The organism is Azospirillum mesophilum (genome assembly GCF_053470405.2).
In genome coordinates, this window is the sequence record NZ_JBPXMQ020000022.1 from 1 (window position 1) to 105,252 (window position 105,252).

Consider the following 105,252-nt stretch of genomic DNA (forward strand, 5'->3'; position numbering starts at 1 on the left):
GAAGCTCACTTGACAGGGTCGCCTCAAGCGCCCTCACCCAAGCTTTCGAAACTGAAGTCTCTTACTGCTTGACCAGGATGCTCTACAGACGACCCGCGATGCCAATCCCCCTTCCGAAGAACCGGTCCGCGGCCAACGGCACAAAACACCGCCGCCTGCGCATCCCTTCTCACAACACGGTATCCACAATATCCAAGAACCCGCGGCGCCACCTGGGGAACCGCAAAACCCCGCGCTCAGTCCCGTATGAGGAGTGAGCCGCCAGGGCCAGATTGTCATCTGTTTTCCGGCCCGGCGGCGCTTCGTCAGCGGCCACCGCGTCGGGAGGCGCTTTATATGCCCCCTCCTCCGGATCGCGCAAGCGGTTTTTTCGACCCTCGGCGAATTTTCGCCGCAACCCACCCGGATGCCGCTGTCCCCTTTCGTAAGGCATAAGGTGCGACCTTCTCACCCCCTTCGGAAACACTGTGCAAATGACGCGGATTTAACTAGGTTTCGCCCCGTGCCGTTCCCATCTCTGCCGCGATCTTGGGGCGAGGTTTCGGCTGGGCTCGGCGCGGGGAAATACTTCGTTAACCAAGATCGATTAGACCATGCAGGTGGCAAGGTGCCGCCATCAGCCGAGCGCCGGGACCAGCCGATCAGGGTCCGAAAACCGCGGTCGCGCTGAACCATCTGACAAAGGCTGATACAGCGTGACACTTCTTAGCGCGCCGACCTCCGTCCAGGACCAGGATCCGGTTACCTGCACTTCCGAACCTTCGAACCGTCGGACGTCACCCGGCATCCTCCAAGGGGCCGTGATCCCGGGTCTGCTTCGGGACGAGCTGCTGCCGGAACTCTTCACGGCGACCGCGCTCCGCGCTCCGCAGCGCACGGCGATCATCTTCGACGGCCGCCGCGTCAGCTATGCCGAGCTGGAGGCGCGCAGCAACCGCGTTGCCAACGCCCTGCGCGCGCAGGGCTTCGGCCCCGGCACATTCGTCGGTCTCTGGATGACCCGGTCGCTCGACCTGCACATTGCGCTTCTGGGCATTCTGAAGGCGGGGGCGGCCTATCTTCCCTTCGACGCCGACGCGCCGGCTGACCGCGTGGCGATCAGCCTTGCCGATTGCGCGGCGCCCGCGATCATCGTCGATGCGGTGACCGGTTCGAAGGCGGGCGGGTTGACCGTTCCCGTGCTCCGGCTCGGCGATCTGGCGTCCGACGACGAGACCGCGCCGAACCTGCGCGACGACGGCGTGACGGCGGATGATCCGGCCTACGCCATCTACACCTCGGGCTCCACGGGGAAGCCCAAGGGCATCGTCATCACCCACCGCAACATCTGCCACTATCTGCGTGCGGCCAACACGATCTATGGGCTGACCGAAGAGGATGTGGCGTTCCAGGGCGCCTCGGTGGCGTTCGACCTGTCGCTGGAGGAAATCTTCGTCCCCTACCTCGTCGGCGCGACCTTGTGGGTCGCCAGCCGGCAGGTGCTGGACGAGGCGGACCGTCTGGCCGACGTTCTGAACGAGGCCGGCATCACCGTCCTGGACACGGTGCCGACGCTGCTCGCCATGCTGCCCAAGGACGTGCCGAGCCTGCGCGTCATCATCCTGGGCGGCGAGGCCTGCCCGCCGGCGGTGGCCGCGCGCTGGTGCCGGCCGGGCCGGACGATCTTCAACAGCTACGGCCCGACCGAGGCGACCGTCGTCGCCACCGTCGCCGAAGTGCGCCCGGACGAGCCCGTCACCATTGGCCGCCCCATCCCGAACTACACCGGCTATGTGGTGGACGAGAACCTGAAGCTCGTCGGCCCCGGTGTTCAAGGCGAACTGCTGATCGGCGGCCCCGGCGTCGCCAAGGGCTATCTCGGCCGGCCGGACCTGACCGAGCAGAAGTTCATCCGCAACCCCTTCTTCCTCGACGCGCCCGATCCGGTTCTCTACCGCTCCGGCGACGCGGTGAGCGTGGACGAGCGGGGCAACCTGCTGTTCCACGGCCGCATCGACGATCAGGTGAAGATCCGCGGCTTCCGCCTGGAACTCGGCGAGATCGAGGCGAAGCTGACCGACATTCCGGGCGTTGCCCAGGCCGCGGTTGTGTTGCGCAGCGACACGGGGATCGACCGGCTCGTCGCCTTCCTGGTGCCGCAGGCGGGCGCCACGCTCGACAAGACGGCGCTGCGCGACACGCTGCGCGCGCAGCTGCCCAGCTATATGGTTCCGTCGCATTTCGAGCTGACGGATAGCCTGCCCCGCCTGACCTCCGGGAAAGCGGACCGCAAGACCCTGCAGGCGGCCACCCTGACCGACGATGCCGGTGCCGGCCAACAGGACGAGCCGCAGTCGGCGACTGAGGCCGCTCTGCTGGACGCCGCCAAGCGCGTCTTCCCCGGTCAGGCCATTCCATTGGAAGCCGACTTCTTCATGGATCTCGGCGGGCACTCGCTGCTGGCTGCGCGGTTCGTGTCGGCGGTGCGCGAGACCGAGCATCTTGACGGGCTGACGCTTCAGGACGTCTACGGCGCGCGGACCCTGCGCGCCATGGCGGAGAAGCTGGACCTCCGAGTGCCACACGGCGCTTCGGGTGCCGCCGTCCGCAAGGATCTCTCCTTCAAGGCACCGCCGCTGCTGCGCCGGTTCCTGTGCGGGGCCGCGCAGGCCGCCGCCCTGCCCGTCATCCTGGCGCTGATGACCGCGCAGTGGCTGGGCGTCTTCGTCAGCTACATGCTGCTGTCGGGCGAGGACGCGAACTTCCTTCAGGAGATCGCGACGCTGCTGGGCGTCTACATGGTGATCAACGTCGCCACGGTGCTGATCGCGGTCGGCGCCAAGTGGCTGATCATCGGGCGGACGAAGCCCGGCCGCTACCCGCTGTGGGGCGCCTATTATTACCGCTGGTGGCTGGCGCAGCGCTTCATCAGCCTCGTGCACTTGAAGTGGTTCCAGGGCTCCCCCGTCATGCGGGTGCTGCTGCGGGCGCTGGGCGCCAAGGTCGGCGACGATGCGCTGATCGGGGAGTTCGAATCCGGGGCCGTGGACCTCGTCACCATCGGCCGGGGCGCGTCCATCGGCGGGAAGGTCAAGCTGGCCAACGCCGAGGTGATCGGCGACGAGCTGGTCATCGGAACGGTGGAGATCGGGGAGGACGCCTACATCGGCACCTCCTGCGTGATCGGACACGACGCGGTGGTCGGGGCCGGTACGGAACTGGCCGACCTGACCGCCCTGCCCGCCCACACCCGCACCGGGACCTATGAGAGCTGGGATGGTTCGCCCGCCCGCCGCATCGGCACGGTCGACCGGGAGTCCCTGCCCGCCCAGGCCGAGGCCGGCGCGTTGCGCAAGGGTGTGAACGCCCTTCTCTACACCGTGATGCTGCTGGCCCTGCCACCGATTTCGCTGATGCCGATCTTCCCGGCCTTCTACCTGTTCGACAAGCTGGACGGCGTGCTGGGTTCGACCTTCGGAGTCAGCTATCTCTATTATCTGCCGGTGATCGCATGGCCGACGGCGATGGCGCTGGTTGCCGTGACCGTTCTGATGATCGCCGCCGTGCGCTGGATCGTCCTGCCGCGCGTCGAGGCCGGCACCTACTCCGTCCACAGCGGCTTTTACCTGCGCAAGTGGCTGGTGGCCCTGTCGACCGAGGTCATGCTGGACACGCTCAGCTCCCTCTACGCCACCGTCTACATGCGGGCCTGGTACCGGCTGATGGGCGCCAAGATCGGCAAGGACGCGGAGATCTCGACGAACCTCGCCGGCCGCTACGATCTGGTGGAGATCGGGGAGAAGTGCTTCATCGCTGACGAGGTGGTTCTGGGCGACGAGGACATCCGGCGCGGCTGGATGGTGCTGAAGCCGGTGAAGACCGAAGGGCGCGTGTTCGTCGGCAACGACGCGGTCGTCCCGCCGGGCTCCTGCATCCCGACCGGCTCGCTGATCGGCATCAAGTCGAAGCCACCGGCCAACGAGGCGATGTCCGCCGGGGAGACCTGGTTCGGCAGCCCGCCGATCAAGCTGCCGGTTCGCCAGCGCTTCGACAGCGTGGGCTCCAACTGGACCTACGAGCCGTCCAAGGCCCGCCGCTTCGGCCGCGCCGTGTTCGAGGCCTTCAGCCTGTCCATGCCGACGATGCTGTTCATCACCTTCGGCACGCTGGCGGTGGAGCTGTTCGCCCCGGCGATCCTGGAGCAGCGCTACGGCGCCTTCCTGGCCCAGTTCCTGGGCGTCAGCGTCGCCATCCCCGCGGCCATGGTGGCCGTGGTCATCCTGGTGAAGTGGCTGCTGATGGGCCGCTACCAGCCGACCGTGAAGCCGATGTGGTCCTGGTGGGCCATGAAGACCGAGGCGGTCGCCGTGCTCTACTGGGGTCTGGCCGGCAAGGTCCTGCTGGACCACCTGCGCGGCACGCCGATGCTGCCCTGGGTGCTGCGCCTGTTCGGCACCAAGTTCGGCAAGGGAGTCTTCATGGACACCACCGACATCACGGAGTTCGACTGCGTGTCCGTTGGCGACTACACGGCCATCAACGCTCTGTCGGCCCTGCAGACGCACCTGTACGAGGACCGCGTGATGAAGGTCGGCCGCGTCGTGGTCGGTGACGGCGTGACGATCGGGGCCGGCGCCACGGTGCTGTACGACACGCATGTCGGCGACTACGCCCGCCTCGGCCCGCTGACGCTGGTGATGAAGGGCGAGGAGATCCCGGCCCACACGGAATGGGCCGGCGCCCCCGCCGAGCGGGTTGCCGAGACCCATGCGGAGTTGAGCGCGGACCTCAAGAACGCGGCGTAACACGCGGAAAAGAAACGCTTGTTTGTGGCCCGACATCGACCGGACATCGGGCGGTGCCGGGCCGTGGCGCGTTTGGGGTCCGGGGCAAAAGCTTCCCAATCGCCGCAGGGGGTTCCGTTCCCGTTGTGCGTGGACGATTGCGGTGTATAACGGTGCGCGAGCGTGGCCCTGGCCCTTTTGCGCGCTCCCGCGCGCCGCATCGGGGCCTGTGACCGAAAAGACTGTCCAGGAAGGAAGCCCCTCTGATGCCCACCCCGAAATCCGGCGATACCAGCCTTGCCCGTGGCGCCTCGACGCTGTTCCCGCTGGCGAAGGACGACACGACCTACCGCAAGCTGACCTCCGATTACGTCTCGGTCGTCGAGTTCGACGGCGAGCAGGTCCTGAAGGTGGAGCCGGAAGGCCTGCGCCTGCTGGCCGAGGAGGCCTTCAAGGACATCAACCACCTGCTGCGTCCGGGCCACCTGCGCCAAATCCGCGCGATCCTTGATGATCCGGAGGCCTCGCCGAACGACAAGTTCGTGGCGCTGGACCTGCTGAAGAACGCCAACATCGCCGCCGCCGGCACGCTGCCGATGTGCCAGGACACCGGCACCGCCATCATCATGGGCAAGAAGGGCCGCCGCGTCTTCACCAAGGGTGGCGACGAGGCCGCGCTGTCCGAAGGTGCCCGCGATGCCTACCTGAAGCGCAACCTGCGCTACAGCCAGCTCGCCCCGATCTCCATGTACGAGGAGAAGAACACCCGCAACAACCTCCCCGGCCAAGTGGAGATTTATGCGGAGGGCGAGGATGCCTACAAGTTCCTGTTCATGGCGAAGGGCGGCGGGTCGGCCAACAAGACCTTCCTGCACCAGGCGACCCCGTCGGTGCTGGCGCCGGACCGGCTGCTGAAGTTCCTTGAAGACAAGATCCGCTATCTCGGCACCTCGGCCTGCCCGCCGTACCACCTCGCCATCGTCATCGGCGGCCTGTCGGCGGAGCAGAACCTGAAGACGGTGAAGCTGGCGTCGGCCCGCTACCTCGACAACCTGCCGACCGAGGGCGGTGAGGACGCGCACGCGTTCCGCGATCTCGCCATGGAGGCCGAGGTCCACAAGCTGACCCAATCCATGGGCATCGGCGCGCAGTTCGGCGGCAAGTATTTCTGCCACGACGTCCGCGTCATCCGCCTGCCGCGCCATGGCGCCTCCATGCCGATCGGCATCGGCGTGTCCTGCTCGGCCGACCGTCAGGCGGTGGGCAAGATCACCAAGGACGGCATCTTCCTGGAGCAGCTGGAGACGGATCCGGCCAAGTACCTGCCGGAGATCACCGACGGCGATCTGGCCGGCGAAGTGGTGAAGATCGACCTGAACAAGCCGATGAGCGAGATCCTCGCCACGCTGAAGCAGTACCCGATCCGCACCCGCCTGTCGCTGACCGGCCCGCTGATCGTCGCCCGCGACCTTGCCCATTCCAAGCTGCGCGCCCGCCTGGACGCCGGCGAGGGCCTGCCCGACTATTTCAAGAACCACCCCATCTACTACGCCGGCCCGGCCAAGACTCCGGAAGGCTACGCCTCGGGCTCCTTCGGCCCGACCACGGCCGGCCGCATGGACAGCTTCGTCGACCAGTTCCAGGCGGCGGGCGGATCCATGGTCATGCTGGCCAAGGGCAACCGCAGCCCCGAGGTGACGGCGGCCTGCCAGAAGCACGGCGGCTTCTACCTGGGCTCCATCGGCGGTGCTGCGGCCCGTCTGGCGCAGGACTGCATCAAGAAGGTGGAGTGCATCGAGTATCCGGAACTCGGCATGGAAGCCATCTGGCGCATTGAGGTCGAGGACTTCCCGGCCTTCATCATCGTGGACGACAAGGGCAACGACTTCTTCAAGGAGTTGAAGCTCGCCTGATCCCAGCAATCCTTCCCTCTCCTGCGCAAGCGGGAGAGGGAGGGACCCATGCGAAGCATGGGAGGGTGAGGGCAAGGTTTCTCCAAGAATTGTAGGATCCCCGCGATGGCCGATGACCTGACCGCCAAAGTCGCCGACGCCCAGCGCCGCGCCCTGTTCGCCGCCGAGGTCATCGTGAACCGGCGCCTGCACGACTTCTCCATGCGTTACCAGACACACTACGCCAACGACGTGGCGGAGGAGCGCAAGGCCATCGAAAAGGAAATCCGCGCGATCCGCCGCCGCGTTCCGGCCGCGCCGGTCGTCACGGACGACTTGGTGGCGCTGGTGGCCGGCGACCGGCACGCGCCGGATTCGGTGCGCTCCATCCTCCTGGCGCTGGCGGCGGTGCGGCCCGACGTGCTGGCGGCCGAGGACGCGTCCATCGGGGATGAGGACGACGAGGAGGAGTGAGCCTCCTTGCCGCTCGACCAAGCGTGCGCATATCATGCGCATGAAGCGGTGATGCCGCCTGTGGAGTTGCCCGTGCCCCTCGCCTACGACGCCCAGGCCCCGAAGCGCCCGGTGAACCTCTCGCTGAACGAGGATCTCGTCCGGCGGGCGCGGGAGTACACGAGCAACCTGTCGGAGCAGGTCGAAAAGCTCCTGGCCGACTATGTCGCCGCCGAACAGCAACAGCGGGACGAGCGCGAACATCGACTGGATGACGCCATCGCGGCGCTCAACGAATTCGACGAAACGTACGGGTCTTTTGCCGACCAGTATCTTGATGACCTGTGATGGCGCAGTTCGACGTACATCGGAACCGGAGCGCCGCCAGAACCGGAATTCCCTATCTTCTGTTGATCCAATCCCGCCGGTTTGATGAATCCGGGCGCCGTGTGGTCGTTCCACTGCTCGACGCACGCTTGGTCCGAGTGGCGGAGCCGTCCTTTACCCCAACCTTGATCGTGGAAGACTGTAAGGTCGTGGTGCACCCCCTGCAAATCGTGTCGATCCCCGCCACATATCTCGGCGCATTTGTCGGATCGGTTGCGGACAAGGGTGACCGGATCATCGCGGCGCTCGACCTTCTCATCTCGCGCGCTTGGAACTGACATTTATGACTCCCGAACAAATCCAGGACCGCGTGCTGTACCGCGACGGGCTGATGCTGATCCTCGACAAGCCGGCCGGCGTGCCGGTGCATGCCGGTCCCGGCGGCGGCCCGAATCTGGAGCGGTATTTCGACGCCCTGCGCTTTGGCTTTCCGAAGCCTCCGGGGCTCGCGCACCGGCTGGACCGCGACACGTCGGGCTGCCTGATCCTGGGGCGGCACCCGAAGGCGCTGCGCAAGCTGGGCAAGCTGTTCCAGGACGGCAAGGTGGACAAGACCTACTGGGCCGTGGTCGCCGGGTCTCCGCCGGAGGAGCAGGGGCGCATCGAACTGCCGCTGAAGAAGGTGACCAACCGGACCGGCGGCTGGCGCATCGTCGTGGCCGATGACGGGCAGAGCGCCGTGACCGACTACAGGGTCATGGGGCGCGGCGACGGCCTGACGTGGCTGGAACTGAAGCCGCACACCGGCCGCACCCACCAGATCCGCGTCCATTGCGCGACGGCGCTCGGCTGCCCGCTGCTGGGCGACCCGCAATATGGCGGGCCGGGCGACCGGCCGCTGCATCTGCATTCCCGCGCGATCACCCTGCCCCTCTACCCGTCCCGCGAGCCGGTGGGGGCCGTCGCCCCCGTGCCGGCTCACATGCGGGCGGCGCTGGCGGCCTGCGGCTTCACCGAGTCCACCACACCGGTCTCCGCAGCCGGCTGAGCCTGCCGCATCCGTAGCAGGGTGCGCAGCAGGCGCCGCACGGCCCGACGAAAGTCGTTTTCCGTCCGCTCCCCGGCGGCCAGCACAAGTCGTCCGTCCGGGCGCAGCTTCAGGTCGTCGCGCCGTTCGACCAGACGGCTCAAGGCTGAGTCGTTCGGCCGGGTTTCGTCACCGAAGGCGAGCAGCGCGCCGTTCGGGCCGATGTCCAGCGACACCACGCCGGCCTCCCGACTCAGGCACTTCAGCGCGCCCAGGTCCATCAGCGTTTCCATCGCCTCCGGCAAAGGGCCGAAGCGGTCGGCGATCATGGCGGCGAAGGTTTCCCGCTCGTCCGGATCGTCGAGCGTGGCAAGGCGCCGGTAGACCGCGAGCCGAAGGCTGGCGTCGCGAATGAAATCCTCCGGGATCAGCACCGATTGGCCGAGCGTCACGCGCGGCGCGACCAGCGCCGGCAGCGGGTTGCCCGCTCGGGCGGCCTCCACCGCTTGGCGCAGCATCTCCTGGAACAGCTCGGCCCCCACGTCGCGGAGGTGGCCGGATTGCTCCTCCCCCAGCAGGTCGCCGGCGCCCCGCAGGCCGAGGTCGCGCGCGGCCAGCTCGAAGCCCGCGCCGGGGCGGTCGAGTCGGGTCAGCACGGTCAGGCGCTGCCGGGCGGCTTCGGACAGTTCCTTCTCCGGTTCCACGGTCAGCCAGCAGCGGCCCTGCACCGCCGCGCGCCCAACCCGACCGCGAAGCTGATGGAGCTGCGCCAGCCCGAAACGGTCGGCGCGGTGGACGATCAGTGTGTTGGCGTTGGGAATGTTCAGCCCGGTTTCGATGATGTTGGTCGCCAGCAACAGGTCGCCCGCGCCTTCCGCGAAGGCCGTCATGGCGTCGTCCAGCGCGTCCGGCTTCATCTTCCCGTGCGCCGCGATAACGCGGAACTCCGGAACCATGGCCTGAAGCCGGGCACGCACCTCCTCCAGATCCTCGATGCGGGGACAGACGTAGAAGCCCTGTCCGCCCCGCGCCCGCTCGGCGCGCAGGGCCTCGGCCACACGGTCCAGGTCGAAAGTCAGGAACTCGGTGCGCACCGGGCGGCGGCGCAGCGGCGGCGTGGCAATCACGGACAGATCGCGCAGCCCCGCCATGGCGAGTTGCAAGGTCCGGGGGATCGGCGTGGCGGTCAGGGTCAGCACATGGGTGCCGCTGGCCATCGCCTTCAGCCGCTCCTTCTGCCTCACGCCGAGCCGCTGTTCCTCGTCCACCACCAGAAGGCCGAGGTCGGCGAACTGGACGCCGGGGCTCAACAGCGCGTGGGTGCCGATGACGATGCGGATGGCGCCACTCTTCAGCCCCTCCTTCACCGCCCTGGTTTCGGAAGGCGAGACGTTGCGCGCCAGCTCAGCCACCGTGACGCCGAATCCGGCGAAGCGCTCCTGGAAATCCTCCAGATGCTGGTGGCTGAGCGGAGTCGTCGGGGCGACCACCGCCACTTGGCGGCCGGTCATGGCGACGGTGAAGGCAGCGCGCAGCGCGATTTCGGTCTTGCCGAACCCGACGTCAGCGCAGACCAGCCGGTCCATCAGCCGTCCGGATGCCAGATCGCCCAGAACCGCATCGATTGCTGCCTGCTGGTCCGGAGTCTCCTCGTGCGGGAAGCGGTCGGCGAATCGACGGTAGGCCCGGCGGTCCGGCCGGACCGGCTCGACCGTCGCAAGCGCGCGTTCCGCCTGGGTGCGGACCAGCGTCGCGGCGGCGATGCGCAGGGTCTCGGCCACCTTGTCGCGCCGCTGGGTCCAGACGGTACCGCCCAGCCGGTCGAGGGGCGCCGCACCATCGGACGCGCCGAAGGGCCAGATCTGATCCAGATTCTCCACCGGAACGTAGGTCTTCGCCTCGTCGCGGTAAAGGATTCGGAGGCAGTCGTGGGGAAGGCCCGTCGCCTCCACCGGCTCCAGCCCGTCGGACAGGCCGATCCCGTGGTCGAGATGGACCACGAGGTTACCCGGCCCCAGCTCCGCCGCCTCCGCCGTCAGATCGTCCACCAGACGGCGGGAGTGGCGGCGGCTCGGCCGCGCGACCGCTTCGCCCAACAGCTCCGCACCGGTAACGACGGCGAAGCCCGGCCCGAAAAAGCCCGCGTCGACATCGAGCGCGACCACAGCCACGGCTGCGTCGGCGGCGATGGAGTCGGCGGCGACCGCCTCCACGCCTTCCGCGCGAAGGCGGCGGGCGAGGCCCTTCCGGCGGGCCGGATCGTCCACGGCAACCAGAACCCGGCGGCCTTCCGCCCAGAGCGCCGTCACCCGCTCCTCTTCATCCTCGCCGGTCAAGGCCAGGGGACGACCGCCAGCGTCCGGGTCCCCGGATCCGGAGGCAAAGTCGATCACCGCGCGCCCAGCCAGAGCTTCGTTCCACGCCGATTCGTCGAGGAAGACCTCTTCCGGCGGCAGGGGGCGGTAAACAGGGAGGCCGGCCTTCTCCGACGCGGAGAGCTGCCGTCGGCGCGAGTCGTAGGCGTGCCGCGCCTGCTCCAGACGGGCATCGCGCAGGGCCTCCGCCCCCTCGTCCATGGTCACCAGGGCGTCGGGCATTCGGTCGAAAAGGCTGTCCGTGTCGTGGAAGAACAGCGGCAACCAGTGCTCCAGCCCGGCGTGGCGGCGCCCCGCCAGCACGGCCTGGTACAGCGCGTCGCCCTCGGCCTCGGCCCCAAAGGTGGCGAGATAGGACGCGGTGAAATGGGCGATGGCCGCGTCCGTCAGCGACACTTCCGACAGCGGCGGGAGTTCGGCGTCGGCTTGGCCGCCCGGCAGTTCGAACCGGATCGGATCGGACCGGCCGGGCGGCAGCACCAGGATCGCATCGTCGCCGAACAGAACGTCGCCGGGGTCGCTCAGTTCGGCCGCCGGGCTGTACCCGTTCCGGAACAGCCAGTTGCGCAGGGCTTCGGCATCCAGCGGTTCCTCCGCCGTCAGGCGCAGGCGGGCCTCCGCCAGGGCTTGGGCGGGCGGAAGCCGGCGGAGCAGCCCGCCGGCGCTGGTCACCACCACGCGCGGTCCCACCACGCGAGGACTCCGGGCCGGCTCGGCCAGCCGCGCCAGCGTCGCGATCCGTCGCCCGGCCACCCGCGCGGAGGGCGAGGCACGGTCGTAGGGCAGCGTGTCCCAGGCGGGGAAACTCAACACCTCCACATCGGGGGCCACGGCGCGGAGGTTGCGGCAGATCCGCTCCAGACGGCGGGCATCCTCGGCGATGTGCAGCACGCCTACCGCACCGGCGGCGCGGGCCAGGTCACCCAGAACCCACGCCTCATACCCATCCGGGACGCCGTGAAGCGTGCGGCGTCCCGGTTCGGCCAACTCCTCGGGAAGGGTCATCCGGCGTTACGCATGCCATTCCGCACGGGTGGCGTCGGCTTCCGGCTCATGCACCGCGTAGCCCACATAGCCCGCGACGATGGCGAGCAGCGCGTGCAGCCAGATGTCGTTGCCGTGCAGCGGCACCAGACCGAACAGCGTGTTCAGGCCGGGGATCAGACCCATGACGGTGAAGACGGCGTAGATCACCGCCACGCTCTTCAGGTAGGCGCGGGATGCCGGGCGGCCGGAGAAGTAGGCGAAGAAGGCCCACAGGCCGAACAGAAGATGGACGACGTTGTGCAGCAGGTTCACCGGGAACAGGCCGAGCAGCCGCCCATGGAACGATTCGACGGCCAGAGTCATGCCGTCGGCCGGCGGCGACAGGAACGTCGGGACGAAGCCGAGAATGCCGACCGCCGTGAACGCCACGGCATAGATCAGGGTTACGTTGCGCCACCACATCGGTTTTCTCCGTTGGCAAGACAGGGGTGCCCTACCAACAGGTTCCTCCGAAGGGCGTTCCGGCCCGTAATTTCCGGCTAAACAGAGGTGCCGTCGGGCGGCGCGACGGTCACCGCCTTCACCGGGCAGACGCCGACGCAGGCGCCGCAGCCGGTGCAGTCCACGGCTTCGATGTCCGGCAACCAGCGTCCGCGGCCGAGGGGGCGGAAGCGTATGGCGCGCTCGTCGCAATGATCGGCGCAAACGCGGCAGTCAGTGCCGTTGAACGACAGGCAGTCGGCGCCGATGCGCGCGGTGAGCGTCCAGGGCGCCACATCGGGGGCGCTTCGGGCCAGTGCGCCGGTCGGGCAAGCCTCCGCGCAGGCGCCGCAGAAGGTGCAGCCATTCTCGGAGAAATCCACCACCGGCCGGCCAATGCGGTCGATGGTGATGATCCGCTCCGGGCAGGCGGGACCGCAGCGCCCGCAGGCGTCGCAGGCCGCCGCAAAGCCGCGAGCATCCGGAATGGCCCAAGGGGGACGGATGGGTTCCGGACGGATCGGTTGCTTCCCCGTGTCCGCGCGGAACGCCCCTCTCAGCAGACTTGCGCGGCTGACCGCCATCTTTCGCGTATCCTTGATCGCCCCGACCCTGCCCCTTTTCCCATGCCGAGGACGGCAAAGCTTTGACCATGGTCAATGGCGACACGGAACCACATCGCCAAAGGCGATACGGAACCACATCGCCAAAGGCGATAAGGAACCATCGCCAAAGCGCGGCGGTCACGGCAGGATGAAGCGGTTGGAATGCGCAAGGACGGACGGCATGGTTCCCATCGGCAACACCACCGCGCGTTGGATGACGCTTCGGTACCGCCTCGCGCTGGGCGTGATCGCGTTGTGCACGGTGGTGGGCTTTCTGATGACGGAACGGGTCATCGACCAGCACGCCGACATGCTGGAGGTCGTCAACATCTCCGGACGGCAACGCATGCTGTCGCAACGCACCGCCCTGTTGGTCGAGGGGCTTCAACAGGCCCAATCGGACGCGGAGCGGCAGGACATCACCCGCCGGCTCGCCGAAGCGACGGAGATGTTCGAGAACGCGCACCGCCGGCTGACCGGTGCCGGCCCCGGCCCGGCGCTTGGCATCGCCGTGCGCGACCTCTATTTCGACGGGCCGGAGCCGCTGAACGACCTGGTGCTCCGCCACATCGCGGCGCTTCGCGCGGTGATCGCCGCCGGCCCGGCCGGCCTTCCGCCGAACATGCCGGAGGCGGAGACCATCACCCGCCAGGCGCTCGGCCCCCTGCTGACGCGGCTGGAGGACATGGTGGCCCGCTATCAGGAAACCGGCGAGCGCGGATTCGGGCTGCTGCACCGGCTGGGGCTGGCCGCGCTGCTGCTGACCCTGGCGACGCTGGCGGTGGAAGCGCGGGTGATCTTCCGCCCGATGGTCCGCCATGTTCAGCGCCAGTTCACCGACATCACCCGCATGACCGAGGAGCTTGCCGAGGCGAACGAGACGCTGGAGGCGCAGGTGCGCGCCCGCACGGCGGAACTGCACGCGGCCAAGGACGCGGCCGAACAGGCCCACCTCGCCAAGTCCCGATTCCTTGCCCACGCCGGCCACGACCTGAAACAGCCGCTCCAGGCCATCAACATGTTCACCGGCATGCTGGAGCGGCAGGTGAACACGCCACGCGGGACCGCGCTGGTGAGGGATCTGCGGCTGGCGCAACGGTCCATGAACGACCTGCTGAACGCCATCCTGGACATCTCCAAGCTGGAATCCGGCGTGGTCGAGCCGAAACCGGAGGCCGTGCCGCTGGCCAAACTGTTCGACCAGCTCGATTCGGAATTCGCCGGACTGGCCGCGGACAAGGACCTGTCCTTCCGCGTCGTCCCGACCCGCGTCATGGTGTGCAGCGACCCCTTCCTGCTGGAGCGCATCCTGCGCAACCTGCTGACCAACGCCGTGCGATACACCGACGAGGGAGGCGTGCTGCTGGGCTGCCGGCGGCGCGGCGACACCGTCTGGATCGAGGTCTACGACACCGGCCGGGGAATTGCGGAGGCCGACCGGCGGCGCATCTTCGAGGAATTCGTGCAGCTCGACCGGCCGGACCGCGACCGCAGCGAAGGGATCGGCCTGGGATTGGCCATCGTGGATCGGTTGGCGCGGCTGCTGGATCACCGGCTGGACGTGCGATCCAGCGAAGGGCGCGGATCGGTCTTCGCCGTGGGCGTGCCCCTGGCCGTCACGTCAAATGAGACGGTCCCGGCCTGATTCCTTCACCAGAAGCACCGCCTGCGTGCGGCTGCCGACGCCCAGCGCCTTCAGCACGCCGGTGACGTGCGTCTTCACCGTGGACAGGTTCAGGCCCAGCCGCTCCCCGATCTCCTGGTTCGACAGGCCTTGGGCCAGAAGGTCCAGAACCTCAAGCTGGCGGCGGGTCATGCCGTCGAAGACGCTGGGCTGATGCGGCTTGGCGGCCGGTTGCGCGGCGGCGCCCGGCATGCCCAGCACCGGCGGAACGTAGGACCCGCCCGCCAGCACGAGGCGCAGGATGTTCACCACCAGAACGTCGTCGGTGGATTTCGGGATGAAGGCGCGCACGCCGCGTGACAGCACCGCGCGCATTTCGTCCGGCGAGTCGATCATGGAGAAGACGACCACCGGCACCGGCGCCACGCGCTTGACCACCGCCTCGACATCGTCGAGCCCGCTGATGCCGGGCATGCGCAGATCCATGATGACGAGGTCGAACGCCCCGCCGCCGTCCAGCGTCTGGGTGAGTTGCCCGTAGCTGGTCGCGGCGACCACGCCCGCCTGCTCGTCCAGTTCGCCGACCAGATGCGTCAGGCCGCTGCGAACGATGGAATGATCGTCGGCAATCAAAACCTGCATGGCGAAACCTGCATCTCAAAAATCCGCGTGGCCAAACGACAAGTCGAAACCGGGGCCGGAGAGTCTCGGACCAAAGTGCGAATTCCGGCAAAACCGTCATACGCCGACCGAGCGTTTCGCGCCACAGTTGATGCACGCGGCCCTATGCTTTCGTGCCGTCTTCAGGGGGCTTTGGCGACAATACGCCGGTATGATTCGGCGTCATCCACATCCTCCAGCGTCGGGACGAGTCCCACCTTGGTACCATGCGGGAGGCTGGCGAGCGTGTCGGACAGGGCGTGCCCCGTGGACCAGCGCACACCCTGGAACAGGCCCGCCGGCAAGGACGCGGTGCGGCGAGCACCGACCAGCCAATATCCGCCGTCGCCCGCCGGGCCGAAGACGAGGTCGTGACGGCCCAGGCTCTGGAAAGCCTCCGCGATATGGTGCGGCCGGAGTCCGGGTATGTCGCTGCCGACCAGCACCGCCGGGCCGGGCGGCCGCTCGCGCAGCGCGCGTGCCATGCGCCGGCCGAGGTCGCCGCCGCCCTGCCCCACGCGCCGCACCCGTTGAGTCCGCACGGGCCAGCCGCGCTCCCCGACCGCCCTGTCCGGCGTTACCGCGAGCCAGAGCACCCAGCGCGGATCGTGGACAAGGCACCGGAGCACCGCCCCCAGCGTGGACCGATAGAAGCGCCATGCCGCGACCGGGCCGACCCCGGCGGCCAGCCGCCGTTTCCCGCGCCCGAGCCGGGGCGGCCTTGCGAAAACGATCAGGTGGTTGCGGCGCGTCATCCGTAGAGCTTCCCGATCAGCCTCGGCGGCACCCCCGCGAAATAGAGCGACAGGCAGGCCAGATTGCGCAGGGGACGCGCCCACCAGCCATCCCGCTCGTACCGGGCCGGAGACGTCACGGCATCCACCGGCAGTTTGCACAGACGATGCCGGCCGAGTCGGCGAACCAGATCGACGTCTTCCATCAAGGGCAAGGGGGCGAAACCGCCGACCGAGTCGTAAAGGGATCGCGCGATCAGCAGCCCTTGGTCGCCGTAGGGCAGCCCAAGCGCGCGCGCTCGCCAACGCGCCATCCGCTCCACCCGCCGCGCGGCAGGGTGTTCGCAGGCGAACCTTAAACGGAAATAGGCGGCGCGGCTGGCGTTTTCAGGATCCGCCATGAAGCGCTCGACCGCAGGACGCCACCCCGATTCCAACCGGGTGTCCGCGTGCAGGAAAAGGATCCAGGTTTCCGTCACGGCCACCGCACCGGTGGCGAGTTGAGGGCCCCGACCACGCGGCGCCCGGACGACGGTCGCCCCGGCGGCGCGCGCGAGACCACGCGTGTCGTCGGTGGAGCCGCCGTCGGCCACCACCAACGCCCCCTCCCACGAGAGCGCAGCCAAGGTGGCCGGCAGAGTCGCGGCGGCGTTCAGGGTGGGAATGACGATGGCGAGGGACATCGCGGGTTCCGGCAAGCCCCTTTACTGTACGGCCTGCCTCGCCCAAGGCAAACGAAAAGGGCGCCGCGGATGCGGCGCCCTCCCGTTCCGACGGTTGACGGCCACCCCTTTTGGGGAGCAGCCGTCGTCCGGATCACTTCACGCGGATGAGGATCTGCGCGCGACGGTTCGACGGCTCACGCACGTTCGCACCGGTCTGGACGAGGAGCTGGGTCTCGCCCTTGCCCTCGACGGTGATCTGGTTGGCCGGCACGCCCTTGGCGACCAGAGCGCTCTTGACCGCTTCGGCGCGGCGCAGCGAGAGCTTCTGGTTGTAGGCCGGCGAGCCCGAGGTGTCGGTGTGGCCGACGACGTGGATGCTCACAGCGCGCTGCTTGCCGGCGGCGGCAGCGGCGTCGCTGATGATCTTGTCGGAGACCGGGGTGATGTTGGCCTTGTCCCAGTCGAAGAACACTAGGTATTCGGACTGCGGCTGAGCCTGGACCGGAGCGGCCGGGGCGACCGGGGCCGGAGCCGGGGCAGCGGCCGGGGCGCCGAAGGTGTAGCGCAGGCCGGCGAGGATGGTGTGGTTGGCGTACTCACCCTTCACCGTGGTGCCGCCGAAGTCGTACTTCGGATCGAGCGTGGCGAAGTAGCGGTAGTCCAGCGTCAGGGCCAGATTGTCGGTGAAGTTGTAGGCGACACCGGCGATGCCCTGATAGGCGAACTGCCAATCCTTGTCGGAGAAGTTGCCCAGCTTCTGGTCGATCTGGGCGATACCGGCACCGGCGCCGATGTACGGCGTGAACGGGGTGCCGGTGTTGATGTCGTACAGCAGGTTGCCCATGAAGGCGATCGAGCTGGCCTTGCCGCCGGCGCCGTTCAGAGCGCGGCTGCTGCTCTCGGTGCTGTCGATGGCGTTGCGCCAGCGCCAGGCGAACTCGGCCTCGGCGCGCAGGCCGTAGGCGGTGGCGTAGCCGGCGGACAGGTCGCCGATGCCGCCGAGCTTGTAGTCGGACTTGGCGCCGATGCCGGTGTTCTCGAAGCGGAAGTCGGAGTCACGGGTCCAGTTCACGCCGGCGCCGGCGCCGACGTAGAAACCCTCGGTGGCAGCCATGGCGGCGGTCGGCAGCATCAGAGCGACGGCCGAGCCGAGCAGAATCCCACGCAGAGTCATTTTCTTCTTTCCCTTGTTGACGGCGTTGTCGGGCCGGTCGCTGAAAACCACTGACGAAAGGAACATGAACGACCATGCGCTTCGGGAGAGAACCCAACGCACCATCTTCACGCACCGCCGCCAAACTGGCCCGCCGCATTCCGTCGGCGGTTGAAACGTCCGAGATTCCAGATATCAGCAAGCCTTCTGTGTCACAAGGCCCCTGTGGTAAGAAGTCCAACCCTGTTGCATTTTTGCAGCCAAAAGCCTCCTTCAAGGATCCGCACGCATGACGCGTTCCCTCGAAGACGATCTCGTCTATCCGTTGACCGGGCAACTGGACGACGGAGCCGTCCTGGCGGTGGAACCCGGCCTGTTGTGGGTCCGCCTTCCTTTGCCCTACCGGCTCAACCACGTGAATGTCTGGGCCATCGAGGAGCCGGGCGGCTGGACGATCGTCGACACAGGGTTGGACGACGCGCGGACGCGGGCGATTTGGGAGGGGCTGCTGGCGGGACCGCTGGGCGGACGGCCGGTGGCGCGGGTCATCGCGACTCACTTCCACCCCGACCACATCGGACTGGCGGGCTGGCTGGTCGAGCACACCGGCGCCTCCTTCAGCGGAAGCCTGACCGACTGGCTGTACGCCCGCGCGCTCTGCGCCGGCACCTCACCCGCGCAGACTGCGGCAGTGGAAGCCTTCTACCGCCGGGCCGGAGTCGATGACGGCACCCTGAAGGCGATCCTGGGGCGGGGCGACTCGTATGCCCGGTCGGTGCACGCCCTGCCCCCGACCCTGGTGCGGTTGCGCCACGGCGACCGGCCCGTGATCGGCGGAAGCTCCTGGCGGGTGATCGTTGGCAGCGGGCACACGCCGGAACAGGTGTGCCTGTTCCGTCCGGACAAGCCGTTGCTGATCAGCGCGGATCAGGTGCTGCCGCGCATCAGCCCGAACGTCAGCGTCTGGCCGGCCGAGCCCGACGCCGACCCGTTGAGCGACTTCCTGGCATCCTTCGAGTCGCTGCTTGAGTTGCCGGAGGATGTGCTCGTGCTGCCGTCGCACGGAAAGCCGTTCCGCGGGCTGCACCGGCGGATCGCTTGGCTGCGCGCCCATCACGAGGAGCGCTTGCACGAGATTGAGGCTCTTTGCGAAACGCCGCGCACCGCAACGCAGGTGGCCGACGCGCTGTTCGGCAAGGGACTCGACACGCACCAGACGGTGTTCGCGGTCGGCGAGGCGGTGGCCCACCTCAACCACCTGATTCGCCGCGGCGCCCTGACGCGCCGCAGCAATCCACCCGGAGCCGATCTGTACGCCCGGACGGAAAACTAACGCTGCGGGTGCCCGCCCCTACCGCTGCTCCTCAACAACCAGCTCGAACTGGCTGGGATCGAGCAGCGCCGAAACCGCCAGGGTCTTCAGGGTCTTGGGGTCATCCGCACGCTGCATCTGGGCGTGCTGGGTGCCAAGCCCGTCCTTGCGGATGGCGATCACTTCCCAGATCCCGCCGCCGGGCCCCAACTTCCGATAAAACTGGCCTTCGACGACTTCGCGCTTCCTGCGCATATCCGCTCTCCAAAACCCGGGGTTCCGGAGCGCTCCTGTCATGGCCCCGGCACAGCATTCAAACACGAAAAAGGCTGGTTCTGGCGAGAGTCCGTTATGGGACAGGCGCACGGCGAAGCCTGGATGTAGCGGTGTTGCAACATCCGGGTCCGGTTTGGGGCCGGTTGTCGTGGAACATTTTGCACTGCGGGATGTTCATGCCCCCATGAAGATCGACAACGACGTGATTCTGTTCGCGACCCGCCTGGTGGAAGAACTGGGCGAGTCCGCCATCCGCATCAGCCGCGTGCGCCTTGTGGAACTGACGGCCGCCAACAACCTCAGAGCCGCCGCCTTCTGGCGCGACGTGATGCGCACCTCGGAACGTCTGCTCGCCGAGCGTCCGCTGGCCGAAACAGGCACGCCGCTGCCGCCATCGACCGTCAGCGCTCCCCTGGCCCAGAGCCTGCGCACCTGAATTTTCGATACGGAACCGAAAAAGAAAAGCCCGGCGGTCTCCCGCCGGGCTTTCTTGTGCAGGACATGCCCTCGCGAAAGGGCCGGTTCCCTTTACTTGACCTGGGCGTACTGGCCGTTGTTCCAGCGGTACCAGACGTAGGCCGGGGTGGTCACGTCGCCCTTGGCGTCGAAGCCGATCGTGCCGATCACGGTCTTGTAGGTGCCGCCCTTGTGCAGCACGTCCGCAACCTTGGCGGCGTCCGCCGAACCGGCGGTCTTCGCGGCTTCCGCCCAGATCTGCAGAGCGGCGTAGGTGTAGAGGGTGTAGCCCTCCGGCTCGTAACCGGCCTTGCGGAACTTCTCGACCGCTTCCTTGGCTTCCGGCAGTTCGCGCGGATCCGGGCCGAAGGTCATCATCGTGCCTTCGCCGGCCGGACCGGTGATAGCCCAGTACTCGTTGGTGACCAGCGCGTCGCCCGACACGATCGGGGCGTTGAGGCCCTGGTCCTTCATCTGGCGGGCCAGCAGGCCGGCCTCGGTGTGGTAACCGCCGACATAGACGACGTCGACGGCTTCCTGCTTCAGCTTCGACACCAGCGCCGAGTAGTCCTTCTCGCCCGCGGTGTAGGCCTCGTAGATCTTCTCCTTCTGGCCGCCGGCGTTCAGCGCCTTCTGCGTCTCGTCGGCCAGGCCCTTACCGTAGGCCGACTTGTCGTGCAGGATGGCGATGTTCTTGCCCTTGTAGTTCTGGAGCAAGTACTTGCCGGCGATCTGACCCTGCTGATCGTCACGGCCGCAGACGCGGAAGACGTTCTTCAGGCCCTGCTCGGTCAGCTTCGGGTTGGTCGAGGCCGGGGAGATCTGCAGGACGCCTTCCTCGGCGTAGACCTGCGAGGCCGGGATCGACGAGCCCGAGCAGAAGTGACCGGCGACCAGCTTCACGCCCTTCTTGGCGAGGTCGTTGGCGACCGCCACGGCCTGCTTCGGGTCGCAGGCGTCGTCGCCCACTTCCAGCTTCAGCTTCTGGCCCAGCACACCGCCGGCGGCGTTGATGTCCGCCACGGCCTGCTCAATGCCCTTCTTCATCTGCTCGCCGAAGGTGGCGTACTGGCCGGTGATCGGGCCGGCGGTCGCCACCGCGATGTCGGCCTTCGCCACCGAGGCGGTCAGAGCGGTCGCCGCAACCGCAACGAAGAGGGAAAGCTTGTAGTTCATGGTTTTGTTTGCTCCCTGTTATGAATTGCCTCGCGAGCCCCCTGCGGGGCCGTACCGCCGGGTGCTCCGGTAGGAGCATACCCGGCCCATCCCCTGTTCCACTATACCCTTACTGTCGCGGTGTGCGACAGCGTTGCTCGGTCGACTATCCTTTTCGGATAGGACGAGACCTCTTTTACTCGGCGAGATTCCCACCGACACGCTCGCGCCAGCCGAAGGGGCCGGAACGCTCGTACAGCCACGGATATTGCGCCACCATGCGGCGAGCCACGGCCAGTCGGTAGGCGGTCAGCGTGATGGCGCCGATCACGACGGTGTGCACCACGAATCCATAGACCGACAGCAACTGCCCGCCGAACAGGCCCCAGACCAGGAACCGGTCGCCCAGTCCGAGCAGCAGCGTGTAGGCAAGCGCCAGCGGCAGCGGCTTCCAACCTTCGGCCAGCGTCTGGCCGGTCAGGACGCCGCAGCCGCCGAACACCAGCACCGTCAGCCCCAGGAAGACGGGCAACGACGAACCGAGAATTCCGTCCATCAGTGACCTCCCTCCAGATAGGCCGACCGCACTTCCTCGTTGGCCAGCAGCTCGGCACCGGTGCCGGACATCGTCACCTTGCCGTTCACCATCACGTAGCCGCGGTGGGCGAGCTTCAGCGCGTGGAACGCGTTCTGCTCCACCATGAAGACGGTCATCTTCTGCTCGCGGTTAATGTCCTTCACCGCCTGGAAGATCTGCTTGACGACCAGCGGCGCGAGGCCGAGCGACGGTTCGTCCAGCAGCAGCAGGCGTGGCTGGCTCATCAGCGCGCGGCCGATGGCGAGCATCTGCTGCTCGCCGCCGGACATGGTGCCGGCGCGCTGGTTGATGCGCTCCTTCAGGCGCGGGAACAGGGTCAGCACCCGTTCCAGTTCGTTGGCGAAGCTGCCCGGCTTGGCGGTGATGGAACCCATCTGCAGGTTTTCCATCACACTCATGCGCGGGAAGATGCGCCGTCCTTCCGGAGACTGCGCGATGCCGCGGCGCACAATCTCGTAGGTCGGGAGACCGGTGATGTCCTCCCCCTCGAAATAGACGCGGCCCATGCGGGCGCGCGGGTTGCCGCAAATGGTCATGAGAAGCGTGGACTTGCCGGCGCCGTTGGCGCCGATCAGCGAGACGATCTCGCCGGCCCCGATCTCGATATCGACCCCCTTCAGCGCCTCAATGGCGCCGTAGAAGGTGTGGACGCCCGATACCTTCAGCATGGGTCAGACTCCCTCCCCGGCGCGCTTGGCGACATCCGGCAGGTCGGCAACGACCTCCGCCGGAAGCTCCGCCTCCTCGTCCTCGCCGAGGTAGGCGCGAATCACCGCCGGGTCGTTCTTCACGAAGGCCGGGTCGCCATCGGAGATCTTGCGGCCATAGTCCAGCACGACGACGTGGTCGGAAATGCGCATCACCACGCTCATGTCATGCTCGATCAGCAGCACGCCCGTCTTGTGGTCATCACGGATGAAGGTCAGCAGCTCGGCCAGTTCAGCCGACTCGCGCGGGTTCAGCCCGGCGGCCGGTTCGTCCAGGCAGAGCAGGACCGGCTCCGTGCACATGGCGCGGGCGATTTCCAGCCGGCGCTGGGCGCCGTACGGAAGGTTGCCGGCCGACCAATCCGCGAAGTCCAGCAGGCGCACACGGTCCAGCCAGTATTTGGCCAGATCGATGGCCGCCTTCTCCGCCTTCCGGTAACTCGGCAGGCCGAGCAGGCCGGCGATGGAGAAGCCGGACGCCTTGATCAGCTTGTTGTGCTGCGCGACGACCAAATTCTCAAGCACGCTCATGCCGCCGAACAGGCGGATGTTCTGGAAGGTGCGGGCGACGGCCGCCTTCTGCGAGATGCGGTAGCCCGGCATCCGCTCCAGCAGGAACTCCTTCCCGTCGGGGTGGCGCAGGGTCAGCCGTCCCACCGTCGGCGTGTAGAAGCCGGTGATGCAGTTGAACAGCGTCGTCTTGCCGGCACCATTGGGGCCGATGATCGCGGTGATCTCGGCGTTGTTGGCGGTGAAGGACACGTCGCTGTTGGCCACCAGACCGCCGAAGCGCATGGTCAGGTGTTCGACCGTCAGCAGGGGCGTTTTGCTCATGGAAAGGTCCGTCATCACTTCGCCCTCCCCCCGGCGATGCCCTCGCCGCCGGCCGCGGCGGTGCCGCTGGCCGGGCCGCCGGCACCCTTGCCGTTGCGGCCGTAGAGGAGAATGGTCGGGTCGCGGTGGGCGAGCAGGCCACGCGGACGCCAGAGCATGATCAGCACCATGCCCATGCCGAAGGCCAGCATGCGGTAGTCGGCCAGTTCGCGGAACGCCTCCGGCAGGCCGATGACCAGCAGGGTCGCCACGACCACGCCGATCTGGCTGCCCATGCCGCCCAGCACGACGATGGCGAGGATGATCGCCGACTCGATGAAGGTGAAGCTCTCCGGGCTGATGAAGCCCTGGCGGGTGGCGAAGAAGGAGCCGGCAATGCCGCCGAACATCGCGGCGATGGCGAAGGCGGCCAGCTTCATGTTGGTGCGGTTGATGCCCAGCGACGCGCAGGCGATGTCGTCCTCGCGCAGCGCCTCCCAGGCCCGGCCCAGCGGCAGCTTGCGGATGCGCAGCGTGAACAGGTTCACGACCAGCGCCAGCGCCAGGATCAGGTAGTAGAGGAAGACGATCCGGTGCAGGGAGTTGAACTCCAGCCCGAACAGCTCGTGGAAGGCCCGCGTGCCTTCCGGCGGGGTGCGCACGAAGTCGGCGATGCCGAAGAAGCTGGGGCGCGGGATGCCGGAGATGCCGTTAGGCCCGCCGGTGAACTGGTACCAGTTGACCAGGATGATGCGGATGATCTCGCCGAAGCCCAGCGTCACGATGGCGAAATAGTCGCCGCGCAGGCGCAGCACCGGGAAGCCCAGCAGCACGCCCGAGCAGGCCGCGAGCAGGCCGGCCAGCGGCAGGCAGAGCCAGAAGCTGAGGCCGAAATAATGGGCCAGCAGCGCGTAGCTGTAGGCGCCCACCGCGTAGAAGGCCACGTAGCCGAGGTCGAGCAGCCCGGCGAGGCCGACCACGATGTTCAGCCCCCAGCCCAGCATGATGTAGGTCAGCAGCAGGATGCCGATGTCCAGCATCTGGCGGTCGGCCAGCGGCGTCAGCGGGAAGCCCAGCGCCACGACCACCGCGATCGGGCCGAGCCAGCGCGAGGCGTGCTGCACCTTGGCGGCGATGCGGTCCATGCGCTTGTCGCGCTCGGCCTGCGTCAGCTTCGACCGGCCGGTGCGGACAGCGATGGCGGCACGGATCGCGATGATCGCGCCGCCGGCGATCAGGATGATGCGCAGCGACTCGGTCGGCATCTTGATGAAGAAGCCGGCGGCGCCAGCGGCGGCCGCAAGAAGCAGCACCAGGAACGGCTGCCCTTCGCGGATCAGGCAGAGGCCGAGGCGGCCGAGGAAGACCAGCCCGACCGCGGCCACCACCTCGTCCCAGCGGGTCTCCAGACCCAGGCCGGTGGGGCGGTCCACGGTGCGCAGGCCGACCAGCGGAACCGTGAGCAGCAGGGCGACGAATGCGGTCAGCGCCGCTTCCTTCAGGATCGCGAGCCAGTCGATGGACCGCGGCGGAGACACGGAGATCGCGGTCATGGCCTCACACCTTCTCGATTTCCGGCCGGCCGAGCAGGCCGGTGGGGCGGAAGATCAGGACGAGCACCAGAATGGTGAAGGTCGCGACGTCCTTCCATTCGCTGCCCATGTAGCCCGACCAGAACGACTCGATCAGCCCGATCACCACGCCGCCGAGCATGGCGCCCGGCAGCGAGCCGATGCCGCCGAGAACGGCCGCGGTGAAGGCCTTAACGCCGGCCAGGAAGCCGATGTAGAAGTCGATCACGCCGTAGATCAGCAGCACCATCATGCCGGCCACGGCGGCCAGCGCGGCACCCATGACGAAGGTCAGCGAGATGACGCGGTCGACGTTGACGCCCAGCAGGCCGGCCATCGTCTTGTCCTGCTCGCACGCGCGCTGGGCGCGGCCCAGCGAGGTGCGGGTGATGATCTGCGTGAAGCCGTACATCAGCGCCACCGTGATCACGATCGTCGCCAAGCGCACGTAGCTGACCGACACGGCACCGTCCATCAGGGTCAGGTTGCCCGTCAGGATCGGCTGCAGCGGCTTGCTGCGCGCGCCCTGGAGGATCTGCACGTAGTTCTGCAGGAAGATCGAGATGCCGATGGCCGAGATCAGCGGCGCCAGCTTGGGCGAGGACCGCAGTGGCCGGTAGGCGATGCGTTCCACGGTCCAGCCGTAGACGGCGGTGAACAGCATCGACGCGGCGAGCATGATGACCAGGGCCAGCGGCACCCAGGTGATCCCCAGCGCCCCGATGGCCAGGAAGGTGATCAGCGCCACGAAGGCGCCGATCATGTAAATCTCGCCGTGGGCGAAGTTGATCATGCCGATGATGCCATACACCATCGTGTAGCCGATCGCGATGAGGCCATAAATGGCACCCAGCGACAGGCCGTTGATCAACTGTTGAAGGAAATAATCCATCGTCTCACCTCGCCTCAGCGCAACGCGCAGGCATGGGCGAGCGAGACTGGCACGCTCAGTTGACCGATCACGTGAACAGCCACTCCCTGATCTGGCTTGCCCGCGCGATCGCGCGCGGCGCCAAGATTGTTGTCTACACGGAACGTTAACCCACCCGCTTTGGATGGGGCAAGAGGGCATGCCCTCACTCTATCTGCGGTAATACCAATTTTCAGCGAATTTGCAATAACGATTCAGACCGGATGCGTGATCTTTGCACTTGCAATCAACCATCACGGACGCTCTCAGCCACGAAAAAGCCCTCCCCAATAGGATGGGGAGGGCTTTTGCAACAAGCGTGCCGGTGTGGCTGACGGACGCCGATCAGCGCTTGGCGGAGGCCGCCTGGGCCTTGGCCGGGTCATTGGGCTTGCCAGGCGCCTTGGCCGTGGCCTTGCCGGTCGACTTGCCCGAGCCCGTGCGGGTGGTCGGGGCCTGGGCTACGGCGTAGTTCACATCCGGGTTGCTGACCACCTGGACGTCGCACAGCGGCTTTGATGACAACTGCATCAGACCGGCGCTTTTTTCATCGGCGGTCAGGGTGCGCAGATCGTCGGCCGTCAGTTCGTTGGCGATCTTCGACCGGTCGACGAAGGTCGCGCAGTATTGCGGCGTGCCGATCACCGCCGCGCGACGGCTGATCTCGTTCGCCAGCTCCGTCCGGTACATGTCGAACTGACGGGTCGGGTTGCCGGAGCTGTGCTTGCGGAAGTGGTCGATCATCGCCGCTTCCGAGCTGGAAACGAGCGAGCGGTTCTTGACCGTGAAGTCCTGATACAGATTGAACGGCTTCCTGTCCGGCATGACGTCTTTACAGGTCAGGCCGACCACCATCATTTCGGTGTGCATGCGGATCAGCTGCTCGGCCGCGTGCTCGGCGCGGCTGTAGCAGGCCGACGGCTTCGACGCGGCGGTCGAGGACTTGGCAGCCTTCGCGGCGGCTGGCTTGGCGCCCTTGGACGAGTCCTTCGCGGCGGCGGGCAGGGCAACGCCGGCAAGCAGCACGGCAAGGCCGGCGGCGGCGGCACGGCGCAAGGTCAGGGAAGAAAAGCGAAGAGCGGCACGCTGGCGAATCATCGTTGGTCCGGCTCCGGTGGCCATGTTGTCGGGCGAAAACTTTGCGATCCCGCCCTTTCCTTCGGTCGTTCTACAAGATCCGAACAGGGGGTCAACCCATATTGGTTGCGCCGGTCCGATTTGTCCCAGTCCCAAATCCCGGCCTTCCGCCGCGCGATTGTTGCCGGTTCCGCCGTATTTGTTGAAGCGTCGCCGCGGTTCCGGCTATGGCTCGGCGGCGTTCGGCCATTCGGTTCGCCCCAGCAAGGAAAGGCGCGGCACGGCACCATGATCCGCATCGGCATCGACCTCGGCGGCACGAAAACGGAAGGGATCGTGCTCGATCGCCAAGGAAACCAGCAGGCCCGGCATCGCGTTCCCACCCCGCGCGGGGACTATGCCGCAACGATACGCACCATCGTGGGTCTCGTGCACCGTTTGGAGGCGGATGCCGGCGGCGGGCGGGCCACCGTCGGCGTGGGCATCCCCGGAATCGTGTCCCCCGCAACGGGGCTGGTGAAGAACGCCAACTCCACCTGGCTGATCGGCAAACCCTTCGACCGCGACCTTGCGGAGGCGCTCGGCCGTCCGGTCCGGGTTGAGAACGACGCCAATTGCCTTGCCGTGTCGGAAGCGGCGGACGGGGCCGGCGCCGGCTTCGGAGTGGTGTTCGCGGCGATCCTCGGCACCGGCTGCGGAGCCGGGATCGTGATCCATGGCCGGGTCCTGTCGGGCCGCAACGCGGTCGGCGGCGAATGGGGCCACAATCCCCTGCCCTGGCCCACGGCGGCGGAGTGGCCCGGCCCTGCCTGTTATTGCGGCAAACAGGGCTGCCTGGAGACCTTCGTCTCCGGTCCGGCGGTCGCCGCCGATCATAGCCGCGCAACCGGCGAGACGCGGAGCGCGGAGGACATCGTCGCCCGCGCCGGCTTCGGTGACGCCGCCTGCCGCGCCACGCTTGACCGGCTGGTGGATCGGTTGGGGCGCGGGCTGGCGGCCATCGTCAATGTGCTGGATCCGGACGTCATCGTTCTGGGCGGGGGCCTGTCGAACGTCGCGGCGCTCTACGACGCCCTGCCCCCGGCGATCGGGCGCTGGGCTTTCTCCGACCGCATCGACACGCCGGTCCGGCGCGCCGTCCACGGCGATTCCAGCGGGGTGCGCGGCGCCGCGTGGCTCTGGCGGCCGGAGGAGCACCCGGACGCCGCGTCCCCGTCCATCAATCGTTGAAGGACTTTCCGTACTCGATGTTCATGGACGGATTGATGGTAACCTCGCGCGGCGGGGTGGTCGCCAGATCGCGGCCGGTGTTGGTGTTGGCCGGTGCGCGCCCGTCCCGCGCCGGGGGATTCAGCGAATGGGTGCGCGAGTAGGAGGACATTCGCCGGTTCCCGTCGGCCGAGGCCGGGCGGCTGTTGTCGAGCGAGGGCGGGCGAAGGCCGCCGTCCAAGGTTGGCGGGTGAAGACCACCCTCCAGGGTCGGCGCCAGCGTGGGGTCGGAGGGCGCCCGGCGGGCACTGTCGGCCCCGCGCTGCGGCAGCCCGCCGGTGCGGCCCTGCCCGTCCCGGCCCATGGCGCCCCAGTGCGACGGCCGGGCACCGGGGACGGGCTGAGCCTGCTCCATGTTGCGCATATAGGGGCCGGTCGGGACCATCTCGTCGAACACCCAGCCGGGATAGTCCTGTTTCTGCGCCTGGGCCGGCGCGGCGAACGCGAGCACCGTTAGGGTCGCAACGGTCATCGTTCGAAGCATGATGGGGCGGCCTTCCATCCGTTTGCGAGTCGAACCCGCATTCGGCCGGAAGGCCCGCCAAGGATCCAGGGTGGAGGCGGGTTACCCAGGCCGTACACCCCCGGCGCATCATCCAGGGGGGCGCCGAAGAGTCAAGGCCTCAGGGCTTCGGCGCTCCGTACAGCGTCAGTGTGATGCGCTTGCCCGTGTTGTAGTTGAAGCCCGAGAGCCGGGCGAGCGGCGTGGGCTCCATGCCCTTCAGAGTCCCGCGGAACTCGCCATCCTCGCGCGCGTCCACCAGAGCCAGCCCGCAGGCCGGGTCGGCCGCCAGCGCTTCCGCCGCGCCCGAGCCATGGGTCAGTTTCGTCGACGTGCCCAGCAGGAAGACGAGGCTCGGTTCCGAATAGCCGGCGGAGGCCACGGTGCTCGTCGGGCAGGGACGGGCCGACGCGACGGCGCGCGCCGCCTGGCGGCTGATCCAGACACCGTCGATGGCCGGCAGGACCGCCGCGTACGCGCCGGCATACAGGACGGCCGCCGCGGCGAGCCCCGCGGCGAAACCGGCTTGCTCCCGCCGCTCCGCGAACAGGCGTACGGCCAGGACGTACAGCACGACCACGACCGGCAGCATCGCGACGCCCACCGGGTTGATCCGCCCGTCCACCAGATAAGGAATGACGGCGACCGCCGCCGCGAGCGCCACGAAGCCGACGAATCCCAAACCGGTCGCAACGGCGAACAACACCCGTCGACGCTTTTCAACGGTGCGGGCGAAGTGGTCGCGCGCGGCGCAGGCGGTCAGGATGGCGATGGCCGGAAAGACCGGCAGCGTGTAGTGCAGCAGTTTGGTCGGCACCGCCTCGAACACCAGCCAGCTCGGCAGGATCCAGGCGACGCAGAAGCGCACAGCGTCGCTGCGCCGGTTTGCCCAGACCCAGGGCACGCCCAGCAGCGCCAGGAAGGACCAGGGCGCGAAGGTCACCCAGAAGGTGCCCAGGTAATAGCCGGGCGGCAGCCCCTTGCTCTCCTGCCCGCCGACCACCTTGCCGAGCATGTCGTGGCCGACGGATTCGGCGAAGAAGGCGCCCTTGGTCTTCACGGCGATGGCGACCAGCCACGGGGCGGCGATGGCGACCACGATGGCGAGCCCGGCCAGCGGGCGCAGCCGCTTCAGCCAACCCGCCTGACGGTCGAGCAGGACCAGGACCAGCGCCGTCGTGCCGGACACCAGCAGGACGATGGGTCCCTTGATGAGGATGCCGATGCCGGCGGTGATCCAGAAGGCCAGCGGCGCGCCCCAGCCGGACCGCTCCGCGCGCCGGTTCAGGTACAGGCTGGCGAGCGCCGCCTGACCGATGACCACCGTCGCCAGCAGCACCGCGTCGGTCTTGGCCATCCGCGCCTCGACCCCCAGCACGACGCAGGATGCCATCATCAGCCCGGCCAGGAAGCCGACCGTTCCGCCGAACAGGCGGGCGCCGGTCCAGGCCGTCGCCAGGACGGCGGCGACCGCACCCAGCAGCGACGGGATGCGAAAGGTCCAGATGTCCTTTCCCGCGTGCCCCGTTGCCTTGTCCACCAGCGTCGTCGCGGCGGTCTGGAGCCAGTAGATGCCGACCGGCTTCTTGTGCCGCGCCTCGTCCTGGAAGCGGATGTCGACGTAGTCGCCGCTCTCCAGCATCTGGTGGGACGCCTGGGCGAAGCGCGCCTCGTCACGGTCGAAGGGCGGCAGGTCGAAGAAGCCCGGCAGGAACAGAAGAACGCTCACCACCACCAGCAGCGCGTAGGCGAGGAGCGGCAGGCGCCCCACCCGGATGGCAGAGCGCGCCGCGCTGGCGGTTGCTCCGGAGGACGCACCGGGCGTCGTGATGACGGCGTCGCTCATGGACCGGCTCAACGCTCCTCGACGGCCGGGGACAGGGCGGTGCGCCGCTTCAGCCAATAGACGCCGAGCAGGTCGACCACGCCGATCAGCCCACGGCGCCAGTTGTTGTATTTGGACACGCCGCGCTCGCGCGGCCGGTGGTTGACCGGCAGGTAGGCGACGGGATGGCCGTGCGCCCGGAACAGCGCCGGCAGGAAGCGGTGCATCGCCCCGAAGAAGGGCAGATCGAGGAAGGCCTCGCGGCGGAACAGCTTCAGACCGCAGCCACTGTCGGTGCAGCCGTCCTGCAGGAAGGATTGGCGCACCGCGTTGGCGAATTTGGACGCCAGACGCTTCGACAGCGTGTCCTGCCGCTTCTTGCGCAGGCCGCCGACCAGAACCGGGGCGTCCGGCCCGCCCTTGGACGCGAGCGCGAACAGGTTGGGAATGTCGGCCGGATCGTTCTGGCCGTCGCCGTCCAGCGTGGCGATCCATTCCCCGCGCGCGGCCTTCACGCCGGTGCGCACGGCGGCGCTCTGGCCGGAGCGGCGCAGGTGGCGGACAAGCCGCAGACGGCCGGCGGCCACCACGGGCGCCAGCCGCGCCAGCGTGTCGTCGCTGGACCCGTCGTCGACGTAGACCACTTCGAAGGCACCGACGGGCGCCAGGGCCCGCTCGATCTCTTCAAGCAGGGGGAGGACGTTGTCGGCTTCGTTGAAAACCGGAACCACGACCGACAGCCGCACGGGCGGACGGCCCTCGGGAAGAGCGCTCACAGCAGGAATCCCATTCGCCAAACGGCCGGCAAAATACCCCCGCGGCCCGACGAACGGTAGAGGAAAAGGTAGGACCGGCCCGCGCCCGCAGGCCGATCCGGCTTATTCCTTATCCCTTCTTGTCCTCGATGGGCATGGGCACGTAGCGCAGGTCGCCGTCGCGGCTGACCAGCATCAGCACGGTCTTGCGCCCTTGCGAGCGGGCCTCCTGGACGCGCTTGTCCAACTCCTCGGGCGTCTTCACCGGTTCCTGCCCGGCCTCGACGATCACGTCGCCGGCCTCGATCCCCCGCTCGTTGGCGGGGCCGCTGTCGCCCACCTCGGTGACGACGATCCCCTCCACGTCCGGGTTGATCGAGAAGGCCTCGCGCAGGCCCGGCGTCAGCGGGGAGAGCGTCAGGCCCAGCACCTTCTTCGATTCGATGGGCGCGGCGGGGCGCGGCTCGCCGCTGGATCCGGCGGCGGCGACCTGCTGTTGCTGCTCAAGCTCGCCGACGGTGACGTTCAGCGTCTGCCGGCCGCCGTCGCGCAACACCTCCACCGGCACCTTGCGGCCGATTTCCGTCGTCGCGACAACGCGCGGCAGTTCGCGCATCTGCTCGATGGTCTTGCCGTTGAAGGTGGTGATGATGTCGCCCTGGCGCACGCCGCCCTGTCCGGCCGGGCTGTCCGGAGACACGCTGGTCACCAGCGCCCCCTTCGGGTCCTGCATGCCCAGGTTTTCGGCGATGTCCGGCGTCACGCGCTGAACCTGCACGCCCAGCCAGCCGCGCCGGACCTGTCCGTGGTCGCGCAACTGCTCGATCACCGGCCGGGCGGTGGCGGAGGGAATCGCGAAGCCGATGCCGACGGAGCCGCCGGTCGGCGAATAGATCGCCGTGTTGATGCCGATGACCTCGCCGTTCATGTTGTAGAGCGGACCGCCCGAATTGCCCCGGTTGATCGAAGCGTCGGTCTGCAGATAGTCGTCGTACGGCCCCTGCTGGATGTCGCGGGCGCGGGCGGAGAGGATGCCGGCGGTGACCGTGCCGCCCAGCCCGAACGGGTTGCCGATAGCGACCACCCAGTCGCCGATGCGGGTCTGGTCGCTGTTGCCCCAGGGGGCGGCGGTCAGGGGCTTGCGGCTTTCGACCTTCAGCAGGGCCAGATCGGTCGGCGTGTCCGATCCGACAAGCTTGGCCGGCAGCTTCGTGCCGTCGTGCAGGGTCACGGAGATCTCAGCCGCCTCCGCCACCACGTGGCCGTTGGTCACCACATAGCCGGCCGGGTCGATGATGAAGCCGGAACCGAGCGCGGTGGTCGGACGCTGCTGCTGTTGCTGGCCCCGCTGGCGGTCGCGGAACTCGCGGAAGAATTCCTCGAACGGGGAACCCGGCGGGAATTCCGGCAGATCCTGCCCGCGCGCGCCCGACTGCGGAACCGCCTGCGTGGTCGAGATGTACACGACCGCGTCGACCTGCTTTTCGGCGAGGTCGGCGAAGGTCGCCGGCGCACCCCGGCCCACCGGTCCCGGCCCCGGTGATTGCAGATTTTGGCTTTGCAGGCTTTGGGGCAGGCTTTGGGGCTGGTCCTGTGCGCCCGCGGGCGATGCGGTCGCCAACGCCGCGACGACGAGGCCCGCCTGTGCGGCGGACAACGCAAGGCTGGGCATGGCAAGGCTGGGCATGCGCCGGAAGCGATCGGGTGAATGCGCCATGAAGAACTCCGCCAATCGGACAGCACGCGCCCGCGTGGGGCCGCGTCTTTTCAACAGAACGCGTCGGAACGCATTCCGGACCATCGGGAATTTGACGGCCGGGAATTTGGCCACCGGGATTTTGAACGCGGGGATTTTGGCCACCGGGAATTTGAAAGGCGCCGGCCTTCAAAAATTCAGCCGCACCACAGCGGACTGCCTCAAAAGTCGGTTTTAAAACCGGACGCGCCGTTTTTTCCTATGCGGTTCGGGCCGACGAGGGGTCCGAAAGCGTGATGCAGGGCAAGCCATTCCCGCCTTCGGACTAGGGCTTCGCAAGTGCCGCCTAGCCGCAATTTTGCTTTGCTGCGCAAAGTTCTGCTGGTATTTTCCCATCAAGTTCCCGATATTCATCGGCACCGACAACATCGCCCGCAAGACCGGATTCGACGTTCTGCACGTGCACGCGCCCGCGTGACGTTGCGTCGGAGGCGTGCGATACGGCCCGAGCAGCTGACGAATGACTCAAAATTCACTTTGGCAACCGAGCGACATAATGAACGCAGAAACCGGGACCGAACCGGAGGCTCCGAAGAAGCGCGGAAGAATCCCTCAGTCGGCTTGGCCGCAGATTCTTGAGCGTTACCGGTCCGGCGCTACCCTGTCGGCGATCGCGCGCGAGTTCGAGTGCACGCCGAGCGCCATTTCCTACATCATCCGCAAGGCCGAAGCCGCCAACGGGACGGACGCTGGTGGCACGGACAAGGACGAGGCCGCCGAGGCTCCGACCGAGACCGCCGCCGAAGCTCCAGCTGCCGAGGCTCCGGCCATCGAATCGCCGGCTTCCGAAGCGGTGCCGGTCCAGGCCACGGTTGCCGAAGCGCCGGCTCCGGCCACGCCGGCCGCCAGCGCTCCCGCCGCTGAGCCGAAGCCGGAGCCCAAGCCGGAGCGCCGCGCCGCGTCCTCCGCGGGTGCGTCCGCGCCGACGGAAACGCTGCGCCTGAACCGGCCGGCGGAACCCCAGCCGGCGCCGCAGCCCGCCCCGGCGCCGGTGGCAGCGCCCCAGCCGACCACGGCGCAGCCCGCCGCTGCCGCTGCGGACGCTGGCCGTCCGGGCGCAAACCCACCCCCGGTGGATGCGGTGGAAGCCCGTCTGCGGGACACCGCCCGCGGTTGCCTGACCGCTTATCGCGGCTGGCGGCAGCAGCCGGGCGAAGCGTCGATCCAGGCGCTGTCCGAAGCGGTGCACGAACTGCGCAAGGCCCTGGCCCGCATCGAGATCGACATGTCGGCGAGCCGCCGTGAAGAACAGGCGCTTCGCCCCATCCCGATCCCGGCCCACCGGACCGCGCGCCGCACGCCTTAAAATCGGGTTGTTGCCGTCAGCTTGGGCTTTCGAAAAGGCCCTTCCCCGCGCACCGGGGAAGGGCCTTTTTCGTTGGGGCGCCGTTCCCATGCTCCCCTCATCCCCATGTCCTATGACCTTCCACCGAGCGCATCATCCGTTTGCGCAGGGAGAAAGCCCTACAGGCCTTCGGGAATCTTTGTTTATAATGGGGGAAAAGAACGCAAAAATAATCGCTCTGGAGGAAACGCCTAATGCCCTACCGCAGCAACACCGAACTCCCGGAATCGGTGAAGGGGCGTCTGCCGCCCCACGCGCAGGACATCTACCGGTCCGCCTTCAACCACGCGTGGCAGCAATGCCGCCTGCCGGTCTGCCGCCAAGCCATCCAGCGGGAGCAGACCGCGCACAAGGTGGCCTGGGCCGCCGTCAAGCGCCGCTACGAACCCGACGGCGAGGGCTGGAAGGCCAAGCACTGATCCGGAAAAGCGGACCGCAAAACGGCTGGTGACGAGCGCGCCGCCCGGCGGCGTCCGTCACCGTCCGCGCGCTTGGCGCAATGCACGCGCTTCGCGCGTCATCTCCGCCACCTGGGGTGGCGGCACGCGATCCCGAATCATCGGAATCAGGTCCGTCATCTCGCGCAGGCACTGCGCGTCGAACATCGCCTTCAAGCTTTCAAAATCCGTCAGCCAGTGGCCGTCAGCGTCATGCTCCGGCGCGCGGCGGGTCAGATCGACGGCCAGCTCGACCACTCGCCCATGCTGATGCCGAAGCGCCTCGGCGAGATCGCCGCCCGCGACCACGGTTGAAAGACGGGGAAAAACCACCTGCTGCAGCATGGCGCCATGGGTGTCCCAGAGGCTGACGAATTCACGCATTCCATCGCCGCGCCGGTCCCAGGCGGGTTGGGTGGCGTTGCCGACGTCGGCGAACAGTTCCCGGCCCGCTTCCTGATCACGTTCGATGATGGCGGCGATCATGCTCCCGGCCCCCGGTTGCGGCGTCCGCAGCCAAGAACCCCCGCGCCGGCCCGCTGTTCCGTGCCCCAGCCCTCTTTTCCACGGCACAGCCGGAACCGTCCGCAAATTCCCGGCAATTCGTCTTAACGCCCGGCAATTCGTCTTAACGATTGAAACAGATTATCCTATGACACTGGGCGTGCGCTGGGGAAACGACGCCCGCTCCTGGCGGGACTGGGCAGACATCGGATTGGGTCATGACGCCACATGAGTTGGTTGCCGTGCTGGAAAAGCACGAGCGCTGGCTGAAGAACAAATCGGGCGGAAACCGCGCCAACCTCACCATGGCCAACCTGGAGGGGGCGAACCTCGCCGGGGTGAACCTGACGCAAGGGAAGTTGTCCGGCGCCAATCTGGCGCATTGCGACTTGTCGAACGCGAATCTCAGCCACGCCGACCTGTTCGCCGCCCATATGACCAAGGCCGACCTGACCGGCTGCAACCTCTATCGCGCCGACCTCCGCGGTGCCCACATGCGCGGCGCCAAGATGAAGCGCGCCATCCTGAAGGAGGCGGACCTGCGCGGCGGCGCCCTGCTGTACGGTGGCAACGGCAAGGGTGGGGGCAAGGGACTCGACTTCGTGCGGGCCGACCTGACCGGCAGCGACTTCGACGACGCGATGATGGCGAACGCGAACCTGTCGGGCGCCGATCTGACCGACGTGTCGATGAACGGGGCGGATTGCGAAGGGGCGCTGATGACCGGCGCCACACTGATGCGCTCCAGCATGAAGAACTGCAATCTCGCGCGGGCCGACCTGCGGGGCAGCAACCTGTCCGGCGTGAACCTGCAGGGCGCGGTGCTGCGCGACTGCAACCTGACCGGCGCCGTGCTGGCCGGCGCCAACCTGCGCAACGCCGACCTTCAGGGCGCGAAGATGGAGGGCGCCGACCTCGCGGGGGCGGACACCACAGGGGCCAACCTCGCCCGCTCGGCCGAGAATTTCTCGATCCAGATCCAGGAATCGCTGCACAACCACTACACCTGGATCAACACCAACGGCGCCATGGGCTCGCGCGCCGACCTCAGCGGCGCGGACCTGTCGCACATCGACCTGCACGGCGTGAACCTGTCCGGCGCCAACCTGAAGGGCGTCAACCTGACCGGCGCGAAGATGCGCGATTCGCTGCTGATCATGTGCGACATTTCCGGCGCCGACCTCTCCAACAGCGACTTCACCGGCGCCATCCTGGACGGCGCGACGCTGCGCGGCACCAACCTGTCGGGCGCCCGATTCGACGGTGCCGGAATCGGTTGGGTGGACATCAAGGGACCGGACGGCAAGCCGACAGGCCGGCTGTGGGCGGCCAACCTGACGGGTTGCAATTTCTCCGGCGCGTCGCTGGTGCGCGCCAACCTGCGCGGGGCCAACCTCGCCAACTGCGACTTCTCCGCGGCCGACCTGACCGGGGCGATCCTGAGCGACGCGAACATCCGCGACGCCCGCTTCACCGGCGCGAACCTCGCGGGCGCCAGCCTTCCGCCGCCGCCGGACCTGGACGACTGATGCGCGGCAACATCCGCAACACCATCGGCGGCAACATCCCAAGGGCGCGTCAGGTGGGTTCCTCCTCAGGCTCCATCATGGCGATGGCGCTGAGGTTGGCGGACACACGGCGCAGCACGGTGACGGCGGTTGCGATGTCGCCCGGGGGAATGCCTTTGGTGGCGAGTTCGGCGATTTCGTCGGCGCAGGGAAGGATGTTCGCACGCAACGCGCGGCCCTTGGGCGTCAAGAAGATGTTCACCTTGCGCCGGTCATGAGGGTTCCGGACGCGCTGCACCAGCTCGCACCGTTCCAGATTGTTCAACGCGGTGACGGTGGTCGGCTCCATCATGCCCACGCGCTGGCTCAACTCCCGCTGGGTCAGCCCGTCCTCCTCCCACAGCGCGCGCATGAAGTACCATTGCCCCATGCTGACGCCGCGGTTGGCGATCCGGTTCTGAAGCGCCCGCGAAAAGGCCCGATGCACCTCCCGCGCGGCGTCGGACAAGTCGCCATCCGTCTTCAGCGCGATGTCGGAATCGCCGTCATCGCCGAAGACGAACCTCGCGTCCTGTCTCTTGAAACGCCCGTCCATAAAGACAATCTCTCAGCAGCCGGACGGCCTGGGGGCGCACGCGTCCCTGGCCAATCCGAACATGGATAATCAACTTCTCCGATCATAGCTTTTCGTGGAAAAATCGCAAAGGAAATGCGCACGTATATTTTACGGGCATGCAATGATATGTCGGTCCCTTTGAAGCCGAAAGGTCTATGACGCAAACAAAAAACGGCGGCGGCACCTTGCGCCGGGACCCGACACGGTTTGGCACCGGCCCGAGCGCGCGCGCCGATGACTTCATACCGCAGTATGTCCGTGGCCAAGCCGCGCATTTCCGGCGGCCATGTCTTGCCTACTGTTCGGAACCGATGACCAAATCCTTGAACGATTTGTGAAAAATCCTCGTCCGCGCGGAAGAACGGTTGCGTCGGCCGTCTTTCGAGGTCACACGTTTCGCCGCCTGCCCCCAGCACACGAGACCACAGGAGTATCGCCGCCATGCGCCCCACCACCGGACGCACCGTCACCGTTGCCGCCACCCAGATGGCCTGCAGTTGGGACCGCGAGGCCAACGTGAACGGCGTCGAGCGCCTCGTGCGCGCGGCGGCGGAGCGCGGCGCCCAAATCATCCTTCCGCAGGAACTGTTCGAGACGCCCTATTTCTGCAAGGACCAGAAGCAGGAGCTGTTCGCGCTGGCCCACCCGGTGGAGGACCATCCGGTCATCGCGCGGATGAGCGCGCTGGCACGTGAACTGTCGGTCGTGATTCCCGTCAGCTTCTTCGAGCGGGCGCGCAACGCCTACTACAACTCCCTGGCCGTGATCGACGCGGACGGAACGGTGCTGGGCGTCTACCGCAAGTCCCACATTCCCGACGGTCCCGGCTATCAGGAGAAGTTCTACTTCAGCCCCGGCGACACCGGATTCCAGGTCTACAAGACGCGCTACGCCACCATCGGCTGCGCGATCTGCTGGGACCAGTGGTTCCCGGAAACCGCCCGCGCCATGGCGCTGAAGGGGGCGGAAATCCTGTTCTACCCGACCGCCATCGGGTCGGAGCCGCAGGACTCGACCCTGGACAGCCAGGGCCATTGGACCCGCGTCATGCAGGGCCATGCCGGCGCCAACCTGATGCCGCTCGTCGCCTCCAACCGCGTCGGGCGGGAACAGGGGGAGACCTGCGCCATCACCTTCTACGGCTCCTCCTTCATCGCGGGGCCGGCGGGTGAACTGGTGGAGCAGGCCGACCGGGAAAGCGAGACGGTGCTGACCGCCTCCTTCGACCTGGACCGGATCGCGGCCCAGCGCGCCTCCTGGGGCGTGTTCCGCGACCGTCGGCCCGAGCTGTATGGGCCGCTGCTCACCCTCGACGGCGAAACTCCGGTCCGCCGCTGAGGGTCGGGCGCTGATCGTCACACCGTGATGCTGGCCCGGACGGCCTGCCGTCCGAGGCCCAGCGCCGCTCCATAAGCCGCCGCCCCGCGCGCCGCCAGCGCCGGGGCGGCGGTTCTGCTTTCGCTTCCGTTTCCGGCGTCGGCCTGACCGCCCTGCGACGTCCTGTTGCCCGGCGAATCCCCCTGCCCCGCCCCCTGCCCCGCCCCCTGCCCCGCCCCCTGCCCCGACGTCTTGCGCCGCAATTCCTGCTGCGCCTGCATCTTGGCGGCATCGGCCTGCTGGGCGACGCGCAGATCTTGGGACGACGGGTCCGAAGGAGCCAGAGCGGCCGCCTTGACCGTCTCCATCTTCCGGATGGTGGCCTGCGGGTCGCGCTCCGGGCTGGTGTCCACGGGCACCTCGCCCGCGGTGGCGTAGTTCTTCCCGTCGGGTCCACGCGTGAAGGTGAAGGAGGCCCCGCCGGCGTAAGGACCGCCGGTCGCCTGATGCGCCGCCTCGTGCTGGCGAACGCTGGTGTCGATGCGCTGGAGTTCCTGGACGCTCTGCTGCTGGCCGGAGGATTGCGTCGTCCCGGATGCCCGCCCGTCGGCTTGCGAGCCTTCCGCCCCCTGGGCACGGCCAAGCCGGCCGGCGCGCACCGGCGTCAGCCCGAACAAAGCGCTTGATGACACACCCGAAATCATGGCCCGCGAGTCCTGCGCGCTCCACGGCGATGACGATAGAATACCCCGTCCGCACCACCCGGACCAGCCGCATTTTCCCGGATGGCCGCGCGCAGCGTGAGGATTGCCTTTTGGGTAAATGCACGCAATAGTGTGTAGTGCCGGCCGTGGGCCTCCTGCCCGTGGTGCTGCGCCGAGTCTTGACATTCTATGTTTGCTGCTGCGTGCAGGATATTCGCCCGGTTGGTGCCGCTGGCGGCGCTGGTCCTATGGGTGTACGCCGCGTCGGCCGCCGAGCCGGCGCGCACGGCCCCGCACGCCCAAAATCCGCCGGTTTCGGATCGCGAAGGCGCCGCCCCAGTCCCTTCGCCCATCGAAGAGGCTTATTCCACCCGCGCCGGCACGCCCCTGCGGCAATTCGGCTACGACCAGTTCGGCGCGGGAACCGCCGCCCGCAGCGGCGCGGGAGCCGTGCAGGCGGACTACACGCTCGGGCCGGGGGACGAGCTGCTGGTGACGCTCCGCGGACTGAAGTCGTCCAGCAAGCGCTACAGCATCGACAACGCCGGCCTGCTCACGGTGGACGAGGTGCGGCCGGTCGCCGCCCAGGGGCTGACGCTGGCCGACCTGCGCGCCGAACTGACCAACGCGGTGGCGGCGACCCACCCCAACACCGACGTGTTCGTTTCGGTGACGGAGGTGCGGCGGATCGGCGTTCTGGTCACCGGCGCCGTGGCCCGTCCCGGCCGGCACGAGGTGAACGCCTTCGCCACACTGCTCGATGCCCTGTCCGCCGCCGGGGGTGTGACGCCGTCGGGATCGCTGCGCCGGATCCGCCTGTTCCGCGCCGGAGCGGCCGAAGATCCGCGACCCGTGGATCTCTACGACCTGTTCGTCACCGGGGTCGGTGCCGGCGCCGGGCTGCGCCTGCGCGACGGCGACCGTCTCTTCGTGCCTCCCCTCGGGCCGACGGTGGCGATTTCCGGTCCCGTAAACCGTCCCGGTATCTATGAGCTGCCGCCCGACCGCTCCGCGCTGTCCATCACCGAAGCGAAGGAACTGGCCGGCGGCGTGCTGCGTCCCGGCGCGCACCGCGCGCTGCGCTTCGCCATCGGCCCCAACGGCGAGGAAGTGACGGAGGAGCTGACCACGCCGACCTCCCCGCCGCTGACCGACGGCGACCTGCTGCTGCTCGCCCCCATGCGGGAGGACCGGCGGGGCGAGGTCCGGCTGGAGGGCCATGTGCTGCGCCCAGGCCCGCGCGCGCTCGCCAAGGCGCCCACCCTCGACGCGCTGGTCGCCAAGGCGGACCTGCGGCCGGACCCGTACCTTGCCTTTGCCATTCTCGGCACCACCGACCCGGCGACCCGCGCGCGCAAGCTCGTGGCGGTCGATCTGGCCGCCGTCCTGAAGGGGCGCGACCGGCGCCCGCTCTCCGAGGGCGACACGCTCACCGTGCTGGGCGCCGGGGACGTGGACTTTCTGACGTCGGAACCGGTGCTCAACCTGCTGCGCGACGTTCGAAGCCTGCCGTCCGACGCCTGCCAGGGCCTGGTCGTGCTGGCCCGCGCGCTGGCCGCGCAGCCGGACGGGCTGTTGGCACGGGGGCCGCAGGCGCGGGCGGCGGCCGAACTGACCGGCTCGCGCTCGCCCTGCCCACCGGTGTTCGACGCGATGCCGGACCTGCTGGTCTTCGCGCTGGAACATTCGGCCCTTCTGCTGGGCGGAGTCCCGCGCCCAGGATTCTACCCCTCGGCCGAGCGAAGGGTGTCCAGCGCCCTGGCCCGTGCCGCCGGAGGTCCGGAGCTTCCGGCCTATGGCGGTGCATCCGGCGGCACCCCGGCCGGTGCCGGAACCATCCTGGAACCGGACGAGCCGGTCTACGAACTGCTGGGTCACGTCCGGCGGCCCGGCGTGCGGCCCTTGAGCGGTGGCGCGACCCTGCGCGACGCGCTGGGCGGCGGCAACGCGCTGAAGCGGGACGTTTATCCGCTGCTGGGCGTGATCGAGCGGACCGACCGCAGGACGCTCGCCCGCGCGCTGATCCCCTTTTCCCCGCAGGAGGTGTCCGCCGGACGCGCCAACCGCGTGCTGGCCGACGGCGACCGTATCCACCTGTTCTCCGCCGCGCGCGTGCGCGCCCTCGTCGGAGAAACCAAGCCGCCGGCCGAAGAGGAGGCGACCCCCATCCCTCCCGCCATCGCCGCCCTGCTGAACGAGCGCATCGTCCAGGTTCGCGGCGCGGTGCGGGAGCCCGGCCCCTATCCAGTGGCCGACTCGGCCTCGCTGGACGCGCTGATCGCCGCGGCCGGCGGCCTGTCCACCACCGCCGACCCGCGCACCGTAGAGGTGACGGCCGCGACCGGGACGCGACGGCGCGTGGATCTCGCCGAAGCCGGCGCGGGGCGGCAGACGGCCGGCCCCGGCGATGCCATCCGCGTCAACCCGGTCGCCCAAGCCATGGAGTCCAAGGCCGTCACCATCACCGGGGCCGTGCGGCGGCCGGGCAGCTACGACGTCGCGCGCGGCGAGACGCTGTCGTCGTTGATCGACCGGGCCGGCGGCCTGACCGACGAGGCCTATCCCTACGGGACGGCCTTCCTGCGCGAGAGCGAACGGCAGCGGGAGCGGGCCCATTTCGCCCAGGAAGCCCGCGCGCTGGAGCAATGGATGGTCCAGGAGGTGGAAAAGGGCGAGGCCGCGCGGTCGGACGTGATCGGCCAAGCGCGCCAGCTCGCCACGCAACTGCGCGGCGTGGATCCTCTGGGCCGCATCGTGGTGGAGGCCGACCCGGCGGTCCTGCGCAGGAAGCCCGAACTGGACATCCTGCTGGAGCCGGAGGACCGAATCATCGTCCCGAAGCGCCCGCTGACCGTCGCCATCGCCGGCGAGGTGCAGCACCCCACCGCCGCGCAGTTCGTCAGCGGCAAGGCGGCGGACGACTATCTGCGGGAGGCCGGCGGGCCGACCCGCAACGCCGACACCGACCGCGCCTTCATCGTCATGCCGGACGGACGCGCGCAGCCGCTCAGCCTGTCGTCCTGGAACCACACGGTGCAGGCGATCCCGCCGGGATCGATCCTGGTCGTGCCGCGCGACCCGAAGCCCTTCGACATCATGGAATTCACCAAGAACATCGGCGGCATCCTCAGCCAGCTCGCCATCACCGCCGCGTCGGTTTCGGTGATTTCGCGATGACCTCGCGACTGGCCATCCTGACGGTCGTCCGCAACGACCTGCCCGGACTGCTCGCCACGCGCGCCAGCCTGCGCGCGCAGCGGGACCGACGTTTCGACTGGATCGTCGTGGATGGCGCCTCCACGGACGGCACGGCGGAGTGGATGGCCCAGAACGCTGGAGAGAACGCTGGGGAGTTCACTTGGTGGCGGTCGGCGCCGGACCGGGGGACCTACGACGCGATGAACCTCGCGCTGGAGGCCGCGACCGCCAGCCATGTCCTGTTCCTCAACGCCGGGGACACGCTGGCCGACCCCATGGTGACGGCACGGATCGCGGAGGCGGTTGCGGAGGCACCCGATGCGGCGCTGCTCTACGGCGATGCGCTGGAGCGTCTTTCTGACGGGCAAATCGTGGCGAAGCCCGCGCGTTCCCATCGCCGGGCGATCCTTGGCATGTTCACGCACCACCAAGCCATGGTCTACCGGCGCGGCGCCGTCGCGGGCCTTCGGTTCGACCGGCGATTCACCCTGGCCGCCGACTACGCCTTCACGCTGGACACGTTGCGCCGCGGGGTTGCCGTGCCGATTCCATTTCCCATCTGCGTCTTCGCCCCCGGCGGACAATCGCAGCGCGAAGCGGCGCGCGGACGGTGGGAGCAAGCGATCATCCGCCGCGAGCGGTTGGGCTGCGGCGTCCTGACCAACGCAATATTGCAGGGCCTGCAATGGCTGGCGATTACCCTGCGCCGGCGCATTCCCACCCTGTATACGAAACTTCGTTTCCAGACCAAAGACACATCGTTTCTTTCATCATCTCTCAGCCCTGGACAGCGCATCTAGCTGTTGATACGCACGAATAGTTGCATAGAATTTACTTTCTGAACTAACCATTTTCCCCTGGTGGTGCTCGCCGCCTCCATACTGAGGGCCCATTATGAGTTCGACGAAAACCAAGCTCGCACCCGCCCACACCCTCTCCCGCCGGGGCGAGGGTCCCAATCCCATCGACATCCATGTCGGGGCGCGGCTGCGACTGCGACGCACTCTGCTTGGGTTGAGCCAGGAGAAGCTGGGCGAGGCGGTCGGGATCACCTTCCAGCAACTGCAGAAGTACGAGCGCGGCTCCAACCGCATCAGCGCCAGCCGCCTCTTCAACCTGTCGCAGGTGCTGGGAGTGCCGGTCAGCTATTTCTTCGACGACATGCCCACGCCGGAGCAGATCGCCACCCCCTCCGCCGACCTGCCGCCGTCGGAGACGGAAGAGTTCGAGTCCATGGCCCGGCGGGAGACGCTGGAGCTGGTGCGCGCCTACTACCGCATCGACGATGCGTCGGTGCGCAAGCGGACCTTCGACCTGCTCAAGGCGCTGGGCGGCGACAAGTCGTCCGACGAGGCCGAGTAATTCCCTACTGATCGCGGACGCGGGGCGCGACCCTCCGCCCCGCGTCCGCGATCTTCAGGCTCACCTGCCAATAGTAGAAGGCGCGCGCCAGGGCATGGTGGAAGCCGGCGGCGCCGTCGAGAAAGCCGAGCTTCAGCACATAGCCGTGCAGGAACACCGCCAGCGGCCGGGCCGGTACGCGGTGCAGCGCACGCTTCAGCCAGCGACGCAAGCCTGTTTCCCGGTCGATCAGCGCCGCCATCCGGCCATCGGCGCGCAGGGCGGCTTCCCAGTCGGAATAGCGGTTGTGCCGCTCGAACCAGGCCGCGATCGGCTTTTCGTCGGCATGGTCCAGGACATGCCGCAAGCGCCCGATGGAACCCGCGACCGTGGGCTGGTAATGCCCCTCCACCTCCCACATCGCCGATACATCCAGATCCGGCACAGGCGGAAAATGCGCCCGCCGCCGGTCGATCAGGGCAAGCTTCCGATTGCGCGCGCCGAAGCGCAGGCGGCGGCCGAGAAACACCGGACGCGCGTCGATGAAATAGCCGGCGTGCCTTGGGCCATCGGCCATCAGGCGTGCGATCTCCTCCACCAGTTCCACGCTCAACCGCTCGTCGGCATCGACGAACAGCACCCAATCCTGGCGGAAAGGAAGCTGCTCGAGGCACCATTGCTTCTTCTTCGGGTAGCGCCCGTCCCAGCGGAAATCCACGACGGTGGCACCGAACACCCCGGCAATGGCCGGGGTGCCGTCCGTGCTGGCGCTGTCCACCACGAAACACTCGGCGAAGTGGGACAGGGCGGGCAGGCAGTGGGGCAGATTGGCCACCTCGTTGCGGGTCATCACCACGACGGAAACCGGGATCATGCCCCGCCGTCCCACGCCCGCCAGAGTCCCCGCAGGGACAGGAAGAAGGCCCCGGCGACCAGCCCCAGCAATCCGGCCATGGGCACCACCTGAACCGGGTTCGGCCAGTCGGGCCGGCTCGCGGCGGCGGGCGGCTCGATGGCGTCGGCGGCGAGCGGCAGGTCCACCTCGATCATCATGGCGACCCGCTCCTGCTCCGACAAAAGATCGGCCAGCGCCAGGCGATGCTCCGCCACGGTGATGCCGGCCAGACGCGCCTTGATGTGGGCGATCTGGGCGGCGCTGCGCCGCGCGGCCTCCGCCCGCAGGTGGGCGTCGGTGGCAGTGGCCACGGCGTTCAGCAGGCGCAGGGCGACGGCCCGGTCCGGGTCGCGCAGGCTGATCCGGCGCATGGGACCGGTCCGCACCGTCTCCACCACGAGCCGGTCGAGCAGCGCGCGCGAGACGCGTTCCGCGTCCGGCTGCACCCAATCCTCCCGCCCGACCGTCGCCAGGAACAGGCGCTTCAGCCAGGGCAGCAGCCCGGACGGAGACCGCCACCGCCCAGCCTCGGCGTCCCAGCGGTCAGGGAACAGGATCCGCACCAGATCCGCGTCGGCCATCAGCCGTTCGGCCACGGGAATGGAGGCGAACAGTTCCAGATAGCGCGCGAAGTCCGACAGCGTCTCGTCGCCCGGTCCCGGCTCGGCCGCCGACAGGGCGGTGTTGTGGCCCAGCAGGACCGGCAGGCGCGCCCCCATCGCCGCCGCGCCGAGCCGCGCGGTCGGCCCCACCACCATGCTCGCGGTGTGATAGGCCGGGGCCACGCGAACGGCCGACACGCCCAGCAGAAGGCCCACGACGACGCAGCCCAGCAGGATCCGCCACCCCTCGCGAATCGTGCGGATGAAGTCGCGCAGTTGCCGCGCCGCGACCGGCCGGGAGACGCCGCCGAGCGGGACGTCCAGCCCCAAAGACCCATCAGGCATGCGGAATCCTCCGCCCCGGCGCCAGCAGGACTGACGCTGGCCGGCGCACGGTGGCGGCCAGCGCGGCGAAGCGACGGGCGGCGGCATCGGCGTTCCAGGCCGTTGCGGCGGCTTGCGCGCGGCTACCCTCCTCCGCGCAGCGGGCCGGGTCGCCGGCGTAGCCTCGGATCGCCGCGGCAAGACCCGGAGCGTCGCGCGGGTCGAGCACCCGTCCGCAGCCGGTCACCAGCGCCGCCGCGTCGCTTCCCGCCGGCCCCAGGAACAGGCACGGCCGCCCGGCGGCAAGCGCCCCGGCCACCTTGCTGGGGACGAGCAGCCCCTCCGCGCGCGGATCCATGGTGGCGAGGTGAAGGTCGGCCGCGGACAGGCTTTCGCCCAGGCGGTTCGCCGGCTGGAAGGGAACGAAGCGGACGTTGGGCAGGCCGCGCGCCCGCACCGCCTCCACCAGTGTCGGAAGGCCCCGCCCCTCGCCGATCACCAGGAAAGCGATGTCGGGGTCGGTGCGCGCCAGTTCCCCCGCCGCGCCGAGGATCGCGTCCATGGGGTGCGCCAGCCCCAGGTTTCCCGAATAGGCGACCGTGAAGCGGTCACCCAGCCCATGCTCCGCCCGGAACGCGTTGGCCTCGCGTGGAACCGGGCGGATGCGGGGATCGGCCCAGTTGGGCAGGACGGTGACCCGCTCCGCCGGGACGCCGGACGCGATCATCCGCCGCGCCATGCAGTGGCCGATGGCAACCACCGCGTCGTAGCGGCGCAGAGCCTGCACGGCCGCGCGCTCCACCCAGCGGGTCCATGGAGTTGGCAGTCGCACCCCCAGCACCGGAAGCAGGGCGGGATACAGGTCGTGGCTCCAGTGGATCGACGCGGCCCGATGCCATGCCGCCAGCATCGGCCCCAACAATCCCAACAGCGGCGGATCGGTCATGGTCACCACCACATCCGGCCGCGGCACGCGCATCGCCCGCAGCGTCAGGCGGCGCAGGGCGGCCATATAGTCGAGAACGGGCGGTGCGCCGTGGCTTCGGACCTCGCCACCCGTGCGGAGCACCGTAACTCCGGGCAACGGCTCGCTTGGGCCGGTACCGTCGGCCACCACGGTGACGCGCCACCCCAGGACGGCCATCCGCCGCGCCAGATCGCCGACGCAACGCCCGGTCGCCCCACGATCCGCAGGAAACACGCGGTTGACGAAAAGGATCGATGGATCGCTCACACAGGAACATCCAATTTCGGACAAAAGCACGCGTAAGTATGCACCTCGCTCACGATGGCGACAACGGCTTCCTGGGCTCGGCGAGCAGCACCATCAGGGTCAGGAGCAGCCCCGTGTCCAGATACTTGAAGCTGGTGTGCACGCCGAGCGCCATGACCAGCGGCGGCAGCACCGCCCAGCCGAGCGGCGGGTCCTGCCGCAGCGCCGCCATCGCCCTCGGTGCCAGGGCCGCGAGGTAGGCAGCCAGCGCCAGCAGCCCCAAGGCGCCCGCCTTCGCCAACGCGTAGGTCGGCAAGGTGTGGGTGTAGGACACCCGCCAGCCGCCCACGGCCGGGTTGGCGATCAGCGCGCCCCAGCCCTGGCCGAACAGAAAGGTCGCGGGCGTCGCCACCGCTTGGTCGAGTACCGCCGCGGCCTCCTCCCAGCGGGTGTTGGCCCCGGTCAGGCGCGTCTTCTCGGCCACCCGCAGCAGCGCGCCGACCAGCGGCTGGGAAACGCCGGCCGCGACCGCACCCGCCGCCAGCAGCCCGGCCCCGACCGCCCACGGCGCCCGCCTTCCCCACCACAGTCCGACGGCGAGAAAGGCCAGCGCGGCGAGCCCCAAGGCCATCCGGTGCACGGCCCCGGCGAGCGCCGCCAGGCACAGCGCACCCGCGCACAGGCAGCTCAGCCCGACCGCCCAGCGCAGCACGCCGCCCCGCAGCAGCAGCCCGAATCCGGTCAGCGGCAGGGCTATGGCGGCGAACAGAACCGACGGCGCGTTCAGCAGATAGGCGCCGCCGTCCGACATGGCCCGCGCGCCGACCGCGCCGAACCCCCAGTCCGCCTGCTTCCACCAGCGCAACGCGAAGCCTACGCCGGCCAGCATCATGCCCCAGGACAGCCACCGCACCGCGCGCCGTGGGTCCGCGCGCAGCACGGGCACGAGCAGAACCGGCAGGAACAGGTAGAGCAGCGGCACCACGTCGCGCAGCATATCGCCCGGCGCCCAGCCGACCCACACGCCCCGCATCGCCGGCACCCACAACAGCCATCCCAACGCCAGGATGGTGGCGGGCTCCCAGGCGTCGGCGCTTGGGTCACGCAAGGCATGGCCGGTGACGACGAACAGCGGGCGCAGCACGCCGACGGCCAGGACCAAAAGCGCGCCGATGGCGGCCTCCACCCAGCGCAGGGCCGGCGGGGCCGGGGCGCTCAGCAGGCCGTAGAGCGCGAGGGCCAGGAACAGCCCGTGCACACGCACCGCTCCCGCCACGTCCCCCTGCCTCTCTCACACAGTCGTATGGGCGCACCATCCCACGCACGCGGAGCGAGCGGAAGAGGATTTGAGAGACAACCGGTCAGGCGAAGCGCAGCTCCGCGCGGTCGAGCTGGTAGTACAAACCCTCCTGCGGGCGCAGGCGGAGTGTGCCGGTGAGGGTCAGCGGTTCCGTCGTTTCCCGTACGGGAATGTGGCTGCGGACGTGCAGCATGCTGGAGGGATCCGGTCGCTGGCAGGCCGGGCAGCCGACGGGGTTGGCGGCCAGGATAAAGCGGGTGTGCGACGACGCGTCGCTCAGCGGCACCATGAAGCCGCGCACCGTCACCGGCTTGCCGTCCAGCGCCTTTACCCGAGTCGGGAAGGCCGGATCGGCGGCCGGCCCATCCAGGCGGACCTGGACCAGATCGCGCCACAGGGCGGTGGTGTCGTCCAGCGGCAGGTGGAACGGCCCGACGGGGTGGGTCGGTTCCTTGGCCTTGGTGGCCCAAATGGCCCAGCCGGCGACCGGCGCGAGCGCCAGCGGCAAAAGCACCTGTCGGCGCGAGGCGATGTCCATCCTATCCTCCCGATGCCGGTCCATTCGTCCGGCGTTCATGCTTTTGGGGCCGATTGTTCCGAAGGAAGCGGGCGCGGTCAACCGGTCCATCGCCCGATCCACCGTAAGGCCCCCTTCCATTCCGTCTTGGGATACCCACAAGCCGCCCTATAGGATCGGGCACCGGCGCGGCTTATACTTTTTAAGGACATCCATCACCGGGAACCTCCGCGGCATGCCATCGAAGCCGGCGCACCTCCGACTCACCGAAGACCAGACCACGGAACTGGCGGACATGTTCCGCCTGATGAGCGACCCCAGCCGGTTGCGCATCATCCTCGCCTGCCTTGAAACGCCGACGTCGGTCGGCGACATGGCGACGGCGCTCAGCCTCTCCCCCTCTCTCGTCAGCCACCATCTGCGGCTTCTGCGCGCCGGGCGCCTGATCCAGGCGGAGCGGCGGGGCAACCGCGTCTTCTACCTGATCACGGACGAGCACATCCGCCGCGTCCTGTCCGACATGGTGGATCATGTCGCGGAGAACGAGGATGAGTTGGAACCGTGACGCCCACAGGTCCGCAAGCATTACAATAATTACATAATAGGATTTGACGCTTGGGAGGGGACGGACCATAGTCGCCCGCATGTTGCGGCGCACCAGAATCGCCGCCGACGCGAGGGTCAAGGCAGGGTCAAGGCATGGAGACGTTCCGCTTCCAGCCGGGGGAAACCCCCGTTCTGCTCAGCATTCCGCACGTCGGCACGGCGATCCCGCCGGACATCGCGGCAACGATGACCGACGCGGCGCTGACGGTTCCGGACACGGACTGGCACCTGGACCGGCTCTACCATTTCGCGCCGGCGCTGGGCATCGGCTTCCTGAAGGCCACCTGCTCGCGCTATGTGATCGACCTGAACCGCGATCCGTCGGGCGATGTCCTTTACCCCGGCGCCGACAACACCGAACTGTGCCCGCTGACCACCTTCGACCACCAACCGATCTACAAGCCCGGCCAGGAGCCGGACGCGGCGGAGGTGGAGCGGCGCGTCGGCGCCTTCTGGCGCCCCTATCACGAACAGCTCCACAGCGAGTTGCAGGCTTTGAAAGAGCGGTTCGGCATCGCCATCCTGTTCGAGGCGCACTCCATCCGCTCGCGGGAGCCGCGCTTTTTCGAGGGGCAGCTGACGGACTTCAACCTCGGCACCGCCGACGGCGCGACCGCCTCCCCGGCCCTGGTCGGACGGCTGATGAACGTTCTGACGGCGCGGGAGAACTATTCGGCGGTGCTGAACGGGCGCTTCAAGGGCGGCTACATCACCCGCCGTTACGGCACCCCGGCCGAGAACATCCACGCCATCCAGCTGGAAATGACCCAGCACACCTACATGGAGGAGGATGCGCCCTTCCGGTTCCGCAACGATCTGGCCGCCCAGGTTCGCCCGTCGTTGGAACGGCTGATGAGCGCGATCGTCGAATGGGGATGGGAAAAGGCGTCCGTGCGGCGCCGGACGGCCTACATCTGAGCGGCGGCCCTCTGACCGGCAGTCATCTGGGCTTGGCCGTCGTGAACGCTACATCCACACGCCCCGGACATAGGGCGTGAGCAGCGTGTCCTGCATGATGATGTGGTTGACCAGCCATTTCGCCGTGAAGTTGTAGAGAAGCTCGGCGTTGTGGTGGCTGGGTTCCTTGGTGAAGGCGTTCGACAGCTCGCTCAGGATCCGCACCGCCTCGTGGTGCTGGCGCACGTGGTCGTCGTACTTCGGGTAGTGGACGACCTGCATGATCTTTTCTTCGCGGCTGAAGTGCTGCTGCGTGTACTCCAGCAGCTTCATCAGAATCTTGGCGACGCGCACCGGCGCGAAGACGCGCGCGTTCAACGCGGCATCGAGTTCGTTCAGGTACTCAATCAGGTGCCGGTGATCCTCGTCGATGGACGGCTGGCCGACGCTGAGTTGCCGTCTCCAGGAGATAACACCCATGAACCCTCCGGATCCTCTCCCCACGGCCGCCCGGTTCCGCTGATCGGGACCCCGCGCGACGCTTTCGTGACCGGAGACACCGACCGTCCCCGATGGCACCCGAGATGGCGCCCGACAATGACGCGCAAGCCCCGACGAGCCGGACAAGCGCCGGGCGTCTGTGTACCGGATTATGGGTGTCTTTTCACCGGCGACGAACACATACAATCGTCACATGGCAATTTGCCGCACCGATGACGCAGACGGACGAAAGGCGGGCGAGAACTTTCGGCCCTCCCCGCCTCTCTTGCCCTATTCAGGGATGGGGCGATTGTCCGCCCCATCGATTACCCGATCAACCGACGATCGAGTAGCCGCAGTCCACATAGGTGGTGTCGCCGGTGATGCCCTTGGCGCCGTCCGTGGCGAGGAAGGCGGTGGTGTAGCCGACCTCCTCGATGGTCACCAGGCGATGCTCCGGCGCGCGTTCGGCCGCCTTGGCCATCAGCTCGTCGAAGTGGGCGATGCCCGACGCCGCGCGGGTCTTGATCGGACCCGGGGAGATGGCGTGCACGCGGATGCCCTTCGGACCCAGCTCGGCCGCCAGATAGCGGACGCAGCTTTCCAGCGCGGCCTTCACCGGACCCATGACGCCGTAGTTGTCGATCACGCGGTTGGCGCCGAAGTAGGACATGGTGAACAGCGAGCCGCCGTCCTTCATCAGCGGCTCCGCATAGCGGGCCATGCGCAGGAAGGAGTGGCAGGAGACGTCCATCGCCATCTGGAAGCCCTCGCGCGAGCTGTCGACGACGCGGCCGTGCAGGTCTTCCTTCGGCGCGAAGGCGATGGAGTGCAGCGCGAAATCCAGCTTGCCCCACTTTTGCTCGATCTTCTCGAACATCGCCTTCAGCTGGCCTTCGCCGGTGACGTCCACCGGTTCGAAGATTTCGCATTCGAGCTGCTTGGCCAGCGGCTCGACGTGCGGCTTCGCCTTTTCGTTCAGGTAGCTGATCGCGAGATCCGCGCCCATCGCGCGGAAGGCGCGGGCGCAGCCCCAAGCGATCGACTGATCGTTGGCGATGCCGAGCACGAGGCCCTTCTTGCCTTCAAGAGTGGCGGCGGCAGGAATGATCGTGGTCATGGCAGACTTTTCCCGGGTTGCGATGTGGCGGGACAGCGGAGCGTACGAAGTGGAACACTCGTTTTGTGCAACGCACCATAGTCCAGTCGAAGGTCATAGGCAACCGGTTAAAGTGGCAATAAATCCGACATTCTCCCTTTGTTTTTCTGTAACAGCCCCGTCATACGCCGAACGTGAGTAAAAGCGCCGCACCCCCACTACCTCTTTATTGTGGGTCGGCTCGCGTGTCATGCGGATGCGGAAAGGCCCCTCCCGCCGGGGACGGGCCTTTCACGGGTCGCACGGCCGATCAGGTCACGCCCGGCGTGAAGGACGGCGGGTCGCTGGCCGGGAAGGATTCCTTGGAGGCCTCGTCCACGACCTCCTCGTCGCAGGCCTCCGAATAGATGTCGCCCGGATGGCGGGAGAAGCGGTCCCGACCACGCTCGACGTCCTGCGCGGGGATGGCGCGGTCGTCGTGGCCCCAGCGCTCCTGCATCATCGCCTTGGCCGGGCAATAGCCGGTGAGTCCCCGCGCGACCAGCGCGCCGCCGGCCAGCGCCATCGCCGCACCGGCCACCGTCGGCCGGCGCAGGCCCATCACCGCCAGCATGCCGCCGCCGATCAGCGACGCCAGCCGCTCCGTATGGCCGACGTTGACCATCCGTTCGAAATCGTCGGTCCTGGACAGGCTCCGCCCGCCGGATCCGTGGTGGCTCATGATCGCCATGGTTCGTCTCCTCGATCCCCTCTGGTGTTTCACTGCGGCGGCGCGCCGCCGGGGGACGGCGGGTTGGAGCCGCCCTGGGCAGGCCCTGTTTGTGTCCCGCCGGTCGAGCCGGCGCTGGGTTCGGGCGGCGGCCCGGCCTTCTGCGCCGTGGTGTCGGCCAGCGTGCGGGCCTGGGCCAACTCGCGCTTCAGCCGGTCCACCTCCTGCGACAGGCGCTGCACCTCCTGCTGCACCTGCGGCGACCCGCCCGCCGTGGCCGGAAGCCCCGCCGCGGCCAGCGCCGCCGAATCGCGGATCCAGTAGGGCTGGACGCCGTAGTAGGTGTGCAGCGCCAACGCCCACTGCCGGTCCGACATGTCCGGCCGGTTGGACCGGGTGAACTGCGGCGCGGCGGTCAGCCGGTCCTTCGGGACGTTCAGCGCATAGCCGTTCCCGTCCTGCGTCGGCTGAACCAATGCCCAGGGCACGGGGAAGTTCCGCTCGCCGATGCCGAGGAAGCCGCCAAGCTCGACCACCGCATAGGCGACGCGCCCGGTGTCCGGATCGACGACCAGTTCGGAGATGCTGCCCATCTCGTCACCGTTCGGGGCGTGCAGCCTGGCCTTCGCCAAGTCGTCGGCGGCCACCACGCGTGGCTTTTCGATGGCGCGGACCAGCGCGTCGGCCTCACCCAGGATCAACTGGCAGGCGGGGTCGTTGCCGCCCTGGCCGGCACGCTCGGCCGTCTGGCGCAACGCGCGGAGTTGGCCGATTTCCTGCGGCGTGGCCGCGGCGGGCGACTGGGCGCCGGCCGCCTCGAAAGCGGCGATGCGCTGGCCGAGGCGGTCGATGCCCGCCGGGCAGCCCTGGGCGGGAGTTCCCTGGGCGGGATTTCCTTGCGCCAGCGCGGGCAGCGGCCCGAGCGCCCCCACGAGCATGGTGGCGCTGAGGAGCAGGCGTCTCATCGTCGGTCCCTCCGGCTCGGTTCGTTCGCGTGCTGGACATCAGCGAAAGAACAGCACGGCCAAGACGGAGGTTCCGCGACGATCTCAACCCGAAGTGAGCAAAGGGCGTTCAGCCCGGCAGCGGAAGGCCGCCCCGCTGGACGATGAAGCTCTGCACCGCGTCCAGCCCCTCACCCGTCTTGATGTTGGTGAAGACGAAGGGACGATCGCCGCGCATTTTGCGGGCGTCGCGGTCCATCACTTCAAGGCTGGCGCCGACCATCGGGGCGAGGTCGATCTTGTTGATCACCAGCAGGTCCGACCGGGTGATGCCCGGCCCGCCCTTGCGCGGGATCTTGTCGCCGGCCGACACGTCGATGACGTAGATGGTCAGGTCGGCCAGTTCCGGCGAGAAGGTGGCCGCGAGGTTGTCGCCGCCCGACTCGATGAAAATCAGGTCGAGGTGCGGGAACTTGCGATTCATCTCGTCGACGGCGGCGAGGTTGATCGAGGCGTCCTCGCGAATCGCCGTGTGCGGGCAGCCGCCGGTCTCCACGCCCATGATCCGTTCCGGCTTCAGCGCGCCGGAGCGGGTGAGGAATTCGGCGTCTTCCTTGGTGTAGATGTCGTTGGTGATCGCCGCGACTTCCCAATCGTCGCGCATGCGCTTGCACAGCGCGTCGGTCAGCGCGGTCTTGCCGGAACCGACCGGCCCGCCGATGCCCACGCGCAAGGGTCCACCGTGGCTCTTGGTAATCGCTGCGCTCATGAGCGGAACAGCCTCGTGTATTGGGTTTCGTGGATCATGGAGGTCCAGTCGACGGCCATGGCGCGGCTGCCCAGATCGTCGAGCGGAGCGGCCAGCGCCGCCTCCGCCGCATGGTGCACCACGGAATCGAGCGCCGCCAGAGCCTTCTGCCCGTCCGTCTGGCCCAGCGGGACCAGCCGCACTCCGGCGGAGACGAGGTTCGCCGCGAAGGCGTGCAGGTAGGCGGCCAGCGCCGGCCCCTCCGGCACGCCGATCAGCGCGGCGGCGAGCGCCACGGCCACGGCGTAGGCAACGGGGCGGCCGGTGTCGGCGACGACGCGGTCCCACCGCTCCAGCCCGTCGAGCGGCCACGCCGCGCGCACGGCAAGGAGAAATGCCTGCCCCTGCGCGCGGCTTTCCAACGCGGTTTCGGATGAGGCTCGCATCGCGTCCGCCCGCTCCACCGCCCAGGCGAAGGACGCCTCGTCACCGGCCAGCACGGCGCGATGGGCGGCGGCGAACAGCATGCCGTCCGTGCGCCCGGCGCCATGACGCAGGATGCCGTCGAGCCAGATCGTCAGCGTGGCACGGTCGCGGACGAGGCCCTGCTCAACGGCCGCTTCGATGCCGTGGCTGTAGGAGAAGCCGCCCACGGGGAAGGACGGGGAGAGCCAGGCGAGGAGTTTGGTGAGGTGGGTGGTGGAGACACTGTGCCCCCTCCCTAACCCTCCCCCGCCTTCGGCGGTGGAGGGAACTCCGCCGCTCCGCGCCAGATCCCCTCTCCCGCGAAGCGGGGGAGGGTTAGGGAGGGGGCCAGCGCCCTCACTCATGCGAGTGCCCATGGGAATGGGAATGGGAATGACCATGCCCGTGCCCCGAATACGCCCCGCCCTCCGGCGCGAAGGGCGCACGGATGGCGTCCACGCTCGCGCCAAGCCCGCGCAGCATGTCCTCGATCACATGATCCCGGCGCAGGCGGATCGTCTCGCCAATGATCTGCACCGGCAGATGCCGGTTCCCAAGATGCCACGCGATGCGGGCGAAAGCCTCGGTCCCGCCGCCGCAGCGCACTTCCATCAGGTCCTCGTCCGCCGCGACGACGCGCAGGAAAGAGCCGTCCTCCAGTTCCAGCCCGTCGCCGTCGTCCAGCGCCACGGCGCGCGGCAGGTCGAGCAGGAAATCGGCCCCCGCATCGTCGGCCATCACCATGCGCCGCCGGTGGCGGTCGTCGAAAGCCAGCGTCACGGTGCCGGCCTGCCGCTCGGTGGGCCAGTGGCCGCGGGCGTGCACTCGGGTGGCGCGGCGGAGCGGGTCGGTCATGGGGAAAGCCGTTCGAAGGGGGTGGGCCGGCCGAAGAACCGCCCCGCGAGCGCGCCGACCGGTTCCGCCGCCCCCGTGGTGAAGAATCGTGGCGCCGCCGGGTGCCCGTTCACGGCGGGCGCGTATTCCGGATGGCGCTCCAGGTAATTGTCCAGCGACTTGGCGACCAGCGAGGGCTGGCACAGCACCTCGACGCCGGGCGGCAGGGTGTGCGCGAACAGGTGCGACACCAGCGGGTAATGGGTGCAGCCCAGAACCACCGCGTCCAGCGGCTGCCCGCCCAACTGCTCCAGCAGGCAGGCCACATAGCCGCGCACCGCCGGCGCCAGTTCGGCGTCGTCCGCCCCCCGTTCGATCAGCGGCACCAAGTCCGGGCAGGCCTGCTGCACAACCCGCACGTCGGGGGCGCGCTTGCCGATTTCCCGCGGGAAGGAGCCGGAGGCCACCGTGGCCGGCGTGGCGAATACGCCCACCGTCCGCGGCTCCGGCCGCCAGTCGACGGAGGGGCCTTCCTGCATCCAGGGAACGCGCGTGATCGCCTCGACCATCGGCACCAGCACGCCCAGCACGTTCCGCCCGGGATAGGCGTGCGGCAGCCAAGTCTGCTGCATGCGGCGCAACGCCACCGCCGCCGCCGTGTTGCAGGCCAGCACGACCAGCCCACAACCTTGCGCAAACAGACGCTCCACCCCCTGGACGGTCAGGCGGTAGATGTCCTCCTCGCTGCGCGGTCCATAGGGGGCGGCGGCGTGGTCGCCCAGATAGACGAAGGGCCGGTTGGGAGCGGCGTTGACCAGCGCGCGCAGCACCGTCAGGCCGCCATGGCCGGAATCGAAGACACCGATCACGAAATCAGGACCTCAAAACAGGAAATACCGCTGCGCCATGGGCAGCACGTCCGCCGGCTCGCAGGTCAGGAGTTGGCCGTCGGCGCGCACTTCGTAGGTTTCCGGATCGACCTCGATGTTTGGTGTGGAATCGTTGTGAATCATCTGCTTTTTGCCGATGGCGCGCACGCCGGTCACGGCCACTAGCTCCCGGTTCAGGCCGAGACTGCCGGCCAGATCGCGCTCCAGCGCCGCCTTGCTCACGAAGGTGACAGAACTGGCCTGCATCGACCGGCCGAGGGCGCCGAACATCGGGCGGTAGTGCACCGGCTGCGGCGTGGGGATGGAGGCGTTGGGATCGCCCATCAGCGCCGCCGCGATGGTGCCGGACTTCAACACCATGTCCGGCTTCACGCCGAAGAAGGCCGGTGACCAGACGACCAGATCGGCCAGCTTGCCAACCTCGATCGAACCGACCACATGCGCGATGCCGTGCGAGAGCGCCGGGTTGATCGTGTATTTGGCGATGTAGCGCTTGACGCGGAAGTTGTCGTTCTCGCCCGTTTCCTCCGGCAGACGGCCGCGCTGCACCTTCATCTTGTGCGCGGTCTGCCACGTGCGGATGACCACTTCGCCCACCCGGCCCATGGCCTGGCTGTCCGAACTCAGCATCGAGAAGACGCCGAGGTCGTGCAGGATGTCCTCCGCCGCGATGGTCTCGCGCCGGATCCGGCTTTCGGCGAAGGCCACGTCCTCCGGGATGCGCGGGCTGAGGTGATGGCAGACCATGAGCATGTCGAGATGCTCGTCCACCGTGTTCACCGTGAAGGGCCGCGTCGGGTTCGTCGAGGACGGCAGCACGTTCGGCAGCCCGGCCACCTTGATGATGTCCGGCGCGTGGCCGCCGCCCGCCCCTTCGGTGTGGAAGGCGTGGATGTTGCGGCCCTTAAAGGCGGCGACGGTGTTCTCCACGAAGCCCGACTCGTTCAGCGAGTCGGTGTGGATCGCCACCTGGATGTCCATCTCCTCCGCCACGGTCAGGCAGGTGTCGATGGCGGCGGGGGTGGTGCCCCAGTCCTCGTGCAGCTTCAGGCCGCAGGCCCCGGCGGCGATCTGCTCCACCAGCGCGTCCGGGCGGCTGGCGTTGCCCTTGCCGAAGAAGCCCAGGTTGATCGGCAGCCCCTCCGCCGCCTGGAGCATCCGCGCCATGTGCCACGGCCCCGGCGTGCAGGTGGTGGCCGAGGTTCCGGCCGCCGGCCCGGTGCCGCCGCCGAGCATGGTGGTGACGCCGCTGTACAGCGCCTCCTCCACCTGCTGCGGGCAGATGAAGTGGATGTGGCTGTCGACGCCGCCGGCGGTGACGATCTTGCCCTCGCCCGCGATCACCTCCGTCCCCGGCCCGACGACGATGGTCACGCCCGGCTGAACGTCCGGGTTGCCGGCCTTGCCGATGGCGGCGATGCGCCCGCCGGTGATGCCGATGTCGGCCTTGACGATGCCCCAGTGGTCGATGATCAGCGCGTTGGTGATGACCGTGTCCACGGCCCCGCCCTGGCGGGAGACCTGGGCCTGCCCCATGCCGTCGCGGATCACCTTGCCGCCGCCGAACTTCACCTCCTCACCGTAGGTGGTGTGGTCGCGCTCCACCTCCACGATCAGATCGGTGTCGGCCAGCCGCACGCGGTCGCCGACGGTGGGGCCGTAGAGGGCCGCGTATTCGGCCCGGTCAATGCGATGCGCCATGCTGCTGTCCCCTCCGCTCGGCGCCCGTTACAGGCTGCCGTTGACCTTGCCGTTGAAGCCGATGACCACGCGGTTGCCGGCGTAGGCGACCAGCCGCACGCGGCGCGTCTGGCCGGGCTCGAACCGCACGGCGGTGCCGGCGGGGATGTCGAGGCGGAAGCCGCGCGCTTTGTCGCGGTCGAACTTCAGCGCCTCGTTGGTCTCGAAGAAATGGTAGTGGGAGCCGACCTGGATCGGCCGGTCGCCGGCGTTGGCAACGTCCAGTTCCACCGTGTCGCGACCAGCGTTCAGCTCGATCTCGCCCGCCGCAGGGATGATTTCACCGGGTTTCATGGGAGCCCCTTCTCAGCGGATCGGCTGGTGGACGGTGACGAGCTTCGTCCCGTCGGGGAAGGTGGCCTCCACCTGGATCTCGTGGATCATCTCGGGAACGCCGTCCATCACCTGTTCGCGGGTCAGCACCGTGGCACCATCGCGCATCAATTCGGCCACCGTGCGGCCGTCGCGCGCGCCCTCGACCACAAAATCGGTGATGAGCGCCACCGCCTCCGGGTGGTTCAGCTTCACGCCACGTTCCAGCCGGCGGCGCGCCACGACGGCGGCCATGGCGACGAGAAGCTTGTCCTTCTCGCGCGGTGTCAGGTTCATGGGGCTGTCTCTCCGCCTACCCAGTTCTTGAGGCGGATTATGCCACGTTGTTGCGGCGCGCCAAGCGTCCTTCGATGTGGTGGACGGCGTTTACTGCGGATCAGACTTCCCACAAACGCGGCAGCCGGGTGGGCAGTCCGGCGGCGTTCGCGCGGAGATGCGACCACAGCGCGGCGTAGGCCCGGCGCACGGCCAGCGCGTCGCCGCCGAGGATGCGGACGACCAGCAGGCCATCAAAGGCCGTGGCCCCGACCCGAACGCCCGCCAACCCCTCCGCCGCCTCCCGCAAACTGGCAAGATACGCGCCCGCATCGGGGGAAGCGTGCAGCAGCGTGGCACAGGCTCCAGCCCCGGCGAAACAGGCTGGGTGCGCCAGACTCTTTGCAATGTCGCCGTCCAGATGCAAGGCGTCGGACCAGACAAGGCGCCCGTCGCGCACCACCTCCCAGGCATCGCGGACGAGGCCGTAGCTGACCGTCTCCCCAAAGGCGGCGCGGCCGAAGACCAGCATTTCTCCGGCGATCAGGCGGGCGTCGCCCTCCAGTTCCAGCCGGGTGAGGCGGCGCAGGCGCGAGCCTTCGAAGACGATGGCCTCCTGCGGCATCCATTCCAGCCAGCCGCCGGCCAAGACGCTGACGCGCGTGTCGATGCGGCAGTCGGCGCCGGTGGAGCGGTAGACCTTCTCCGCCGCCTGGGTCGTGACCAGCGCCTTCGCACCTGCGCCCGCCGACAGGGAGATGTCCAGCCGGTCGCCACCGACCATGCCGCCGGAGGTGGTGACCAGCACCGCCACCGGCAGGTCACCCGGTCGGGGGTCCGGCAGCAGCACCCGCAAGGGGTCGTGGTGGTAGAGCGTGGCGAGGCGCGTGGCGCCGCGGCGATGTTCGAACCGGACGGTCGCGGCGCCGTGGACGGCAACCTTCTTCAACACGGCCTCAACCACGGGCAGCCATCCTCGCCTTCACGTCTTCCACCGCCAGCAGCACCCGCTCCGGCGTCGCGGGCGCGTCGAGATGCACCGGCAGTTTGTGCCCGCCGACCGCAGCCACCGCGTCCTTCAGCGCCAGCCACGCGGAGATGCCCAGCATCAGTGGCGGCTCCCCGATGGCCTTGGAGCGGAACACCGTGTCCTCCCGGTTCGGGCGGGCGGTGTAAAGGGTCACGCGGAAATCCTCCGGCAGGGAACGCGAGGTCGGGATCTTGTAGGTGCTGGGCGCGTGGGTGCGCAGGCGCCCCTGTGGGTCCCACCACAGTTCCTCGCAGGTCACCCAGCCCAGCCCCTGGACGAAGGCGCCCTCCACCTGTCCCAGGTCGATGGCCGGGTTGATGGTGCCGGAGCAGTCGTGCAGCACGTCGGCGCGCGGGAATTTGTACTCCCCGGTCAGCGTGTCGATCAGCGCTTCGGTCACAGCCACGCCGCAGGAGAAGTAGAAGAAGGGCCGCCCTTCGCATTTCTCCCGGTCCCACCAGATCTTCGGCGTCGCGTAATGGCCGGTGGAGGACAGCGACACCCGGTTCAGGTAGGCGAGCTTCGCCACCTCCGCGAAGCTCAGGGCGTGGTTGCCGGCGAAGACGGCGTTGTCGCGGAACTCCACCTTGTCCGGCGTGGTGTGGCAGTGCTGGGCCAGGAAGTCGATCAGCCGGCCCTTGATGGTCCGCACCGCGATCCGCACCGCCTGCCCGTTCAGGTCCGTACCGGCCGAGGCCGCCGTGGGCGGGGCGTTCGGCACCTTGTCGGTGGCGCTGGCCGTGACCTTCACCCGATCCACGTCGATCTGGAATTCCTGGGCGGCGATCTGGGCCATCTTGGTGTGGATGCCCTGCCCCATCTCCGTCCCGCCGTGGTTCACCTGGACGGAGCCGTCGGTGTAGACATGCACCAGCGCCGCCGCCTGGTTCAGGTGCTTGACGGTGAAGGAGATGCCGAACTTCACCGGCGTCAGGGCGAGGCCCTTCTTCAGCACCGCGTTGCGCGCGTTGAAGGCGTCGATCTCCTCCCGACGGCGGCGGTAGTCGCTGTCCCGCTCGATCTGGTCGAACAGGTCTGCCAGGATCTCCGGCTCCTCGACGGGCATGCCGTAGGGGGTCACGTCCCGCCCCGATCCGCCGTAGAGATTCAACCGGCGCACGTCCAGCGGGTCCTTGCCCAGCGCGCGCGCAATCTCATCGATGACGTTCTCAATGGCGATGACGCCCTGCGGCCCGCCGAAGCCCCGGAAAGCGGTGTTGGACACCGTGTGCGTCTTGCAGCGGTGCCCGGTCACCCGTGCGGCCGGCAGGTAATAGGCGTTGTCGGCGTGGAACATGGCGCGGTCCACGACGCCGTTGGACAGGTCCAGCGACATGCCGCAGCGGCCCGCCAGATCCATCTCCAGCCCCTGGATGCGCCCGTCCTCGTCGAAGCCCACGTCGTACTGAACGAAGAAGTCGTGGCGCTTGCCGGTCATCGCCATGTCGTCGTCGCGGTCCATGCGGAACTTCACCGGACGCTTGGTGGCGTTCGCCAGCAGGGCGGCGATGCAGGCGATCTGCGCCGGCTGGCTTTCCTTCCCGCCAAAGCCGCCGCCCATGCGCCGGCATTCCACGGCGATGCCGTGCATCGGCCGGCCGAGCACCTTGGAAATCGCGTGCTGCACCTCCGCCGGATGCTGGGTGGAGGAGTGAACGAGCAGGTCACCGTCCTCCTTCGGGATGGCGTAGGCGATGTTGCTTTCCAGGTAGAAGTGATCCTGCCCGCCGACCTCCAGCGTGCCGGTCAGCCGCCGGGGCGCGCCCGCGACCGAGGCGGACGGATCGCCGCGCCGGAAGGTCAGGCTGGGGGAGACGAAGGACTCCTTTTCCAGCGCTTCCCGCGCGGTCAGGATGGGCGGCAGGTCCTCGTAGAAGACCTCCACCATCCGGGCCGCCGCGCGGGCCTGGGCCAGCGTCTCCGCCGCAATCGCCACGACCGCCTGCCCGGCATACTCCACCAAATCGGGTGCAAGCACCGGGTCGCCGGGCTGGATGGAGCCGATGTCGCCCTCCCCCGGAATGTCGTCGAAGGTGAGGACGGCGTGCACGCCCGGCGCCTGCTTCGCCCGCGTCAGGTCCATGCCGAGGATGCGCGCGTGCGCCTTCGCCGACAGGTGGACCGCGACCTGGAGCGTGCCTGGCAGTTCGGGGATGTCGTCGGTATAGGCGGCGGTGCCGGTGACGTGCTTGCGCGCACTCTCGTGCTCGATGCCGAGATGGACGCCTCCCTTGATCGGTCGGATGCTGCCGTCAGGGCCAACGATGTTATCCATGCGCAGCCTCCAGCGAGGGCGCTTCGGCCCCGGTCGTGTGCAGGTGGAAGCGCACCAGCAGGTTCTTCGCGACCAGCGCCCGGTAACGGTCGCTGGCCCGCATGTCGGTGATCGGCTGGAAGTCCCGGTCCAGCGCCGGCAGGGCCGCCGCCACCTCCTCCGCCGTCCAGGACCGCCCGGCCATGGCGGACTCCAGCGCCGTCGCGCGGGCGGGCGTGGCCGCCATGCCGCCAAATCCGGTGCGAAGCTCCGCCACCCGGCCGGCCTCGTTCAGCGTCAGCAGGAAGGCCGCGCAGACGGCCGCGATGTCCTGATCGCGTCGCTTGGACACCTTCCAGGTCGCGAAGCGCTGGCCGGGCTTGGGGAGCGGGATGCGGATGCGTTCCACGAACTCCCCATGCTTCAGGTCGCTCTTGCGGTAGCCGTGGTAGAAACGGTCGAGCGGCAGGTCGCGGCGGTCGCCGCCCCGGTTCAGCATCAGGGAGGCACCGAGCGCCAGCAGCGCCGGCATGCTGTCCCCGATGGGGGAGCCGTTGGCGACGTTGCCGCCCAGCGTGCCGGAATTGCGCACCTGTGCCGCACCGATGCGCCCGACCAGCTCCGCCAGTTCCGGAAGCCGCCGCTGGAGCACGGGCAGCAACTCGCTGTAGGTCACGGCGGCGCCGACCTCCAGCGCGTCGGCGCTCTCCTCGATGCGGTGCAGCTCCGCCACCTCGGACAGGAGGATCAGGTTGGGCAACGCGCGGCCCTGCTTGGTCACCCACAGGCCGACATCGGTGGCCCCCGCGACCAGCGTGGCGTCGGGGTGGGCGGCGGTCAGCTTCGCCAGCTCGTCCACGGTCCTGGGGACGTGGCAGCTTCCCGCCGTGCCGGCCAGGGCCAAGCTCCCTTCGCGCTGAATCGATTCCAGCAGGGCGACGATTCCCGCCTCCGCACGGTCGAAGCGGTCCTCGCCACCGTCGGCGGTCATGGCCCGCGCGGCGTCCATGATGGGGCGGTAGCCGGTGCAGCGGCACAGGTTCCCGGCCAGCGCGTCGTGGATCGCGCCATCCTCAGCTTTGCGGTCGGTGTGATAGAGCGCGAACAGCGCCATGACGAAGCCCGGCGTGCAGAAGCCGCACTGCGAGGCGTGGTTCGTCACCATGGCCTTCTGCACCGGGTGCAGGTCGCCGTCTTCGGAGGCCAGATCCTCGACGGTCAGCAGCAGCTTCCCGTCGACCATCGGCAGGAACAGGATGCAGGCGTTCACCGCCCGGTAGCGGATTTTCCCTTCGGAGGTCACGTCGCCCAGAACCACGGTGCAGGCGCCGCAGTCACCCTCCGCGCAGCCTTCCTTCGTGCCGGGACGGCCGTGGGCGCGCAGCCATTGCAGCACGGTGGTGGTCGGATCGACGTCGCGAACCTCCACCACCCGGCCGCCGAGAACGAAACGCACAGAGCCGGTCATTGTCCCTCCCGCCGGACCTTTCCGGCCATAGTGCCGGAAAGTCTCGGAAGGCCGCAATGCCGGCCAAGCCTCTTACCCACAAAGAAAGTTTTAGAATCCGGCCTTGGACTCTCGCGATCGGGCGAAGCCCAGCCTCAGGCCCAGGCTCAGGCGTCGTCGGGGAAGCAGCCGCTGCGGGCCGCGACCACGGCCACCTGCGTGCGGTTGCGCACGCCCAGCTTCTGCATGATGGCCCGGACATGGACCTTCACCGTCCCTTCCAGAACGCCCAGTTCGCGGGCGATCTCCTTGTTGGAGTGGCCGGCGAGCAGAAGCTGGAACACGTCGCGCTGGCGGTCGGTCAGGCGGTCGAGGATCTGCCCGCTGGGCCGCGACGTCTCCGCCGCCACGTTGCCGGACAGCACCGCGCGGGGCAGCGGCAGGAAGGTCTCTCCCGTCAGGGCCAGCGAGATCGCGTGTTCCAGCACGGCGGTGGAGCTGGTCTTCAGGATGTAGCCCCGCGCGCCCAGCCGCACGCTGTCCACGATGTCCGCCACCTCGTCGGATCCGGAGATGACCAGCAGCGGCTTGCTGCCCAGCACCTCCACCATGCGGCGCACGCCGTCACGCCCGCTGCGGTCCCCAAGGTTGAGGTCGAACAGCACCAGGGTCAGATCGGGCGTGCCGTCGACGATGGCCATCGCCTCTTCCAGCGAGCCGGCCTCCAGCACCTGCGCGTCGGGGTGGATCTCCCCCACCGACAGCGCAAAGCCATGCCGCACAAGAGGGTGGTCGTCCACCACCAGAAACTTCTGGGCCTTGTTCGACAGGGAACGCTCTTTGCCGCGCGTTTGCAGCTGAACTTCCATCGTTTGACTACCTCATCATGCCGTCGGCGGCCAAAGGAACCGAGGTAAACGGTTCAGCTTCAGCTCGACTTCCTTGTCCGGCGGAAAGGTATGTTCCTCACCCGATAGGACATATAAGAGGCAAAGTAGCGCGCATCCGCACTTAGATCGAACCATATATAGTCGGCTTCACCCAAGCGTCTTGCGCCACTCCCTGTCCACCCGTATAAATCATCAGGACAACCAGCGTAAAGCCCGCTTTTTCAAAACAATAAAGCGGACATTTATCCTTTTTCTCAGACGAAAAAGAAAAACGACTGATGCTGTGCACTGCTCGTCACGGTGGCGTCGCGGAGGAGCTTCGATGAAAACCTGGAACGTCATGCTCGTCGACCACGATCGGCTGTTTTCCGCAGCGCTTGGAACGCTCATAAGTAGCGGCCCGTTCCGCGTCTGCCATCATGCGGCCAATGTGGACGACGCTCACGCCGCCATCGAACAGGGGGTGGAACCCGACCTGATCGTGGTGGCGCTCGGCGAAGGCGGGGTGGAGGATGTCGGCGGGGTCAAGCACCTGCGCAGCGCCACCGGCGCGCGCATCGTGGTCCTGGCCGACGCGATCGCCGACCGTACCCTGTCGCTGTCGCTGAAGGCGGGCGCCGACGCCTATCTGAACAAGTCCATGTCGAGCGAGTCGCTGCTGCGCGCTCTGCAACTGGTCATGCTGGGCGAGGTGGTTTATCCGACGCACGTCGCGAGCCTGCTGATCGCCAACGTCAACGAGCGCCCCACCCAGGAACGCCCCCACCCGGTCAACAACGAGCTGTCGAAGCGCGAGGTTCAGATCCTCCGCTGCCTGCTCGCCGGCCAGTCCAACAAGGCCATCGCGCGCAATCTGCACATCACCGAATCGACGGTGAAGATGCACTTCAAGAACGTGATGCGGAAGATCAACGCCCAGAACCGCACCCAGGCGGCCGTCTGGGCCATTCAGAACGGCCTGTCGCCGCTGGTGTCGGCGTAAGGCCCTTTCCCCTCCCCCGCCCAGCGGGGGAGGGTCAGGGTGGGGGCAAACGCGCGCCCCTACTCCGCCGCGTGCCGGTGGCCGCGGTGCTGCCCTTCGGCAAATTCCTCGATCATCTTCCGGCAGAAGTCCGGCAGGTCGTCCGGCTTGCGCGACGTGACCAGGCCGCGGTCCGTCACCACGGCGCTGTCCTCCCAATTCGCCCCGGCGTTGCCGAGGTCCGTCTTCAGCGACGGCCAGGAGGTCATGCGCTTGCCGCGCACGCCGCCCGCGTCGATCAGCGTCCAGGGGCCATGGCAGATCGCCGCGATGGGCTTGCCGGACTGGACGAAGCTGCGGACGAAGTCGATGGCCTTGGGCTCCAGCCGCAGGGCGTCGGGGTTGATCACGCCGCCGGGCAGGACCAGCGCGTCGAATCCGTTCGGATCGGCCTGGTCGAGCGTGGTGTCCACGTCCACCCGGTCGCCCTTGTCGTGGTGGTTCCAGCCCTGGATCTGCCCGCCCTTGGGCGCGACGATGTGAACGGTGGCGCCCTCGTTGCGGAGCGCCTTCACCGGCTCCGTCAGTTCGACCTGCTCGAAGCCGTCGGTGGCGAGAACCGCCACGGTCTTGTTTGCGAGCGTCTGCGCCATGCTTCCACCTCCTCGGTTGGCATCTCAGCACAGCAACCGGCTTACCTCCGGGGAGTTCCCCGGGGCAGGGCTGCCATGCATACTGGCGGGCCATCAAAGGGGGACCTGCCATGTGGATGCTCGACGCCGACCGACGCACGCTCTGGGACGACGGGAAGCGGCGCTTCGATCCCGCGCGCCGTGCCTGGACTGAGGCCGAGGCGCCCGCCGGGCTCACGTCCATCGATGACGCCGAGGCGGTGCTCTGGCTCCAGCGCGAGAGCGGTTCGCCCTGCCGGCCGCCCGTCGGGGTGATCGGCCCGCGCGAGCCCTCCCCCCTCCAACGCCAGCTTGCCGAGCGCATCGGCGCGGAGCTGGCGACGCTCGGCCTCACCGTCCTGTGCGGTGGCCGGGCCGGCGTGATGGAGGCGGTGTGCAAGGGCGTGGCGGCGAAGGGCGGGGTCAGCGTCGGCTTGCTGCCGGGCGACGACTGGGACAGCGGCAACGCCTACGTCACGATCCCCGTCGCCACCGGCATCGGCGTCGCCCGCAACGCCATCATCGCCCGCGCCGCGCTGTGCCTGATCGCCATCGGCGGCGGCAACGGCACCCTGTCGGAGATCGCCTACGGCCTCCAGTTCGGCCGGCCGGTCTTCGCCCTGGCGGGGGCGCCTCAGGTCAACGGAACGGTGGAACTGGAGGGATGGAACGACCTGCTGCCCCGGCTTGCCCGCGTGGTGCTGGCCACCTGACGTCAGCCGTGCATACGCGACAGCGCGTCGGCGAGGCGGATCGGCTCCGGCAACCGCCAGCGCGGGGCGAAGCGCAGGACGAGCTGGATGCAGGTTTCCAGGCTGACGCGGTGGCCGGGCGAGACGAACAGCGGGTTGGTCCCGTCGCGGGTGCGCAGCGCCGCCCCGACAACCTCCCGCCGGTGCCAGAGCAGGGAGTGGGAGCCGCGCTCGTTCCCCAAATCCTCATAGCGGCCGATTAGGCGCGACTTGGCGACGCCGATGGTCGGCAGCCCGGTCAGAACACCGACGTGGCAGGCCAGCCCGAAGCGGCGCGGGTGGGCGGTGCCCTGCCCGTCGATGACCAGCAGGTCCGGCGGCTGCGGCAACAGCCCGATGGCCTCGACCATGGCCGGAGCCTCGCGGAAGGACAGAAGGCCGGGAACATAGGGAAAGCGGGTGGGACGGCTGAGCAGGACGCTGCGCGTCAGCTCCAGGCTGTCCGCGTCCATCTCCGCGGCGGCGGCCCAGGTCAGTCCACGATTTTCGCTGAAATGTGCATCCACCGCCGCGATGCGGCGCAAAGGCCCGAAGTCGTCGTGCGTCACCACCAGCCGGCGCAGCCGCTCCTGCATGGCGCGGGCGTCGGCCTCGGTGGTGGGCCAGGGTTCTGAAACAATGCCGTCCATGCCAGCGAGAACAGCCGGCATGGACGGATATTTCACACGTCAAGCAGTTGGGCGGGCAACGCCGCCGACGGCGGGACGACCCTGGGCGACCGCCACCGGGCGGCCGTAGCGCTCAACGGTCAGCCCGTCCATGTCGATCTCGGTCTGGCGCCCACCGACCACGTCGGCGACCACCCGGCCCGAGCCGGCGGCCATGGTCCAGCCCAGCGTGCCGTGGCCGGTGTTCAGGAACAGGTTGCGCACCGGGGTCTGACCGACGATGGGCGTGCCGTCCGGGGTGTTGGGGCGCAGGCCGGTCCAGAACTCCGCCTTTTCCAGGTCGCCACCGGTCGGGAACAGGTCGCTGACCACATGGTCCAGCGGCCCGCGCCGGCCCGGACGCAGCGTCAGGTCGAAGCCGGCCAGCTCCGCCGTGCCGCCGACGCGGATGCGGTCGCCGAGGCGGGTGATGGCAATCTTGTGCGTCTCGTCCATCACGGTCGATTCCGGCGCGCCAGCCGCGTTGACGATCGGCAGCGTCAGCGAGTAGCCCTTCACCGGATAGACCGGCAGGTCCAGCCCGAACGGCTTCACCAGCATCGGCGAATAGCTGCCCAGCGCCACCACATAGGCATCCGCCGTCAGCGTGCCCGTGTCGGTGACCACGCCGGTGACGCGGCGCCCGTCGCCCTCCAGCCGCTTGATACCGACGCCGTAGCGGAACTCCACACCCATCTCGGCGGCGAGCGCGGCCAGCGCGTTGGTGAAGCGGAAGCAGTCGCCGGTCTCATCGCCGGGCAGCAGCAGGCCGCCGACGATCTTCTCCTTGACCAGCCGCAGGGCCGGCTCAGCCTCCACGCAGCCGTCCACGTCCAGCAGGCTGTAGGGCACCTGGAAGCGGTCGAGCACCGCCATGTCGGTGGCCGCGGCATCCACCTGCTTCTGCGTGCGGAAGACCTGAAGCGTGCCCTTGGCCCGCTCGTCGTAGCGGATGCCGGTCTCGTCGCGCAGCGCCTTCAGGCAGTCGCGGCTGTATTCGGCCAACCGCACCATGCGGCCCTTGTTGATTTCGTAGCTGCGCTCGTTGGCGTTGGCGAGCAGCTTCAGGCACCAGGACCACATTGCCGGGTCCAGCTTCGGCCGGATGACCAGCGGGGAATGCTTCATCAGCATCCACTTGATCGCCTTGCCCATCAGGCCCGGCGCCGCCCACGGCGCGGAATAGCCCGGCGACACCTCGCCCGCGTTGGCGTAGCTGGTCTCCAGCGCGGGGCCGGCTTGACGGTCCACCACCGTCACCTCATGCCCGGCCTTCGCCAGATAGTAGGCCGTGGAAACGCCGATGACGCCGCTGCCGAGGACGATGACCCGCATGGAAAGGCTCCCGAAATCCCTGTTTCGTTTGCCTCCTTATGAGCAAGCCGAATGCCAACTGCCGAACATGGCGGATTTGCTGGGGTTTCACCGATGTCACTGACCACTGACCGTACACAACCGTTTACAGTCAGCGGGGCTTCAGAGGTTTAAGACCGACATCATCCATTTTTGACAATGCGTTAGCTCATCCGTACGCGAAACGTTACGCCGTATGTTTTTGTTTACACCGTACCTTTCCATGCTACGCTGCCACGAACCTTACCGGCTGCTCCCATGCGCATCGACGTCCAATTCGCCGACCGGGTCGGCATCGCCCACGAGATCCTGGCCGTGCTCGCCAAGCGGCGGCTGAACGTCGTCGCGGTGGAGGTGGACCCGCCGCACATCCACATCGACGCGCCGGAGCTGGACACCCAGTCCCTCAACCAGTTGGACATCGCGCTGCGCGGTGTGCAGGGCGTCCAGTCGGTCATCCCCATCGACATCCTGCCGGGCACGCGCCGGCGTCTGCACCTGGACGCGCTGCTGGCCGCCCTACCCGATCCGGTGCTGGCGGTTGACCGCGCCGGGCGCATCGTGGTGGCGAACGCCGCGGCGGCGGCGGTTGCCGGTGACACGGAGAGGGCACTGACGGGCGCCGACTTCGGCCGGCTGTTCGGGGATCCGGAGCTGACCGACGCGCTTGTCGACAGCGGCTTCCGCCTGCCGGGGCAAGAGGTGATGCTGAACGGCCAGCCCTTCCTTCTCGACGCCACACCCATCGTGGAGGACGGCCGCCCGGCCGGCGGCGTGGTCACCCTGTTCGCGCCGAGCCGCCTGGGCGAGCGCCTGAACGCCTTGCAGAATTTCGACGAGGGCGGCTTCGACCGCATTCTGGGCGACTCCCCACCCGTCCGCGCGCTGAAGGCCCGCGCCGCGCGCGTGGCGGCGGTGGAGGCGCCGCTGCTGATCCTGGGTGAGACCGGCACCGGCAAGGAGCTGATCGCCCACGCCTGCCACCGCGCCAGCCCGCGCCGCGACAAGCCCTTCCTGGCGCTGAACTGCGCCGCCGTGCCGGAGAACCTGGCGGAGAGCGAGCTGTTCGGCTATGCCCCCGGCGCCTTCACCGGGGCGCAACGCGGCGGCAAGCCGGGCCTGCTGGAACTGGCGCACGGCGGCACGGTCTTCCTGGACGAGATCGGGGAGATGTCGCCCTACCTTCAGGCGAAGCTGCTGCGCTTCCTGAACGACGGACGCTTCCGCCGCGTCGGCGGCGACCGGGAGCAGACGGTGGACGTGCGCGTGGTCAGCGCGACCCACCGCGACCTCGACGCCATGGTGGCGGAGCACACGTTCCGCGAGGATCTGTACTACCGCCTGAACGTCCTGTCGCTCCAGGTCCCGCCGCTGCGGGAGCGGGGCGAGGACATCCTTCTGCTGGCCCGGCACTTCATCGCCCGCGCCTGCGCCCAGGCCCGCCGCCCGCCCTGCCGGCTGACGGTGGCGGCCAGCGCCGCCCTGCTCGCCAACTCCTGGCCGGGCAACGTCCGCCAGCTGGAGAACGTCATCTTCCGCGCCGTGACCATGAGCGACGGCGCCTATCTCGACGCCGCCGACCTGGAGCTGGCCGGTGCCCGCATGGAAACCGACGCCGCCTCCGACAGCACGGAGGCCGCAAGCTGGGAGGACGCGCTGGAAGGATTCGAGCGCACGCTGCTGCGCCGGCTCTACCCGCGTTTCCCGTCCAGCCGGAAGCTGGCCGCGCGCCTGCGCACCTCGCACACGATGGTCGCGAACAAGCTGCGCAAGTACAGGATCCCGGACGGGAAGTCCTAAAGGCGGGATCGTTCGGCTTTGCTGTAGTTGCTGAAGTGCCCCTCCTTCGCGGCGGCGGTGCGGGCGTTCTTCAGGATGGAGCCCGACTTGCCCTCCGGCGCGATGCGGGAGACCAGCTTGTCCAGCTCCCCGCTTCCGCAGGAGGCGCAGACCGGCGCCTCCGACGTGCGAACCAGGGTCTCGAACTCGTGATGGCAGGCTTTGCAGCGGAAGGAAAACAGCGGCATGAGTCCTCGCGCGGATCGGGCACCGGACCGGGATCGCCCCGGCCTTCGGGAGCATACTAAGCCCATAAAGTTTTCATGGGAATACGGATGAGTCGGGCAATCCGCGCGTTGTAGCCTGGACTTGCGCTACCATGGCGCAGCCGCCACGGGGGCGGCCATAGAGAATGGGGAGGACTGGATGATCTACGCCTTCGACGACAAGGTCCCGCAACTGGCGACCGCCTGCTGGGTCGCCCCCAGCGCCACCGTGATCGGCGACGTGCTGCTGGAAGAGGACGTGTCGGTCTGGTGGGGCGCCGTGCTGCGCGCGGAGGAGGAGCGCATCCACATCGGAACCGGCAGCAACGTCCAGGACAACGCCGTCCTGCACGTCGATCCGGGCTTTCCGCTGACGCTGGGCCGAAACGTGACCGTCGGGCATCTGGCGATGCTGCACGGCTGCACCGTCGGCGACGGCAGCCTGATCGGGATCGGGGCCACGGTGCTGAACGGCGCCCGCATCGGCCGCGACTGCCTGATCGGCGCCCACGCCTTTGTTGCCGAGGGCAAGGAGATCCCCGACCGCTCCCTGGTGCTCGGGTCGCCGGGCAAGGTGGTGCGCACGCTCAGCGACGAGGACGTCGAGCGCATGCGCAGCCCGGCCAAGGTCTATCAGGAGCGCTGGAAGGCCTACGGCAAAGGTCTGCGCGCGCTCTGAACACTTGCGGGGTCGGCAATTGGTGAGGCTTGACGCCCGTACAGTCTCCATGTCGTATTGTTCGGTTTGAAAACAAATAAACCAATACAGTGCGAGGGAGAGAATGTGGAGCCAAGTCTATAACCCCATGGGCAGCGCGGCCTTGTCCACGCTGTTCGCAGCCGTGCCGGTGGCGGTGCTGCTCGGCCTCATCGCTTTCGCAAAGATGCAGGCGCACCTCGCGGCGCTGATCACGCTTGTGGTCGCGCTCGCGATTGCGATCTTCGTCTTCACGATGCCCAGCGGCATGGCGTTGGAGGCCGCCTATCTCGGCGCGCTGACGGGCCTGTTCCCCATCGGCTGGATCATCCTGAACGTCATCTTCCTCTACCGCCTGACGGTGGAGAACGGGTCGTTCCAGGTGTTGCAGGACAGCATCGCCGGGATCACGCCGGACCGGCGGCTCCAGCTTCTGCTCGTGGCCTTCTCCTTCGGCGCCTTCTTCGAGGGCGCTGCCGGCTTCGGCACGCCGGTGGCGGTGACGGGCGCCATCCTGATCGGGCTGGGCTTTTCGCCGCTGGCCGCGTCGGGCCTGTCGCTGATCGCCAACACGGCCCCGGTGGCCTATGGCGCGCTGGGCACGCCCATCGTGACGCTGGCCGCGGTGACCGGACTGGACGCCTTCGACCTTGGCGCGATGGCCGGGCGGCAGCTTCCCTTCTTCTCGCTGATGGTCCCGTTCTGGCTGATCGCCGCCTTCGCCGGCTTCCGCGGCATGCTGCAGATCTGGCCGGCCGTCCTGGTCTGCGGCGTGTCCTTCGCGGTGCCGCAGTTCGTGGTGTCCAACTATCACGGCCCCTGGCTGGTGGACGTGGTGGCGGCGCTGGTCTCCATGGGCTGCCTCGTCGCCTTCCTGAAGGTCTGGCATCCGAAGGAGATCTGGACCAGCCCGGCGCTGCGCAACCACAACGACACCAGCGCGGTCCCGCCGCGTCCGGCCTCGGTCGGCGCGGCCGCCACCCCACCCCACTTCCGCCGCCATGACTCCGGTGAGGTTCTGCGCGCCTGGGTGCCCTGGATCATCCTGTGCGTCTTCGTCTTCATCTGGGGCACGCAGACCTTCAAGGACATCGTCAACCCGCTGTTCTTCCCGAAATTCCCGATCGAGGGGCTGCACAACATGGTGCAGAAGGTCCCGCCGGTCGTGGCGAAGCCGACGGCGGAGGGCGCGGTCTTCAACTTCAACCTGCTCACCATGACCGGGACCGGCATCTTCTTGGCCGCCATCGTCAGCGGCTTCGTGATGGGCTACGGGCCGGGGCGCCTGCTGCGCGCCTACGGCCAGACGCTGTGGGTCGTCCGTTATTCGCTGATCACCATCGCGGCCATGCTGGCGCTGGGCACCCTGACCCGCTATTCCGGCGTGGACGCCACGCTGGGTCTGGCCTTCGCCGGGACCGGGGCGCTGTTCCCGTTCTTCTCGGCCCTGCTCGGCTGGTTGGGCGTCGCGCTGACCGGGTCGGACACGGCGTCCAACGTGCTGTTCGGCGGCCTGCAGAAGATCACCGCGGAGCAGTTGGGCCTGTCGCCGGTGCTGATGGCAGCGACCAACTCGTCGGGCGGCGTCATGGGCAAGATGATCGACGCGCAGTCCATCGTCGTCGCCTCCACCGCCACCAACTGGTTCGGGCATGAGAGCGAGATCCTGCGCTACGTCTTCTGGCACTCGATCGTGCTGGCCTGCCTGGTGGGCGTGCTGGTGATGCTGCAGGCCTACGTCTACCCCTTCACCGCCATGGTCGTGGGCGGATAGGGTCGTGTTGCGGCGGCGCGGCGGGTCGGCCGCGCCGCCGTTTTTACCGTTACGCCCCGGCGCCCTTCAGGAAGAAGTACGCGGTCAGGCCGGCGCCAATGGCGACCACCACCCACTTCAGCACCGCGCGGCTCACCCGCTTGGCCCCATGCGCCCCGGCATAGCCGCCGGCCATCGCCGCCACGGCCATCACCGCCGTCTCGGTCCAGGACACCGCGCCCGACAGGCAGAAGGCTGCCACCGCAGCCCCGTTCATCAGCGCGGCCAACAGGATGCGCAGCCCGTTCATGGCGTGGATATCGCGCATGCCAAACAGGGTCAGCGCCGCCAGCATCAGGAAGCCGATGCCGCCGCCGAAATAGCCGCCGTAGACGGAAATCGCGAACTGCACGAACAGCACGCCCGGCCCGCTCAGCTTCAGGCGGCTCGCCAGGGTGGGCATGAAGCTGCCGATGGCGAAGACCGTCGTCGCGAACAGCAGCAGCCAGGGCACCAGCCCCGCGAAGGCCCGGTCCGGCGTGGTCAGCAGCAGGACGCCGCCGATGATCCCGCCCAGCAGGCTGACAATGGCGAAGCGGGTGACGTTGACCTCGTTCACGCCCCTGATCTCGTCCCGGTAAGCCCAGGCGCTGGCCATCTGGCCGGGGAAAAGAGCGATGGTGCTGGACACGTTGGCGCTGACGGGCGGCACGCCCGCGAACAGCAGGGCCGGAAAGGTGATGAAGGCTCCGCCACCGGCGATGGCGTTGAGCGCGCCCGACGAAAAGGCCGCCAGCATCAGAAGGGACAGGGCAAGCATCGCACCCTCGACATGGAGACAGACGGCCATGCTAGCGCGCCCGTATTTGGCATACCAAGTCCCAGAAAAAGCCCATTCGGGCATGGCTGCCCCGCCCCTCCCGCGGTCCAGAAGGAAAATGCGCGGTGTCGCTGATTGTTGGCAACAAAAGCATTGACCTAAGCTGGCATTTGGTATACCAGATAATGGACGCTTGCCACTGCCTGATGGTCAGACGCCGCAACGCCCCAAGGGGGGTTCAAGCGGCCGGACCGGCCAACATCTTCCGGTCACCTCGCAGGGCGCGCACGAGGAAACCCCGTTTCAGCAAAATCCCATACCGGGTGGAGGGCACGCCATGAAAGTCGAGGACATCCTGCGCACCAAGGAATCCCGCGTCGTCACCGTGCGGTCCGGCGAGACCGTTGAAGAGGCAATCCGGCTGATGAAGTCGGAGAACATCAGCGCTCTCGTGGTGAAGGACGTCTGCCGGACGGAGGGCAACGCCGTCGCCGGCATGCTGTCGGAACGCGACATCGTCTACGCCCTGCTGGAACGCGGCGCCTCGGTGCTGAAAACGCCCGTCCACTTGCTGATGTCGCGCAACCTCCACACCTGTTCGCCGGACGACAGCCTTGAGCAGGTGCTTGAGGTGATGGCCCGCCAGCACATCCGCCACCTTCCGGTCCTGGACGGCTCCACGCTGGTCGGCGTGATCAGCGCGCGCGACTTCACCAAGATGCAGCTGACCGAGATGACGCGGCCCGAGCGACGCTCCTCCCCGGAGGCCCCGCTCTACGCCCACTGACGCCGGTCCTGTGAGACCTGACAAAGCGCCTCGGCGCCGGACCTGACCGGTGCCGGGGCGTTTGCGTTTCGGTGCGATTGTTGGGTTGCGCTGCGCTTAACCCAACCTACGAGACATGCACCCGTAGGTTGGGTTGAGTGAAACGAAACCCAACGGCAGAACCTATTCGCCCAACCCCAGTTCCCGCGCCCAGTCGAGCAGCAGGGCCACGGCCGGCGGCGGTTCCGGCCGGACCATCGGGACGGCGCCCAGCAGCACCTCCCCCGTCGTGCCGTCCACGGTGATCGTGTCGCCGGCGCGGATGCACAGCGTACCGGCGGTCATCATCCCCTGGGCGGCATCGATGCGCAGGGTGCGGGCGCCGGTCACGCAGGGGCGGCCCATGGCGCGCGCGACGGTGGCGGCGTGGCTGGTCGCTCCGCCCCGCGCCGTGACGATGGCGCAGGAGGCCTGCATGCCCTGCACGTCGTGCGGCGAGGTTTCCGGCCGGCAGAGCACCACCGCCTTGCCTTCCGCCGCGAGCCGCATCGCCTCCTCCGACGTGAAGACGGCAACCCCGGTGGCGGCGCCGGACGAGGCCGGAAGCCCGGTGGCGATGACGGTGCGCGGCGCGTCCGGATCGGGGACCGGGCGCAGCCGGTCCTCCAGCGCCGACAGGTCGGCCCGGCGCACCGCCTCGGCCCGCGTGATGAGACCGGCCTGCGCCATGTCGGTGGCGATGCGCACGCCGGCTTCCGCCGAACGCTTGCCCGCGCGGGTCTGGAGGATGTAGAGGGCGCCGCCCTGAACGGTGAATTCGATCTCCTGCATGTCGCCGAAATGGCGCTCCAGCCGGTCGGCGATGGATCGCAGCGCTGCGAAAGCGGCCGACGCAACGGCGTCCATGGACCCGGCATCCCCGCTCAGCGGGCACGGCGTGCGCAGGCCGGAGACGATGTCCTCCCCCTGCGCGTCGGGCAGGAATTCCCCGCACAGCACCGGTTCGCCGGTGGACGGATCGCGGCTGTGGGCGACGCCGGTGCCCGAACCGGCGCCCAGGTTGCCGAACACCATGGACTGGATCGTCGCGGCGGTGCCCCACTCCTCCGGGATGCCGTGCAGGGCGCGGAAGGCCACGGCGCGGACGTTGCTCCAGGACCGGAAGATGGCGCCGATGGCGGCGAAGAGCTGCGTGCGGGCGTCCTGCGGAAAGGGCTCCCCAGCCTCGCGCTCAATAGCGTCCTTGTAAGCCTCGACCACGGCCCGCCAGTCGTCGGCGGTCAGCTCGCTGTCGCGGCTCAGGCCCCGCGCGTCCTTGTGCGCGTCGAGAATGGCGTCGAAATGGTGGGCATCGACGCCCAGCACCAGCGCCCCATAGCTCTGGATCAGGCGGCGGTAGCAATCGTAGGCGAAGCGAGCATCGCCGGTGCGGACCGCCAACCCGTCCACCGTCGCGTCGGTCAGACCCAGGTTCAGGATCGTGTCCATCATGCCAGGCATGGAGGCGCGGGCACCGGACCGCACGGACACCAGCAGCGGGTTCTCCGCCGCGCCGAAGCCACCCCCGGCCACCGTCTCCAGCCGGCGCAGAGCCGCCTCCACCTGGTCGGTCAGACCAGCCGGAAAGTTGCCCCGCGCGGCGCGGTGGCGCCGGCAGGCCTCCGCCACGATGGTGAAGCCTGGAGGCACCGGCACGCCCAGCCGCGCCATCTCGGCCAGCCCGGCGCCCTTCCCGCCCAGTTCCGCCACCAGGTCGCCGTTGCCGTCCGCGGCACCATTCCCAAAGGCATATACCCAGCGCTGTCCATCGGCGGCGCCCGTCACGTCATTGTGCGGCGCAATATCAAAATCCGTGGGCGGATCGATGATGGACTCGCGGAGCATGGACCTATCCTCGCAGGAGCGTGGCTTTATCGCACATCCAGGACATTATGCGCAAGGCAAGCCTGCCGCTCATGACATCTTGTTACATTGAAGATAACGTATACGGCATCGAGTGCAATGCACAAAAAGTCGCATAGCGCCGCGCCGTTCCATCCCCGTATGGCCCTATCGGATTTCACACCGGACATAGAGGCCATATTCCAAAGGTTTAGGTCGGGTGCGAGGCTCATGATGGTAAACGCGGCGGAAGAGGTGGTGGGCATCCGATTTTTCGCAATGCGGAAAATTTCACCCTATCCCAGCCGCACCTCGTCGAGGGGGACCTCGGTCACGCGGTAGCCGGCATCGTCCGGAATGCGCAGCACCGGCCCGGACGGCGTCTCGACCGGGCGCGGCAGAATGGGGACGAGGGGGTGGAAGCGCGTGGCCTCCTCCATCGCGTGCCGGACCGTCCGGCACTCCGCCAGCCGCAGCAGGTTCATGCGCGTCGCGAAGACCAGGGAAAGCTGCCCGGTCTCCGCCGCGCGCAGGATGGCTCGCGGCGTTCCCCAGAAGCCCGCCACCACCTCCCCGCCATCGACGACCACGGACTGCCCTGAGGGAGCGCGCGCGAGGAAGAAGGTCGTGTCGAAGCGGCGCCACACCGCCTCCGGCGTGATCCAGCGCGCGAAGGGCACCAGCGCGTCGGTGGCCGGCTCGGCCCCCAGCGCGCTCAGCCGTTCGATGAAGGGCTGCGCGGAGGGCTCGCGAAGCGCGGCGATGCCGGCCTCCACTGGAGTGGGACGGGCCAGCAGGATGCCGCATTCCTCGAAGGTCTCCCGGACGGCGGCGAGGCGATGCGGCAGGTCTTCGGTCAGCGGACAGGACAGCTCCCGCCAGTTCAGGTCCTGGTCCTGTGGTTCCAGGCGCCCACCCGGAAACACCGTGGCCCCCGCCGCGAAGCGCAGGTCCCGGTGCCGCTGCACCATGAAGACCTCCAGCCCGTCCGTGCCGTCGCGCAGCAGGATCAGGCAGGCGGAGGGATGCGGTTCCACCGGCGCGTTCATCGGGTCACCCAGCATGTTCAGGGCCAGCGTGTTCAGGGCCATGATTTCGGCACGCGGCCAAGCCCGCGTCAAACCGGGTTCCGCGTATTCCCGCCATGCGGAAAAGGCGGCCGCCGCGTTTGACCGGCCCGGCCGGCCGGTTCCAGCATCCCCCATCACCGCAATCCGGGGGGAGGCCCGCGCCATGCCGCGCAACCGCAGCACCAAAATCGTCGCCACGCTTGGGCCGGCCAGTTCGACCTACAGCCAGATCTTCGCGCTGGCCGAGGCAGGCGTGGACGTCTTCCGCCTGAACGCCAGCCACGGCACCCAGTTCGACCATGCGGAGCGCTACCGCCAGATCCGCGCCGTCGAGGAAACGTTGGGCCGGCCCATCGGCGTTCTGCTGGACCTGCAAGGGCCGAAGCTGCGCGTGGGCACCTTCGCGGACGGGCCGGTGACGCTGGCGGCGGGCGACCGCTTCCGGCTGGACCTCGACCCCACGCCCGGAGACCGCGGGCGGGTGTGCGTCCCCCATCCGGAAATCTTCGCGAGCGTCGAACCGGGGCATGAGTTGCTGCTGAACGACGGCCGCATGCGGCTGCGCGTGCTGGCCCGCGGGCCGGACCATGCGGAGACGGAGGTGCAGGTCGGCGGCGTGCTGTCCGACCGCAAGGGCATGAACGTGCCGGGCACGGCGCTGGCGCTGAGCGCCCTGTCGGACAAGGACCGCAGCGACCTGCAGTTCGGCCTGACTCTGGGCGTGGACTGGATCGGGCTGAGCTTCGTGCAGCGGCCGGAGGACATCCAGGAAGCGCGCGCCCTGATCGGCGACCGCGCCCACATCATGACCAAGATCGAGAAGCCCGCCGCCCTGCCGAGGCTGGAGGAGATCATCGCGCTGTCCGACGCCGTCATGGTCGCCCGTGGCGACCTGGGCGTGGAACTGCCGCCGGAGGACGTGCCCGGCCTGCAAAAGCGCATGATCCGGCTGAGCCGCGCCGCCGGGAAACCGGTGATCGTCGCCACGCAGATGCTGGAGTCCATGATCACCGAGCCCACCCCGACCCGCGCGGAGGCGTCGGACGTGGCGACCGCCGTTTACGACGGAGCGGACGCCGTGATGCTGTCGGCGGAGTCGGCCTCCGGCAAGCATCCGGTGGAGGCCGTGGCGATGATGGACCGCATCGTCCGCCGCGTGGAGCACGACCCGCTCTACCGCCGCATCATGGACGCCGAGCATCCCGCACCGGAGGCCACCACCCCCGACGCCCTGTCCGCCGCCGCTCGCCAGATCGCCGAGACGATCTCCGCCGCGGGCATCGCGACCTTCACCTCCACCGGCTCCACCGCCCGCCGCGCCTCGCGCGAGCGGCCGACCGTGCCAATCCTCGGGCTCAGCGCCCGGCGCGAGACGGCCCGGCGGCTGGCGCTCGCCTGGGGCGTCCACCCGGTGTGGACCTTCGACGTGCAAAGCTTCTCGGAAATGGTCGAACGGGCGAGCATGGTCGCCGCGCAGGAAGGCATCGGCAAGCCGGGTGCCTCGCTGATCGTGACAGCGGGCGTGCCGTTCGGGACGCCGGGGACGACGAACAGCCTGCGCGTGGTGACCATTTCCGCCGACGGGCCGACGGTCGCGGCGGATCAGGGGGTGTACGAACCGGCGTGAATGCGGGCGAAAATCCCTCTCCCCGGAGGGGAGAGGGAGGACGTCGTCACTCCAAAAAGTCGCAGTGCTTGTCCACGTGGGCGGCGAGGCCCAGCGTGTGGTCGCGGATCAGCCTTTCGGCCTGCTCCACGTCGCGGCGCTCCAGCGCCTTGATGATTTCCTTGTGGTCGTGGATCGACCGCTCCACGCGGTTCTCCTGGCCGATGGTCAGCTTGCGGATCGCGCGGATGTGGATGAACAGGTTGTCCGTCATCTCCTGGATCAGCTTGGAGCCGCTGAGCCGGATGATGCTCTTATGGAAGGCGATGTTCGCGTCCGAATATTCGCTGACATGCTCCTTGGGGTTCCGTTCCTCGAAGTTGCGGAACAGGTCCCACAGGGTGCGGATGTCCTCGTCACTGGCGTGCTGGGCGGCCATGCGGCCGGCCATGCTTTCCAGCGCGGCCCAGACCTGGATCATCTCGATGATCTCGGCCTTGGTTTTGCGGATGACGAAGATGCCCCGGCGCGGCTGCAGGCGGATGAAGCCTTCCTGCTCCAGCAGGGTCAGCGCCTCGCGGATGGGCGTGCGGCTGACGCCGAGCATGTCGCTGAGCTGCCGCTCCTCCAGCCGGATCTCGTCGTTGTGGTCGTAGATGTCCATCTCCGAGATCGCCTGCTTCAGGGCTTGGTAGGCCTGACTGCGGAAGGTCGCCCCGGTGTCGAGCGGCTGAACGTTGATCGGCGGAGGAGTCATGATGGCTGCCGTTCCCTGAAGCTGCCCGCCGACCGGATGCGCCGATGCGCGCCTGTGCGGCGGTCCTGAAGGCGTAAGTGCGATCTGTGTTCGTATATGGGATACCAGATGCACATTTTGCCTGAAAAAGTCCAGGACTCCGATGAAGAATGCGCGACCGGCTAGGCCCGGTCCGCCATGGACTTCAGGAAATCGGCGAGTGCTGCGGAGTCGCGCATCAAAGGCCCCATCACGGCCACGCCGGATGCCCCCGCTTTTAGGCACGCGCCCGCCGTCTCCGCCCCGACTCCGCCGAGCGCCACCAGCGGAACGGGCGACTCCGCGGCGAGGCGCCGCAGCCCGTCAAGCCCGAGCACCGGCCCGTAGCCCGGCTTGCTCGCCGACGGGAACACAGGCGAGATGGTGGCGTAGTCCGCCCCGCCCTGCCCCGTTCGGACCAGCCCGTCCAGGCCATGGGCCGAGACTCCGATCAGCGCCCCCGGCCCGAGCCGCCGCCGCGCCTCCGCCGGGTCGCCGCCGTCGGGCAGATGCACCCCCGCCGCCCCGGCCTCCAGCGCCAGGGCCGCGTCGCCGTGAATTGTGACGGTGGCGCCCCAGGGCCGGGCGCGCTCCACCAGCGCGCGGGCGAGGGCCGCCTGTTCCCCGCGCGGCAAGTCCTTCTCGCGCAGCGACAACCAGCGCAGGCCGCCCGCGAACAGACGCTCCGCAAGGTCGGGCAGCGGCAGCGTGGCCTGCGCCCGGTCGGTGATCGCCAGCAGGGGCGGTGTTGGGAGCGCCGTCATGGCGCGACGATGCCAGCGCGTTGACGGGTGTGCAAGGGCAGTTCGATCGCCCCTCCGGCCTCCCCCTTTCGGCGGCTTTTTCCACCACGCGGAAAGCTTTTCGGCACGGTTTGCGAAAGCGCCTCCTCCGGACCCAAGCTTCGGTCAACGCAAAGGCGATCCGTCACGCCAGGGAGGAGACCGAGCTATGGCAAGGATGATGGCGATTGAAGCGGCCGTGCATGTCCTGGAGAAGGAGGGCGTGTCCGTCTGCTTCGGCGTCCCCGGAGCGGCCATCAATCCGTTCTACGCGGCGCTGCAACGCAATGGCCGGATCGGCCATGTTCTGGCCCGCCATGTCGAGGGCGCCTCGCACATGGCCGAAGGCTACACCCGCGCCACGGCGGGCAACATCGGCGTGTGCGTCGGCACCTCCGGCCCCGCCGGGACGGACATGATCACGGGCCTCTATTCGGCCTCGGCGGACTCGATCCCGATCCTGTGCATCACCGGCCAGGCGCCCCGCGCCCGCCTGCACAAGGAGGACTTCCAGGCCGTGGACATCCCGTCCATTGCCAAGCCCGTCGCCAAGTGGGCCGTCACGGTGCTGGAGCCGGGGCAGGTCCCCTACGCCTTCCAGCAGGCCTTCCACCTGATGCGGTCCGGCCGGCCGGGTCCCGTGCTGATCGACCTGCCGATCGACGTGCAGATGGCGGAAATCGAGTTCGATCCCGACACCTACCAGCCCCTGCCCGCCTACAAGCCGGCCGCCACCCGCGCCCAGGTCGAAAAGGCGCTGGAGATGCTGAACGCGGCGGAGCGTCCGCTGATCGTGGCCGGCGGCGGCATCGTCAACGCCGACGCCAGCGACCGGCTGGTGGAGTTCGCGGAGGTGATCGGCGTGCCGGTCATCCCGACGCTGATGGCCTGGGGCACCATCCCCGACGACCACCCGCTGATGGCCGGCATGGTCGGGCTGCAGACCGCCCACCGCTACGGCAACGCCACGATGCTGGAGTCCGATTTCGTGCTGGGCATCGGCAACCGCTGGGCCAACCGGCACACGGGATCGGTGGACGTCTACACCAAGGGCCGCAAGTTCGTGCATGTGGACATCGAGCCGACCCAGATCGGCCGCGTCTTCACCCCGGATCTCGGCATCGTGTCCGACGCCGGCGCGGCGCTGGACCTGTTCGTTCAGGTAGCACGGGAGTGGGAGGCCGCCGGCAAACTGCGCGACCGTTCGGCCTGGGTCACCGCCTGCCAGACCCGCAAGCGCACCATGCACCGACGCACGGACTTCGAGAACGTGCCGATCAAGCCGCAGCGCGTCTATCAGGAGATGAACGCCGCCTTCGGTCGGGATGTCTGCTACGTCTCGACCATCGGCCTGTCGCAGATTGCCGGCGCGCAGTTCCTGCACGTCTACAAGGCGCGGAACTGGATCAACTGCGGTCAGGCCGGCCCGCTCGGCTGGACGCTGCCGGCGGCGCTGGGCGTGCGGGTGGCCGATCCCAAGCGCAAGATCGTGGCGCTGTCCGGCGACTATGACTTCCAGTTCCTGATCGAGGAGTTGGCCGTGGGGGCGCAGTTCAAGCTGCCCTACATCCACGTGCTGGTGAACAACAGCTACCTCGGCCTGATCCGGCAGGCGCAGCGCAACTTCCAGATGGACTTCCAGGTCCAGCTCTCCTTCGAGAACATCAACGCGCCGGAGATCGGCGTCTACGGCGTCGACCATGTGGCGGTCGCCGAGGGGCTGGGCTGCAAGGCCATCCGCGTCACCGAACCCGATAAGCTGCCGTTGGCCTTCGCCGAGGCGCAAAGGCTGATGGACGAGCATCAGGTCCCGGTCGTGGTCGAGGTCATCCTGGAGCGCGTGACCAACATCGCCATGGGCACGGAAATCAACAACATCACGGAGTTCGAAGAAACGATCGATCTGCCGGCCGACCAGCCCGAACTGGTTCAGGTCTAACCCAAAAAAGTACCAATCCGGAGGACGCAACATGCCCAAGTTCGCAGCCAACCTGACGATGCTCTACACCGACCTGAACTTCCTCGACCGCTTCGCGGCGGCGGCGAAGGACGGCTTCTCGGGCGTCGAGTACCTGTTTCCCTACGCCTTCGAGAAGGAGGCCCTGGCCGACCGGCTGGAGCGTCACCGCCTCGTCCAGGTGCTCCACAACCTGCCGGCCGGCGACTGGGACGCGGGGGAGCGCGGCATCGCCATCCTCCCCGACCGGGTGGGCGAGTTCCAGGACGGCGTCGGCCGGGCCATCGAGTATGCCAAGACGCTGGGCTGCACGCGGGTGAACTGCCTCGTCGGCAAGACCCCGGCCGGCGTGTCCCCGGACAGGCTGGAGCGCACGCTGGTCGACAACCTGTCCTTCGCCGCCAAGGCGCTGAAGGACGCCGACATCCGCCTTCTGGTGGAGCCGATCAACACCCGCGACATTCCGGGCTTCCACCTGAACACCACCGCGCAGGCGGAAAAGCTGATCGAGGCGGTCGGGTCGGACAACCTCTACCTCCAGTACGACGTCTACCACATGCAGATCATGGAAGGTGACCTCGTGCCGACGATCCAGCGGCTGCTGCCGAAGATCGCCCACATCCAGGTGGCCGACAATCCCGGCCGCAACGAGCCCGGCACGGGCGAGATCAACTACCCCTTCGTCTTCGCGGAAATCGACCGGATCGGCTACCAGGGCTGGATCGGCTGCGAATACAAGCCCGCGAAGGGCACCAGCGAAGGGCTGGGCTGGATGCGCGCCATCGCGCGCACCGACTCCGTTGCCGCCTGAACCACACCCCCTGCTTTCGAGGACATCGCCATGAACGTTGGATTCATCGGTCTCGGCATCATGGGGCGCCCCATGGCCGGACATCTGGCCGACGCCGGCCACACCCTGTTCGTGCATGACATCAACCCGGCCCCGGAAGACCTGCTGTCCAAGGGCGCCAAGGCCTGCTCCTCTGGCCGCGAGGTGGCGGAAAAGGCCGACGTCATCATCACCATGGTCCCGGACACGCCCCATGTGGAGGCCGCCCTGTTCGGCCCGAACGGCGTGGCCGAGGGGCTGAAGCCCGGCAAGATCGTGGTGGACATGAGCACCATCTCCCCCATCGAGACCAAGGCCTTCGCCAAGCGCATCAACGAGCGCGGCTGCGACTATCTCGACGCCCCGGTGTCGGGCGGCGAGGTCGGCGCCAAGGCGGCGTCGCTGACCATCATGGTCGGCGGTCCGGACAAGGCTTTCGAAACCGTGCGCCCACTGTTCGAGAAGATGGGCAAGAACATCACGCTCGTCGGCGGCAACGGCGACGGCCAGACCACCAAGGTCGCCAACCAGATCATCGTCGCCCTCACCATCGAGGCGGTGGGCGAGGCGCTCCTCTTCGCCTCCAAGGCCGGGGCCGATCCGGCCAAGGTGCGTCAGGCGCTGATGGGCGGCTTCGCGTCGTCCCGCATCCTGGAGGTGCATGGCGAGCGCATGGTCAAGCGCACCTTCGATCCGGGCTTCCGCATCGAACTGCACCAAAAGGACCTGAACCTCGCCTTGGCCGGCGCCCGCGCGCTCGGTCTGTCCCTGCCCAACACGGCGACCTGCCAGGAGCTGTTCAACGCCTGCGCCGCCCACGGCGGCAAGGCCTGGGACCACTCCGCCATGGTCCGCGCGCTGGAAATCCTGGGCGCCCACGAAATCGGTCAGAACCACCGCGTGAGTGAGCCGGCGGAGTGAGACATCCTACCCCCTCTCCCGGCCCCGCTGGGAGAGGGAGGGACCCGCGCCAACGGCGCGGGAGGGTGAGGGCAAGGTCGGCCCGAGAATCCAGGCTGTGCTTACCTGGGCTTCTCGGCGAAACCTAGCCCTCACCCTCCCACCGCTCCGCGGTGGGTCCCTCCCTCTCCCGCCGGGGGCGGGGGAGGGGCTTATTGCCCGAAGCCTTCAGGCGGGAGAGGATTGTGCCGACCATCGATCCACGCGCGTTGCTGACCGAGATGTTCCGCGCCGCCGTCGCGTCGGCGCAGCCGGCCCTGTGCGTGCCGACGCACCTGCCGCCTCCGCCGAAGGGCCGCACGGTCGTGGTGGGGGCCGGGAAGGCCGCCGCAGCGATGGCGAAGGCGGTCGAGGATCATTGGAGCGGGCCGCTTTCCGGCCTCGTCGTCACGCGCTACGGCCACAACGTCCCGTGCGAGCGGATCGAGGTGGTCGAGGCCTCGCACCCCGTCCCGGATGCTGCGGGCGAGGAGGCGGCGCGGCGCATCCTGGAGATTGCCGGCAGCCTCGATCCCGACGACCTGATGCTCTGCCTGATCTCGGGCGGCGGATCGGCTCTGCTGGCCCTGCCCGCCCCCGGCATCGGCATGGCGGACAAGCAGGCCGTGTCGAAGGCGCTGCTGCGCTCCGGCGCCAACATCGCCGAGATGAACTGCGTGCGCAAACACCTCTCCGCCATCAAGGGCGGGCGGCTGGCTGCGGCGACGACGGCGCGGGTGGTGTCGCTGGTCATCTCCGACGTGCCGGGCGACGATCTGTCGGTCATCGCCTCCGGCCCCACCGTGCCGGACCCGACCAGCTACGCCGACGCGCTGGGCGTGCTGGAGAAATACCGGATCGACCCGCCGCAGTCCGTCATGGACCATCTGCTCGCCAGCCGCGACGAGAGCCCGAAGCCGGGCGATCCTCGCCTTGACCGGACAAGCACGCTGCTGGTCGCCACCCCTCAGATGGCGCTGGAGCGCGCCGCCGAGGTCGCCCGCCGGGCCGGCGTCACGCCGGTGGTCCTGGGCAACGCGCTGGAGGGCGAGTCCCGCGAGGTCGCGCTGGTCCACGCCGGCATCGCCCGGCAGGTCGTCGGCCATGACCAGCCCGCGCCCAAGCCCTGCGTTCTGCTGTCCGGCGGCGAGACCACCGTGACCGTGCGCGGGCACGGGCGCGGCGGGCGAAACGCGGAGTTCCTGCTGGCGCTGGCCGTCGCGCTCGACGGGCTTCCGGGCGTCCACGCGCTGGCCGCCGACACCGACGGCATCGACGGGACGGAGGACAACGCGGGTGCCCTGCTCTCCCCCGACACGCTGGCGCGCGCGGCGGCGCTCGGCGTCAGCGCCAAGGAGCGGCTGGCCGACAACGACGGCTACGGCTTCTTCAGTGCGCTCGGTGACCTTCTTGTGACCGGGCCGACCCTGACCAACGTGAACGACTTCCGCGCCGTGCTGGTCCTGCAATAGCGGCTGGGCGGCTACGTCTTTGGTAGGATACCGAAGGCCAGTTGATGCTGGCCGGCAGGACAGGTTGCTATCGAAACCATTTGTCCGCCAAACTCACCCCAAGGCATCAGGAATACGGCGTCTGGCATGCCAGACGCCGCCTTCCAAAGAAGGCGGAGCGGCCAAAGACCGAACGAAATCCGGCACCTCCCGCGCCAAGCCAAACAATCGAAGCAAGAAAAAAGACCCGTTCGGGAGGATCCAAATGCGCCAGGCTGGTGCGCGGGCCGCGTCGCCCTTTGGCGGCCGGTGGATGCAGTTGCTTGTCGGCGTCATCTGCATGTCGATGATCGCCAATCTCCAATATGGCTGGACACTGTTCGTCGAGCCGCTCGACGCCAAGCACGGCTGGGGCCGTGCGGCCATCCAAATTGCCTTCACCATCTTCGTTGTGACCGAAACCTGGCTGGTGCCGGTGGAAGGCTGGTTCGTGGACCGCTTCGGGCCGCGGGTCGTCGTCCTGGCCGGTTCGCTGCTGTGCGCGGCCAGTTGGGCGCTGAACGCGGTCGCGGACTCGCTGGGGTTGCTCTACCTCGCGGCGATCATCGGCGGCATCGGCGCCGGGGCGGTCTACGGCACCTGTGTGGGCAATGCGCTGAAGTGGTTCCCGGACCGGCGCGGTCTCGCCGCCGGCATCACGGCTGCGGGCTTCGGTGCGGGTTCCGCCCTGACCGTCGTGCCGATCGCAACGATGATTGCGGAGTCCGGCTATGAGGCGACCTTCCTCGCCTTCGGGCTCGGCCAGGGGCTGGTGGTGTTCGCGCTGGCGTGGCTGCTGGCCGAACCGCCCGCGGCCCCGGTCTTCAGCCGCGGCGTCCCGGCGGCCCCGGCGCAACGCCAGTACCGCCCGGAGGAGATGCTGAAGACGCCGGTCTTCTGGATCATGTACCTGATGTTCGTGATGGTGGCCGGCGGCGGCCTGATGGCGACGGCGCAGCTCGGCCCCATCGCGGAGGACTTCGGCCTGTCGCACACGCCGGTCAGCCTGATGGGCCTGACCCTGCCGGCGCTGACCTTCGCCCTGTCCATCGACCGCGTTCTGAACGGCCTGACCCGCCCCTTTTTCGGCTGGGTGTCCGACCGCATCGGGCGCGAGAACACCATGTTCGTCGCTTTCGCCCTGGAAGCGGCGGGCATCATCGCGCTCAGCCAGTACGGCCGCGATCCGGTGGCCTTCGTGATCCTGACGGGGCTGGTCTTCTTCGCCTGGGGCGAGATCTACAGCCTGTTCCCGGCCTGCTGCGCCGACACCTTCGGCTCGAAACACGCCGCCACGAACGCCGGTCTTCTCTACACGGCCAAAGGCACGGCGGCGCTGCTGGTCCCCGTCGCCAACGTCATCGTCCACGCGACGGGAAGCTGGCAGGCGGTGTTCTTCCTGGCGGCGGTGGTCAACGCGCTCGCCGCCTTCCTGGCGCTGTTCGTGCTGCGGCCCATGCGGGCGCGCTATGCGGAGAAAGCCCGAAGGGCGGAGCCCGTGGCGGCTCTTTCCGCCGAGTGAGAGAGAGCCCTCTCCCGGTGGGGAGAGGGCTTCCCGTTTCAGTCCGCCGCCTGCCCGTCCGGCAGGTAGATTTCGCTCCCGCCCTTGCGGAAGCTTTCGGACATCTGCGCCATGCCGGAGTTGGCGTAGTCCCGCACCTCCTGCGTGATCTTCATCGAGCAGAATTTCGGCCCGCACATCGAGCAGAAATGGGCGACCTTCGCGCCGTCGGCCGGCAGGGTCTGGTCGTGGAAGCGCTCCGCCGTCTCGGGGTCGAGCGACAGGTGGAACTGGTCGCGCCAGCGGAACTCGAACCGCGCCCGCGACAAGGCGTCGTCGCGTTCCTGGGCTCCCGGATGGCCCTTGGCGAGGTCGGCGGCGTGGGCGGCGATCTTGTAGGTCACCACGCCCACCTTCACGTCGTCGCGGTCCGGCAGGCCCAGATGCTCCTTCGGGGTGACGTAGCAGAGCATCGCCGTGCCGAACCAGCCGATCATCGCGGCACCAATGGCGCTGGTGATGTGGTCGTAGCCCGGCGCGATGTCGGTGGTCAGCGGCCCAAGCGTGTAGAAGGGCGCTTCCGCGCACAGCGCCAGCTGCTTGTCCACGTTGGCCTTGATCTTGTGCATGGGCACATGGCCGGGGCCTTCGATCATCACCTGCACATCGTGCTTCCAGGCGATCTTGGTCAGTTCGCCCAGCGTCTCCAGCTCCGCGAACTGCGCGGCATCGTTGGCATCGGCGATGGAGCCGGGGCGCAGCCCGTCGCCCAGCGAGAAGGCGACGTCGTACGCCTTCATGATCTCGCAGATCTCCTCGAACCGCTCGTAGAGGAAGCTCTCGCGGTGGTGGGCGAGGCACCATTTCGCCATGATGGAGCCGCCGCGCGACACGATGCCTGTGGTGCGCTTCGCGGTCAGCGGGATGTGCGCCAAGCGGATGCCGGCGTGGATCGTGAAGTAGTCGACGCCCTGCTCCGCCTGTTCGATCAGCGTGTCGCGGAAGATCTCCCAGGTCAGGTCCTCGGCCTTGCCGTTGACCTTCTCCAGCGCCTGGTAGATCGGCACGGTCCCGATGGGCACGGGGCTGTTGCGCAGGATCCATTCACGGGTCGTGTGGATGTTGCGGCCGGTGGACAGGTCCATGACGGTGTCCGCACCCCAGCGGATGGACCAGACCATCTTGTCCACCTCCTCCCCCACCGAGGACGCGACGGCGGAGTTGCCGATGTTCGCGTTGATCTTGGTGAGGAAGTTGCGGCCGATGATCATCGGCTCCGCTTCCGGGTGGTTGATGTTGGCCGGGATGATGGCTCGCCCGCGCGCCACCTCGTCGCGCACGAACTCCGGGGTCACATGATCGGGGATGGACGCGCCGAAGCTCTCGCCGTCGCGGGCAGCGGCTTCCGCGAGGCGCTGGCGGCCCAGGTTCTCGCGCACGGCGATGTATTCCATCTCCGGCGTGACGATGCCGGCGCGGGCGTAGGCCATCTGCGTGACCGTTTTGCCCGGCTTGGCGCGCAGCGGCCGGCGGCCGGCGCGGTCGAACACCGGGACGGCGCGCGCCTCGCCCACGCGCAGCCCGTCGTCCTCCGGACGGATCGCGCGGCCGTCATAGGCCTCCACATCGCCGCGCGCCTCAATCCAGGCGCGACGCAGCTCCGGCAGGCCGCGGCGGATGTCGATGGCGACCGCCGGGTCGCTGTAGGGACCGGAGGTGTCGTAGACGCGCACCGGCGCCTCGCCGCCGCCCACGTCGATCTCGCGCATGGCGACGCGCAGGTCGGGCGTCCGCTCGCCGGGGAGATGGACCTTGCGCGACGACGGCAGCGGGCCGGTCGTGACGGTGAAATTGTCGAGGGAAAGAGTGTCGGGCATCTTGGATCTCCATCGCATTCCGATCGTGGAGATCCGGGTGTGACGGAGCGGCAGAACGGACCCGTCCATCCGCCTTTTTCGGGCGTGTGATTCCGACGGTCCGCTTGTTCCTGTCCCTACGCCGGTACGACCCGGATCAGGTTCAAAGGGTTCGCGCTCTACGGCGTCATCTCAGCCCCGTATCGGGGGCTCCCCTTGGAACATCGCCATGCTTACGGTCGGCGCAGGGCGCTGTCAACGACAGTTTGAATGTGGGTATGTTCGGCCCGCAAACCAAAAAAATTGGCCGTGCTGTCGCCAGCACGGCCAGTATCCGAGAGGTTCGCAAAAAATGCGAAGCAACAACCCGCCCGTTACAGAGGGTGAAGCACCCTTTGCATCTCCAATATTGCCCAAACATATCCGGGAACGCAAAGCATCAACGGTGGTTTTCCACGCTGCGGAAAAGCAAACATTGAAGTAAAAAAAGACCGCGCCGTTGCCGACGCGGTCAGTTCATTTTCTGGGAGCACTACGTGAACTGACAATCAAAGCGTTCGCCGCTCAAACCGGCACGCGACCTCCAATCTCCGCGGTGACCGCGGCGGCTGTGCGTTTCACCATTTCGCCGAAGGCCGTCACGCGGGCGTTGTCGATGCGGCGAGACGTGCTCGACAGCGACAGGGCTCCGATGACGTGGGCGTTCTCGTCGTAGATGGGGGCGGCGACACAGTGCATGCCGTTCACCCGCTCCTCCTGATCGACGGCGTAGCCGCGATTGCGCGTCAGCGTCAGTTCACGGTGCAGTTCCGGCAGGGAGGACACGGTGGTGCGGGTGAACTGGCGCATGCCGCGCTGGTTCAGGATCGTCTGGATGCGGGCGTCCGGCATGCCCGCCAGCAGCGCCTTGCCGACGGCGGAGCAGTGCAGCAGCGTGCGTTCCGTGACCGGCAGCGCCGCCTGGGCGACGCGGGCGCCGCCGATGCGGTGCAGGTAGATGGCCTCCCCGTTCTCCTCCACCGCGAGGTTCACGACCTCGCTGGTTTCCTCCATCAGCCGGCGCATGCGCGGCCGGGCGACGTCGAGGAGGCTGCGCGTCTTCAGGAAGCCGGAGCCGGTCATATAGGCCTGCACCCCCACGGCCCAGCCGCGCTTGCCCTGGTCGAAGCGGACGTAGCGCTCCTCCTGCAGGGTGGTCAGCAGCCGGTGCGTGGTGGAGGGCGACAGATCCGCCGCTTCCGCCACGGCGGTGAGGCTCATCGGGCCGTCCGACTGGCCGAGAATGGTCAGGATGTTCAGGGCGCGCGACAGCGATTGGACGAGGTTTCCCTTCGCCGCGCGATCGGCCGTCTCCGGGCCGCTGGCCTGCGCTTGCGTCTTCATGGTCCCATCCCTCTCGATGCTTCGGCACTTTTGGCGTGCCGCATTGTTCTGGGTGGTTTTGCCCCCACCCTTCCCACGGCTTTGCCGTGGGCCCCTTCCCTCCCCCGCTTCGCAGGAGAGGGAGATCTAGTCCCCTCCACCGCGTGAGCGGGGGAGGGTTAGGGAGGGGGCAAACCGCCCTTACGCCGCCGGCTCGATCCTCGCCGCGGAGAACTTGAACTCCGGGATCTTCCCGTAGGGATCGAGCTTCGGGTTGGTCAGCACGTTGGCCGCCGCCTCGGCGTAGCAGAAGGGCACGAACACCAGACCCGACGGGACGCCGTAGTCGGACCGCGCCTTCAGCTCGATGGCGCCGCGCCGGGTGGTGACCTTCACCATGGCGCCCGCCGCGACGCCCAGACGGCGCAGGTCCGCCGGGCTCATGTAGGCGACCGCTTCCGGCTCCAGGTCGTCGAGCACCTGGGCACGCCGGGTCATGGAGCCGGTGTGCCAGTGCTCCAGCTGGCGGCCGGTGGTGACCACCATCGGGAACTCGGCGTCCGGTTCCTCGGCCGGCGGGATCACGTCGGCGGGGACGAGGCGGCCGCGACCGCTCGCGGTCGGGAAGCCATCGCCGAACACGATCTCCTGCCCCGGATCATCCTCCGACAGGCTGGGATAGGTGACGGAGCCTTCGCGCTCCAGACGGTCCCAGGTGATGTTGTCCAGCGAGGGCATCGCCTTCTTCATCTCCGCGAACACGTCGCGCGGGTGCTCGTAGTTCCAGTCCAGCCCCAGTCCGCGCGCCATCGCGTTGACGATCCACAGATCCTGGCGGGCCTCACCCGGCGGCGGCAGGGCCTGACGGCCGAGCTGCACCTGACGGTTGGTGTTGGTCACCGTGCCGGTCTTCTCCGGCCAGGCGGAAGCCGGCAGCACCACGTCGGCGTATTTGGCCGTCTCGGTCAGGAACAGGTCCTGCACCACCAGATGGTCAAGCTCGGACAGAGCCTCGCGGGCGTGCTGCACGTCGGGGTCGGACATGGCCGGGTTCTCGCCCATGATGTACATGCCCCGCACCTTGCCAGCGTGGATCGCGTCCATGATCTCCACGACGGTCAGGCCGCGCTTGGTGTCCAGCTTGGTCTGCCAGAGATCCTCGTAGAAGGCGTGGATCTTCGGGTCGTCCACCGGCTGGTAGTCCGGGTACATCATCGGGATCAGGCCGGCGTCCGACGCGCCCTGCACGTTGTTCTGGCCGCGCAGCGGATGCAGGCCGGTGCCGGGGCGGCCGATCTGGCCGGTGACCAGCGACAGCGCGATCAGGCAGCGCACGTTGTCGGTGCCGTGGGTGTGCTGCGACACGCCCATGCCCCAGAAGATGATCGAGCCCTTGGACCGGGCGTAGAGCCGCGCCACCTCGCGCAGGGTCTCGGCCGGGATGCCGCAGATCGGGGCCATCGCCTCCGGCGTGAAGGAGGCGACGTGGGCGCGCAGTTCCTCGAAGTCTTCCGTGTGCTCCTTCACATACTGCGCGTCGTAGAGGCCTTCGGCGATGATGACGTTCAGCATCGCGTTCAGCATCGGCACGTCGCGGCCGGGCTTGAACTGCATCATGTGCGTGGCGTGGCGCTTCAGCGCCTGGCCGCGCGGGTCCATGATGACCAGCTTGGCGCCCTTCTTCACCGCGTTCTTGAAGAAGGTCGCGGCAACGGGGTGGTTCTCGGTCGGGTTGGAGCCGATGACGACGATCACCTCGGCGTCCTTGGCCGCCATGAAGGGCGCCGTCACCGCACCGGACCCGATGCCCTCGATCAGCGCCGCCACGGAGGAGGCGTGGCAGAGGCGCGTGCAGTGGTCGACGTTGTTCGTGCCGAAGCCGGCGCGGACCAGCTTCTGGAACAGGTAGGCCTCCTCATTGGAGCCCTTGGCCGAGCCGAAGCCGGCCAGCGCGTTCCCTCCCCGCTCGTCGCGGATTTTCTTCAGGCCGCCGGCAGCAAGCGCCAGCGCCTCCTCCCACGACGCTTCGCGGAAATGGGTCAGCGGATTCAGCGGGTCGATGTCTACGTCGTGCTTGGACACGCCCTCGCGGCGGATCAGCGGCTTGGTCAGCCGGTGCGGGTGGTGGATGTAGTCGAAGCCGAAACGGCCCTTCACGCACAGCCGGTTCTTGTTGGCCGGGCCGTCGCGCCCTTCCACCGACAGCAGCTTCTCGTCCTTGATGTTGTAGGTCAGCTGGCAGCCGACGCCGCAGTAGGGGCAGACGCTGTCCACCTTGCGGTCGGGCTCCGTCGTGAAGACGCCGGTGTTCAGGTCCACCTGGGTCTTCGGCATCAGGGCGCCGGTCGGGCAGGCCTGCACGCACTCGCCGCAGGCGACGCAGGTGCTGTCGCCCATCGGGTCGGCGAAGTCGAAGACGATCGTCTCCTTGTGACCGCGCAGAGCCATGCCGATCACGTCGTTGACCTGGACCTCGCGGCAGGCGCGGACGCACAGGTTGCACTGGATGCAGGCGTCGAGCTGCACCGCCATGGCCGGGTGGCTGAAGTCGGGCTTCGGCGCACTCTCACGGCGGGGGAAGCGGCTGTCCGTGACGTCCAGATGGTCGGCCCAGTTCCAGAATTTGGAATGCGGGTCGTGGGCCTCCTCGCGCTTGGGCTGGTCGGTGACCAGCATCTCGATGACCATCTTGCGGGCGAACTTGGCGTTCTCGCTGGCCGAGCGGACGCGCATGCCCGGCGTCGGGTGGCGCACGCAGGAGGCGGCCAGGGCGCGTTCGCCGTCGATCTCCACCATGCAGGCGCGGCAGTTGCCGTCGGCCCGGTAGCCCGGCGCGTCGCTGTAGCAGAGGTGCGGGATCTCGGTGCCCAGGCGGTTGGCGACCTGCCAGATGGTCTCGCCGGGCTGGGCCTCGACCAGTTCGTCGTCCAGGTGGAAGATGATATGGTCGTTCATTTACTTATCCTCCCCGCGCAGTTCGGCGCGGAAGTGCTTCAGCGCACTCTTGAGTGGATTCATGGCCGCCTGGCCGAGGCCGCAGATGGAGGCGGTGGTCATCAGGCGGGCGAGTTCGGTCAGCAGGGGCTCGTCCCACACCGGCTGCTTGATGAGGGCGACCGCCTTCTCGGTGCCGACGCGGCAGGGGGTGCACTGGCCGCAGCTCTCGTCCTCGAAGAAGTCGAGCAGGTTCCTGACCACCTTGCGCATGTCGTCCTGGTCGGACAGGACCACCACGGCGGCCGAACCGATGAAGCAGCCGTGCTGCTCCAGCGTGCCGAAGTCCAGCGGGATGTCATCCATGCTGGCGGGCAGGATGCCGCCGGACGCGCCGCCCGGCAGGTAGCCGGTGAAGCTGTGGCCGTCGGCCATGCCGCCGCAATACTCGTCGATCAGCTCGCGGATGGTGATGCCGGCGGGGGCCAGCTTCACGCCCGGATCCTTGACGTGGCCGGAGACGGAGAAGCTGCGCAGGCCCTTGCGGCCGTTGCGACCGAAGCTGCCCCACCAGTCGCCGCCCTTCTCCAGGATGTCGCGGATCCAGAACAGCGTCTCGACGTTGTTGATCAGCGTCGGGCGGCCGAACAGGCCGACGACGGAAGGGAACGGCGGCTTGTGGCGCGGCAGGCCCCGCTTGCCCTCGATGCTCTCCAGCATCGCGGACTCCTCGCCGCAGATGTAGGCGCCGGCGCCGCGCCGCAGGTGGATGCGGGTGTGGTCGGCGAAGCCGGCCTCCTCCACCTTGGCGATCTCGCGCAGCAGCAGCTCGCGGATGTGCGGGTATTCGTCGCGCAGGTAGATGTAGACGTCCGTGGCCTCCACCACCCAGGCGCCAATCAGCATGCCTTCCAGGAAGCGGTGCGGATCGTTTTCCAGGTGGAAGCGGTCCTTGAAGGTGCCGGGCTCGCCCTCGTCGCCGTTCACGGCCATCAGGCGCGGGCCGGGCTCGTGCCGGACGAAGCGCCATTTGCGCCCCGTCGGGAAGCCGGCGCCGCCGAGGCCACGCAGGTTGGCGGATTCCAGCTTCTTCAGGAGCTCCTCGACCTCGACGCGGCCTTCCTTGCAGTCGAGCAGCAGCTTGTAGCCGCCCGCATGCCGGTACTGCTCAAAGCCGATGTGTTCGGGGATGTGCGGGTGGGTGTCACCGCTCTTCACGGCCTCCACCACGCTGTCGACCGTGGCGTTCTCGTGCAGGCTGTGGCCGATGGCGACCGCCGGGGCGTTGTGGCAGGCGCCCATGCAGGGCGCGCGGACCACGCGCACGTCCGGACCCAGCTCCGCCGTCTTCAGGTCGTTCAGCAGCTTCTCGCCGCCGGCCATGCAGCAGGACAGGCTGTCGCAGACGCGCACGGTGACGGGCGGCGGCGCCTCTTCCCCATCCATGACGATGTCGAAGTGGGCGTAGAAGGAGGCGACCTCGTAGACCTCCACCAGCGCCAGGCGCATCTCCTGCGCCAGCGCGGCGAGGTGGCGGGCGTGCAGCCCGTGGAAGGTGTCCTGAAGGAGGTGCAGATGTTCGATCAGCAGATCGCGCTGGCGCGAGCGCTGGCCCAGCAGTTCCTGAACCTCGGCCAGGGCCGCGGGATCAACCTGCCGGCCCTTGGGCTGGACCCTGGTGTTCCGGCGCCCGGCACCGGGATGGATGGCTCGCTTGCTGGGGGCGATGGCCGTGTCCATGTACCCTCCCTCTCGTCTCTTTGTTTTTCTGTTTTTTAGGCTTGCGCAGGTTGCGTAGGTTGGGTTGAGCGAAGCGAAACCCAACGGTTTCGCGATGCGGACCATGTTGGGTTTCGGTTTCGCCTCAACCCAACCTACGACTGAAAGTTTAGAGCAGACCGGCGGCGCGTGCCCACTTGTACTTGGCACCCAAAACGGCCACCGGGGTCTCCGTCGAATAGGGGTAGGCGACGACCCCGTGGTCGTAGAGATAAGTCGCGGCCTCCTCGACCTGCACGTCGCCGGCGAGCGAGGCGACGATGGGCTTCTCGATGCCCTTCGCCTTCATCTCCTCCTTCACCTCGACCACCAGCTTGGCGAAGACCATCGGCGGGGTGATGATCGTGTGCCAGTAGCCCAGGATCAGCGCGTGGATGCGGTCGTCCTCCAGCCCCAGCCGGATGGTGTTCTGGTAGGTGGTGGGAGGCTCGCCGCCCGTGATGTCCACCGGGTTGCCGGCGGCGCCGAAGGGCGGGATGAACTTGCGGAAGGCCGCGTCGAGGTCCGGCGGCATCGCCATCAGCGACAGGCCGTTGTCAACGCAGGCGTCCGACAGCAGCACGCCCGACCCGCCGGCCCCGGTGATGATGACGACGTTCTCGCCCTTGGGCGTCGGCAGGACGGGGATGCCGCGGGCGTACTGGAGGAGATCCTGAAGGCTGCGGGCGCGGACCACGCCGCTCTGCTTCAGCACGTCCTCGTAGATCTTGTCATTGCCGGCCAAGGCACCCGTGTGGGAGCTGGCGGCGCGGGCACCGAGCGATGTGCGCCCGGCCTTCAGCACCACGACCGGCTTCTTCTTCGAGACCTGCTTGGCGGCCTCGGCGAAGGATCGGCCGTCCTTCAGATCCTCGCAGTGCATGGCGACGACCTGGGTGTTTTCGTCCTGCTCGAAGAAGTAGAGCAGATCGTCCTCGTCGATGTCCGACTTGTTGCCGAGCCCGACGATGGCCGACACGCCCATCTTGGCGGAGCGGCTGAAGCCGATGATCGCCATGCCGATGCCGCCGGACTGAGACGACAGCGCCGCCTTGCCCTTCACATCGTACGGCGTGCAGAAGGTCGCGCAGAGGTTTTTCGGCGTGTAGTAGAAGCCGTAGATGTTCGGCCCCATCAAGCGCACGTCGTGTTTGCGCGCGATGGCGACGATCTCCTCCTGCCCTTCGACGTTGCCGGTCTCGGCGAAGCCGGAGGGGATCAGCACGGCACCGGGGATCTTCTTCTCGCCCACCTCGGTCAGGGCCTGGGCCACGAACTTGGCGGGGATGGCGAAGACCGCCACGTCGATGTTGCCGGGAACGTCCTTGACGCTTCGGTAGGCCTTGTAGCCCAGGATGTCGTCCGCCTTGGGGTGGATCGGGTAGATCTGGCCCTTGTAGCCGCCGTTGATGAGGTTCTTCATCACGGAGTTGCCGATCTTCCCATCCTCGGCCGAGGCGCCGATGACCGCCACCGCATCCGGCTTCATGATGCGGTTCATCTGCTGGACGATCTGCTGCTGCGTCGGGCGGTAGCGCGGGGTCTTGGCCTCGAAGTCCAGCACGACGCGCACGTCGGCGGCGGTGGCGCCGTCCTCGCGGGCGAAAACCGGGTTCAGGTCCAGCTCGACGATTTCGGGAATCTCGTCGACGAGGCGAGAGACGTTGACGATGATCTCCGCCAGAGCGTCATGGCTGACCGGCCGTTCGCCGCGCACGCCCTTCAGCATTTCCGTCGCCTGGATGCCGTCGATCATCGACAGCGCTTCCTCGCGGGTCACCGGGGCGAGGCGGAAGGTCACGTCCTTCAGCACCTCCACCAGCACGCCGCCGAGGCCGAAGGCCACCAGCTTGCCGAAGCTCTGGTCGGTGATCGACCCGACGATCACCTCGATCCCGCCCTTCAGCATCTGCTGGACCTGCACGCCGATCAGCTCGGCCTTCGGGTCGTAGGCGCGGGCGCGGTCCATGATGGTCTTGAAGCCTTCACGGACGGCGTCGGCCGACTGGAGGCCGACCAGCACGCCGCCGGCCTCCGTCTTGTGCAGGATCTGCGGGGAGACGATCTTCAGGACGACCGGGAACCCCATGCCCTCGGCCAACGTCACGGCATCGTCGGCGCTTTTCGCCAAGCCCTCCTTCGGCACGGGGATGCCGTACAGATCGCAAAGCTCCTTGGCTTCCGGCGCGGTCAGGGCGTTTCGGCCCTCGGCCTTCGCGGTGTCGAGGAGGCGGCGAACGATGTCTGACGAGCCCTTTTGGCCCCGGTCATACGCTTCATACGCTGCACTCATGACGTTCCCTCCTAGGCGAGGTCTACTCGCGTGCTTTTTGAGATCCGCCTTTCCGGCGGTGTCGTCTGTGGGATCGTGGGTGGCTTACTCCGCGGCCATGCGCTGCGGCGGCTTGCCGAGCGCGCCGGTCTCGCGAACCTCGGTGATGCGCTGGTCGTCGAGGCCCAGCACTTCGCGCAGGATTTCCTCGGTGTGCTCGCCCAGCAGCGGGGAGCGGACGACCTCGGTCGGGCTGTCCGACAGCTTGATCGGGTTGCCGACGGACAGGTACTTGCCGCGCTTGGGGTGATCGACCTCCACGACGGTGCCGGTTTCGCGCAGCGACTGGTCCTCGGCCAGCTCCTTCATCGACAGGATCGGGCCGCAGGGGATGTCGTGCTCGTTGAGGATTTCCATGGCCTCGAACTTCGTCTTGGTCATGGTCCAGTCCTCGACCGTCGCGAAGATCTCCTTCAGGCGAGGCAGGCGGGCCGGGGGGGTGGCGTAGTTGGGATCGGTGGTCCACTCCGGCTTGCCGATCACCTCGCAGATCTTGGCCCACACCGGAGCCTGGGCGATGAAGTAGATGTAGGCGTTGGGATCGGTCTCCCAGCCCTTGCACTTCAGGATCCAGCCCGGCTGACCGCCGCCCGAGGCGTTGCCGGCGCGCGGCACGGTGTCGCCGAACTCGCCGTTCGGGAACTGCGGGTATTCCATCAGCGGGCCATGGGCCAGACGCTGCTGGTCGCGCAGCTTCACGCGGCAAAGATTCAGCACGGCGTCCTGCATGGCCGCCAGCACCTTCTGGCCGCGGCCGGTGTGGGTGCGCTGGTAGAGCGCCGTCACGATGCCGAGCGCGAGGTGCAGGCCGGTGCCGCTGTCGCCGATCTGCGCGCCGGTGACCAGCGGCGGGCCGTCGTCGAAGCCGGTGGTGGAGGCCGCCCCACCCGCGCACTGGGCGACGTTCTCGTAGACCTTGCAGTCCTCATAGGGGCCGGGGCCGAAGCCCTTGACCGAGGCGACGATGATCCGGGGGTTGAGTTCCTGGATGCGCTCCCACGTGAAGCCCATGCGGTCGAGCACGCCCGGGGCGAAGTTCTCGACCATCACGTCGCAGGTGCGCACCAGATCCTCCAGGATCTTCTTCCCGGCGGGGTTCTTGGTGTCGAGCGTGATGGACCGCTTGTTGTGGTTCAGCATCGTGAAGTAGAGGCTGTCGGCGTCGGGCACGTCGCGCAGCTGGCCGCGCGTGATGTCGCCCTCCCCCGGACGCTCCACCTTGATCACGTCGGCACCGAACCAGGCCAGCAGCTGCGTGCAGGTCGGACCGGACTGAACGTGGGTGAAGTCGAGAATCTTGACGCCTTCAAGTGCCTTGGCCATTTGGGACCCTCCCAGGATCTCGTGTGGTGCTGTCACCGCAATTTTTTCCGGGTGGGCGGCCCGTTCACCCGGAACGGGCCGCCCTTTCTTTCCTGTCCGGAAGACCGCTCTTTTCTTGGATGCTGTTGCTCGGACGGGATTACTCGGCCGCCTTCTTGCGGACCGCGCTCTGCGGGTTGAGGCTGCCGATGTTTCCGCTCTCGGTGCCGGCCGCCGGGTCGATGGCGGCGTTGATGAGGGTCGGCTTGCCGGAGTCCATCGCCTCGCTGACGGCGCGGTACAACTCGTCCGGGTTCGTCACGTGGACGCCGACGCCGCCGAAGGCTTCCATCATCTTGTCGTAGCGGGAGCCCGGCACGAACACCATCGGCGAGGGATCGGCGCCACCGGTGGGGTTGACGTCGGTGCCCTTGTAGATGCCGTTGTTGTTGAAGATGACGATGGTGACCGGCAGCTTGTACCGGCAGATGGTCTCCACCTCCATGCCGGAGAAGCCGAAGGCGCTGTCGCCCTCGACCGCCAGCACCGGCTTGCCGCTCTCCACGGCCGCGGCGACGGCGTAGCCCATGCCGATGCCCATCACGCCCCAGGTGCCGACGTCCAGGCGCTTGCGCGGCTGGTACATGTCGATGATGCCGCGGGCGAGGTCGAGGGTGTTGGCGCCCTCGTTGACCAGCATGGCGTCGGGCCGCTCCTTGATGACGCGGCGGAGCGCACCGAGAGCGCCGTGGAAGTCCATGGGCACCGAATTCTTCATCAGCTTCGGCGCCATCTTGGCGATGTTGGCTTCCTTGCGGGCGTTGACGCCGTTGACCCAGTCGGCCGGCGGGGCCTGCCACTTGCCGTCGATCCCCGCCAGCAGGGCCGACAGGCAGGAGCCGATGTCGCCGACGAGCGGCGCGGTGATCGCGACGTTGCTGTCGATCTCCTTCGGCTCGATGTCGATCTGGATGAACGTCTTGGAGCCGGGCTCGCCCCAGGTCTTGCCCTTGCCGTGCGACAGCAGCCAGTTCAGCCGGGCGCCGACCAGGACCACCACGTCGGCGTCCTTCAGCACCATGGACCGCGCCGCACCGGCCGACTGCGGGTGGGTGTCGGGCAGCAGGCCCTTTGCCATGCTCATCTGCAGGAAGGGGATGCCGCTCTTTTCGACGAAGGCGCGGACCTCCTCGTCGGCCTGGGCGTAGGCGGCCCCCTTGCCGAGGATGATCAGCGGCCGCTTGGCGCCCTTCAGCAGGTCGAGCGCGCGGCCGACGGCCGCCGGGGACGGGAACTGGGCCGGGGCCGGATCGACGACCTTGACGAGCGACTTGCGCCCCTCCTCCGCGTCCATCACCTGGGCGAACAGCTTCGCCGGCAGGTCGAGATAGACGCCGCCCGGACGGCCGGAACAGGCCGCGCGGATCGCGCGGGCCACGGCGATGCCGATGTCCTGGGCGTGCAGCACGCGGAAGGCCGCCTTGCACAGCGGCTTGGCGATGGCCAGCTGGTCCATCTCCTCATAGTCGCCCTGCTGGAGGTCGACGATCTCGCGCTCCGACGAACCGCTGATGAGGATCATCGGGAAGCAGTTGGTCGTGGCGTTGGCCAGCGCGGTCAGGCCGTTGAGGAAGCCGGGGGCCGACACGGTCAGGCACACGCCGGGCTTCTTGGTCATGAAACCGGCGATGGCGGCGGCGTTGCCGGCGTTCTGTTCGTGCCGGAACGAAATGACGCGCATGCCTTCGCCCTGCGCCATGCGGAGCAGGTCCGAAATCGGAATGCCCGGCACGGCATACAGGTTCTCGATGCCGTTGAGCTTCAGCGCGTCGATGACGAGCTGGAAGCCGTCCGTCAGCGTCTGCCCCGCGTCGCCTTCGGTGGCGTCCGTGGCTTGATTCTTGGTCATTGTTGCAGCCGCACTTGACATAACGGTAAGTCCTCCCCGGGCTCCTGAAGTTTCTGGATTGGTCAGCCGAGAAAATCGCAGTGCTGTTCGACGTATCGCGCAAGTCCGAGCGTGTGTTCGCGCACCCGGCTTTCGGCGAGGTCGGCGTCTCTGTTCATCAGCGCTTCGATGATTTCGCGGTGCTCGACGATGGATTTTTCGGCACGACCGCCGCGGCGCATGGTGACGCGGCGGATGGCCCGCATGTGGATGAAGAAACGGTCGGTCAGGTCGGCGATCAGCGTGCAGCCGGACGCCTGGATGATCGACTGGTGGAAGAGGATGTTGGCGTCGGAATATTCGAGAACGTGGTCGGCCAGTTCCCCTTCGCCGAACCGGTCGAAGGCGGCGTTCAGCTCCTTCATCTTCCGGTCGTTGGCGCGTTCGACGAACAGGCGCGCGGCCATGCCTTCGAGGGCGGCGCAGACCGTGATCATCTCGATGATCTCGGCCTTGGTCTTGCGGACCACGAAGATCCCCCGGCGCGGCATGGAGCGGATGAAGCCTTCCTGCTCCAGCAGGGCCATGGCCTCGCGCACCGGCGTGCGGCTGACGCCCAGCGCCTCGCAGAGCTGGCGCTCGTCCAGGCGGATCTCGTTCGCCTCGCCGTAGATGTCCATCTGCGTGATGGCGTGGCGGAGCGCCTGGTAGGCCTTGGCCTTGAAGCTCATCCCCTGATCCAGGGGTTCCACGGAGAAACTCATTCGATTCATGGCGTTCCCGTCCCTGTGCTCCGCCGCACGCTTGTTCTGATTGCACCTGCCTTGACGGCTTGTCGGTTCGTTTGCGGGCTTGGATTGGTGATACGGTATACCAGATGCCAACTGGTCGCAAGCGAATATGTTAGCTTCGCAAACTGTTTCTCGAATGAACGAGAACGCAGGGTGGGGTGACGGCTTGTATCCTGTGTTTTCAACGCCTTAACGCGCTAGACAGCGGTTTTTTTGGCGTGCAGAGGCGCGCCCATGACTTCTGGCATGTGGGATCCCACAGCCGCATAGCTGGCATACGGAATTCATCAACACCGCACAGGCCACCACCGCAGCCGTCGTTTTATCCGCTCCGCGCATTGGTATACGGTACGCCACCCATCCTCGCGCCGGGCCGGAGTCGGTGTACACTGTGGCGATCAACGAGAACCGCAAACGGAGGAATCGCCATGAAAGCAGCGGACATCATGACCCGGCAGGTCATCACCATCGATCCGGACAGCACGGTCGCGGATGCCGCCAAGCGCATGCTGGAGAACCGCATCAGCGGTCTGCCGGTGTGCGACGCGTCCGGACGCCTGCTCGGCGTCATCAGCGAGGGGGACCTGCTGCGGCGGGCCGAGACGGGCACGGTGCGCCGCGCCTCCTGGTGGCTCGCCATGCTGGCCGGGGGAGCCCCGACGCAGGCCTCGGACTACGCCAAGTCGCACGGGCGGCGCGTGCATGACGTGATGAGCAGCAACGTGGTCTCGGTCAGCGAGGACGCGGCGCTCGACGAGGTCGTCCGCCTGATGGAGTCGAACCGCATCAAGCGCGTCCCCGTGCTGCGCGACGGCAAGCTGGTCGGCATCATCAGCCGGGCGAACCTGCTGCACGTGCTCGCCAGCATCGCCCCGGACGTGGCCCCGGCCGCCGAGGACGACCGCGTGCTGCGCGACCGCATCCTGGAGACGCTGCGCGCCCAGCCCTGGGCGCCGGAGATCAGCGACAACATCGTCGTGCGCGACGGCGTGGTCCATCTCTGGGGCACCGTCCGCACCGAGTCCCAGATGGACGCCCTGCGCGTCGCGGCGGAGAACACGCCCGGCGTCCGCAGGGTCGAGAACCACCTGTCGGTCCTCGATCACGTCGCGATCAGCGGAATGGGTTTCTGAGAAGAAAGGAGCGCTCTGCCCCCTCCCTCCCACTTCGTGGGTCCCTCCCTCCCCCGCCTTTGGCGGTGGAGGGAAGATCAATCCCCTCCACCGCGAAGCGGGGGAGGGTTAGGGAGGGGGCAGAGCGCCTGCCAGACCGGAACCCCACAAACGAAAACCCCTTCCCGGACGAACCGGGAAGGGGTTTTTTCGTGGGAACCGCCCCGCCCTACTCGGTGGCCTTCACGACTTCCTCGGTGACCTTCTTGGCGTCGCCGAAGAGCATCATGGTGTTGGGGCGGAAGAACAGCTCGTTCTCCACACCGGCATAGCCGGAGGCCATGGAGCGCTTGATGAAGAACACCGTCTTGGCTTTTTCCACGTCGAGGATGGGCATGCCGTAGATCGGGCTGGCCGGGTCGGTCTTAGCCGCCGGGTTGGTCACGTCGTTGGCGCCGATCACGAAGGCCACGTCGGCGGTGCCGAAGTCGCGGTTGATGTCCTCCAGCTCGAACACCTCGTCGTACGGCACGTTGGCCTCGGCCAGCAGCACGTTCATGTGCCCCGGCATGCGCCCAGCCACCGGGTGGATGGCGTACTTGACGTCCACGCCCTCCTTCTTCAGCAGGTCGGCCATCTCGCGCAGCGCGTGCTGCGCCTGCGCCACCGCCATGCCGTAGCCCGGCACGATGATCACCGACTGCGCGTTCTTCATGATGTAGGCCGCGTCCTCCGGCGAGCCGGCCTTCACCGTCCCGCGCTCAGCCCCGCCGCCGGCCGCCGCCGCCACGCTCTCCCCGCCGAAGCCGCCGAGGATCACGTTGAAGATCGAGCGGTTCATGCCCTTGCACATGATGTAGGACAGGATGGCGCCCGAGGAGCCGACCAGGGCGCCGGTGACGATCAGCAGGTTGTTCTGCAGCGTGAAGCCGATGCCCGCCGCCGCCCAGCCGGAGTAGCTGTTCAGCATCGAGATCACCACCGGCATGTCCGCCCCGCCGATCGGCAGGATCAGCAGGAAGCCCAGCGCCAGCGCCACCAGCACGATCAGCCACATGGCGGCCGCCGAGTTGGACTGCACCAGCCAGAGGATCAGCAGCACGGTCAGCACGCCGAGCGCGGCGTTCAGGTGATGCTGGTAGGGGAAGACCAGCGGCTTGCCCGAGACGAGGCCCTGGAGCTTGGCGAAGGCGACGACCGAGCCGGTGAAGGTGATGGCGCCGATGGCGGTGCCGAGCGCCATCTCGACCAGCGAGCCCTTGGCGATGGCCCCGGGCAGGCCGATGCCGTAGGCGGCCGGCGAGTAGAAGGCCGAGAGCGCCACGCACACCGCGGCCAGACCGACCAGCGAGTGGAAGGCGGCGACCAGCTGGGGCAGCGCGGTCATCTCGATCTTCTTGGCGATGAGGTAGCCGATGCCGCCGCCAATCGCGATGCCGAGCACGATCATCCAGTAGGACTGGACGATGGGCAGGGCCAGCGTGGTGACGATGGCGATGGTCATGCCGACCATGCCGTAGATGTTGCCCTGGCGCGAGGTCTCCGGGCTGCTCAGGCCGCGGAGCGCCATGATGAAGCAGACCGAGGCGACCAGATAGAGAAGGGCGGAGAGGCTTTCCATCTTACTTGCCCTTCTTCTTGAACATCGACAGCATGCGCTGGGTGACCAGGAAGCCGCCGAAGATGTTGACGCTGGCCAGGATGACGGCCAGGAAGCCCATCACCTTGGAAAAGCCGAATCCAGCCGGGCCGGCGGCGATCAGCGCGCCGACGATGATGACCGAGGACACCGCGTTGGTCACCGCCATCAGCGGCGAGTGCAGCGCCGGCGTCACCCGCCACACCACGTAATAGCCAACGAAGCAGGCCAGCACGAACACCGTCAGGCCGGTGATGAAGAAGCTGCCGTGGCTGGCGGCGTCAATCACGGGTCCGGGGATCGGCGGCATCGGCATGCCGTGCGTCAGCTGCGCGACCTGAAGATCGGCGGTACCCGTCTGGTTGGTCAGGGTGAGGAGGGAATGGCGGAACGCGGCCACCTGGCTCGCGGGATCGGGATGTTCCATGGGGCCCATCTCCTCAGGCCGGCTGTGCTTCGCGGATCGTGTCCGCGAAGGCGGGATGGACGATCTGCCCGTCGCGGGTGAGCGCGATGGCCTTGACGATCTCGTCGTCCCAGTTGAGGGCGATGCCGCCCCCTTGGACGGAAGAGTCCTTGTCGTGGAGCGACTGGAGCAGGGCCAGCAGGTTCTTGGCGTACAGCAACGAGGCGCTTTCGGCGATGCGGCTGGGGTAGTTGGCGTGGCCGACGATCTTCACGCCGTTGTCGGTCACCACGACCTTGCCGAGTTCGGAGCCCTCGACGTTGCCGCCCTGCTCCACCGCGAGGTCGATGATCACCGAACCCGGCTTCATCGACGCCACATGCTCGCGCGTCACCAGCACCGGGGCCT

At 68.1% G+C, this 105,252-nt stretch carries 93 protein-coding genes, 1 pseudogene and 1 riboswitch; of the genes and pseudogenes, 32 read left to right on the top strand and 62 right to left on the bottom strand.

The features are described 5' to 3' along the window. Positions 1–800: 800 nt before the first annotated feature. The 6 genes from ACSVC7_RS20265 (at position 801) to ACSVC7_RS20290 (ending at position 8,483) form a co-directional block, all read left to right on the top strand. Entirely contained in the window at positions 801–4,784 is a 3,984-nt protein-coding gene (locus tag ACSVC7_RS20265; protein WP_448206194.1) for a Pls/PosA family non-ribosomal peptide synthetase, read from the top strand. Positions 4,785–5,029: 245 nt separating this feature from the next. Continuing rightward, entirely contained in the window at positions 5,030–6,676 is a 1,647-nt protein-coding gene (locus ACSVC7_RS20270; protein WP_448206195.1) for a fumarate hydratase, read from the top strand. Positions 6,677–6,781: 105 nt separating this feature from the next. Continuing rightward, positions 6,782–7,129: a hypothetical protein gene (locus ACSVC7_RS20275; protein WP_448206196.1), complete on the top strand. Its 348-nt coding sequence runs from the start codon at positions 6,782–6,784 to the stop codon at positions 7,127–7,129. Positions 7,130–7,201: 72 nt separating this feature from the next. Then, complete coding sequence (locus ACSVC7_RS20280; RefSeq protein ID WP_448206197.1) at positions 7,202–7,456, top strand: type II toxin-antitoxin system CcdA family antitoxin; 255 nt, start codon at positions 7,202–7,204, stop codon at positions 7,454–7,456. Continuing rightward, positions 7,456–7,773 (top strand): CcdB family protein, encoded by a 318-nt coding sequence (locus ACSVC7_RS20285; protein WP_448206198.1) that lies wholly within the window; start codon positions 7,456–7,458, stop codon positions 7,771–7,773. The genes ACSVC7_RS20280 and ACSVC7_RS20285 overlap by 1 nt, the downstream gene beginning before the upstream one ends. A 5-nt stretch (positions 7,774–7,778) precedes the next feature. Continuing rightward, positions 7,779–8,483, top strand: a complete 705-nt coding sequence (locus ACSVC7_RS20290) for an RluA family pseudouridine synthase (protein ID WP_448206199.1) — start codon at positions 7,779–7,781, stop codon at positions 8,481–8,483. On the opposite strand, the gene ACSVC7_RS20295 is transcribed toward ACSVC7_RS20290, so the two are convergent. From ACSVC7_RS20295 to napF, 3 genes are all read right to left on the bottom strand, one after another. Further along, on the bottom strand, positions 8,414–11,842 hold the full coding sequence (locus ACSVC7_RS20295; protein ID WP_448206200.1) for a transcription-repair coupling factor: 3,429 nt from the start codon (positions 11,840–11,842) through the stop codon (positions 8,414–8,416). The two genes, ACSVC7_RS20290 and ACSVC7_RS20295, sit on opposite strands and share 70 nt — an antisense overlap. A 6-nt stretch (positions 11,843–11,848) precedes the next feature. Further along, positions 11,849–12,286, bottom strand: coding sequence for a DUF4383 domain-containing protein (locus ACSVC7_RS20300; RefSeq protein ID WP_448206201.1), 438 nt, complete (start codon positions 12,284–12,286; stop codon positions 11,849–11,851). 77 nt (positions 12,287–12,363) lie between these two features. Beyond that, entirely contained in the window at positions 12,364–12,888 is a 525-nt protein-coding gene (gene napF, locus ACSVC7_RS20305) for a ferredoxin-type protein NapF (RefSeq protein WP_448206202.1), read from the bottom strand. Positions 12,889–13,090: 202 nt separating this feature from the next. Here napF and ACSVC7_RS20310 point away from each other — a divergent pair, with 202 nt between their 5' ends. Continuing rightward, the gene (locus ACSVC7_RS20310) at positions 13,091–14,554 is read left to right on the top strand and encodes an ATP-binding protein (protein WP_448206203.1); all 1,464 of its coding nucleotides are present in this window, start codon (positions 13,091–13,093) and stop codon (positions 14,552–14,554) included. On the opposite strand, the gene ACSVC7_RS20315 is transcribed toward ACSVC7_RS20310, so the two are convergent. The 4 genes from ACSVC7_RS20315 to ACSVC7_RS20330 form a co-directional block, all read right to left on the bottom strand. Further along, the gene (locus ACSVC7_RS20315) at positions 14,531–15,175 is read right to left on the bottom strand and encodes a response regulator (protein ID WP_448206204.1); all 645 of its coding nucleotides are present in this window, start codon (positions 15,173–15,175) and stop codon (positions 14,531–14,533) included. The two genes, ACSVC7_RS20310 and ACSVC7_RS20315, sit on opposite strands and share 24 nt — an antisense overlap. A gap of 161 nt (positions 15,176–15,336) precedes the next feature. Next, positions 15,337–15,948 (bottom strand): TIGR04282 family arsenosugar biosynthesis glycosyltransferase, encoded by a 612-nt coding sequence (locus ACSVC7_RS20320; RefSeq protein ID WP_448206205.1) that lies wholly within the window; start codon positions 15,946–15,948, stop codon positions 15,337–15,339. Next, positions 15,945–16,610: a TIGR04283 family arsenosugar biosynthesis glycosyltransferase gene (locus ACSVC7_RS20325; protein WP_448206206.1), complete on the bottom strand. Its 666-nt coding sequence runs from the start codon at positions 16,608–16,610 to the stop codon at positions 15,945–15,947. Before ACSVC7_RS20325 ends, ACSVC7_RS20320 begins: the two co-directional genes overlap by 4 nt. 133 nt (positions 16,611–16,743) lie before the next feature. Continuing rightward, positions 16,744–17,766, bottom strand: a complete 1,023-nt coding sequence (locus ACSVC7_RS20330; RefSeq protein ID WP_448206207.1) for an OmpA family protein — start codon at positions 17,764–17,766, stop codon at positions 16,744–16,746. A 268-nt stretch (positions 17,767–18,034) separates the two neighbouring features. On the opposite strand from ACSVC7_RS20330, the gene ACSVC7_RS20335 reads away from it, so the two are divergent. Continuing rightward, on the top strand, positions 18,035–19,078 hold the full coding sequence (locus ACSVC7_RS20335) for an MBL fold metallo-hydrolase (protein WP_448206208.1): 1,044 nt from the start codon (positions 18,035–18,037) through the stop codon (positions 19,076–19,078). An 18-nt stretch (positions 19,079–19,096) separates the two neighbouring features. Here the strand turns inward: ACSVC7_RS20335 and ACSVC7_RS20340 are convergent, their stop codons facing one another. Next, entirely contained in the window at positions 19,097–19,312 is a 216-nt protein-coding gene (locus ACSVC7_RS20340) for a hypothetical protein (protein ID WP_448206209.1), read from the bottom strand. A gap of 205 nt (positions 19,313–19,517) precedes the next feature. Here ACSVC7_RS20340 and ACSVC7_RS20345 point away from each other — a divergent pair, with 205 nt between their 5' ends. Further along, positions 19,518–19,769, top strand: coding sequence for a hypothetical protein (locus ACSVC7_RS20345; RefSeq protein ID WP_448206210.1), 252 nt, complete (start codon positions 19,518–19,520; stop codon positions 19,767–19,769). A 92-nt stretch (positions 19,770–19,861) separates the two neighbouring features. Here the strand turns inward: ACSVC7_RS20345 and ACSVC7_RS20350 are convergent, their stop codons facing one another. The 7 genes from ACSVC7_RS20350 to ACSVC7_RS20380 all read right to left on the bottom strand — a co-directional run bounded on the left by ACSVC7_RS20350 (position 19,862) and on the right by ACSVC7_RS20380 (position 26,641). After that, positions 19,862–20,965: a branched-chain amino acid ABC transporter substrate-binding protein gene (locus tag ACSVC7_RS20350; RefSeq protein ID WP_448206211.1), complete on the bottom strand. Its 1,104-nt coding sequence runs from the start codon at positions 20,963–20,965 to the stop codon at positions 19,862–19,864. Positions 20,966–21,140: 175 nt separating this feature from the next. Further along, positions 21,141–21,500, bottom strand: coding sequence for a DUF6867 family protein (locus tag ACSVC7_RS20355; protein ID WP_448206212.1), 360 nt, complete (start codon positions 21,498–21,500; stop codon positions 21,141–21,143). Continuing rightward, positions 21,500–22,210 carry an ABC transporter ATP-binding protein gene (locus ACSVC7_RS20360; RefSeq protein ID WP_448206213.1) on the bottom strand — a complete coding sequence of 237 codons (711 nt, stop codon included), beginning with the start codon at positions 22,208–22,210 and terminating at the stop codon, positions 21,500–21,502. Before ACSVC7_RS20360 ends, ACSVC7_RS20355 begins: the two co-directional genes overlap by 1 nt. A 3-nt stretch (positions 22,211–22,213) precedes the next feature. Beyond that, positions 22,214–23,098: an ABC transporter ATP-binding protein gene (locus tag ACSVC7_RS20365; RefSeq protein ID WP_448206214.1), complete on the bottom strand. Its 885-nt coding sequence runs from the start codon at positions 23,096–23,098 to the stop codon at positions 22,214–22,216. After that, positions 23,098–24,615: a high-affinity branched-chain amino acid ABC transporter permease LivM gene (livM, locus tag ACSVC7_RS20370; protein WP_448206215.1), complete on the bottom strand. Its 1,518-nt coding sequence runs from the start codon at positions 24,613–24,615 to the stop codon at positions 23,098–23,100. Before livM ends, ACSVC7_RS20365 begins: the two co-directional genes overlap by 1 nt. 4 nt (positions 24,616–24,619) lie before the next feature. Beyond that, positions 24,620–25,525, bottom strand: coding sequence for a branched-chain amino acid ABC transporter permease (locus ACSVC7_RS20375; RefSeq protein WP_448206216.1), 906 nt, complete (start codon positions 25,523–25,525; stop codon positions 24,620–24,622). Positions 25,526–25,888: 363 nt separating this feature from the next. Beyond that, complete coding sequence (locus ACSVC7_RS20380) at positions 25,889–26,641, bottom strand: hypothetical protein (RefSeq protein WP_448206217.1); 753 nt, start codon at positions 26,639–26,641, stop codon at positions 25,889–25,891. A gap of 267 nt (positions 26,642–26,908) precedes the next feature. Between ACSVC7_RS20380 and ACSVC7_RS20385 the strand changes: the two genes are divergently transcribed. Further along, the gene (locus ACSVC7_RS20385) at positions 26,909–27,850 is read left to right on the top strand and encodes an ROK family protein (RefSeq protein WP_483508569.1); all 942 of its coding nucleotides are present in this window, start codon (positions 26,909–26,911) and stop codon (positions 27,848–27,850) included. Here ACSVC7_RS20385 and ACSVC7_RS20390 read toward each other — a convergent pair. From ACSVC7_RS20390 to ACSVC7_RS20405, 4 genes are all read right to left on the bottom strand, one after another. Then, positions 27,840–28,373, bottom strand: coding sequence for a hypothetical protein (locus ACSVC7_RS20390; RefSeq protein ID WP_448206218.1), 534 nt, complete (start codon positions 28,371–28,373; stop codon positions 27,840–27,842). The genes ACSVC7_RS20385 and ACSVC7_RS20390 overlap by 11 nt on opposite strands. A 139-nt stretch (positions 28,374–28,512) precedes the next feature. Next, a complete protein-coding gene (locus ACSVC7_RS20395; RefSeq protein ID WP_448206219.1) occupies positions 28,513–30,237 on the bottom strand; it encodes an ArnT family glycosyltransferase in 1,725 nt (574 codons plus the stop codon). 8 nt (positions 30,238–30,245) lie between these two features. Continuing rightward, a complete protein-coding gene (locus ACSVC7_RS20400) occupies positions 30,246–30,992 on the bottom strand; it encodes a glycosyltransferase family 2 protein (protein ID WP_448206220.1) in 747 nt (248 codons plus the stop codon). A 109-nt stretch (positions 30,993–31,101) separates the two neighbouring features. After that, positions 31,102–32,688 carry a DegQ family serine endoprotease gene (locus ACSVC7_RS20405; RefSeq protein WP_448206221.1) on the bottom strand — a complete coding sequence of 529 codons (1,587 nt, stop codon included), beginning with the start codon at positions 32,686–32,688 and terminating at the stop codon, positions 31,102–31,104. A 535-nt stretch (positions 32,689–33,223) separates the two neighbouring features. Here ACSVC7_RS20405 and ACSVC7_RS20410 point away from each other — a divergent pair. Both ACSVC7_RS20410 and ACSVC7_RS20415 read left to right on the top strand, forming a co-directional pair. After that, positions 33,224–34,033, top strand: a complete 810-nt coding sequence (locus ACSVC7_RS20410) for a hypothetical protein (RefSeq protein ID WP_448206222.1) — start codon at positions 33,224–33,226, stop codon at positions 34,031–34,033. 233 nt (positions 34,034–34,266) lie between these two features. Continuing rightward, on the top strand, positions 34,267–34,491 hold the full coding sequence (locus ACSVC7_RS20415; RefSeq protein ID WP_448206223.1) for a ChaB family protein: 225 nt from the start codon (positions 34,267–34,269) through the stop codon (positions 34,489–34,491). A 57-nt stretch (positions 34,492–34,548) separates the two neighbouring features. Here ACSVC7_RS20415 and ACSVC7_RS20420 read toward each other — a convergent pair whose 3' ends face one another. Further along, positions 34,549–34,995: a hemerythrin domain-containing protein gene (locus ACSVC7_RS20420; protein ID WP_448206224.1), complete on the bottom strand. Its 447-nt coding sequence runs from the start codon at positions 34,993–34,995 to the stop codon at positions 34,549–34,551. Positions 34,996–35,231: 236 nt separating this feature from the next. Here ACSVC7_RS20420 and ACSVC7_RS20425 point away from each other — a divergent pair, with 236 nt between their 5' ends. Then, positions 35,232–36,542, top strand: coding sequence for a pentapeptide repeat-containing protein (locus tag ACSVC7_RS20425; protein WP_448206225.1), 1,311 nt, complete (start codon positions 35,232–35,234; stop codon positions 36,540–36,542). A gap of 49 nt (positions 36,543–36,591) precedes the next feature. Here the strand turns inward: ACSVC7_RS20425 and ACSVC7_RS20430 are convergent, their stop codons facing one another. Further along, positions 36,592–37,116 carry a MarR family winged helix-turn-helix transcriptional regulator gene (locus ACSVC7_RS20430; RefSeq protein WP_448206226.1) on the bottom strand — a complete coding sequence of 175 codons (525 nt, stop codon included), beginning with the start codon at positions 37,114–37,116 and terminating at the stop codon, positions 36,592–36,594. A 462-nt stretch (positions 37,117–37,578) separates the two neighbouring features. On the opposite strand from ACSVC7_RS20430, the gene aguB reads away from it, so the two are divergent. Then, entirely contained in the window at positions 37,579–38,475 is an 897-nt protein-coding gene (aguB, locus tag ACSVC7_RS20435; RefSeq protein ID WP_448206227.1) for an N-carbamoylputrescine amidase, read from the top strand. A 17-nt stretch (positions 38,476–38,492) separates the two neighbouring features. On the opposite strand, the gene ACSVC7_RS20440 is transcribed toward aguB, so the two are convergent. Further along, positions 38,493–39,158, bottom strand: a complete 666-nt coding sequence (locus tag ACSVC7_RS20440) for a putative metalloprotease CJM1_0395 family protein (protein WP_448206228.1) — start codon at positions 39,156–39,158, stop codon at positions 38,493–38,495. 225 nt (positions 39,159–39,383) lie between these two features. On the opposite strand from ACSVC7_RS20440, the gene ACSVC7_RS20445 reads away from it, so the two are divergent. The 3 genes from ACSVC7_RS20445 (at position 39,384) to ACSVC7_RS20455 (ending at position 43,718) form a co-directional block, all read left to right on the top strand. Then, entirely contained in the window at positions 39,384–42,335 is a 2,952-nt protein-coding gene (locus ACSVC7_RS20445; protein WP_448206282.1) for an SLBB domain-containing protein, read from the top strand. Further along, positions 42,332–43,156, top strand: a complete 825-nt coding sequence (locus ACSVC7_RS20450; protein ID WP_448206229.1) for a glycosyltransferase — start codon at positions 42,332–42,334, stop codon at positions 43,154–43,156. The genes ACSVC7_RS20445 and ACSVC7_RS20450 overlap by 4 nt, the downstream gene beginning before the upstream one ends. Positions 43,157–43,250: 94 nt before the next feature. Continuing rightward, entirely contained in the window at positions 43,251–43,718 is a 468-nt protein-coding gene (locus ACSVC7_RS20455; RefSeq protein WP_448206230.1) for a helix-turn-helix domain-containing protein, read from the top strand. Positions 43,719–43,722: 4 nt separating this feature from the next. Here the strand turns inward: ACSVC7_RS20455 and ACSVC7_RS20460 are convergent, their stop codons facing one another. The 5 genes from ACSVC7_RS20460 to ACSVC7_RS20480 all read right to left on the bottom strand — a co-directional run bounded on the left by ACSVC7_RS20460 (position 43,723) and on the right by ACSVC7_RS20480 (position 48,569). Beyond that, positions 43,723–44,571: a glycosyltransferase family 2 protein gene (locus ACSVC7_RS20460; protein ID WP_483508572.1), complete on the bottom strand. Its 849-nt coding sequence runs from the start codon at positions 44,569–44,571 to the stop codon at positions 43,723–43,725. After that, positions 44,568–45,539: a GumC domain-containing protein gene (locus tag ACSVC7_RS20465; RefSeq protein WP_448206232.1), complete on the bottom strand. Its 972-nt coding sequence runs from the start codon at positions 45,537–45,539 to the stop codon at positions 44,568–44,570. The genes ACSVC7_RS20460 and ACSVC7_RS20465 overlap by 4 nt, the downstream gene beginning before the upstream one ends. Then, positions 45,532–46,752, bottom strand: coding sequence for a glycosyltransferase family 4 protein (locus tag ACSVC7_RS20470; RefSeq protein WP_448206233.1), 1,221 nt, complete (start codon positions 46,750–46,752; stop codon positions 45,532–45,534). The genes ACSVC7_RS20465 and ACSVC7_RS20470 overlap by 8 nt, the downstream gene beginning before the upstream one ends. Before the next feature lie 49 nt (positions 46,753–46,801). Beyond that, positions 46,802–47,989: a hypothetical protein gene (locus ACSVC7_RS20475; RefSeq protein WP_448206234.1), complete on the bottom strand. Its 1,188-nt coding sequence runs from the start codon at positions 47,987–47,989 to the stop codon at positions 46,802–46,804. Positions 47,990–48,092: 103 nt separating this feature from the next. Next, the gene (locus ACSVC7_RS20480) at positions 48,093–48,569 is read right to left on the bottom strand and encodes a DUF3299 domain-containing protein (protein ID WP_448206235.1); all 477 of its coding nucleotides are present in this window, start codon (positions 48,567–48,569) and stop codon (positions 48,093–48,095) included. Positions 48,570–48,783: 214 nt separating this feature from the next. Here ACSVC7_RS20480 and ACSVC7_RS20485 point away from each other — a divergent pair, with 214 nt between their 5' ends. Next, entirely contained in the window at positions 48,784–49,113 is a 330-nt protein-coding gene (locus tag ACSVC7_RS20485; protein ID WP_448206236.1) for an ArsR/SmtB family transcription factor, read from the top strand. Between the two features lie 134 nt (positions 49,114–49,247). Next, positions 49,248–50,072, top strand: a complete 825-nt coding sequence (gene hutG, locus ACSVC7_RS20490; protein ID WP_448206237.1) for an N-formylglutamate deformylase — start codon at positions 49,248–49,250, stop codon at positions 50,070–50,072. A 48-nt stretch (positions 50,073–50,120) separates the two neighbouring features. Here hutG and ACSVC7_RS20495 read toward each other — a convergent pair whose 3' ends face one another. The 15 genes from ACSVC7_RS20495 to ACSVC7_RS20565 form a co-directional block, all read right to left on the bottom strand. Beyond that, the gene (locus tag ACSVC7_RS20495) at positions 50,121–50,531 is read right to left on the bottom strand and encodes a bacteriohemerythrin (protein WP_448206238.1); all 411 of its coding nucleotides are present in this window, start codon (positions 50,529–50,531) and stop codon (positions 50,121–50,123) included. Between the two features lie 334 nt (positions 50,532–50,865). Further along, the gene (gene fabI, locus ACSVC7_RS20500) at positions 50,866–51,651 is read right to left on the bottom strand and encodes an enoyl-ACP reductase FabI (protein WP_448206239.1); all 786 of its coding nucleotides are present in this window, start codon (positions 51,649–51,651) and stop codon (positions 50,866–50,868) included. A gap of 289 nt (positions 51,652–51,940) precedes the next feature. Next, positions 51,941–52,360 (bottom strand): YgaP-like transmembrane domain, encoded by a 420-nt coding sequence (locus ACSVC7_RS20505; RefSeq protein ID WP_448206240.1) that lies wholly within the window; start codon positions 52,358–52,360, stop codon positions 51,941–51,943. A gap of 29 nt (positions 52,361–52,389) precedes the next feature. Beyond that, on the bottom strand, positions 52,390–53,304 hold the full coding sequence (locus tag ACSVC7_RS20510; protein ID WP_448206241.1) for a PRC-barrel domain-containing protein: 915 nt from the start codon (positions 53,302–53,304) through the stop codon (positions 52,390–52,392). A gap of 109 nt (positions 53,305–53,413) precedes the next feature. Beyond that, the gene (gene ureG / locus ACSVC7_RS20515) at positions 53,414–54,052 is read right to left on the bottom strand and encodes an urease accessory protein UreG (protein WP_448206242.1); all 639 of its coding nucleotides are present in this window, start codon (positions 54,050–54,052) and stop codon (positions 53,414–53,416) included. After that, positions 54,049–54,684, bottom strand: a complete 636-nt coding sequence (locus tag ACSVC7_RS20520) for an urease accessory protein UreF (protein WP_448206243.1) — start codon at positions 54,682–54,684, stop codon at positions 54,049–54,051. The genes ureG and ACSVC7_RS20520 overlap by 4 nt, the downstream gene beginning before the upstream one ends. A gap of 169 nt (positions 54,685–54,853) precedes the next feature. Beyond that, positions 54,854–55,351 carry an urease accessory protein UreE gene (gene ureE, locus ACSVC7_RS20525; protein ID WP_448206244.1) on the bottom strand — a complete coding sequence of 166 codons (498 nt, stop codon included), beginning with the start codon at positions 55,349–55,351 and terminating at the stop codon, positions 54,854–54,856. Further along, positions 55,348–56,199: a glutamate racemase gene (murI, locus tag ACSVC7_RS20530; protein ID WP_448206245.1), complete on the bottom strand. Its 852-nt coding sequence runs from the start codon at positions 56,197–56,199 to the stop codon at positions 55,348–55,350. The genes ureE and murI overlap by 4 nt, the downstream gene beginning before the upstream one ends. 12 nt (positions 56,200–56,211) lie before the next feature. Further along, complete coding sequence (ureC, locus tag ACSVC7_RS20535) at positions 56,212–57,921, bottom strand: urease subunit alpha (protein WP_448206246.1); 1,710 nt, start codon at positions 57,919–57,921, stop codon at positions 56,212–56,214. 27 nt (positions 57,922–57,948) lie between these two features. Continuing rightward, complete coding sequence (locus ACSVC7_RS20540; RefSeq protein WP_448206247.1) at positions 57,949–58,254, bottom strand: urease subunit beta; 306 nt, start codon at positions 58,252–58,254, stop codon at positions 57,949–57,951. A gap of 12 nt (positions 58,255–58,266) precedes the next feature. Next, positions 58,267–58,569 (bottom strand): urease subunit gamma, encoded by a 303-nt coding sequence (locus ACSVC7_RS20545; RefSeq protein WP_448206248.1) that lies wholly within the window; start codon positions 58,567–58,569, stop codon positions 58,267–58,269. A gap of 100 nt (positions 58,570–58,669) precedes the next feature. Further along, on the bottom strand, positions 58,670–59,512 hold the full coding sequence (locus tag ACSVC7_RS20550; RefSeq protein WP_448206249.1) for an urease accessory protein UreD: 843 nt from the start codon (positions 59,510–59,512) through the stop codon (positions 58,670–58,672). Continuing rightward, positions 59,505–61,853: a xanthine dehydrogenase molybdopterin binding subunit gene (gene xdhB / locus ACSVC7_RS20555; protein ID WP_448206250.1), complete on the bottom strand. Its 2,349-nt coding sequence runs from the start codon at positions 61,851–61,853 to the stop codon at positions 59,505–59,507. Before xdhB ends, ACSVC7_RS20550 begins: the two co-directional genes overlap by 8 nt. Next, positions 61,846–63,300, bottom strand: a complete 1,455-nt coding sequence (gene xdhA / locus ACSVC7_RS20560) for a xanthine dehydrogenase small subunit (RefSeq protein WP_448206251.1) — start codon at positions 63,298–63,300, stop codon at positions 61,846–61,848. Before xdhA ends, xdhB begins: the two co-directional genes overlap by 8 nt. A gap of 146 nt (positions 63,301–63,446) precedes the next feature. Continuing rightward, positions 63,447–64,148: a LuxR C-terminal-related transcriptional regulator gene (locus ACSVC7_RS20565; protein ID WP_448206252.1), complete on the bottom strand. Its 702-nt coding sequence runs from the start codon at positions 64,146–64,148 to the stop codon at positions 63,447–63,449. Positions 64,149–64,491: 343 nt separating this feature from the next. Here ACSVC7_RS20565 and ACSVC7_RS20570 point away from each other — a divergent pair, with 343 nt between their 5' ends. Beyond that, complete coding sequence (locus tag ACSVC7_RS20570; protein WP_448206253.1) at positions 64,492–65,151, top strand: LuxR C-terminal-related transcriptional regulator; 660 nt, start codon at positions 64,492–64,494, stop codon at positions 65,149–65,151. Positions 65,152–65,210: 59 nt separating this feature from the next. Here ACSVC7_RS20570 and ACSVC7_RS20575 read toward each other — a convergent pair whose 3' ends face one another. Beyond that, a complete protein-coding gene (locus ACSVC7_RS20575) occupies positions 65,211–65,783 on the bottom strand; it encodes a type 1 glutamine amidotransferase domain-containing protein (RefSeq protein ID WP_448206254.1) in 573 nt (190 codons plus the stop codon). A gap of 110 nt (positions 65,784–65,893) precedes the next feature. On the opposite strand from ACSVC7_RS20575, the gene ACSVC7_RS20580 reads away from it, so the two are divergent. After that, the gene (locus tag ACSVC7_RS20580; protein ID WP_448206255.1) at positions 65,894–66,514 is read left to right on the top strand and encodes a TIGR00725 family protein; all 621 of its coding nucleotides are present in this window, start codon (positions 65,894–65,896) and stop codon (positions 66,512–66,514) included. A 2-nt stretch (positions 66,515–66,516) separates the two neighbouring features. Here the strand turns inward: ACSVC7_RS20580 and nfi are convergent, their stop codons facing one another. Together nfi and ACSVC7_RS20590 are read right to left on the bottom strand one after the other, a co-directional pair. After that, on the bottom strand, positions 66,517–67,203 hold the full coding sequence (nfi, locus tag ACSVC7_RS20585; protein ID WP_448206256.1) for a deoxyribonuclease V: 687 nt from the start codon (positions 67,201–67,203) through the stop codon (positions 66,517–66,519). A gap of 18 nt (positions 67,204–67,221) precedes the next feature. Continuing rightward, positions 67,222–68,535: a D-amino acid dehydrogenase gene (locus ACSVC7_RS20590; RefSeq protein ID WP_448206257.1), complete on the bottom strand. Its 1,314-nt coding sequence runs from the start codon at positions 68,533–68,535 to the stop codon at positions 67,222–67,224. Positions 68,536–68,811: 276 nt separating this feature from the next. Between ACSVC7_RS20590 and ACSVC7_RS20595 the strand changes: the two genes are divergently transcribed. Continuing rightward, positions 68,812–70,353 carry a sigma 54-interacting transcriptional regulator gene (locus ACSVC7_RS20595; RefSeq protein WP_448206258.1) on the top strand — a complete coding sequence of 514 codons (1,542 nt, stop codon included), beginning with the start codon at positions 68,812–68,814 and terminating at the stop codon, positions 70,351–70,353. Here ACSVC7_RS20595 and ACSVC7_RS20600 read toward each other — a convergent pair. Then, entirely contained in the window at positions 70,350–70,580 is a 231-nt protein-coding gene (locus tag ACSVC7_RS20600) for an FmdB family zinc ribbon protein (RefSeq protein WP_448206259.1), read from the bottom strand. The genes ACSVC7_RS20595 and ACSVC7_RS20600 overlap by 4 nt on opposite strands. A 178-nt stretch (positions 70,581–70,758) precedes the next feature. Here ACSVC7_RS20600 and ACSVC7_RS20605 point away from each other — a divergent pair, with 178 nt between their 5' ends. Next, positions 70,759–71,277: a gamma carbonic anhydrase family protein gene (locus tag ACSVC7_RS20605; RefSeq protein WP_448206260.1), complete on the top strand. Its 519-nt coding sequence runs from the start codon at positions 70,759–70,761 to the stop codon at positions 71,275–71,277. A 103-nt stretch (positions 71,278–71,380) separates the two neighbouring features. After that, positions 71,381–73,069: an L-lactate permease gene (locus ACSVC7_RS20610; RefSeq protein WP_448206261.1), complete on the top strand. Its 1,689-nt coding sequence runs from the start codon at positions 71,381–71,383 to the stop codon at positions 73,067–73,069. Positions 73,070–73,118: 49 nt separating this feature from the next. Here the strand turns inward: ACSVC7_RS20610 and ACSVC7_RS20615 are convergent, their stop codons facing one another. Further along, positions 73,119–73,898, bottom strand: coding sequence for a sulfite exporter TauE/SafE family protein (locus tag ACSVC7_RS20615; RefSeq protein ID WP_448206262.1), 780 nt, complete (start codon positions 73,896–73,898; stop codon positions 73,119–73,121). Between the two features lie 307 nt (positions 73,899–74,205). Between ACSVC7_RS20615 and ACSVC7_RS20620 the strand changes: the two genes are divergently transcribed. Beyond that, positions 74,206–74,655 carry a CBS domain-containing protein gene (locus tag ACSVC7_RS20620; RefSeq protein ID WP_448206263.1) on the top strand — a complete coding sequence of 150 codons (450 nt, stop codon included), beginning with the start codon at positions 74,206–74,208 and terminating at the stop codon, positions 74,653–74,655. Between the two features lie 162 nt (positions 74,656–74,817). On the opposite strand, the gene ACSVC7_RS20625 is transcribed toward ACSVC7_RS20620, so the two are convergent. Then, positions 74,818–76,518 (bottom strand): pyruvate, phosphate dikinase, encoded by a 1,701-nt coding sequence (locus ACSVC7_RS20625; protein WP_448206264.1) that lies wholly within the window; start codon positions 76,516–76,518, stop codon positions 74,818–74,820. A 293-nt stretch (positions 76,519–76,811) separates the two neighbouring features. Next, positions 76,812–77,606, bottom strand: a complete 795-nt coding sequence (locus ACSVC7_RS20630; protein ID WP_448206265.1) for an NUDIX hydrolase — start codon at positions 77,604–77,606, stop codon at positions 76,812–76,814. A 142-nt stretch (positions 77,607–77,748) separates the two neighbouring features. Between ACSVC7_RS20630 and pyk the strand changes: the two genes are divergently transcribed. Further along, complete coding sequence (pyk, locus tag ACSVC7_RS20635; protein ID WP_448206266.1) at positions 77,749–79,212, top strand: pyruvate kinase; 1,464 nt, start codon at positions 77,749–77,751, stop codon at positions 79,210–79,212. A gap of 46 nt (positions 79,213–79,258) precedes the next feature. On the opposite strand, the gene ACSVC7_RS20640 is transcribed toward pyk, so the two are convergent. Both ACSVC7_RS20640 and ACSVC7_RS20645 read right to left on the bottom strand, forming a co-directional pair. Further along, positions 79,259–79,948 carry a GntR family transcriptional regulator gene (locus ACSVC7_RS20640; RefSeq protein WP_448206267.1) on the bottom strand — a complete coding sequence of 230 codons (690 nt, stop codon included), beginning with the start codon at positions 79,946–79,948 and terminating at the stop codon, positions 79,259–79,261. Positions 79,949–80,109: 161 nt separating this feature from the next. Next, entirely contained in the window at positions 80,110–80,730 is a 621-nt protein-coding gene (locus ACSVC7_RS20645) for a thiamine phosphate synthase (RefSeq protein WP_448206268.1), read from the bottom strand. Positions 80,731–80,917: 187 nt separating this feature from the next. On the opposite strand from ACSVC7_RS20645, the gene gcl reads away from it, so the two are divergent. The 5 genes from gcl to oxlT all read left to right on the top strand — a co-directional run bounded on the left by gcl (position 80,918) and on the right by oxlT (position 87,485). Beyond that, positions 80,918–82,687: a glyoxylate carboligase gene (gene gcl / locus ACSVC7_RS20650; RefSeq protein WP_448206269.1), complete on the top strand. Its 1,770-nt coding sequence runs from the start codon at positions 80,918–80,920 to the stop codon at positions 82,685–82,687. A 31-nt stretch (positions 82,688–82,718) separates the two neighbouring features. Then, entirely contained in the window at positions 82,719–83,516 is a 798-nt protein-coding gene (hyi, locus tag ACSVC7_RS20655) for a hydroxypyruvate isomerase (RefSeq protein WP_448206270.1), read from the top strand. A gap of 30 nt (positions 83,517–83,546) precedes the next feature. After that, on the top strand, positions 83,547–84,455 hold the full coding sequence (gene glxR / locus ACSVC7_RS20660) for a 2-hydroxy-3-oxopropionate reductase (protein ID WP_448206271.1): 909 nt from the start codon (positions 83,547–83,549) through the stop codon (positions 84,453–84,455). A gap of 224 nt (positions 84,456–84,679) precedes the next feature. After that, entirely contained in the window at positions 84,680–85,945 is a 1,266-nt protein-coding gene (locus ACSVC7_RS20665; RefSeq protein ID WP_448206272.1) for a glycerate kinase type-2 family protein, read from the top strand. Between the two features lie 244 nt (positions 85,946–86,189). Next, entirely contained in the window at positions 86,190–87,485 is a 1,296-nt protein-coding gene (gene oxlT, locus ACSVC7_RS20670; RefSeq protein WP_448206273.1) for an oxalate/formate MFS antiporter, read from the top strand. A 38-nt stretch (positions 87,486–87,523) separates the two neighbouring features. On the opposite strand, the gene thiC is transcribed toward oxlT, so the two are convergent. The 8 genes from thiC to ACSVC7_RS20710 all read right to left on the bottom strand — a co-directional run bounded on the left by thiC (position 87,524) and on the right by ACSVC7_RS20710 (position 101,669). After that, positions 87,524–89,341, bottom strand: a complete 1,818-nt coding sequence (gene thiC, locus ACSVC7_RS20675) for a phosphomethylpyrimidine synthase ThiC (RefSeq protein WP_448206274.1) — start codon at positions 89,339–89,341, stop codon at positions 87,524–87,526. A 95-nt stretch (positions 89,342–89,436) separates the two neighbouring features. Then, positions 89,437–89,547, bottom strand: a riboswitch (TPP riboswitch). Between the two features lie 337 nt (positions 89,548–89,884). After that, positions 89,885–90,703 (bottom strand): IclR family transcriptional regulator, encoded by an 819-nt coding sequence (locus tag ACSVC7_RS20680; RefSeq protein ID WP_448206275.1) that lies wholly within the window; start codon positions 90,701–90,703, stop codon positions 89,885–89,887. 180 nt (positions 90,704–90,883) lie between these two features. Next, positions 90,884–93,637: a formate dehydrogenase subunit alpha gene (gene fdhF, locus ACSVC7_RS20685; RefSeq protein ID WP_448206276.1), complete on the bottom strand. Its 2,754-nt coding sequence runs from the start codon at positions 93,635–93,637 to the stop codon at positions 90,884–90,886. Continuing rightward, complete coding sequence (locus ACSVC7_RS20690) at positions 93,638–95,356, bottom strand: NADH-ubiquinone oxidoreductase-F iron-sulfur binding region domain-containing protein (protein ID WP_448206277.1); 1,719 nt, start codon at positions 95,354–95,356, stop codon at positions 93,638–93,640. It abuts the gene before it with no gap. 148 nt (positions 95,357–95,504) lie between these two features. Then, on the bottom strand, positions 95,505–97,667 hold the full coding sequence (locus tag ACSVC7_RS20695; protein WP_448206278.1) for an acetate--CoA ligase family protein: 2,163 nt from the start codon (positions 97,665–97,667) through the stop codon (positions 95,505–95,507). An 84-nt stretch (positions 97,668–97,751) separates the two neighbouring features. Continuing rightward, entirely contained in the window at positions 97,752–99,029 is a 1,278-nt protein-coding gene (gene frc / locus ACSVC7_RS20700) for a formyl-CoA transferase (RefSeq protein ID WP_448206279.1), read from the bottom strand. Positions 99,030–99,168: 139 nt separating this feature from the next. Next, complete coding sequence (gene oxc, locus ACSVC7_RS20705) at positions 99,169–100,917, bottom strand: oxalyl-CoA decarboxylase (RefSeq protein WP_448206283.1); 1,749 nt, start codon at positions 100,915–100,917, stop codon at positions 99,169–99,171. A 62-nt stretch (positions 100,918–100,979) separates the two neighbouring features. Beyond that, entirely contained in the window at positions 100,980–101,669 is a 690-nt protein-coding gene (locus ACSVC7_RS20710) for a GntR family transcriptional regulator (RefSeq protein WP_483508577.1), read from the bottom strand. A gap of 446 nt (positions 101,670–102,115) precedes the next feature. Here ACSVC7_RS20710 and ACSVC7_RS20715 point away from each other — a divergent pair, with 446 nt between their 5' ends. Next, positions 102,116–102,820 (top strand): CBS domain-containing protein, encoded by a 705-nt coding sequence (locus tag ACSVC7_RS20715; RefSeq protein WP_448206280.1) that lies wholly within the window; start codon positions 102,116–102,118, stop codon positions 102,818–102,820. A gap of 208 nt (positions 102,821–103,028) precedes the next feature. On the opposite strand, the gene ACSVC7_RS20720 is transcribed toward ACSVC7_RS20715, so the two are convergent. The 3 genes and pseudogenes from ACSVC7_RS20720 to ACSVC7_RS20730 all read right to left on the bottom strand — a co-directional run. Then, positions 103,029–104,420 (bottom strand): NAD(P)(+) transhydrogenase (Re/Si-specific) subunit beta, encoded by a 1,392-nt coding sequence (locus tag ACSVC7_RS20720; RefSeq protein WP_483508579.1) that lies wholly within the window; start codon positions 104,418–104,420, stop codon positions 103,029–103,031. A 1-nt stretch (position 104,421) separates the two neighbouring features. Then, on the bottom strand, positions 104,422–104,865 hold the full coding sequence (locus ACSVC7_RS20725) for an NAD(P) transhydrogenase subunit alpha part 2 (RefSeq protein ID WP_483508581.1): 444 nt from the start codon (positions 104,863–104,865) through the stop codon (positions 104,422–104,424). A gap of 13 nt (positions 104,866–104,878) precedes the next feature. Beyond that, positions 104,879–105,252: pseudogene (locus tag ACSVC7_RS20730) on the bottom strand (NAD(P)(+) transhydrogenase (Re/Si-specific) subunit alpha); the annotation flags it as partial.

What these genes read in the sequence shown, in the direction of transcription:
- ACSVC7_RS20420 (WP_448206224.1), bottom strand. Translation starts at nt 34,995, where the DNA reads ATGATCGCCGCCATCATCGAACGTGATCAGGAAGCGGGCCGGGAACTG.
- ACSVC7_RS20615 (WP_448206262.1), bottom strand. Translation starts at nt 73,898, where the DNA reads ATGGCCGTCTGTCTCCATGTCGAGGGTGCGATGCTTGCCCTGTCCCTT.
- hutG (WP_448206237.1), top strand. Translation starts at nt 49,248, where the DNA reads ATGGAGACGTTCCGCTTCCAGCCGGGGGAAACCCCCGTTCTGCTCAGC.
- oxc (WP_448206283.1), bottom strand. Translation starts at nt 100,917, where the DNA reads ATGACCAAGAATCAAGCCACGGACGCCACCGAAGGCGACGCGGGGCAG.
- ureG (WP_448206242.1), bottom strand. Translation starts at nt 54,052, where the DNA reads ATGAGCGCAGCGATTACCAAGAGCCACGGTGGACCCTTGCGCGTGGGC.
- thiC (WP_448206274.1), bottom strand. Translation starts at nt 89,341, where the DNA reads ATGCCCGACACTCTTTCCCTCGACAATTTCACCGTCACGACCGGCCCG.
- ACSVC7_RS20310 (WP_448206203.1), top strand. Translation starts at nt 13,091, where the DNA reads ATGGTTCCCATCGGCAACACCACCGCGCGTTGGATGACGCTTCGGTAC.
- gcl (WP_448206269.1), top strand. Translation starts at nt 80,918, where the DNA reads ATGGCAAGGATGATGGCGATTGAAGCGGCCGTGCATGTCCTGGAGAAG.
- fdhF (WP_448206276.1), bottom strand. Translation starts at nt 93,637, where the DNA reads ATGAACGACCATATCATCTTCCACCTGGACGACGAACTGGTCGAGGCC.
- ACSVC7_RS20485 (WP_448206236.1), top strand. Translation starts at nt 48,784, where the DNA reads ATGCCATCGAAGCCGGCGCACCTCCGACTCACCGAAGACCAGACCACG.
- ACSVC7_RS20595 (WP_448206258.1), top strand. Translation starts at nt 68,812, where the DNA reads ATGCGCATCGACGTCCAATTCGCCGACCGGGTCGGCATCGCCCACGAG.
- ACSVC7_RS20375 (WP_448206216.1), bottom strand. Translation starts at nt 25,525, where the DNA reads ATGGATTATTTCCTTCAACAGTTGATCAACGGCCTGTCGCTGGGTGCC.
- ACSVC7_RS20710 (WP_483508577.1), bottom strand. Translation starts at nt 101,669, where the DNA reads ATGAATCGAATGAGTTTCTCCGTGGAACCCCTGGATCAGGGGATGAGC.
- ACSVC7_RS20590 (WP_448206257.1), bottom strand. Translation starts at nt 68,535, where the DNA reads ATGCGGGTCATCGTCCTCGGCAGCGGCGTCATCGGCGTTTCCACGGCC.
- ACSVC7_RS20360 (WP_448206213.1), bottom strand. Translation starts at nt 22,210, where the DNA reads ATGCTGAAGGTATCGGGCGTCCACACCTTCTACGGCGCCATTGAGGCG.
- ACSVC7_RS20630 (WP_448206265.1), bottom strand. Translation starts at nt 77,606, where the DNA reads ATGGCCCTGAACACGCTGGCCCTGAACATGCTGGGTGACCCGATGAAC.
- ACSVC7_RS20365 (WP_448206214.1), bottom strand. Translation starts at nt 23,098, where the DNA reads ATGACGGACCTTTCCATGAGCAAAACGCCCCTGCTGACGGTCGAACAC.
- ACSVC7_RS20410 (WP_448206222.1), top strand. Translation starts at nt 33,224, where the DNA reads ATGAACGCAGAAACCGGGACCGAACCGGAGGCTCCGAAGAAGCGCGGA.
- ACSVC7_RS20460 (WP_483508572.1), bottom strand. Translation starts at nt 44,571, where the DNA reads ATGATCCCGGTTTCCGTCGTGGTGATGACCCGCAACGAGGTGGCCAAT.
- ACSVC7_RS20565 (WP_448206252.1), bottom strand. Translation starts at nt 64,148, where the DNA reads ATGGAAGTTCAGCTGCAAACGCGCGGCAAAGAGCGTTCCCTGTCGAAC.
- fabI (WP_448206239.1), bottom strand. Translation starts at nt 51,651, where the DNA reads ATGACCACGATCATTCCTGCCGCCGCCACTCTTGAAGGCAAGAAGGGC.
- ACSVC7_RS20315 (WP_448206204.1), bottom strand. Translation starts at nt 15,175, where the DNA reads ATGCAGGTTTTGATTGCCGACGATCATTCCATCGTTCGCAGCGGCCTG.
- ACSVC7_RS20695 (WP_448206278.1), bottom strand. Translation starts at nt 97,667, where the DNA reads ATGAGTGCAGCGTATGAAGCGTATGACCGGGGCCAAAAGGGCTCGTCA.
- napF (WP_448206202.1), bottom strand. Translation starts at nt 12,888, where the DNA reads ATGGCGGTCAGCCGCGCAAGTCTGCTGAGAGGGGCGTTCCGCGCGGAC.
- ACSVC7_RS20580 (WP_448206255.1), top strand. Translation starts at nt 65,894, where the DNA reads ATGTGGATGCTCGACGCCGACCGACGCACGCTCTGGGACGACGGGAAG.
- ACSVC7_RS20355 (WP_448206212.1), bottom strand. Translation starts at nt 21,500, where the DNA reads ATGGACGGAATTCTCGGTTCGTCGTTGCCCGTCTTCCTGGGGCTGACG.
- ACSVC7_RS20335 (WP_448206208.1), top strand. Translation starts at nt 18,035, where the DNA reads ATGACGCGTTCCCTCGAAGACGATCTCGTCTATCCGTTGACCGGGCAA.
- ACSVC7_RS20350 (WP_448206211.1), bottom strand. Translation starts at nt 20,965, where the DNA reads ATGAACTACAAGCTTTCCCTCTTCGTTGCGGTTGCGGCGACCGCTCTG.
- ACSVC7_RS20625 (WP_448206264.1), bottom strand. Translation starts at nt 76,518, where the DNA reads ATGCTCCGCGAGTCCATCATCGATCCGCCCACGGATTTTGATATTGCG.
- ACSVC7_RS20415 (WP_448206223.1), top strand. Translation starts at nt 34,267, where the DNA reads ATGCCCTACCGCAGCAACACCGAACTCCCGGAATCGGTGAAGGGGCGT.
- nfi (WP_448206256.1), bottom strand. Translation starts at nt 67,203, where the DNA reads ATGCCGGCTGTTCTCGCTGGCATGGACGGCATTGTTTCAGAACCCTGG.
- ACSVC7_RS20715 (WP_448206280.1), top strand. Translation starts at nt 102,116, where the DNA reads ATGAAAGCAGCGGACATCATGACCCGGCAGGTCATCACCATCGATCCG.
- ACSVC7_RS20385 (WP_483508569.1), top strand. Translation starts at nt 26,909, where the DNA reads ATGATCCGCATCGGCATCGACCTCGGCGGCACGAAAACGGAAGGGATC.
- ACSVC7_RS20640 (WP_448206267.1), bottom strand. Translation starts at nt 79,948, where the DNA reads ATGACTCCTCCGCCGATCAACGTTCAGCCGCTCGACACCGGGGCGACC.
- ACSVC7_RS20425 (WP_448206225.1), top strand. Translation starts at nt 35,232, where the DNA reads ATGACGCCACATGAGTTGGTTGCCGTGCTGGAAAAGCACGAGCGCTGG.
- oxlT (WP_448206273.1), top strand. Translation starts at nt 86,190, where the DNA reads ATGCGCCAGGCTGGTGCGCGGGCCGCGTCGCCCTTTGGCGGCCGGTGG.
- ACSVC7_RS20405 (WP_448206221.1), bottom strand. Translation starts at nt 32,688, where the DNA reads ATGGCGCATTCACCCGATCGCTTCCGGCGCATGCCCAGCCTTGCCATG.
- ACSVC7_RS20605 (WP_448206260.1), top strand. Translation starts at nt 70,759, where the DNA reads ATGATCTACGCCTTCGACGACAAGGTCCCGCAACTGGCGACCGCCTGC.
- hyi (WP_448206270.1), top strand. Translation starts at nt 82,719, where the DNA reads ATGCCCAAGTTCGCAGCCAACCTGACGATGCTCTACACCGACCTGAAC.
- ACSVC7_RS20440 (WP_448206228.1), bottom strand. Translation starts at nt 39,158, where the DNA reads ATGATTTCGGGTGTGTCATCAAGCGCTTTGTTCGGGCTGACGCCGGTG.
- ACSVC7_RS20340 (WP_448206209.1), bottom strand. Translation starts at nt 19,312, where the DNA reads ATGCGCAGGAAGCGCGAAGTCGTCGAAGGCCAGTTTTATCGGAAGTTG.
- ACSVC7_RS20270 (WP_448206195.1), top strand. Translation starts at nt 5,030, where the DNA reads ATGCCCACCCCGAAATCCGGCGATACCAGCCTTGCCCGTGGCGCCTCG.
- ACSVC7_RS20430 (WP_448206226.1), bottom strand. Translation starts at nt 37,116, where the DNA reads ATGGACGGGCGTTTCAAGAGACAGGACGCGAGGTTCGTCTTCGGCGAT.
- ACSVC7_RS20380 (WP_448206217.1), bottom strand. Translation starts at nt 26,641, where the DNA reads ATGATTCGCCAGCGTGCCGCTCTTCGCTTTTCTTCCCTGACCTTGCGC.
- glxR (WP_448206271.1), top strand. Translation starts at nt 83,547, where the DNA reads ATGAACGTTGGATTCATCGGTCTCGGCATCATGGGGCGCCCCATGGCC.
- ureC (WP_448206246.1), bottom strand. Translation starts at nt 57,921, where the DNA reads ATGGCGCATCGCATTGACCGGGCCGAATACGCGGCCCTCTACGGCCCC.
- ACSVC7_RS20725 (WP_483508581.1), bottom strand. Translation starts at nt 104,865, where the DNA reads ATGGAACATCCCGATCCCGCGAGCCAGGTGGCCGCGTTCCGCCATTCC.
- ACSVC7_RS20680 (WP_448206275.1), bottom strand. Translation starts at nt 90,703, where the DNA reads ATGAAGACGCAAGCGCAGGCCAGCGGCCCGGAGACGGCCGATCGCGCG.
- xdhA (WP_448206251.1), bottom strand. Translation starts at nt 63,300, where the DNA reads ATGACCGGCTCTGTGCGTTTCGTTCTCGGCGGCCGGGTGGTGGAGGTT.
- ACSVC7_RS20495 (WP_448206238.1), bottom strand. Translation starts at nt 50,531, where the DNA reads ATGGGTGTTATCTCCTGGAGACGGCAACTCAGCGTCGGCCAGCCGTCC.
- ACSVC7_RS20345 (WP_448206210.1), top strand. Translation starts at nt 19,518, where the DNA reads ATGAAGATCGACAACGACGTGATTCTGTTCGCGACCCGCCTGGTGGAA.
- ACSVC7_RS20395 (WP_448206219.1), bottom strand. Translation starts at nt 30,237, where the DNA reads ATGAGCGACGCCGTCATCACGACGCCCGGTGCGTCCTCCGGAGCAACC.
- ACSVC7_RS20285 (WP_448206198.1), top strand. Translation starts at nt 7,456, where the DNA reads ATGGCGCAGTTCGACGTACATCGGAACCGGAGCGCCGCCAGAACCGGA.
- ACSVC7_RS20390 (WP_448206218.1), bottom strand. Translation starts at nt 28,373, where the DNA reads ATGCTTCGAACGATGACCGTTGCGACCCTAACGGTGCTCGCGTTCGCC.
- ACSVC7_RS20720 (WP_483508579.1), bottom strand. Translation starts at nt 104,420, where the DNA reads ATGGAAAGCCTCTCCGCCCTTCTCTATCTGGTCGCCTCGGTCTGCTTC.
- ACSVC7_RS20505 (WP_448206240.1), bottom strand. Translation starts at nt 52,360, where the DNA reads ATGGCGATCATGAGCCACCACGGATCCGGCGGGCGGAGCCTGTCCAGG.
- ACSVC7_RS20510 (WP_448206241.1), bottom strand. Translation starts at nt 53,304, where the DNA reads ATGAGACGCCTGCTCCTCAGCGCCACCATGCTCGTGGGGGCGCTCGGG.
- ACSVC7_RS20575 (WP_448206254.1), bottom strand. Translation starts at nt 65,783, where the DNA reads ATGGCGCAGACGCTCGCAAACAAGACCGTGGCGGTTCTCGCCACCGAC.
- ACSVC7_RS20450 (WP_448206229.1), top strand. Translation starts at nt 42,332, where the DNA reads ATGACCTCGCGACTGGCCATCCTGACGGTCGTCCGCAACGACCTGCCC.
- ACSVC7_RS20330 (WP_448206207.1), bottom strand. Translation starts at nt 17,766, where the DNA reads ATGACTCTGCGTGGGATTCTGCTCGGCTCGGCCGTCGCTCTGATGCTG.
- ACSVC7_RS20455 (WP_448206230.1), top strand. Translation starts at nt 43,251, where the DNA reads ATGAGTTCGACGAAAACCAAGCTCGCACCCGCCCACACCCTCTCCCGC.
- ACSVC7_RS20275 (WP_448206196.1), top strand. Translation starts at nt 6,782, where the DNA reads ATGGCCGATGACCTGACCGCCAAAGTCGCCGACGCCCAGCGCCGCGCC.
- aguB (WP_448206227.1), top strand. Translation starts at nt 37,579, where the DNA reads ATGCGCCCCACCACCGGACGCACCGTCACCGTTGCCGCCACCCAGATG.
- pyk (WP_448206266.1), top strand. Translation starts at nt 77,749, where the DNA reads ATGCCGCGCAACCGCAGCACCAAAATCGTCGCCACGCTTGGGCCGGCC.
- ACSVC7_RS20480 (WP_448206235.1), bottom strand. Translation starts at nt 48,569, where the DNA reads ATGGACATCGCCTCGCGCCGACAGGTGCTTTTGCCGCTGGCGCTCGCG.
- ACSVC7_RS20545 (WP_448206248.1), bottom strand. Translation starts at nt 58,569, where the DNA reads ATGAACCTGACACCGCGCGAGAAGGACAAGCTTCTCGTCGCCATGGCC.
- livM (WP_448206215.1), bottom strand. Translation starts at nt 24,615, where the DNA reads ATGACCGCGATCTCCGTGTCTCCGCCGCGGTCCATCGACTGGCTCGCG.
- ACSVC7_RS20600 (WP_448206259.1), bottom strand. Translation starts at nt 70,580, where the DNA reads ATGCCGCTGTTTTCCTTCCGCTGCAAAGCCTGCCATCACGAGTTCGAG.
- ACSVC7_RS20320 (WP_448206205.1), bottom strand. Translation starts at nt 15,948, where the DNA reads ATGACGCGCCGCAACCACCTGATCGTTTTCGCAAGGCCGCCCCGGCTC.
- ACSVC7_RS20465 (WP_448206232.1), bottom strand. Translation starts at nt 45,539, where the DNA reads ATGCCTGATGGGTCTTTGGGGCTGGACGTCCCGCTCGGCGGCGTCTCC.
- ACSVC7_RS20645 (WP_448206268.1), bottom strand. Translation starts at nt 80,730, where the DNA reads ATGACGGCGCTCCCAACACCGCCCCTGCTGGCGATCACCGACCGGGCG.
- ACSVC7_RS20325 (WP_448206206.1), bottom strand. Translation starts at nt 16,610, where the DNA reads ATGTCCCTCGCCATCGTCATTCCCACCCTGAACGCCGCCGCGACTCTG.
- ureE (WP_448206244.1), bottom strand. Translation starts at nt 55,351, where the DNA reads ATGACCGACCCGCTCCGCCGCGCCACCCGAGTGCACGCCCGCGGCCAC.
- frc (WP_448206279.1), bottom strand. Translation starts at nt 99,029, where the DNA reads ATGGCCAAGGCACTTGAAGGCGTCAAGATTCTCGACTTCACCCACGTT.
- ACSVC7_RS20620 (WP_448206263.1), top strand. Translation starts at nt 74,206, where the DNA reads ATGAAAGTCGAGGACATCCTGCGCACCAAGGAATCCCGCGTCGTCACC.
- ACSVC7_RS20300 (WP_448206201.1), bottom strand. Translation starts at nt 12,286, where the DNA reads ATGTGGTGGCGCAACGTAACCCTGATCTATGCCGTGGCGTTCACGGCG.
- xdhB (WP_448206250.1), bottom strand. Translation starts at nt 61,853, where the DNA reads ATGGATAACATCGTTGGCCCTGACGGCAGCATCCGACCGATCAAGGGA.
- ACSVC7_RS20540 (WP_448206247.1), bottom strand. Translation starts at nt 58,254, where the DNA reads ATGAAACCCGGTGAAATCATCCCTGCGGCGGGCGAGATCGAGCTGAAC.
- ACSVC7_RS20570 (WP_448206253.1), top strand. Translation starts at nt 64,492, where the DNA reads ATGAAAACCTGGAACGTCATGCTCGTCGACCACGATCGGCTGTTTTCC.
- ACSVC7_RS20610 (WP_448206261.1), top strand. Translation starts at nt 71,381, where the DNA reads ATGTGGAGCCAAGTCTATAACCCCATGGGCAGCGCGGCCTTGTCCACG.
- ACSVC7_RS20295 (WP_448206200.1), bottom strand. Translation starts at nt 11,842, where the DNA reads ATGACCCTTCCCGAGGAGTTGGCCGAACCGGGACGCCGCACGCTTCAC.
- ACSVC7_RS20290 (WP_448206199.1), top strand. Translation starts at nt 7,779, where the DNA reads ATGACTCCCGAACAAATCCAGGACCGCGTGCTGTACCGCGACGGGCTG.
- ACSVC7_RS20690 (WP_448206277.1), bottom strand. Translation starts at nt 95,356, where the DNA reads ATGGACACGGCCATCGCCCCCAGCAAGCGAGCCATCCATCCCGGTGCC.